Annotated in this window: 114 protein-coding genes (1 of these 114 running past the window's edge); 75 read left to right on the top strand and 39 right to left on the bottom strand. The window is 66.6% G+C overall.

From position 1 onward, the window contains the following. A protein-coding gene (locus C1A30_RS21710) for an NAD(P)/FAD-dependent oxidoreductase (RefSeq protein WP_142392642.1) crosses the window boundary here: on the bottom strand, positions 1–672 show its 5' end (the start). Its footprint begins 756 nt before the window's first position; the window shows 672 of its 1,428 coding nt (coding positions 1–672); it begins with the start codon at positions 670–672; its stop codon lies off the left edge, out of view. A gap of 148 nt (positions 673–820) precedes the next feature. Here C1A30_RS21710 and C1A30_RS21705 point away from each other — a divergent pair, with 148 nt between their 5' ends. Next, positions 821–1,636, top strand: coding sequence for an HAD-IIA family hydrolase (locus C1A30_RS21705; protein WP_101950473.1), 816 nt, complete (start codon positions 821–823; stop codon positions 1,634–1,636). Here the strand turns inward: C1A30_RS21705 and C1A30_RS21700 are convergent. Beyond that, the gene (locus C1A30_RS21700; RefSeq protein ID WP_255413284.1) at positions 1,631–2,323 is read right to left on the bottom strand and encodes a peptidase E; all 693 of its coding nucleotides are present in this window, start codon (positions 2,321–2,323) and stop codon (positions 1,631–1,633) included. The two genes, C1A30_RS21705 and C1A30_RS21700, sit on opposite strands and share 6 nt — an antisense overlap. Positions 2,324–2,382: 59 nt before the next feature. Between C1A30_RS21700 and C1A30_RS21695 the strand changes: the two genes are divergently transcribed. Then, positions 2,383–2,853 carry an SRPBCC family protein gene (locus tag C1A30_RS21695; protein WP_101950471.1) on the top strand — a complete coding sequence of 157 codons (471 nt, stop codon included), beginning with the start codon at positions 2,383–2,385 and terminating at the stop codon, positions 2,851–2,853. On the opposite strand, the gene C1A30_RS21690 is transcribed toward C1A30_RS21695, so the two are convergent. Beyond that, positions 2,850–4,685 carry an Hsp70 family protein gene (locus C1A30_RS21690; protein ID WP_101950470.1) on the bottom strand — a complete coding sequence of 612 codons (1,836 nt, stop codon included), beginning with the start codon at positions 4,683–4,685 and terminating at the stop codon, positions 2,850–2,852. The two genes, C1A30_RS21695 and C1A30_RS21690, sit on opposite strands and share 4 nt — an antisense overlap. Positions 4,686–4,872: 187 nt before the next feature. On the opposite strand from C1A30_RS21690, the gene C1A30_RS21685 reads away from it, so the two are divergent. The 3 genes from C1A30_RS21685 to C1A30_RS21675 are packed head-to-tail and all read left to right on the top strand — an operon-like array spanning position 4,873 to position 8,917. Beyond that, the gene (locus tag C1A30_RS21685; protein WP_142392641.1) at positions 4,873–5,859 is read left to right on the top strand and encodes an IniB N-terminal domain-containing protein; all 987 of its coding nucleotides are present in this window, start codon (positions 4,873–4,875) and stop codon (positions 5,857–5,859) included. 27 nt (positions 5,860–5,886) lie between these two features. Continuing rightward, positions 5,887–7,779, top strand: a complete 1,893-nt coding sequence (locus C1A30_RS21680) for a dynamin-like GTPase family protein (protein WP_101950468.1) — start codon at positions 5,887–5,889, stop codon at positions 7,777–7,779. A 31-nt stretch (positions 7,780–7,810) separates the two neighbouring features. Next, positions 7,811–8,917 carry a hypothetical protein gene (locus tag C1A30_RS21675; RefSeq protein ID WP_101950467.1) on the top strand — a complete coding sequence of 369 codons (1,107 nt, stop codon included), beginning with the start codon at positions 7,811–7,813 and terminating at the stop codon, positions 8,915–8,917. Here the strand turns inward: C1A30_RS21675 and C1A30_RS21670 are convergent. Together C1A30_RS21670 and C1A30_RS21665 are read right to left on the bottom strand one after the other, a co-directional pair. Further along, positions 8,914–10,596, bottom strand: a complete 1,683-nt coding sequence (locus tag C1A30_RS21670) for a DEAD/DEAH box helicase (protein WP_101950466.1) — start codon at positions 10,594–10,596, stop codon at positions 8,914–8,916. The genes C1A30_RS21675 and C1A30_RS21670 overlap by 4 nt on opposite strands. Positions 10,597–10,676: 80 nt before the next feature. Next, positions 10,677–11,174, bottom strand: a complete 498-nt coding sequence (locus C1A30_RS21665; RefSeq protein ID WP_101950465.1) for a cupin domain-containing protein — start codon at positions 11,172–11,174, stop codon at positions 10,677–10,679. Positions 11,175–11,261: 87 nt separating this feature from the next. Between C1A30_RS21665 and C1A30_RS21660 the strand changes: the two genes are divergently transcribed. Further along, entirely contained in the window at positions 11,262–12,134 is an 873-nt protein-coding gene (locus C1A30_RS21660; RefSeq protein ID WP_101950464.1) for a cytochrome c oxidase assembly protein, read from the top strand. After that, entirely contained in the window at positions 12,131–13,138 is a 1,008-nt protein-coding gene (locus tag C1A30_RS21655) for a VWA domain-containing protein (RefSeq protein ID WP_101950463.1), read from the top strand. The genes C1A30_RS21660 and C1A30_RS21655 overlap by 4 nt, the downstream gene beginning before the upstream one ends. 225 nt (positions 13,139–13,363) lie before the next feature. On the opposite strand, the gene C1A30_RS21650 is transcribed toward C1A30_RS21655, so the two are convergent. From C1A30_RS21650 to C1A30_RS21640, 3 genes are all read right to left on the bottom strand, one after another. Further along, positions 13,364–14,722, bottom strand: coding sequence for an adenylate/guanylate cyclase domain-containing protein (locus C1A30_RS21650; protein WP_235010136.1), 1,359 nt, complete (start codon positions 14,720–14,722; stop codon positions 13,364–13,366). A 344-nt stretch (positions 14,723–15,066) separates the two neighbouring features. Beyond that, positions 15,067–16,062: a VWA domain-containing protein gene (locus tag C1A30_RS21645; RefSeq protein WP_101950462.1), complete on the bottom strand. Its 996-nt coding sequence runs from the start codon at positions 16,060–16,062 to the stop codon at positions 15,067–15,069. A 50-nt stretch (positions 16,063–16,112) separates the two neighbouring features. Then, the gene (locus C1A30_RS21640; RefSeq protein WP_101950461.1) at positions 16,113–17,024 is read right to left on the bottom strand and encodes an SDR family NAD(P)-dependent oxidoreductase; all 912 of its coding nucleotides are present in this window, start codon (positions 17,022–17,024) and stop codon (positions 16,113–16,115) included. 97 nt (positions 17,025–17,121) lie between these two features. On the opposite strand from C1A30_RS21640, the gene C1A30_RS21635 reads away from it, so the two are divergent. The 3 genes from C1A30_RS21635 to groL all read left to right on the top strand — a co-directional run bounded on the left by C1A30_RS21635 (position 17,122) and on the right by groL (position 20,650). Beyond that, entirely contained in the window at positions 17,122–17,682 is a 561-nt protein-coding gene (locus tag C1A30_RS21635; RefSeq protein WP_101950460.1) for a TetR/AcrR family transcriptional regulator, read from the top strand. A gap of 80 nt (positions 17,683–17,762) precedes the next feature. Next, a complete protein-coding gene (locus C1A30_RS21630) occupies positions 17,763–18,854 on the top strand; it encodes an alpha/beta fold hydrolase (RefSeq protein WP_235010135.1) in 1,092 nt (363 codons plus the stop codon). 170 nt (positions 18,855–19,024) lie between these two features. Continuing rightward, a complete protein-coding gene (groL, locus tag C1A30_RS21620) occupies positions 19,025–20,650 on the top strand; it encodes a chaperonin GroEL (RefSeq protein ID WP_067805501.1) in 1,626 nt (541 codons plus the stop codon). A 117-nt stretch (positions 20,651–20,767) separates the two neighbouring features. Here groL and C1A30_RS21615 read toward each other — a convergent pair whose 3' ends face one another. Continuing rightward, positions 20,768–21,565, bottom strand: a complete 798-nt coding sequence (locus tag C1A30_RS21615; protein WP_101950458.1) for a class I SAM-dependent methyltransferase — start codon at positions 21,563–21,565, stop codon at positions 20,768–20,770. Between the two features lie 276 nt (positions 21,566–21,841). On the opposite strand from C1A30_RS21615, the gene C1A30_RS35410 reads away from it, so the two are divergent. After that, positions 21,842–22,252 (top strand): hypothetical protein, encoded by a 411-nt coding sequence (locus C1A30_RS35410; RefSeq protein WP_142392640.1) that lies wholly within the window; start codon positions 21,842–21,844, stop codon positions 22,250–22,252. Between the two features lie 66 nt (positions 22,253–22,318). On the opposite strand, the gene C1A30_RS21610 is transcribed toward C1A30_RS35410, so the two are convergent. Both C1A30_RS21610 and C1A30_RS21605 read right to left on the bottom strand, forming a co-directional pair. After that, positions 22,319–22,693, bottom strand: a complete 375-nt coding sequence (locus C1A30_RS21610; RefSeq protein ID WP_101950457.1) for a hypothetical protein — start codon at positions 22,691–22,693, stop codon at positions 22,319–22,321. Continuing rightward, entirely contained in the window at positions 22,690–24,423 is a 1,734-nt protein-coding gene (locus C1A30_RS21605; RefSeq protein WP_101950456.1) for an amidohydrolase family protein, read from the bottom strand. Before C1A30_RS21605 ends, C1A30_RS21610 begins: the two co-directional genes overlap by 4 nt. Positions 24,424–24,483: 60 nt before the next feature. Here C1A30_RS21605 and C1A30_RS21600 point away from each other — a divergent pair, with 60 nt between their 5' ends. Genes C1A30_RS21600 through C1A30_RS21575 form a run of 6 tightly spaced genes read left to right on the top strand, consistent with a single transcriptional unit; the run spans position 24,484 to position 29,246 of the window. Beyond that, the gene (locus C1A30_RS21600; protein ID WP_101950455.1) at positions 24,484–25,305 is read left to right on the top strand and encodes an enoyl-CoA hydratase/isomerase family protein; all 822 of its coding nucleotides are present in this window, start codon (positions 24,484–24,486) and stop codon (positions 25,303–25,305) included. 4 nt (positions 25,306–25,309) lie between these two features. Beyond that, entirely contained in the window at positions 25,310–25,699 is a 390-nt protein-coding gene (locus C1A30_RS21595) for a VOC family protein (protein ID WP_101950454.1), read from the top strand. A gap of 18 nt (positions 25,700–25,717) precedes the next feature. Then, a complete protein-coding gene (locus C1A30_RS21590) occupies positions 25,718–26,233 on the top strand; it encodes a mycothiol transferase (RefSeq protein ID WP_101950453.1) in 516 nt (171 codons plus the stop codon). Positions 26,234–26,280: 47 nt separating this feature from the next. Continuing rightward, positions 26,281–26,778, top strand: a complete 498-nt coding sequence (locus tag C1A30_RS21585) for a phosphatase PAP2 family protein (protein ID WP_235010347.1) — start codon at positions 26,281–26,283, stop codon at positions 26,776–26,778. Positions 26,779–26,831: 53 nt separating this feature from the next. Next, entirely contained in the window at positions 26,832–28,349 is a 1,518-nt protein-coding gene (locus tag C1A30_RS21580) for an aldehyde dehydrogenase family protein (RefSeq protein ID WP_101950452.1), read from the top strand. A gap of 45 nt (positions 28,350–28,394) precedes the next feature. Continuing rightward, positions 28,395–29,246 (top strand): hypothetical protein, encoded by an 852-nt coding sequence (locus C1A30_RS21575; protein ID WP_101950451.1) that lies wholly within the window; start codon positions 28,395–28,397, stop codon positions 29,244–29,246. Here the strand turns inward: C1A30_RS21575 and C1A30_RS21570 are convergent. From C1A30_RS21570 to C1A30_RS21560, 3 genes are all read right to left on the bottom strand, one after another. Beyond that, positions 29,243–30,142 (bottom strand): crotonase/enoyl-CoA hydratase family protein, encoded by a 900-nt coding sequence (locus C1A30_RS21570; protein ID WP_101950450.1) that lies wholly within the window; start codon positions 30,140–30,142, stop codon positions 29,243–29,245. The two genes, C1A30_RS21575 and C1A30_RS21570, sit on opposite strands and share 4 nt — an antisense overlap. A 202-nt stretch (positions 30,143–30,344) precedes the next feature. Further along, the gene (locus C1A30_RS21565; protein ID WP_101950449.1) at positions 30,345–32,378 is read right to left on the bottom strand and encodes a prolyl oligopeptidase family protein; all 2,034 of its coding nucleotides are present in this window, start codon (positions 32,376–32,378) and stop codon (positions 30,345–30,347) included. Between the two features lie 25 nt (positions 32,379–32,403). Further along, on the bottom strand, positions 32,404–34,218 hold the full coding sequence (locus C1A30_RS21560; RefSeq protein ID WP_101952784.1) for an NAD(P)/FAD-dependent oxidoreductase: 1,815 nt from the start codon (positions 34,216–34,218) through the stop codon (positions 32,404–32,406). Between the two features lie 122 nt (positions 34,219–34,340). On the opposite strand from C1A30_RS21560, the gene C1A30_RS21555 reads away from it, so the two are divergent. Together C1A30_RS21555 and C1A30_RS21550 are read left to right on the top strand one after the other, a co-directional pair. Beyond that, positions 34,341–35,390, top strand: a complete 1,050-nt coding sequence (locus tag C1A30_RS21555; protein WP_101950448.1) for a 2,3-butanediol dehydrogenase — start codon at positions 34,341–34,343, stop codon at positions 35,388–35,390. A gap of 46 nt (positions 35,391–35,436) precedes the next feature. Further along, positions 35,437–36,726 (top strand): GAF domain-containing protein, encoded by a 1,290-nt coding sequence (locus C1A30_RS21550; protein ID WP_101950447.1) that lies wholly within the window; start codon positions 35,437–35,439, stop codon positions 36,724–36,726. On the opposite strand, the gene C1A30_RS21545 is transcribed toward C1A30_RS21550, so the two are convergent. The 6 genes from C1A30_RS21545 to C1A30_RS21520 form a co-directional block, all read right to left on the bottom strand. Further along, a complete protein-coding gene (locus C1A30_RS21545) occupies positions 36,718–37,362 on the bottom strand; it encodes an SRPBCC family protein (RefSeq protein WP_101950446.1) in 645 nt (214 codons plus the stop codon). The genes C1A30_RS21550 and C1A30_RS21545 overlap by 9 nt on opposite strands. A gap of 2 nt (positions 37,363–37,364) precedes the next feature. Then, positions 37,365–38,219: a xanthine dehydrogenase family protein subunit M gene (locus C1A30_RS21540; RefSeq protein WP_101950445.1), complete on the bottom strand. Its 855-nt coding sequence runs from the start codon at positions 38,217–38,219 to the stop codon at positions 37,365–37,367. Continuing rightward, positions 38,216–40,582: a xanthine dehydrogenase family protein molybdopterin-binding subunit gene (locus C1A30_RS21535; RefSeq protein WP_101950444.1), complete on the bottom strand. Its 2,367-nt coding sequence runs from the start codon at positions 40,580–40,582 to the stop codon at positions 38,216–38,218. The genes C1A30_RS21540 and C1A30_RS21535 overlap by 4 nt, the downstream gene beginning before the upstream one ends. Next, positions 40,579–41,085, bottom strand: coding sequence for a (2Fe-2S)-binding protein (locus tag C1A30_RS21530; protein WP_101950443.1), 507 nt, complete (start codon positions 41,083–41,085; stop codon positions 40,579–40,581). Before C1A30_RS21530 ends, C1A30_RS21535 begins: the two co-directional genes overlap by 4 nt. A gap of 69 nt (positions 41,086–41,154) precedes the next feature. Beyond that, entirely contained in the window at positions 41,155–42,240 is a 1,086-nt protein-coding gene (locus tag C1A30_RS21525) for a VWA domain-containing protein (protein ID WP_101950442.1), read from the bottom strand. A gap of 1 nt (position 42,241) precedes the next feature. Next, entirely contained in the window at positions 42,242–43,129 is an 888-nt protein-coding gene (locus C1A30_RS21520) for a MoxR family ATPase (RefSeq protein WP_101950441.1), read from the bottom strand. A 103-nt stretch (positions 43,130–43,232) separates the two neighbouring features. On the opposite strand from C1A30_RS21520, the gene C1A30_RS21515 reads away from it, so the two are divergent. The 5 genes from C1A30_RS21515 (at position 43,233) to C1A30_RS21495 (ending at position 46,126) form a co-directional block, all read left to right on the top strand. After that, positions 43,233–43,511, top strand: a complete 279-nt coding sequence (locus C1A30_RS21515; protein WP_101950440.1) for a putative holin — start codon at positions 43,233–43,235, stop codon at positions 43,509–43,511. Next, positions 43,504–44,022, top strand: coding sequence for a hypothetical protein (locus tag C1A30_RS21510; RefSeq protein ID WP_101950439.1), 519 nt, complete (start codon positions 43,504–43,506; stop codon positions 44,020–44,022). The genes C1A30_RS21515 and C1A30_RS21510 overlap by 8 nt, the downstream gene beginning before the upstream one ends. A 10-nt stretch (positions 44,023–44,032) precedes the next feature. Continuing rightward, entirely contained in the window at positions 44,033–45,427 is a 1,395-nt protein-coding gene (lpdA, locus tag C1A30_RS21505) for a dihydrolipoyl dehydrogenase (RefSeq protein ID WP_101950438.1), read from the top strand. A gap of 2 nt (positions 45,428–45,429) precedes the next feature. Beyond that, the gene (locus tag C1A30_RS21500) at positions 45,430–45,720 is read left to right on the top strand and encodes a hypothetical protein (protein ID WP_101950437.1); all 291 of its coding nucleotides are present in this window, start codon (positions 45,430–45,432) and stop codon (positions 45,718–45,720) included. 100 nt (positions 45,721–45,820) lie between these two features. Continuing rightward, entirely contained in the window at positions 45,821–46,126 is a 306-nt protein-coding gene (locus tag C1A30_RS21495) for a hypothetical protein (protein ID WP_142392639.1), read from the top strand. 1 nt (position 46,127) lies between these two features. On the opposite strand, the gene C1A30_RS21490 is transcribed toward C1A30_RS21495, so the two are convergent. The 3 genes from C1A30_RS21490 to ramB form a co-directional block, all read right to left on the bottom strand. Further along, the gene (locus tag C1A30_RS21490) at positions 46,128–46,424 is read right to left on the bottom strand and encodes a DUF4193 domain-containing protein (RefSeq protein ID WP_101950435.1); all 297 of its coding nucleotides are present in this window, start codon (positions 46,422–46,424) and stop codon (positions 46,128–46,130) included. Positions 46,425–46,493: 69 nt separating this feature from the next. Continuing rightward, positions 46,494–47,036 (bottom strand): carboxymuconolactone decarboxylase family protein, encoded by a 543-nt coding sequence (locus C1A30_RS21485; RefSeq protein ID WP_101950434.1) that lies wholly within the window; start codon positions 47,034–47,036, stop codon positions 46,494–46,496. After that, positions 47,033–48,448 carry an acetate metabolism transcriptional regulator RamB gene (ramB, locus tag C1A30_RS21480; protein ID WP_101950433.1) on the bottom strand — a complete coding sequence of 472 codons (1,416 nt, stop codon included), beginning with the start codon at positions 48,446–48,448 and terminating at the stop codon, positions 47,033–47,035. The genes C1A30_RS21485 and ramB overlap by 4 nt, the downstream gene beginning before the upstream one ends. Before the next feature lie 112 nt (positions 48,449–48,560). Between ramB and C1A30_RS21475 the strand changes: the two genes are divergently transcribed. The 12 genes from C1A30_RS21475 to C1A30_RS21415 all read left to right on the top strand — a co-directional run bounded on the left by C1A30_RS21475 (position 48,561) and on the right by C1A30_RS21415 (position 65,652). Beyond that, entirely contained in the window at positions 48,561–49,391 is an 831-nt protein-coding gene (locus C1A30_RS21475) for an acyl-[acyl-carrier-protein] thioesterase (protein ID WP_101950432.1), read from the top strand. 250 nt (positions 49,392–49,641) lie between these two features. Continuing rightward, positions 49,642–50,928 carry an isocitrate lyase gene (gene aceA / locus C1A30_RS21465; RefSeq protein ID WP_101950430.1) on the top strand — a complete coding sequence of 429 codons (1,287 nt, stop codon included), beginning with the start codon at positions 49,642–49,644 and terminating at the stop codon, positions 50,926–50,928. Positions 50,929–51,160: 232 nt separating this feature from the next. Continuing rightward, on the top strand, positions 51,161–52,015 hold the full coding sequence (locus C1A30_RS21460; protein ID WP_101950429.1) for a 3-hydroxybutyryl-CoA dehydrogenase: 855 nt from the start codon (positions 51,161–51,163) through the stop codon (positions 52,013–52,015). A 117-nt stretch (positions 52,016–52,132) separates the two neighbouring features. Further along, on the top strand, positions 52,133–53,419 hold the full coding sequence (locus C1A30_RS21455) for a serine hydrolase (RefSeq protein ID WP_101950428.1): 1,287 nt from the start codon (positions 52,133–52,135) through the stop codon (positions 53,417–53,419). A 108-nt stretch (positions 53,420–53,527) separates the two neighbouring features. After that, the gene (locus tag C1A30_RS21450; protein ID WP_101952783.1) at positions 53,528–55,078 is read left to right on the top strand and encodes a biotin carboxylase; all 1,551 of its coding nucleotides are present in this window, start codon (positions 53,528–53,530) and stop codon (positions 55,076–55,078) included. Positions 55,079–55,105: 27 nt separating this feature from the next. Next, positions 55,106–56,626 carry an APC family permease gene (locus C1A30_RS21445; protein ID WP_101950427.1) on the top strand — a complete coding sequence of 507 codons (1,521 nt, stop codon included), beginning with the start codon at positions 55,106–55,108 and terminating at the stop codon, positions 56,624–56,626. Between the two features lie 130 nt (positions 56,627–56,756). Next, a complete protein-coding gene (gabT, locus tag C1A30_RS21440) occupies positions 56,757–58,115 on the top strand; it encodes a 4-aminobutyrate--2-oxoglutarate transaminase (RefSeq protein WP_101950426.1) in 1,359 nt (452 codons plus the stop codon). Positions 58,116–58,125: 10 nt separating this feature from the next. Continuing rightward, on the top strand, positions 58,126–59,319 hold the full coding sequence (locus C1A30_RS21435; protein ID WP_101950425.1) for an acyl-CoA dehydrogenase family protein: 1,194 nt from the start codon (positions 58,126–58,128) through the stop codon (positions 59,317–59,319). Positions 59,320–59,345: 26 nt separating this feature from the next. Continuing rightward, a complete protein-coding gene (locus C1A30_RS21430) occupies positions 59,346–60,812 on the top strand; it encodes an aldehyde dehydrogenase family protein (protein WP_101950424.1) in 1,467 nt (488 codons plus the stop codon). Next, positions 60,809–61,927 (top strand): CaiB/BaiF CoA-transferase family protein, encoded by a 1,119-nt coding sequence (locus tag C1A30_RS21425; protein ID WP_101950423.1) that lies wholly within the window; start codon positions 60,809–60,811, stop codon positions 61,925–61,927. Before C1A30_RS21430 ends, C1A30_RS21425 begins: the two co-directional genes overlap by 4 nt. Before the next feature lie 73 nt (positions 61,928–62,000). Then, entirely contained in the window at positions 62,001–63,536 is a 1,536-nt protein-coding gene (locus C1A30_RS21420; protein ID WP_101950422.1) for a PucR family transcriptional regulator, read from the top strand. Between the two features lie 160 nt (positions 63,537–63,696). Next, positions 63,697–65,652 carry a primary-amine oxidase gene (locus tag C1A30_RS21415; protein ID WP_101950421.1) on the top strand — a complete coding sequence of 652 codons (1,956 nt, stop codon included), beginning with the start codon at positions 63,697–63,699 and terminating at the stop codon, positions 65,650–65,652. A gap of 38 nt (positions 65,653–65,690) precedes the next feature. Here the strand turns inward: C1A30_RS21415 and C1A30_RS21410 are convergent, their stop codons facing one another. The 5 genes from C1A30_RS21410 to C1A30_RS21390 form a co-directional block, all read right to left on the bottom strand. After that, on the bottom strand, positions 65,691–67,106 hold the full coding sequence (locus tag C1A30_RS21410; protein WP_101950420.1) for an APC family permease: 1,416 nt from the start codon (positions 67,104–67,106) through the stop codon (positions 65,691–65,693). A 32-nt stretch (positions 67,107–67,138) separates the two neighbouring features. After that, complete coding sequence (locus C1A30_RS21405) at positions 67,139–68,584, bottom strand: gamma-aminobutyraldehyde dehydrogenase (protein ID WP_101952782.1); 1,446 nt, start codon at positions 68,582–68,584, stop codon at positions 67,139–67,141. Positions 68,585–69,023: 439 nt separating this feature from the next. Next, positions 69,024–70,253, bottom strand: a complete 1,230-nt coding sequence (locus tag C1A30_RS21400) for a serine hydrolase (protein WP_142392638.1) — start codon at positions 70,251–70,253, stop codon at positions 69,024–69,026. A gap of 9 nt (positions 70,254–70,262) precedes the next feature. After that, positions 70,263–71,132 carry a polyphosphate kinase 2 family protein gene (locus tag C1A30_RS21395; protein ID WP_101950418.1) on the bottom strand — a complete coding sequence of 290 codons (870 nt, stop codon included), beginning with the start codon at positions 71,130–71,132 and terminating at the stop codon, positions 70,263–70,265. Beyond that, complete coding sequence (locus tag C1A30_RS21390; RefSeq protein WP_101950417.1) at positions 71,125–71,835, bottom strand: TetR/AcrR family transcriptional regulator; 711 nt, start codon at positions 71,833–71,835, stop codon at positions 71,125–71,127. The genes C1A30_RS21395 and C1A30_RS21390 overlap by 8 nt, the downstream gene beginning before the upstream one ends. An 87-nt stretch (positions 71,836–71,922) precedes the next feature. Between C1A30_RS21390 and C1A30_RS21385 the strand changes: the two genes are divergently transcribed. The 6 genes from C1A30_RS21385 (at position 71,923) to deoC (ending at position 76,008) form a co-directional block, all read left to right on the top strand. Further along, the gene (locus C1A30_RS21385) at positions 71,923–73,251 is read left to right on the top strand and encodes a DUF445 domain-containing protein (RefSeq protein WP_369974204.1); all 1,329 of its coding nucleotides are present in this window, start codon (positions 71,923–71,925) and stop codon (positions 73,249–73,251) included. 109 nt (positions 73,252–73,360) lie between these two features. Beyond that, positions 73,361–73,831 (top strand): helix-turn-helix domain-containing protein, encoded by a 471-nt coding sequence (locus tag C1A30_RS21380; protein WP_101950416.1) that lies wholly within the window; start codon positions 73,361–73,363, stop codon positions 73,829–73,831. Positions 73,832–73,843: 12 nt separating this feature from the next. Next, entirely contained in the window at positions 73,844–74,452 is a 609-nt protein-coding gene (locus C1A30_RS21375; RefSeq protein WP_101950415.1) for a heparin-binding hemagglutinin, read from the top strand. Positions 74,453–74,616: 164 nt separating this feature from the next. Then, positions 74,617–74,898: a DUF2516 family protein gene (locus tag C1A30_RS21370; protein ID WP_101950414.1), complete on the top strand. Its 282-nt coding sequence runs from the start codon at positions 74,617–74,619 to the stop codon at positions 74,896–74,898. A gap of 4 nt (positions 74,899–74,902) precedes the next feature. After that, a complete protein-coding gene (locus tag C1A30_RS21365; RefSeq protein WP_101950413.1) occupies positions 74,903–75,340 on the top strand; it encodes a DUF2599 domain-containing protein in 438 nt (145 codons plus the stop codon). Continuing rightward, positions 75,340–76,008 carry a deoxyribose-phosphate aldolase gene (gene deoC / locus C1A30_RS21360; protein ID WP_101950412.1) on the top strand — a complete coding sequence of 223 codons (669 nt, stop codon included), beginning with the start codon at positions 75,340–75,342 and terminating at the stop codon, positions 76,006–76,008. Before C1A30_RS21365 ends, deoC begins: the two co-directional genes overlap by 1 nt. 69 nt (positions 76,009–76,077) lie before the next feature. Here deoC and C1A30_RS21355 read toward each other — a convergent pair whose 3' ends face one another. Genes C1A30_RS21355 through C1A30_RS21340 form a run of 4 tightly spaced genes read right to left on the bottom strand, consistent with a single transcriptional unit; the run spans position 76,078 to position 79,149 of the window. Next, a complete protein-coding gene (locus C1A30_RS21355) occupies positions 76,078–76,953 on the bottom strand; it encodes a DUF2993 domain-containing protein (protein ID WP_101950411.1) in 876 nt (291 codons plus the stop codon). Beyond that, positions 76,950–77,765, bottom strand: a complete 816-nt coding sequence (locus tag C1A30_RS21350; protein WP_101950410.1) for a carbon-nitrogen hydrolase family protein — start codon at positions 77,763–77,765, stop codon at positions 76,950–76,952. The genes C1A30_RS21355 and C1A30_RS21350 overlap by 4 nt, the downstream gene beginning before the upstream one ends. 5 nt (positions 77,766–77,770) lie before the next feature. Further along, positions 77,771–78,592 (bottom strand): SAM-dependent methyltransferase, encoded by an 822-nt coding sequence (locus C1A30_RS21345; RefSeq protein ID WP_101950409.1) that lies wholly within the window; start codon positions 78,590–78,592, stop codon positions 77,771–77,773. A gap of 47 nt (positions 78,593–78,639) precedes the next feature. Continuing rightward, positions 78,640–79,149 (bottom strand): DUF2505 domain-containing protein, encoded by a 510-nt coding sequence (locus tag C1A30_RS21340; RefSeq protein ID WP_101950408.1) that lies wholly within the window; start codon positions 79,147–79,149, stop codon positions 78,640–78,642. A 26-nt stretch (positions 79,150–79,175) separates the two neighbouring features. On the opposite strand from C1A30_RS21340, the gene C1A30_RS21335 reads away from it, so the two are divergent. Continuing rightward, positions 79,176–80,222: a UDP-N-acetylmuramate dehydrogenase gene (locus tag C1A30_RS21335; protein ID WP_101950407.1), complete on the top strand. Its 1,047-nt coding sequence runs from the start codon at positions 79,176–79,178 to the stop codon at positions 80,220–80,222. Between the two features lie 15 nt (positions 80,223–80,237). Next, the gene (locus C1A30_RS21330) at positions 80,238–81,527 is read left to right on the top strand and encodes an Ig-like domain-containing protein (protein ID WP_101950406.1); all 1,290 of its coding nucleotides are present in this window, start codon (positions 80,238–80,240) and stop codon (positions 81,525–81,527) included. Here C1A30_RS21330 and C1A30_RS21325 read toward each other — a convergent pair. After that, positions 81,505–82,269 carry an SDR family oxidoreductase gene (locus tag C1A30_RS21325; protein ID WP_101950405.1) on the bottom strand — a complete coding sequence of 255 codons (765 nt, stop codon included), beginning with the start codon at positions 82,267–82,269 and terminating at the stop codon, positions 81,505–81,507. The two genes, C1A30_RS21330 and C1A30_RS21325, sit on opposite strands and share 23 nt — an antisense overlap. Positions 82,270–82,458: 189 nt before the next feature. Between C1A30_RS21325 and C1A30_RS21320 the strand changes: the two genes are divergently transcribed. From C1A30_RS21320 to C1A30_RS21290, 7 genes are all read left to right on the top strand, one after another. Further along, entirely contained in the window at positions 82,459–83,760 is a 1,302-nt protein-coding gene (locus C1A30_RS21320; protein ID WP_200828395.1) for an ROK family protein, read from the top strand. 97 nt (positions 83,761–83,857) lie between these two features. After that, the gene (mshA, locus tag C1A30_RS21315; protein ID WP_101950404.1) at positions 83,858–85,162 is read left to right on the top strand and encodes a D-inositol-3-phosphate glycosyltransferase; all 1,305 of its coding nucleotides are present in this window, start codon (positions 83,858–83,860) and stop codon (positions 85,160–85,162) included. After that, a complete protein-coding gene (locus tag C1A30_RS21310; RefSeq protein ID WP_101950403.1) occupies positions 85,159–85,677 on the top strand; it encodes a YbjN domain-containing protein in 519 nt (172 codons plus the stop codon). The genes mshA and C1A30_RS21310 overlap by 4 nt, the downstream gene beginning before the upstream one ends. Before the next feature lie 10 nt (positions 85,678–85,687). Next, complete coding sequence (locus C1A30_RS21305) at positions 85,688–86,440, top strand: phosphoglyceromutase (protein ID WP_101950402.1); 753 nt, start codon at positions 85,688–85,690, stop codon at positions 86,438–86,440. A gap of 121 nt (positions 86,441–86,561) precedes the next feature. Continuing rightward, positions 86,562–87,749: a cell wall metabolism sensor histidine kinase WalK gene (locus C1A30_RS21300; protein WP_101950401.1), complete on the top strand. Its 1,188-nt coding sequence runs from the start codon at positions 86,562–86,564 to the stop codon at positions 87,747–87,749. 8 nt (positions 87,750–87,757) lie between these two features. Then, positions 87,758–88,444: a two-component sensory transduction protein RegX gene (gene regX, locus C1A30_RS21295; RefSeq protein WP_101950400.1), complete on the top strand. Its 687-nt coding sequence runs from the start codon at positions 87,758–87,760 to the stop codon at positions 88,442–88,444. A gap of 108 nt (positions 88,445–88,552) precedes the next feature. Beyond that, complete coding sequence (locus tag C1A30_RS21290; RefSeq protein ID WP_235010132.1) at positions 88,553–89,776, top strand: glycosyltransferase 87 family protein; 1,224 nt, start codon at positions 88,553–88,555, stop codon at positions 89,774–89,776. Here the strand turns inward: C1A30_RS21290 and C1A30_RS21285 are convergent. Further along, positions 89,714–90,007, bottom strand: a complete 294-nt coding sequence (locus C1A30_RS21285) for a YciI family protein (RefSeq protein ID WP_101950398.1) — start codon at positions 90,005–90,007, stop codon at positions 89,714–89,716. The genes C1A30_RS21290 and C1A30_RS21285 overlap by 63 nt on opposite strands. Next, positions 90,004–90,801, bottom strand: a complete 798-nt coding sequence (locus C1A30_RS21280; RefSeq protein ID WP_200828394.1) for a hypothetical protein — start codon at positions 90,799–90,801, stop codon at positions 90,004–90,006. Before C1A30_RS21280 ends, C1A30_RS21285 begins: the two co-directional genes overlap by 4 nt. A 12-nt stretch (positions 90,802–90,813) precedes the next feature. On the opposite strand from C1A30_RS21280, the gene C1A30_RS21275 reads away from it, so the two are divergent. The 9 genes from C1A30_RS21275 (at position 90,814) to C1A30_RS21235 (ending at position 98,373) form a co-directional block, all read left to right on the top strand. Beyond that, entirely contained in the window at positions 90,814–91,800 is a 987-nt protein-coding gene (locus tag C1A30_RS21275; protein ID WP_200828393.1) for a Ppx/GppA phosphatase family protein, read from the top strand. 94 nt (positions 91,801–91,894) lie between these two features. Then, a complete protein-coding gene (locus C1A30_RS21270) occupies positions 91,895–92,932 on the top strand; it encodes a hypothetical protein (protein ID WP_101950395.1) in 1,038 nt (345 codons plus the stop codon). Between the two features lie 21 nt (positions 92,933–92,953). Then, positions 92,954–93,799: a sugar phosphate isomerase/epimerase gene (locus C1A30_RS21265; protein WP_101950394.1), complete on the top strand. Its 846-nt coding sequence runs from the start codon at positions 92,954–92,956 to the stop codon at positions 93,797–93,799. Between the two features lie 17 nt (positions 93,800–93,816). Then, complete coding sequence (locus C1A30_RS21260; protein WP_101950393.1) at positions 93,817–94,629, top strand: thioesterase family protein; 813 nt, start codon at positions 93,817–93,819, stop codon at positions 94,627–94,629. Between the two features lie 28 nt (positions 94,630–94,657). Continuing rightward, positions 94,658–95,539 (top strand): pyrroline-5-carboxylate reductase, encoded by an 882-nt coding sequence (gene proC / locus C1A30_RS21255; protein WP_200828392.1) that lies wholly within the window; start codon positions 94,658–94,660, stop codon positions 95,537–95,539. A gap of 139 nt (positions 95,540–95,678) precedes the next feature. Next, a complete protein-coding gene (locus C1A30_RS21250; protein ID WP_101952779.1) occupies positions 95,679–95,951 on the top strand; it encodes a helix-turn-helix domain-containing protein in 273 nt (90 codons plus the stop codon). A 104-nt stretch (positions 95,952–96,055) separates the two neighbouring features. Then, positions 96,056–96,157 (top strand): 30S ribosomal protein bS22, encoded by a 102-nt coding sequence (locus C1A30_RS21245; RefSeq protein WP_003402602.1) that lies wholly within the window; start codon positions 96,056–96,058, stop codon positions 96,155–96,157. Positions 96,158–96,186: 29 nt separating this feature from the next. Continuing rightward, on the top strand, positions 96,187–97,263 hold the full coding sequence (locus tag C1A30_RS21240) for an SDR family oxidoreductase (RefSeq protein ID WP_101950391.1): 1,077 nt from the start codon (positions 96,187–96,189) through the stop codon (positions 97,261–97,263). Between the two features lie 21 nt (positions 97,264–97,284). Then, positions 97,285–98,373 (top strand): lysophospholipid acyltransferase family protein, encoded by a 1,089-nt coding sequence (locus tag C1A30_RS21235; RefSeq protein ID WP_200828391.1) that lies wholly within the window; start codon positions 97,285–97,287, stop codon positions 98,371–98,373. A 4-nt stretch (positions 98,374–98,377) separates the two neighbouring features. On the opposite strand, the gene C1A30_RS21230 is transcribed toward C1A30_RS21235, so the two are convergent. Together C1A30_RS21230 and C1A30_RS21225 are read right to left on the bottom strand one after the other, a co-directional pair. Then, a complete protein-coding gene (locus C1A30_RS21230; protein ID WP_101950389.1) occupies positions 98,378–98,917 on the bottom strand; it encodes a MaoC family dehydratase N-terminal domain-containing protein in 540 nt (179 codons plus the stop codon). Between the two features lie 49 nt (positions 98,918–98,966). Further along, positions 98,967–99,857 carry an HAD family phosphatase gene (locus C1A30_RS21225; RefSeq protein ID WP_101950388.1) on the bottom strand — a complete coding sequence of 297 codons (891 nt, stop codon included), beginning with the start codon at positions 99,855–99,857 and terminating at the stop codon, positions 98,967–98,969. A gap of 38 nt (positions 99,858–99,895) precedes the next feature. Here C1A30_RS21225 and C1A30_RS21220 point away from each other — a divergent pair, with 38 nt between their 5' ends. The 14 genes from C1A30_RS21220 (at position 99,896) to C1A30_RS21155 (ending at position 110,510) form a co-directional block, all read left to right on the top strand. After that, on the top strand, positions 99,896–100,150 hold the full coding sequence (locus C1A30_RS21220) for a glutaredoxin family protein (protein ID WP_101950387.1): 255 nt from the start codon (positions 99,896–99,898) through the stop codon (positions 100,148–100,150). Between the two features lie 134 nt (positions 100,151–100,284). Next, the gene (locus tag C1A30_RS21215; protein WP_101950386.1) at positions 100,285–101,628 is read left to right on the top strand and encodes a glutamyl-tRNA reductase; all 1,344 of its coding nucleotides are present in this window, start codon (positions 100,285–100,287) and stop codon (positions 101,626–101,628) included. 12 nt (positions 101,629–101,640) lie between these two features. Then, positions 101,641–102,576, top strand: a complete 936-nt coding sequence (gene hemC / locus C1A30_RS21210) for a hydroxymethylbilane synthase (RefSeq protein WP_101952778.1) — start codon at positions 101,641–101,643, stop codon at positions 102,574–102,576. Further along, positions 102,573–104,237, top strand: coding sequence for a bifunctional uroporphyrinogen-III C-methyltransferase/uroporphyrinogen-III synthase (locus C1A30_RS21205; RefSeq protein ID WP_101950385.1), 1,665 nt, complete (start codon positions 102,573–102,575; stop codon positions 104,235–104,237). Before hemC ends, C1A30_RS21205 begins: the two co-directional genes overlap by 4 nt. Further along, on the top strand, positions 104,237–105,217 hold the full coding sequence (gene hemB, locus C1A30_RS21200) for a porphobilinogen synthase (protein ID WP_101950384.1): 981 nt from the start codon (positions 104,237–104,239) through the stop codon (positions 105,215–105,217). The genes C1A30_RS21205 and hemB overlap by 1 nt, the downstream gene beginning before the upstream one ends. Continuing rightward, positions 105,214–105,639, top strand: a complete 426-nt coding sequence (locus C1A30_RS21195) for a hypothetical protein (RefSeq protein ID WP_101950383.1) — start codon at positions 105,214–105,216, stop codon at positions 105,637–105,639. The genes hemB and C1A30_RS21195 overlap by 4 nt, the downstream gene beginning before the upstream one ends. Before the next feature lie 21 nt (positions 105,640–105,660). Further along, entirely contained in the window at positions 105,661–106,032 is a 372-nt protein-coding gene (locus C1A30_RS21190; RefSeq protein ID WP_101950382.1) for a hypothetical protein, read from the top strand. Continuing rightward, positions 106,029–106,520 carry a DUF3093 domain-containing protein gene (locus tag C1A30_RS21185; RefSeq protein ID WP_101950381.1) on the top strand — a complete coding sequence of 164 codons (492 nt, stop codon included), beginning with the start codon at positions 106,029–106,031 and terminating at the stop codon, positions 106,518–106,520. The genes C1A30_RS21190 and C1A30_RS21185 overlap by 4 nt, the downstream gene beginning before the upstream one ends. Beyond that, a complete protein-coding gene (locus tag C1A30_RS21180) occupies positions 106,517–106,741 on the top strand; it encodes a hypothetical protein (RefSeq protein WP_101950380.1) in 225 nt (74 codons plus the stop codon). The genes C1A30_RS21185 and C1A30_RS21180 overlap by 4 nt, the downstream gene beginning before the upstream one ends. Positions 106,742–106,826: 85 nt before the next feature. Next, complete coding sequence (locus tag C1A30_RS21175) at positions 106,827–107,711, top strand: oxygenase MpaB family protein (RefSeq protein WP_101950379.1); 885 nt, start codon at positions 106,827–106,829, stop codon at positions 107,709–107,711. Further along, entirely contained in the window at positions 107,698–108,294 is a 597-nt protein-coding gene (locus C1A30_RS21170; protein ID WP_101950378.1) for a TetR/AcrR family transcriptional regulator, read from the top strand. The genes C1A30_RS21175 and C1A30_RS21170 overlap by 14 nt, the downstream gene beginning before the upstream one ends. 45 nt (positions 108,295–108,339) lie before the next feature. Further along, on the top strand, positions 108,340–108,612 hold the full coding sequence (locus tag C1A30_RS21165) for a hypothetical protein (protein ID WP_101950377.1): 273 nt from the start codon (positions 108,340–108,342) through the stop codon (positions 108,610–108,612). A 45-nt stretch (positions 108,613–108,657) separates the two neighbouring features. Continuing rightward, complete coding sequence (locus C1A30_RS21160; protein ID WP_101950376.1) at positions 108,658–109,143, top strand: pyridoxamine 5-phosphate oxidase; 486 nt, start codon at positions 108,658–108,660, stop codon at positions 109,141–109,143. Continuing rightward, positions 109,140–110,510, top strand: coding sequence for a cytochrome P450 (locus tag C1A30_RS21155; RefSeq protein WP_101950375.1), 1,371 nt, complete (start codon positions 109,140–109,142; stop codon positions 110,508–110,510). Before C1A30_RS21160 ends, C1A30_RS21155 begins: the two co-directional genes overlap by 4 nt. A gap of 16 nt (positions 110,511–110,526) precedes the next feature. On the opposite strand, the gene C1A30_RS36440 is transcribed toward C1A30_RS21155, so the two are convergent. Both C1A30_RS36440 and C1A30_RS21145 read right to left on the bottom strand, forming a co-directional pair. Next, on the bottom strand, positions 110,527–111,705 hold the full coding sequence (locus C1A30_RS36440; RefSeq protein WP_160112778.1) for a PGRS repeat-containing protein: 1,179 nt from the start codon (positions 111,703–111,705) through the stop codon (positions 110,527–110,529). Between the two features lie 132 nt (positions 111,706–111,837). Further along, positions 111,838–114,444, bottom strand: coding sequence for a LuxR family transcriptional regulator (locus C1A30_RS21145; RefSeq protein WP_101950374.1), 2,607 nt, complete (start codon positions 114,442–114,444; stop codon positions 111,838–111,840). Positions 114,445–114,632: 188 nt separating this feature from the next. Here C1A30_RS21145 and C1A30_RS35650 point away from each other — a divergent pair. Further along, positions 114,633–115,343, top strand: a 711-nt coding sequence (locus C1A30_RS35650; protein ID WP_369974166.1) for a PGRS repeat-containing protein, incomplete at its 3' end; no start/stop codon positions are given.

Genomic DNA, 115,343 nt, shown 5'->3' with positions numbered 1-115,343 from the left:
CTTGACGGCACCGGGTGCAATGCGCACCGGTTGGCAGGCGTACGCCAGGTGGACGATCACCTCGTCCTCGTCGGGCCGGTCATACCCCAGTTGCTCGAGGAAGACCGGGGTGCGCGAACCGCGCCCGGTGGCGTCGACGACGAGGTCGCCGCTCAGCGTCGTTGTGTGTTGGTTGTCGCGGTCGACAACCTCGACCCCCGTCACGCGGCTGCGGTCGGCCGTCGACGTCAGTGCCACCACATCGTGATGCTCGAGGATGGACACATTGCCGATGTCCCGCATTCGCTGCAGCACTTGCCATTCGAGCAGCGGCCTGCTCTGGAAGTAGAACGGCATCGACTCCGGGTCCGGCGTCCGGCCCGCCCTCAGGAACTCGTGCCCGCTGACCGAGAAGCACAGGTTGGCGTAGTCGCCGTCCCACTTGCTCGCCCCGTTGGCCACCAAGTCGTCGAGCACTCCCGGCAGCAACTCGTCGAGGATCTGCGCGCCACGCGCCAGCAGCGCGTGTATCAGCCGGCCCTGCGGAACTCCGCGGCGGCACACCGGATCGGTGGGCAGCACGTCGCGTTCCACCACCGTGACGGTGCGGTAGCTCTCCGAGAGAACCCTGGCCGCCAGCAGTCCGCCCATGCTCGCGCCAAGAACTATTGCCCGCTCACCCAGCACCGGCATGTCTCCCCCTTGCTCGCGATAAAGCCTGGTGAGAACAGTTTCAGGGGGTTGGCGGCGGGCCGATAGCGTACCCGGGTACTCGTATTTCGGCGCCGCGGGAGACCGACCACGATTTGCGCTGATTCGTTTGCCGTTTACTGTCGGGCCCATGGCGATTGGTGGCGTGCTGTTCGACATCGACGGCGTGCTGGTGACGTCGTGGAAGCCGATCGACGGCGCGTCGGACACTTTGCGAACGCTGGCCGAGCACCAGATCGCGTGCTCGTATCTGACCAACACCACGACGCGGACCAGGGTGCAGATCGCTGAACTGCTCACCGAGGCCGGGATGGCCGTGCGCGCGGACGAGGTGATCACCGCGGCCGTGCTGACCGCGGAGTACGTCCGCAACCGCTATCCGGACGCCCGCTGCTTCCTGGTCAACAGCGGGCAGATCGCCGAGGACATGCCCGGGATCGACATCGTCTACTCCAGCGAGTTCAGCGGACCCCGCGCGCCGGACACCCCCGATGTGGTGCTGCTCGGCGGCGCGGGTCCGGAGTACAGCCACCTGACGCTGTCCTGGGTCTACGACTGGATGGCGCAGGGCGTGCCGGTGGTGGCGATGCACCGCAGCACCGCGTGGACCACCACCGACGGGTTGCGCATCGACACCGGCATGTACCTGATCGGGATGGAGGAGACGTCGGGTCGCAAGGCCACCGCCGTCGGTAAGCCGGCGCCGGAAGGGTTTCTGGCGGCGGCGAGCCGTCTTGGCGTCGACCCCGACGAGATGTACATGGTCGGCGACGATCTCAACAACGATGTGCTGGCCGCGCAGGTCGTCGGCATGACGGGGGTGCTGGTGCGCACCGGCAAGTTCCGCCAGGACACGTTGGACCGTTGGGCCGCAGACGAATTCGCGATGCAGCCGAATCACGTGATCGATTCGGCGGCGAACCTGCCCGAACTTCTGGGGCTATAACCGACGGGTTGGTAGCCGTACTTCGCCGTCCTTGTCGACGAAATAGGCTGCGGCGCCGTCGCGTTCGCTGACCGCCTCGACGAATCCCGTCCCGCGGTAGAGCACCCCGGCGCCGTCGTCGGTGGCATAACCGGCGGGCAGCGTGCCGTCGCCGATCAGCCGTTGAAACAACGGGCGGCGCTGCGGTTCGGAGTCGTAGTGCACGCCGTTGGAGAACGGCACCAGTGCCAGGCCGTTGGTGATCGGCCGGAGCTGCGGGCCGAAGGAGTCGGTGGTGCCGCCGACGTGCCAGCAGATCGAGCCCGCCGAAATACCGGTCAGCACAACACCTTTCTGCCACGCGACGCGCATCGCGGCGTCCACGCCGTGTAGCCGCCACATCGCCAGCAGGCCCGCCGCGCTGCCGCCGAACACCCACACCACGTCATGGTCGAGGAGATGTGCGGTGATGTCGTCGACGTTCGGCATCGGGAACAGAGTCAGATGCGACGCGCCGAGCCCGCGGGTCTGCGCGGCGTCGATCAGCCGGTGCAGCACCAGTGGGTTGTCGCCGATCGCGGTGGCCACGAAGCACACGCGCGGCGCCCTGCCCGAGACACCGGCCAACTCGACCGCGAATTCGGTCAGTTCGCTGAGCTCGTAGCGGGTGCGCCTGCCCTCCCGGAATCCTCCGCTCGTCGCGAGGATGGTGGGCGCATCGGCGGGCCTGCCGATTACTTATCACGTCGGCGACGGTCTGTATCCACATGACTGAGAACATGAAAGCAACCGTGACGATCGAGGCGCCCGCACATGCCGTGTTCGACGTGCTGGCCGATCCGACCACGCACCAGGCGATCGACGGCACCGGATGGGTGCGTGAATCGCTGGACGGGAAGCCGTTGACCGATGTCGGGCAGGTCTTCCGGATGGCGATGTACCACCAGAACTACGGCGGGATGCACTACGAGATGGCGAATCGGGTCGAGGTGTTCGAGCCGCCGCGCGCCATCGCCTGGCTGCCCGGGCAAGGGGACGACGACGCCAATCTGGAGTTCGGCGGGTGGATCTGGCGCTACGACCTCGAGCCGGTCGGGCCCGACCGGACGGAGGTCACGTTGACCTACGACTGGTCGGGGGTGCCGGCCGCCACCCGCGAGCACATCGGTTTCCCGCCGTTCGAGATGTCGCATCTGGACAACTCGTTGAAGCACCTGGCGGATCTGGCGAGCGGCTAGATGCCGGGCAGCTGCGGCAGGGTGAACTGCGGGATCGTGATCTGCGGGGTGTCGACAGGCGCCTGAGTGTCGGTCGGGGCTTGGACGGCCGTGGGTACCTGCTCGGTCGGCTCCGGCGTCGCCACCTCGGCCGGCGTACTCACCGGCGTCTGCTCGGTGCTCACCGGCGCCGACGAAGTGGGCGGCTGCGAGGACGTGGGTTCGGTGGTCGTCGGCGTCGTGCTCGTGGTGGTCGTAGTCGACGTGGGGGTGGGCGTGGTCGTGGTCGTCGCCTCCGGTGGTGGTGCCTGCACTGCCGGCTTCGGCGCCTGGGGAGCCGCGGGTCGCTGCTGCACCCGCCGCGGCGGTGCCGGTGCCTGGCGAACGATCACCGGGGCGGGCGCCTGCACCACGCCGGGGGCGGGTGCGGCGGGCGGCGCCTCGGGCGGGACTGCAACGGGCACTACAGATGTCGCGGGCGCCGGCGCCGGGCCGGTGTGGCCGCTGCTGCTCGTCAACGTGTACGTCAGGCCGCCACCGGCAAGCAACACCGCCGCGGCGGCCGCCCCGAACAGCAACGTCGGTCGTCGGTACCAAGCCAGCGGGGTTTCCTCGGCGACGCTGTCCTCGTCGCGGAGGTACTCCAGTTGAGGTCGTGGGTCGTCGGGTTGACCCGCATACGGCGCGACGTCGTCTCCCGTGGCGTCCTCCGACCAGGCCAGCGCCCGGAAGGTTTGGCTCGCAGGGTTGTTGTCGTCGGTGGCCGCGGCCGCGGTCGCCACTGCCGCGGCCGGTGTCAACGTGGTCGCAGGCGCGGCAGGGCCGCGAGCGGCGATCAGCGCCGCACCCGCTGCCGCGGCGAGTTCCGGACGCGGACATGTCACCACCGGAATCCGGAAGTGCTGCGATAGGCGCTGGGTGACCAGTGGGATATTGGCGCCACCCCCGACGGTTGCGATGGCAACCATCTCGGCCACCGGAATCCTGTTGCGGTCCAACGTATTTTCCAGCGTCGTGAGCAGTCCGCGGAGCGGCTCGTCAAGCACATCCTCGAGTTCGGTGCGGGTCAGCCTGACGTTGGATCGGAAGCCCGGCAGTTCGGCGGTCAGCGTGGCGACGGTCTGTGCCGACAACGCCTCCTTCGCAGCGCGGCACTGATCGCGTAATCGGCTCAACGACAGCACCGCGCCGGTGCTGTCAGGATCGATGTTCGCCGCCGCTGCGACGCCTGCGAGCACGCGCGCGAGCACGGCCTGGTCGATCTGCTGCCCGGCGAAATCGGTGTCACGGACGGTGGCAACGATCGGTGCCCAGCCCGAGGCGGCGTCGGAAAGCGTGATGCTCGTTCCGGTCCCGCCCAGATCGAGCAGCGCGACGACGCCTCGCGACGGCAAGCCCGGATTGTCGTAGAGGGCCGACAGCGCGGCCGTCGCGTCGGAGATCAGCTGGGCCGAGGCGCCCGCCTTGCAGAGCCGGCCGTTCGCGGCCACATCGGTGTGGAACGCCGACATGACCCGCGAATCCCAATGCGCGGGAACGGAAACCGCAACGTCCTCAGGGGGGCGGCCGTTGCCGGTGAGGTGGGCCATGCTGTTGAGTGCCTCGACGAGCAGGCGGCCGGGGCGATGCGTCGAACCGTCGGCGGCCACCAACGGAATCGGGTCGCCCACACGCTCCACGAAGCCCGCCAGCACGATGCCATGTTCGGCGGAAGCCCGCTGGCCGGGCGCCCCGACTTCGGGTGGCCGGCCGGGGAAAAGGGTGAGAATCGAGCGATGCAGCGCCGGTGGCCCGGCCGATGGCACCGCTGCCAGGTTCGTCATGCCGGCCGACAACCCCAACGAATTAGTCATCGAAACCCCCCTCGCCGCGCCCGCTGGCGGCGACAAGTGTGCACCCAGCGCAGGTCAAAGGGGACGGCGAAGCCGGAATTGAAGGTAAATACCTTATTTCTTCGGTGCCGTCTGCGGTCATAACGTGCGCAGTAGGGGGCCGGGTAGCGCCGGCGCGCAATTTCGCTATCCGTTGGAAGGCACCATCATGGCCAATCTCGTCGACTACATCATGGATCTGTTCAAGGACCCGGGCAAAGCGGAGTCGTTTGTTGACAATCCCCAGGCAGCGTTGGCCTCGATCGGCCTCGGCAACGTCAGCCCCGAGCAGATCCAGGCCGTCGCCGCGATGGCCGCGCCGGGAGGTGCTGCGCTGCCCGCCGGTCAGGGCATGAGCGGCCTCCAACAAGCGGTCGCCAGCCATCACGGCATGCCCGCGCCCGCCCCGCAACACGTCGAGCACACGCAGCAGGGCAACGTCGCCGCGCCGATCACGCATACCTCCGGACCGTCCGGGCTGAGCGGATCCAGTCAGGGCGACGTCACACACACCACGTACGCGCCTCAGGCCAACGACTTGTCGAACCACGAAACCAACATCGACAGCCACAACAGCATGGGCGACTACATGAGCCCGCACATGGACGGCGTGCAACAGGGCGGCGGTGGTTTCAACCTCGGCGTGGACGTCGGCGACGTCACGCTCGGCGACAAGAACGTCGCGTCAGGTGACGGCGCGGTGGCGATGAGCGGTGACAACTCGGGCAGCATCGTCAGTGGCGACGGTGCGGTGCTCGGCGACGGCAACACCGTCCTCAACGGCGACATCGACGCAGGCGACGGTTCACCGATCACGTTCGGCGACGGCAACGACACCGACGCCACGTCGATGAAGGCCGGCGGTGACATGATCAGCGGCAATGACGGGCCGGTGCTCAACGGTGTGGACACCGGCGGCGGCAGCCTCGGCCTCGACAACAGCCACACGGTGTACGGCGACGAGAACAACACGGACATCGGCGGCGACATCGGTTCCATCGGTGGCGATCTGGACACCAGCCACGCCGACGACAACTCCGTCGACAACTCGTCGAACGACTACTCCAGCGGCCACAACGTCGACAGCCACGACGACAACAGCCAGCACAACCCGAACGTGTCGACCGACGTCTCGGCTGATGTCAGCCTCATCTGATCGGCCAACGTTCCCCACCACACGGCGATGACCACGCCGGCCGGCGATCCCCGCAACGTCAAGCTGATCGTCGAGCTCATCGACCACACCACGAAGATCGCCGACCTCAACGAGCGCGGCGATCTCGCGGAGCGGCTGGCCAGGGCGCGGACACGGATAGCCGATCCCCGCATTCGCGTGATCGTCGCGGGGCAGCTCAAGCAGGGTAAAAGCCAGCTGGTCAACTCCTTGTTGAACCTCAACGTCTGCAAGGTGGGTGATGACGAGTCAACCGCAGTCGCCACGGTGGTCAGCTACTCCGAAAAGCCTTGGGCGCGTTTGGTCGTAGCGCAACCGGACGAATCGGAACACTCCGAACCCGAAGTCATCGCCATCCCGACCAACGAACTGGGCAGCGACCTTCGCCGCGCGCCGCAAGCGGGCGGCCGAGAGGTGATCCGGGTCGAGGTGGGCGCGCCGAGCCCGATGTTGAAGAGCGGGTTGGCTCTGGTGGACACGCCGGGCGTTGGCGGATACGGGCAGCCGCACCTGGCGGCGACCCTCGGCCTGCTGCCCGACGCCGACGCCGTGCTGATGGTCAGCGACCTGAGCCAGGAGTTCACCGAACCAGAGATGACGTTCATGCGCCAGGCGTTCGAAATGTGTCCTGTCGCAGCGATCATCGCGACGAAGACGGACATCTACCCGCATTGGCGTGACGTCGTCTACGCCAACACCACGCATCTGCAGCGGGCCCGCATCGCCGCCCCCTTGATTCCGGTTTCGTCGATCCTGCGGTCACACGCATGCGCGACCAACGACAACGAAATCAACGAGGAGTCGAACTTCCCTGCCATCGTCCGATTTCTCGCCGATTCGGTGCTGTCGCGCCAGAACGATCGCATCCGGGACCAGGTACTTAACGAAATCGCCTCGGCTGCTGAGCATTTGACATTGTCGTTGAGTACCGAGCTCGAAGCGATCAATGACCCCAAGGCGCGTCAGCAGTTGACGGAGGATCTCGAGCGGCGCAAGCGGGAAGCGCAGGACGCGCTGGCGCAGACCGCGCTGTGGCAACAGGTGCTCAACGACGGAATCGCTGATCTCACCGGCGATGTGGATCACGACCTGAGAAGCCGGTTCCGAGCGATAAGCCAACATACGGAGCATGTCATCGACGGCTGCGACCCGACGGTGTGCTGGGTGCAGCTCGCCACGGAGTTGGAGGACGCGGTAGCGACCGCGGTCGGCGACAACTTCGTCTGGGCGTACCAGCGGGCACAGGCACTGGCTGACGAGGTCGGTGTGACGTTCGCCGAGGCCGGCATCGAGTCGGTGGACGCCCCGGTGATCAACGCCGGTCACATCGGCGCCAGTTTCGGCGGTGTGAAAGCTGTCGGCAAGCTCGAGGCCAAGCCGATTGGCAAGGGGCACAAGGTACTAACCGGTGTCAGGGGCTCCTACGGCGGAATGATGATGTTCGGCATGCTGACATCGCTTGCCGGCCTGCCGTTGATGAACCCGCTTGCGGTGGGAGCGGGTGTGCTACTAGGCCGCAAAGCCTACAGGGAGGATCAGGAGAACCGGCTCAACCGGGCCCGCGGCGAAGCGAAGATGAACATGCGTAAGTTCATCGACGACGTCTCCTTCGTGGTGACCAAGGAATCGCGCGACCGGCTCAAGGTGGTCCAACGTCAGTTGCGCGACCACTACCGCGAGATCGCGAACCAAGCCAACCGATCGCTGAACGAATCGCTGCAGGCGACGATCGCTTCGGCCCGGTTGAAAGAAGTCGAGAGCAACACGCGGGTAAAGGAACTCGAGCGGCAGCTCAAGATCTTGCGTGCTGTTTCCGAGCACATTTCGAAGTTGTCGCCCGGTGCCGCGGCCGGGAGCCCGGCATCACCCCAAGCAGCACCCGCGGTGGTGGCCGTCGGATGACTGACACATCCATCGCGATAGGAGAGCGCAGATGTCCATAAGTGATTTCATCAACGATCCGTTCGGCGAGGCCGCCAGGGCCGTGGCTGACCTGGCCCCCGACAGCGTGCGGGAAACCGTGCACGAGGCGAAGGAGACGCTGGCCGGCATGGCGCAATCGGTTGCCGATCCGACGACGCCGGATGCGAATGCCAGTGGCAGCGACTTCACGGACCCCAATTTCGACCTCGGCACCTACGTCAACGAGCACGGTATCGCAGGACCCGACCTCAAGTCGGCCGCCGGAATCATCGTGGACGACAAGGAGAATTGGGACACCAACGGCCCAATGGAACCGTCGCATCCCGGTACCGATTCGCCGCCCTCGGGCATCATCCATCCCGATCCGATGGCCGACGGGATAGCTCAGACCGCCGGCGAGCAGGCGCAAGGTTATGGGGCAGGCGGCGAATACGACGGCGGGCCCAGTGCGGGCAGCGATGTGTTCGGCGATGCCGGGACGCTCGGCGAGAACCCGATGAAAAACGACTGGCAGGTCGACATCGGGCCGGCGGAAGAGGCTGAGCCCGACCAGACCGCCGGTGAGCAGGCGCAGTACTCGGGCGCCGATGGTTATTGGGGGACATCGGATTACGGTGGTTCGGCCGCGGAGGAGGCGGCAGGCTCGGGCGTGAGCGCATACGGGCCGGGTGCGGATCCGAACTATTCGCTGAACCCGGTCGGCGAGGACGGTCCCGCGGCGCCGGACTACGGCCCCGGCGCCACGGGTGAGCTCGCAGGAGCGAGCGGTGAAGTGGGCGCGACGGAAAGCTACAGCCTCGGCGAGAACTCTATGCAGAACGACTGGCAGGTCGACATCGGGCCTGCGGAAGAGGCTGAGCCCGACCAGACCGCCGGTGAGCAGGCGCAGTATTCCGGTGCCGACGGCTATTGGGGTACATCGGATTACGGTGGTTCGGCCGCGGAGGAGGCGGCGGGCTCCGGCGTCAGCGCGTACGGCCCCGGTGCGGACCCCAACTACTCGCTGAATCCGGTCGGCGAGGACGGTCCCGCGGCGGCGGACTACGGCCCCGGCGCCACGGGCGAACTCGCAGGCGCGGGCGGCGAGGTGACCACCGAGGACGACAGCTTCTTCTAGGCCTGCAGGGTGCGCACCGCTTCGATGCGGGCCTTGAGCTGATCGGTCGTCGCGGCCGCGATCGGCGGGCCGCCGCACAACCTGCGCAGCTCGTTGTGGATCCAGCCGTGCGGCTTACCGGTGCGATGGTGCGCGATCGACACCAGTGTGTTGAGTTCGCGCCGCAGTTCCCGCAGCTGGCTGTGCGTCGACAGCCGCGGCACCTCACCCGTCGCGGTCCGCTTCGACAACTGCTCATCCTGCCTGCGCCGCAACAGATCCCGCATCTGGTCGGCATCGAGCAGCCCGGGGATGCCGAGATAGTCGGCCTCCTCCTCGCTGCCCGCCGGAGTAGCGGTGCCGAACGACGAGCCGTCGAAGATCACCTGATCCAGTTCGGCGTCGGCGCCCAACGATTCGAAGCCGTTGTCCAGTTCGCTCGGCTCGGACTTGCGCCGCTCGACGTACTCCTCGTCGCCTTCGGACTCGCGGTGCGGCTTGCCGAGCACGTGGTTGCGCTGGGCCTCCATCTCACTGGCCAGCAGCAGCAGGTTGGGCACCGACGGCAGGAAGATGCTGGCCGTCTCGCCGGGTCGCCGCGACCGGACGAACCGGCCGATCGCCTGGGCGAAGAACAGCGGCGTCGACGCGCTGGTCGCATACACCCCGACCGCCAGTCGGGGCACGTCGACGCCCTCGGACACCATCCGCACCGCCACCAGCCACGGGCTGGTGCCCGCCGAGTACTCCGCAATGCGTGCCGACGACCCGGGATCATCCGAGAGCACCACGGTCGGCGTCTGGCCCGTCAGCTTCGTCAACTCCGCGGCGTAGGCGCGGGCAGCGGTCTGGTCCGAGGCGATCACCATCGCGCCCGCGTCGGGCATGCCGCCCTCGCGAAGCTGCGTCAGGCGGGTGTTGGCGGCCTGCAGCACGGCGGGGATCCACTCGCCGGCCGGGTTCAGCGCGGTGCGCCAGGCCCGTGCGGTCTGCTCGGCGGTCAGCGGTTCACCGAGGCGCGCGGAATGTTCCTCGCCGGCGCTGTCACGCCACCGCGCTTCCCCCGAGTAGGCCAGGAACACCACCGGCCGGACCACCCCGTCGGCAAGCGCCTCGGCGTAACCGTAGGTGTGGTCGGCGTGCGAACGCATCAGGCCGTCGCCGTCGGGTTCGTAGGTGACGAACGGGATGGGGCTGTCGTCGCTGCGGAACGGCGTCCCGGTCAGCGCCAGGCGGCGGGTCGCGTCGGCGTAGGCCTCCCGGATGGCGTCGCCCCAACTCTTCGCGTCCCCGCCGTGGTGGATCTCGTCGAAGACCACGAGCGTGCGGTAGTTCTCGGTGCGGACCCGGTGCCGGGTCGGGTGGCTGGCCACCTGTGCGTAGGTGACGACGACACCGTGATACTCCGACGACGTCTGCGCCGACGAGTTGGAGAACTTCGGGTCGAGCGCGATGCCGACCCTCGCGGCGGCCTGCGCCCACTGCGTCTTGAGGTGTTCGGTGGGTACGACGACGGTCACGCGCTCGACGGTGCCGTCGGCCAGCAGCTCGCCGGCGATCCGCAAGGCAAACGTCGTCTTGCCCGCGCCCGGCGTGGCGACGGCGAGGAAGTCGCGCGGTTTGGCGCCCAGATAGCGCACCAATGCCCGACGCTGCCAGCCCCGCAAAGCCTGGGTGTCGGGCGCAGCATATGCCCGCACCCAAGACTCCTCACTGATCGGACAGCAGCCTAACGCAAGGGTTTACGGCCGCGCACGTTCGGTAGCGTGTCGTCGGCGTGTCACTCGACGAAGAAGTTGTCGTTGGCGATGAACCACTGCCTGCGCTCTTCGTCCGACATCTCGCCGAGCTGGGCGAACCCCTCGAAGTAGTGTTCACGCGGCGCACCGGGAGCAAACAGCATCAGCAGCGACGTCGGCTCGTCGGCCTCGTTGCGGAAACCGTGGATACCGCCGGGCGGAACGTAGAGGAAATCGTTCGTACGCCCGTCGGTCCAGTCGCGGCCGTCGTACAGCTTGACCGTCCCCGACAGCACGAAGAACGCCTCGGACATCGCGCGGTGGAAGTGGGGGCCGGGGCCGCCGCCGTTGGGCGCGATGTCCACCCGGTACAGGCCGTAGTCGCCGCCGGTGGCCTGCTGGTTGGCCAGATAGTGGTACTTCACCAGCCCGAAGGACTCGTAGTCCGGCGGTTGATCCCCTGAGCGCAGCCATGCGCTGACTTCGGGTTGGTCCTTGGTGTAACGCGCTGGCGGGTACGGCGGCACGATCAGAGACATCGCAACCAAGCCTAGCGATGCGCCTTGGAGCAACCGCGCACCACCGACACAGCAGTCGTACAGGTCGCGCACGCATAGTGGCGTGCTATGGAACCGGCGCCGTTGACGTGGTCCTCGGCCCTGACCAGTTGGCAATGGGACGGCGCTGCGGTGGTGCTGATCGCCGCGGCAGGCGTCGGTTACGCGTGGGCGCGGCGTCGCACCGCGGTGCCCGCCAGGTGTGCGTGGTGTTTCGCCGTCGGCCTGGTGCTGATCGCGGTGGCGACCATGAGCTTCGTCGGCGTCTACGACCGCACGTTGTTCTGGGTGCGGGCGCTGCAGGTGTTGCTGCTGCTGTTCGTCGTGCCGTTCTTCGTGGCGATGGGCAGGCCGGTCACGGTGTGGCGGTTGGACCGAGTGGTCGCGACACCCGCGGCACGTGTGGTCTTTCATCCCGCGACCACGTCGGTGGCGATGCTGGCCACGCCGTGGCTGCTGTACCTGACCCCGTGGTATCCGGCCACGCTGCACAACAATGCGCTCGCCGCAGCGACCCGACTGTTGTTGGTGCTGGTCGGTTTTGGCTATTACTACGCGCGGTTGCAGACCGATCCGGTGCCGCGCAGGTACTCCCAGCTGATCTCGCTGGTGATCAGCATCGTCGAGTCGATCGGCGACGGTCTGCTGGGCATCGTGCTGTGGTTGGGCCCGGTGGTCGCCGCTGATTATTACGCGCGGCGACAGTGGGGGCCGAGCACGCACGTCGACCAGGCGATCGGCGCGGGCATTCTCTGGCTCGTCGGTGACGCGCTCGGAGTCGTGTTCATCATCGTGCTGATGCGGTTCTTCCGTGCGGACGAGGAGAACCGGGCGGCCATCGTCGATGCCGAAGTCGACGCCCAACTCGAGACGGCCGAGGAGCCGTCGGGGCTGTGGTGGCAGAACGATCCGCAACTGCGCGACCGGCTGGGGCGGGCATGACCGTGCCGCTGCTCGGCACGCTCGCGGTGTCGGGGTTTGCCAACGCGTGGTTCCTGTTGTTCTTCGTCGCGATCGCCGCGCTGGTCGTGGGATACCTTGTGGCGCAGCGGGTGCGGCGGCGGCGAGTGCTGCGCTTCGCCAACCTGGAGTTGCTGCAGTCGGTGGCGCCGCGGCGCCAGCGTCGGTGGCGGCATCTGCCCGCCGCGCTGCTGGTGGCCTCGCTGGCCCTGCTGACCACCGCGATGGCAGGCCCGACGCACGACATCCGCGTCCCGCGCAACCGCGCGGTGGTGATGCTCGTCATCGACGTCTCCGAGTCGATGGTCGCCACCGACGTCGCACCCGACCGGTTGACCGCAGCCAAAGAGGCGGGCAAGCGGTTCGCCGATGAGCTGACGCCAGGCATCAATCTGGGACTTGTCGAGTACGCGGGCACCGCAACGCTTTTGATGGCGCCGACGACGGACCGCGGCGCAGTCAAGGCCGCCATCGACACCCTCAAGGCCGCCGAACGCACCGCGACGGGGGAGGGCATCTTCACCGCGCTGCAGGCGATCGCGGCCACCACGGCGGTGCTCGGCGGTGGCGACGGTCCGCCTCCGGCACGCATCGTGTTGGAGTCCGACGGCAAGGAGACCGTGCCGAGTGAGCCCGACGCCCCCCGCGGGGCGTTCACGGCCGCACACGCCGCCAAGGAACAGGGTGTCGGCATCTCGACCATTTCGTTCGGAACACCGGATGGCACAGTCAAACTCGACGATCAGGACATTCCGGTGCCGGTCGACGATTCGACCCTGCAGAAGATCAGCGAGATATCAGGCGGCGAAGCGTTTCACGCCGACAGTCTGGACAAGCTGAACAGCGTGTACGCGTCGCTGCAGCAGATCATCGGCTACCAGGTGGTCGCAGGCGACGCGAGTGCCGGGTGGATTCGATTGGGCGCCTTGGCGTTGATCGCCGCGTTGGCCGCCGCCGCACTGCTCAACCAACGGTTGCCGGACTAGACAGGCGGCCTTCGGTTTTCCGCAGGTCTGCCGCCTTCTCGGCGATCGAGCATGATGGAGGCATCGGCGACGCCTGTCGCTCATGGTGGGAGCGATTTCGATCGCCCGCGCCATGTCGGATGCAGACGCGCAAACGGAGGCCGTCGACTCGGCCCGGCGCACGGCGCTAAGGCTGATGATTCAGGTGAGTAAGGGATTTCGCCGTCCGCGGCGCCTTTGTCCCGCTCAACGTGCACTCTGCACGGCGTGCACGTCCCATCGGCCCGGCACGCCCTTGAGTGCGTGGCAACCGCGATCGCTGAATCTGATGCGAGATCCGAGGACCAGCGGCGGTACGGCGGCGGAAACCAAGACCTCCCCAGGTTCTGCAAGCGCCATGATCCGTGCAGCGATGTGCACGGCGATGCCGTGCGCGTCATCGTCGACCATCGCGACCTCACCTGTGTGCATCCCGACACGAACACTGAGCCCGAGTTCTTGCACCGAGTCCCGAATTGCACACGCGCATGAAATCGCCCGCGCCGGTCCGTCGAAGGTTGCGAAAACACCATCGCCGGTGAACTTCACGACTCTTCCTTTCGCATCGGCAACGTGCGTTTCGACGATGGAATTGTGCTCGCGCAGCGTGGAGGTCCACGCGTGGTCGCCCAGTTCCGCTGCCCGCGAGGTTGATTCGACGATGTCAGTGAACAGGACAGTCGCCAGGACTCTGTCACTGGGCGTCACACTGCGTCTCCCGGTCACGAACGCTTCGATCTCGTCGAACGCAATGTGAGCGTCACCGGCGAACCACATGTGATCTTCGCCTTCCAGATTCAGAAGACGAGCGTGTGGAATCCGCTTGGCGAGATACCGTCCATGCTCCGCACGCACATGGCGATCACCCCGGCGCTGCAACAGGAGCGTTGGAGCCTGAATACTGTCAAGTGCTGGACGTACATCGCTGCGCACATACAGCTCGTAGATCTGTTTGAAGTATCCGGGACCGCCAGAGAGGCGCTCGCCGCGCGCCCACCAGCGTCTCCGCTGGCCGAGATCAATCCAACTGGGCGCCAGCACATCCGCTGTAGCACCGGTGCCGAAGGCTTGCCCAACGGCAGTCACATGTTCGTTGAGCGCATGTTCCGGCATACCGAACGGGTAGCCCGGTCCTCTGGAAAACCGTGCGAAGGCCCCCCACAGGATGAGGGAGCGGACGCGATGGGGATGGCTAGCGGTCAACAACATCGCGGGTAAGGCAGATTCGGCAGCCGCGAACACGGTGGCGCACTCACTTCCGACCGAATCGAGCACCGCGATGAGTCCGTCTATCCATGACTGCAACGCGGGCAGGTCCCTGGTCGACACCGCGTCCGAACTACCGACTCCGAGCAGATCGGTCACGATGAGGCGAGAGAATGACGCCAGACGTCGAAGATGTGCAGCGACAGTAGGCTCGTCCCAGAGCAAGTCGATGGGAGTGCAGGCCGTCGGGATGAACAGCAGATCGGGGCCGCGATCACCGATAACCTGATACGCCAAGTGCGTGTCTGCACTTTGGGCATAAAACGTTTCGGGCATTTCCGCCATCTTCACAACATCCACAACTACTCGGCGCGCCTAGAGATTTCATCGCACAGAACTGCGCTGCGGAAACGCAACGGCAAGGTATAACTGTCCAGCGATTTGCCAAATCGCTATCGGGCAATCACATCCGCCGAGTTTCCCTGCTGGCCATCGACTCTCCATTCGTGGATGGGTGAAACGCCAGGCGGGTGTCGCCGACATACCGAACGGGCTGTGGCCGACCCTAGAACGACGATCGCAATCTAATAACCACGGTCGCATGGTTTCCCAAGCCAAGGCGCAGCTAGTTCACATGATCGGCCGGAGACCGGTTGGCTCTCAGGTAATTCGACGATGCGCTTATGGCCGCGCCGGCCGCCGGGCTAAGTAGGCAGGCGGCGGTTGATGGCCAGGCTGAGAACCGCACCGATGCTGAGGATGACGACTGTGAGGCGCAACCATCCAGCGCTGGCCGGACCGCGCTGGGTCTGGTAGCCGAGTTGGTCCTCGGCGGCGCGAAACCTGGAGTTGAGCTCGTCGATCGTTGCCGCATCCGACGTCTGGCCGCCCGAGAGGTGCGCGATCATCTTCATCATGTCGTCATCGACCGGCACGTCCACCCTGTCGTTCTCGAGTTCCACATGTCCGGTCTGCGTGCCGAACGCGATCGTGGAGATCGGGACGCCCTGCTGGCTGGCGGCGCGCGCCGCGGTGTAGGCGCCTTCGGGGTTGTTGGGATTGTCGGGCTTGTTCTCCTTGCCGTCGGACAGCAGCAGGATGGTGGCGGGCGCCGGTTTGTCACCGGGTCCTTTGAGCACCGCGTTGACGGTCGTGATCGACTGCAACGCAGAGAAAATCGCTTCGCCGGTGGCGGTGCTGTCGGCGGGCTGCAACTTGTCGAGCGCGTCGATCGTGAGCTGATGATCGGGGCTGGGCGCCACCAGCACGTTGGGGGTGCCGGCGAACGCGATCAGGCCCAGATTCACCCCCGGTGTGACCTGCTTGGCGAACTGTTGCGCGGCGTGCTCGGCGGCCACCAACCGGGTTGGCGCCAGATCCGTCGCCATCATCGACCGCGACACGTCGATGACGAGCATGATGACGGCGCGATCGCGCGGCACGCGGACATCGCGGGTGGGTTGCGCCAGTGCGACGCTCAGCGGGATGAGCGCGATCAGCAGTACGGTCATCGGAAGGTGTCGCCACGGTGACGACGGTGCGGTGGCGCCCACGGTGGCGAACCGGCGCAGTCGCCGCCGCCGCCGCGCCTGGGTGGCGACATACAGTCCCAGGAGCGCCGCCGGAGCGAGCAGCAGCAGTAGCCACGCCGGGTCGTCGAAAGCCGACAGCGGCAACGGACCCAATCCCGGAACGCTCACCGCCTCACTGTGGCGCGCCGGGCTGGGAATCGGCTGTGGCCCAGCTCAGCTCAGCCGACCGGCGCCATCACCGAGGTCAGTTCCTCCGACACCGTCCACAGCCTGCGCTGCGCGTCGGTGTCGTGCGACACCCTGCTGGACGCCACCACCTTCGGGTAACCGCGTTGCTCGGAGAACCCGTCCGGCCCGAAGTACTGTCCCCCGATCACGCCGGGGTCGGTGGCTGCGCGCAGCGTCGGCAGCGCACCCATGTCGGCGCCCTGCATCACCGGCTCGAGGAGCCTGGCCGCCGCCGCAATGAGGGGCGGCAGGTTGCGGACCAGTTCGGTTTTAGAGCCGCCCGGATGCGCCGCGACGGCGATGGTGTTGGTGCCCTGTAGGCGCCGCTGCAGTTCATAGGTGAACATCAGATTGGCCAACTTGGACTGCCCGTACGCGCGCAGCCGGCTGTACTCGCGGTCGGATTGCAGATCGTCGAAGTTGATTCCGGTCCTGGCGAAGCGGTGCCCGACGCTGCTGACGGTCACCACGCGCGAGCCGGGCGTGGTGACCAGGCGGTCGAGCAGCAGATTGGTCAGCGCGAAGTGGCCCAGATGGTTGGTGCCGAACTGCAATTCGAAGCCGTCCTTGGTGGTCGACTTCGGCGGCATCATCACCCCGGCGTTGTTGATCAGCAGGTCGATCGACGAGTAGTCCGCGCGCAGTTGGTCGGCGGCCGCGCGCACTGAGTCCAGTGCGGACAGGTCGAGTTCTTGAATGGCGACGCTGGCTCCGGGGTTGGCCCGTGCGATCAAGTCGGCGGCGGCCTTGCCCTTCTCGAGATTGCGGACGGCGATCACCACATGCGCACCCTTGGCGGCGAGCGCGGTCGCGGTCTCGTAACCCAGTCCGGTGTTGGCGCCGGTGACGACGGCGACGCGGCCCGTCTGGTCGGGGATGTCGTTTGTGGTCCACCTGCTCATGGCGATCTCCTAAAATGTGGGTAAACGGGGCGGCGGCTCCGTTTGATGTCGAATATACGGAACGCACGCCCCGTTTATCTATTCCCTAGGTGCTTAGATGACTGAAACCGCCCGCCCGATGCGCGCTGACGCGGCGCGCAACCGTGCGCGCGTGCTGGAGGTCGCCTACGACACCTTCGCCGCCGAGGGACTCGGCGTGCCGATCGACGAGATCGCCCGTCGGGCCGGCGTCGGTGCGGGCACCGTCTACCGGCACTTTCCGACCAAGGAGGACCTGTACCGCGCGGTGGTCGAGGACCGCATCGACCGCATCGTCGCCGAGGGCCGCGAGCTGTTGGCCTCCAAGGACCCCGGCGAGGCGCTGTATGCCTTCCTGCGGTCGATGGTGCTGCAATGGGGCGCGACCGACCGCGGCCTCGCCGAGGCGCTGGCCGGAATCTGCGTCGACGTGAAGACCGCCGTGCCCGAAGCCGAAGAAGCCTTTCTGGGATTGCTCGGGGATTTGCTGCGGGCCGGGCAGAAGGCGGGCACAGTGCGCTGCGATCTGGACGTGCGCGATGTGAAGGCGCTGATGGTGGGGGCGCAGGCGATCCAAAGCTACAACGCCGAGGCGGCCGAGCGGCTGACGGAGGTCGTCCTGGACGGGTTGCGGGCGTAACGCCACGTAGCGGCAGCCGGCCGGGTTACCCTTCACATCGTTGACGCTGGCGTCATTGGGGGGGCGACATGGCGAGTTGGATGAAGCGGACAGTCTCCGCGCTAACAGTTGCCTTCCTCGCGCTGGGCGGTGTCACCGCAACGAGTGCCGCCGGGCACGCCGAGGAAGCGGTGCTGATCCCGGGCGCGACTGTCTTCAAGGAGATCAACCCGCTGTACCCGTTGGTCGCGCTGACGTATCCGGTCATCGGCATCAACTTCCACGACGACCCCCACCCGCAATTGGTCGAATATTCGCAGAATGCGCTGGACGCGGACCGCGCGCTGCGTGAGGGCGTCGCGCGGGCGCAACGCGTCGTCGACAAGATCGACGGCCCGGTCGTCGTGATCGGTGAATCGATGGGCAGTGTGGTCGCGTCCAGACTCGCCAGGAAACTCGCGGACAGCGCCGAGCCCCCGTCGAAGGACGACATCAGATTCGTGTTGATCGCTCCGCCCGAGGCCGGCGTCGCGAAGTGGTTCACGGTGGGCACCTTCATCCCGCTGCTGAACTACCGGGTGAGCCGGGTTCCTGAGTCGCCGTATCACACGACGATCGTCATCGGTGAGTACGACTTCTGGGCCGACCCGCCCGATCGGCCGTGGAACCTGATCTCACTCGCCAATGCGGTGATGGGAGCGGCCTTCGTGCACGGGCCGCCGATCTCGGCCACCAATCCGGCCAACGTGCCGAAGGCGAACACCACCACCACGACGAACAGCGCGGGCGGGACCGTCGTGACGCATTTCGTTCCGACCCCACAGCTGCCGCTGACGCAGGTGTTCCGCCTCATCGGGGTCCCCGACAAGATCGTCGATCAGGCCGATCGCATTCTTCGTCCGATCGTCGACGCCGGATATCGTCGCCACGACAAGCCGGGGGACACCCGTCCGTATCTCGCCAACGGCGGAATTCACCGCAATGTGCAGGGCCAGCAGCAGGCCCGCGACGGTGCGCAAGCGTCGGTGTCGAAGAAGGCGGCCGACACTCCGAAGCGGCGCAAGCGCCTGCGCGACCGGGTGGAGCGCAGCCTGCGCGAGCCGACGACGAGGGTCGCGGAACGGCGTGCCGAACGGCGCAAGGGTCCGCTGAGCGCTGAATCGAAGAGTGGGGCCTCCGAACAGCCTCAGTGACCTTGCACTCGCCCTGGTCGAGTGCTAAGAATGCAGTTGGCACTCGCGACCGGTGAGTGCTAGGTCGGGACGGTGAGGCCGGGGCGCGGAGCACATCCCCAGCCGTCCGTCGCGGGCACTGCGCCCGACCAACAAGACGTGCATCCCCAATCCGGAGGAAACACTTCGCAATGGCCAAGACAATTGCGTATGACGAAGAGGCCCGTCGGGGCCTCGAGCGGGGCCTGAACAGCCTCGCCGACGCCGTAAAGGTGACGTTGGGGCCCAAGGGTCGCAACGTCGTCCTGGAGAAGAAGTGGGGCGCCCCCACGATCACCAACGATGGTGTGTCCATCGCCAAGGAGATCGAGCTGGAGGACCCGTACGAGAAGATCGGCGCTGAGCTGGTCAAGGAAGTTGCCAAGAAGACCGACGACGTCGCGGGCGACGGCACCACCACCGCCACCGTGTTGGCCCAGGCGCTCGTGCGCGAGGGTCTGCGCAACGTCGCGGCCGGTGCCAACCCGATGGCGCTCAAGCGCGGCATCGAGAAGGCCGTCGAGAAGGTCACCGAGACGCTGCTGAAGTCGGCCAAGGAGGTCGAGACCAAGGAGCAGATCGCTGCGACCGCCGCCATCTCCGCCGCTGACACCCAGATCGGCGAGCTGATCGCCGAGGCTATGGACAAGGTCGGCAACGAGGGCGTCATCACGGTCGAGGAGAGCAACACCTTCGGCCTGCAGCTGGAGCTGACCGAGGGTATGCGCTTCGACAAGGGCTACATCTCGGGTTACTTCGTCACCGACGCCGAGCGTCAGGAAGCGGTCCTCGAGGACCCGTACATCCTGCTGGTCAGCTCGAAGGTGTCGACGGTCAAGGATCTGCTTCCGCTGCTGGAGAAGGTCATTCAGTCGGGCAAGCCGCTGCTGATCATCGCCGAGGACGTCGAGGGCGAGGCGCTCTCCACGCTCGTCGTGAACAAGATCCGCGGCACCTTCAAGTCCGTCGCCGTCAAGGCTCCGGGCTTCGGTGACCGCCGCAAGGCGATGCTGCAGGACATGGCCATCCTCACCGGTGGTCAGGTCATCAGCGAAGAGGTCGGTCTCTCGCTCGAGAACGCCGACGTGTCGCTGCTGGGCCGCGCCCGCAAGGTCGTCGTCACCAAGGACGAGACCACCATCGTCGAGGGCGCCGGTGACAGCGAGGCCATCGCAGGCCGCGTTGCGCAGATCCGCGCCGAGATCGAGAACAGCGACTCCGACTACGACCGTGAGAAGCTGCAGGAGCGCCTGGCCAAGCTGGCAGGCGGTGTTGCGGTGATCAAAGCCGGTGCTGCCACCGAGGTGGAGCTCAAGGAGCGCAAGCACCGCATCGAGGACGCGGTGCGCAACGCCAAGGCCGCCGTCGAGGAGGGCATCGTCAGCGGTGGTGGTGTGGCGCTGTTGCAGGCCGCCCCGGCGCTGGACGAGCTCAAGCTCACCGGCGACGAGGCCACCGGTGCGAACATCGTTCGTGTGGCGCTCTCGGCTCCGCTGAAGCAGATCGCCTTCAACGGTGGGCTCGAGCCCGGCGTTGTCGCCGAGAAGGTGCAGAACTCGCCTGCCGGCACCGGCCTGAACGCCGCCACCGGTGAGTACGAGGACCTGCTCAAGGCGGGCGTCGCTGACCCGGTCAAGGTGACGCGTTCGGCGCTGCAGAACGCGGCGTCCATCGCGGCGCTGTTCCTGACCACCGAGGCGGTCGTCGCCGACAAGCCGGAGAAGGCTCCGGCTGGTGCGGCCGACCCGACCGGTGGCATGGGCGGCATGGACTTCTAAGTCCTTTACGAAAAGGCCCGGGTGTGCTTCGGCACCCCGGGCCTTTTCGTGTGTGGCTTATTTTCCGGCGAACGTGGGTTACCCGCACGCGTTTTTCGCGATTCGCGTGACACAACCTCACATTCGGCGGGCCACGGCCTGGATGGCGTGCAGCCTGCCGTCGGCGAGCGCGGCCGCGAGGTTCGTGGCCTTGGTCGCGAAGTCGGCAACGAACGCGTGCAACCCCAGCGGGTTGGTGGGCAGCGTCAGAAACGTCTGCATCACGGTGGCGGCCTGAGCGCTGAGATCTGCCCAATGCTCGACTGTGAACCCGGCGGCCTCGACGCTGGCGCGCAGCTGGTCCGGCGTGACGAGGTGACTCTGCCCGGGATGGTCAGCCCAGGGCAGCGGGAAGTCGAGTTCGCCTTTGCCGCCAGATGCGATGTCCCACAACGCAAGTCGCCCGCCGTCGACAAGCACCCGGCCCGCTTCTGCATAGAGTCGGCCCTTGTCGAAGACGTTCATCTGCACGTGCTGGCTGACGACGACGTCGAAGGTGGCATCGGCGAACGGCAAATCCGTCACGTCGGCTCGCGGAACCGATATTCGACCGTCCAATCCGACGAGGCCGTTGAGCCAGCGGGCGGTCTCGCAGTACTCGTCGGTCAAATCCACTGCGCTGACCCGACATTCGTAGCGATCGGCGACGAACCGGGCCGTACCGCCCACGCCGCAACCGGCGTCGAGCACATGCTCGCGGCCACTGATGTCGAGCAGGTCGAGCAGTTGATGGGTCGCAATGCGGCCCATGGTGTGGAAGTCCTCCAGCGGCGCCAGTTCCGCGGCCTCGAGGCGTGCGAGGTCCAGGCCGGCGTTGGTGAGCGCTGTCTCGATGTTCCGCCGGGGGACGCCGGTCGCGTACTGGGTTTCGAGCACACAGTCAGCATGCAGCAATCGAACAAGAAAATCAAGTAAACGAACAAAAAGAACGTCAATCGAAGAGTATCTTCGCGAATAGGTTTGCTCGACATGGCTTTTCGCGTTTTAAACCTCTTCGCCCGCTTTTGAGACAAAACCCTCAACAGCGCGCCAATTCGGATGCGACCGCGGTTAAGGAAGGTGTCGGCGGTGAGCACGCTGCGGCCGGCAGACCGGAGGTACGCAGGAAGCTGCCTGCGCACCCACAGTTGACACCAAGAAATCAGGAGAGACATGAAGCGCGTTCTTTTGTGGGGATTCACTGGTGCGACATCAGCCTTGGCAATGCTGGGGTTGTCGTCCGTCGCGCATGCTGCAGAGCCGGGTAACGACGGTCCGCAGTTGCCGGGGTTGCAGGCGCCGGGTCCGGTGGTTCCGCCTGGGTCTTCGGTGCCGTCGGTGAGTGGGCCGCAGTTGGTGGGGTTGCAGGCTCCGGGTCCGGTGGTTCCGCCTGGGTCTTCGGTGCCACGGGTGACCGGGCCGCAGTTGCCGGGGTTGCAGGCGCCCGGACCGGTTGCTCCGCCGGCGCAGCCCAACAAACCCGGCAACGGTCAGGGCTCGGGCCACCCCAACAACGGCCGGGGATCCGAGCACCCGAACAAGGGTCGCGGCTCGGAGCATTCGCATCACGGGAAAGGGGCCTGAGCTTTCCCGTGGACTGACCCCTGGTGGTTGGTGGCGCACTGCTTCTGACTACCGGGGGTCGGTCCCTCAACCCCCCAGTGGGACGCAATCGTGCAGGCAGCCTGGGTTTGTCGCCGGAGTGTCCGCCGTGGCGGGCCGATGCAACACCGCGCGGGTCGGCACGACGTGCAGCGCATCCTCAGTCGGCTGGCCCTGGCCGTCGACAATCAGCGTGTAACCGCCCGGCTCACTCGGCGGCCATACCAACGTCACGCCGTCGTGCTTGCCGACGTTTTTGCGCGTGCTGTTGCCGATCGAGCCGACGTCGAGGACGCCGTCCACCAACCGCGGTTGCACTGCGACGGTGTGCGCCCGGAAATCGTCGCCGACGGTGATCAGATAGGCGAACGTGAAGTCGGCCAGCGCATCCGCCAGCTGATCGACATCGACCTTGACGCTCATCGCGCCGGCGCAGCCTGCCGACCGCGCACCAGTCGGCCGGGCCGGGCATCGGTCGGCTTGCCGTTCTCCGCGATCACCTGACCGGAAACCACCGTCGCCACATAGCCGTCCGCGGACTGGTCCAACCGCCGCCCGCCCGCGGGCAGGTCGTGGGTGATCACCGGCTTGTGCAACCGCAGCGCCGCATGGTCGATCACGTTGAGATCCGCCTTGTAGCCCACCGCGATTCGTCCGCGATCGGCCAGTCCTGCGACGCGTGCCGGCACCGACGTCATCATCCGGACCGCTTCGGCGACGTCCAGCCTGCCCTTCGCCCTGTCGCGCGCCCAGTGCGCCAGCACGAACGTGGGATAGCTTGCGTCGCAGATCATTCCGTAGTGCGCGCCGCCGTCGCCGAGCCCGAGCACGACGTCATCTCGACGGATCAATTCACCGACGGTGTCCAGCGAGTTGTTCTCGAAGTTGGCCATCGCGACCAGCAGCATCGCGTGACCGTCGTCGTCGAGCAGTCGGTCGTACGCCTCCTCCATGGGGCTGACGCCGCGGGCCTGAGCGCGTGCCGCGATGGACGTCGACGCATCCGGCTCGTAGTTCGGGTCGTCGGTCAGCGGGAAGATCCAATTCCAGGCCTGCGCCAGGTACAGCAGCGGATGTCCGCCGTCCGCGGGCTTGTCGGCGAGGATGCGCGCCCGCACCTCGGGCTTGCGCATCTCGGCGACCCGCTCCGCGAGCGGCAGATCCGCGATCTCCTGGTAGCTCGGATAGAACACGAACGGATTGCCCGTCAGCTCCAGCCCGATCACCAAACCGATTGGGCGCGGGAACATTTGCGCGGTGATCGCAGCGTCGGGGTCGCCGACCGAGTTGTACTTCTCGACCAGCGTGATGGCGTCGGGCCAGATCGGGTCTCCCGAGTTTCCGGTGGCCAGCGTGAACGTCACCGGCAACCCGTTGTCCTGCGCGGCCTCGAAAACCTGTTGCAGCACATTGGCATAACCACCGGCCGCGATATCGGGCACGAACTGAATCAACCCGCCGCCGCCCTCGGCGATACCGGACGCGATCGCGTCGATCTCGGCCTGCGCCGCGTTGTAAGTCGGGATCAGCTCACCGCTGGCGGTCTTGTGGAACGAGAACCGCGACGACGCGAAGCCAAGCGCACCGACCTCGACGGCTTCTTTGGCCAGCAGCCGCATCTGCTTGAGGTCGTCGTCGGTCGCCGGTTCCCGGTCGGCGCCGCGCTGACCCATCACATACACCCGCAGCGGGGAGTGCGGCAGATACGCCGCGACGTCGATATCGCGGGCGCGCGAATCCAGCGCGTCGAGGTACTCCGGGAACGTCTCCCAGTCCCACGGCAGCCCGTCGACCATCACCACACCCGGGATGTCTTCGACACCGGCCATCACGTCCACCAGCACCTCGTGGTCCTCGCGGCGGCACGGCGCAAATCCGACGCCGCAGTTGCCCATCACGGCCGTCGTCACCCCATGGGCCGACGACGGTGTCATGCGGTCCGACCAGATGGCCTGCCCGTCGTAGTGCGTATGCAGATCAACGAAGCCGGGGGTGACCAGCAGTCCGGTTGCGTCGATCTCGCGCGTCCCCGTGCCTTCGACGGTGCCGACCGCCGCTATCACGCCATCCGAAACCGCCACATCACCGACGTACGGTTGCCCGCCGAGGCCGTCGACGATGGTGCCGTTTCGGATGATCAATTCGTACGCCATGAGCTGAATGTACGACTCACACAGCCCCCCGTGCCAGGATGCGGAGGGAAGGGGTCAGCTGTGAGTCACTGGACACATTTCTCGGTAATCGAAGAGAGCGATCGGCTGTGGCGGGTCGTGTTCGACAACCCGCCGATCAACCTCGTCACCCCGGAGATGCTCGTCGATTTGCCTGCGCTGATCGACCGGATGGAATCCACACCCGAGTTGCGGGTGGTCGTCTTCGAGTCCGCGAATCCGGACTACTTCTTGAACCACTACGATACGTCACGGGTGGCCGAGACGCCCAAAGACCTTGGCGTGACCGGATATCCGTTGGTCATCGACATCAACGTGCGGCTGTCCCGGATGCCGGTGGTGTCGATCGCCAAGATCCGCGGCAGGCTGCGTGGCGTTGGCAACGAGTTCACCCAGGCGATGGACATGCGCTTCGCCAGCCGGCTCGCGTTGTTCGGCCAGCCGGAAACTGCGAACGGGAATCTGCCCGGCGGCGGTGGCCTCGAGCATCTGCCCCTCCTGCTCGGCCGGGCGCGAGCCCTTGAGGTGGCGCTGTCCAGCGACGACTACTCCGGTGAATTGGCCGAGCGGTACGGATGGGTCAACCGCACCGTCGAAGACGGCGAACTGGACGGGTTGGTGGACACGTTGGCCCGGCGGATCGCGTCCTTCGACAAGGAGTCCATCGCGGCCGTCAAACAACAGATCAACCGGTACACGCTGCCGTCCGCCGACGACATCAAGTCGTCCTCCGACATCTACTTCGACTCCTTCAGTTGGCCCGGTTCGCAGCGACGGCTCCCGGCCGCGCTGGCTGCCGGGCGCAACCAGGCCGGCGATTACGAGATGCGTCTGGGCTATCACCTGGGCCGACAGGAAGGATGAGCCGATGATCGACCACCTTGGAATCAACTGCGCGGACTGGGACAAGTCGAAGGCGTTCTACGACAAGGTACTTGGCGTGCTGGGCTACTCCCGGCAGATGGATTTCCAGGTCGCCATCGGATACGGCACCGACGGCAAGCCGGACTTCTGGATCGCCGATATGACTGCGGGCGACGCGTCCGGGCCCAATCGGGAGAACCATGTCGCCTTCCAGGCCGCCGACGCCGATGCCGTCAAGGCGTTCTACGACGCGGCGCTCGAACTAGGGGCCGAATCGCTGCATGCACCGCGGCTCTGGCCGGAGTATCACCCCGGTTATTTCGGCGCGTTCGTTCGCGATCCCGACGGCAACAACGTCGAGGCGGTGTTCCACGGCGCGCGGCCACAGGAGTGACCTCGGTACGGTCGAGGCATGGTTGATTCCGATCTGGCCGCGGTCAGAGAACTGTTGCGCGACGCGTTCACCCGACTCATCGAGCACGTCGAGGACCTCACCGACGGTCTGACCGACGAGGTCGCGTTCTTCCGCCCGACCGGCACCGCGAACAGCATCGCCTGGCTCATCTGGCATGCCGCCCGCCAGCATGACTCCCAACTCTGCGATATCGCAGGCATCGAGCAGGTGTGGACGCGTGACGGCTGGGTGGACCGGTTCGGGCTCGACCTGCCGCGGGATGCGCACGGATACGGCCACACCCCCGAGGAAGTGGGCAAGGTGCGCGCGTCGGCCGACCTGTTGGCCGGCTACTACCACGCGGTGCACAAGGTGACGCTGGAGTACATCGCCTCGGTCACCGCGGAGGAGTTGAACCGCGTGGTCGACACCAACTGGAATCCGCCCGTGACCGCCAGCGTCCGCCTGGTCAGCATCATCGACGACTCAGCGCAGCACCTCGGCCAGGCGGCGTACGTGCGGGGAATCGTCTGAGCCTGCACACCGCAATTCGCGCATGGCCACCAGTTGCACTGGTGGCCATGGTGTTCCTCGGCCTTGCGGTGGGCAGCGGCTCTACGGAGTTGGACGATTGGTTTCACCACGCGGGCAGTGGCCCGGTACGCCAGCTGCGGTACCTGGCCGACCAGCGGCTGCTGGTGCTGATCGTGCTCGCCACGCTGGCGGTCACGAACTACCGCCATCAATGGCGGCTGGCCGCGGCGACGGTGGCGTGTCCGCTCCTGGCGATGGCGCTGGCCCGCCTACTCAAGCCCCTGTTCGGCCGTGAACGTGGTCCGGCGTATGCGTATCCCAGCGGACATACGGCGACGGTTGTCGCGGTGCTGGGCATGGTCCTGCTGGTGGCCGGCGCCGCGTGGTGGGCGGTGCTGCTGGCTGGCGCGTATTCACTACTCGCCGTCGTGGGTGTCGGCGCGACGTTTCACTACTTCACCGACACCGTCGGCGGTGCGTTGCTCGGCACGGCGATCGTGTGCACGGCGGCCCTCGTATTGGGACGCAAACCCCACCGAACTTGACACCTGTCAACCCCGGTGCGATCTGGGTCACAGCCGATGGTTACCATGAGGCAATGACGGCGACTCCTGACGTTGACGTGCCCGACACCAGCACCATCCGCAACCCCGCTACCGGCGCGGTGGCTGGAAAGGTGCGCTGGACCGACCCCGCGGACGTGCCACGCATCGCGGCGGGCCTGCGCGAGGCGCAGAAGCAGTGGGAAGCGCGCGGCGCGAAGAGCCGCGCCAAGGTGCTGGCCCGCTACGCCGTGTGGATGGGTGAGCACCGCGACGAGATCGAGGCGCTACTGATCAAGGAGACCGGCAAGTCGGCCACCGACGCCGCGCAAGAGGTGCCGCTGCTGATCATGGTTGCGTCCTATTACGTCAAGACCATGGAGAAGGCGCTGGCGCCGGAAACCCGGCCCGCGTCGCTGCCGTTCCTGGCGATCAAGAAGGTCGAGGTGCACTACCGGCCCCGCCCGGTGGTCGGCATCGTCGCGCCGTGGAACTACCCGGTCGCCAACCTGCTGATGGACGGCATCGCAGCCCTGGCCGCCGGATGTGCGGTGCTGCTCAAGCCGTCGGAGCGCACCCCGCTGACCGCTGAGTTGCTGCTGCGCGGCTGGCTCGACTGCGGCGCACCCGAGGTGATGGCCATCGTGCAGGGCGCACGCGAAGCCGTCGAAGCGGTGGTCGACAACTCTGATTACATCCAGTTCACGGGGTCCAGCGCGACCGGCGCCAAGGTGATGGAACGCGCCGCGCGTCGGCTCACCCCGGTCAGCCTGGAACTCGGCGGCAAGGATCCGATGATCGTGCTGGACGATGCCGACATCGACCTCGCCGCGCACGCCGCCGTGTGGGGCGCATTCTTCAACGCCGGGCAGACGTGTGTGTCGGTCGAGCGGGTGTACGTGCTCGAGTCCGTGTACGACCAGTTCGTCAAGGCGGTCGTGCGTGACGTCAACAACCTGAAGATGGGCGCGGGCGAAGGCTACGACGTCGGCGCGCAGATCGACGACAGCCAGGTCGCGGTCACCGACCGCCACGTCGCCGACGCCAAAGCCAAGGGCGCCAGGGCGCTCACCGGCGGCAAGCGGCCCGGCGGTCCCGGCAGCTTCTACCCGCCGACGGTGCTGGTCGACGTCGACCACTCGATGCTCTGCATGACCGAGGAGACCTTCGGCCCGACGCTGCCCATCATGAAGGTCGCCAGCGTCGAGGAGGCTGTCCGGTTGGCCAACGACAGCCCGTACGGGTTGTCCGCCTCGGTGTTCTCCAAAGACATCGAACGCGCTAAAGCCGTTGCAGTGCAACTGGATTGCGGTGCCGTCAACGTCAACGACGTGATCTCCAACCTGATGTGCACGACGGCCCCGATGGGTGGCTGGAAGACCTCGGGTATCGGGGCGCGGTTCGGCGGCGCCGACGGGCTGCGCAAATTCTGCCGCCAGGAGGTCGTGGTGGCGCCCCGCACCAACGTCGGCGCGGGCGGCAACTACTACAACAATTCGCAGAAGGCGCTGAAGCGGATGAACAAACTGATGACGAAGCTGGCGCTGATCACCCCTCGCCGCATCGCCAAGTAAGTTCGACTACGACAACAGAGGAGCCTGCCCCGACAAGGAGGACGCGTGCGGTTCGTGGCGACCGTGTTCCTGTGGCTCGTCACGACGGTCGCGCTGGCGGCGGCGTTGCCCGCCATGTGGGCGCAGAAGAACATCGTCGACGCCGACGGCTACGCGTCGTTCGCACAGTCGGCCGCCAAGGACCCGAACCTTCAGCAGGCGATGGCCTCGGAGTTGACCACGCAGATCGTGTCGCTGGGGTCGAAAGAGGGCTATGACCTCAACCCGGACCTGGTCCGCGGGGTCACCACCCAGTACACCCAGAACGCCGGATTCCCCGGCCAGTTCGCGCAGGCGAACCGGATCGTGCACACCTGGATGTTCACCGACGAGATCCGCCGACAGGAGGGCACCGACGACCGCTGGCTGATCGACGTCGCCCCGATGCTGTCCGACCCGTCGCTGAAGGAGACGCTGGGCAATCTCAACCTCGACGTGCCCGCCACGCTCACCGTGCCAATCACGGTGCCTGAATCGTCGGGGTTGCGGCCGGGCCAGTTGCGGCCGTTGTCGACGTGGGGCCCGTGGGTGAGCATCGGTACGACGGTGTTGGCCGCGGTTTTCGCACTGCTGACGTTGGCGGCTGCCCGTGCCCGCGGTAAAGCCCTTGCCGCGCTGGGTGTTTCAGCGCTGATCGTGGGCGCAGCTGGCTGGGCGGGACTGGAGGTGGCACGCCGGTTCGTCAACCGCGCGCTGGACCGCACCACAGGCGACATCCGTCAGGTCGCCGAGGCCATGGTCAGCCACGCCGAGGACAGCATGCATCAGTGGCTGAACCTGACGCTGGCCGCGGGCGGTGCGCTGGTGGTGTTCGGGGTGCTGGTTTCCATGCTCGGCGGGTTGCGCCGACGCGACTAGGGCTCGATGACGTGTGACGGGTCGGGCCTGCGCTCCGGAGGCGCCTGGCTGTAGTCGCCCCACGGACCGTCCCGGCGCTCGATCGCGGCGCGCACACCCTGATTCGATGCGGTGTCGATGAATTCGAGCGCATCCGGGGTGTTGCGCATCAACCCGTCGAGGATGCCGCCGAGCGTCTGCGTCGACGCGAGCCCCATGTTCTCGTAAGCCTGATTGACGATCAGTTTCTGCGCCTGCAATTGCGACAGCGGGATGTTCGCGAGCTTCGCGGCGATCTCGGCGACACGCGCCTCGAGATTCTCGAACGGCACCGACTCGTTGATGAGTTCAACTGCGGCAGCTTCCTTTCCGGTCAACGGCTCACCGGTCAGCGAATGCCACTTCACCTTCGCCAGCGACAACCGGTAAAGCCACATACCGGTCAGATAGGCACCCCACATGCGGGCGTACGGCGTGCCGATGACCGCGTCGTCGCTGGCGATCACGATGTCGGCGCACAGCGCGTAATCGCTGGCGCCGCCGACGCACCAGCCGTGCACCTGGGCGATCACGGGTTTCGACGCCCGCCAGATCGCCATGAACTTCTGCGTCGGGCCGGTCTCGCGGGCGCTGACCATCGCGAAGTCCTTGCCGGGATCCCATCGCCCATCGGTGTTCATCGCGTCACCCCAGTGCTGGAAGCCGCCGCCGAAGTCGTAGCCGCCGGAGAACGCCCGACCCGCACCGCGCAGCACGATCACCTTGATCGCGGGATCGCGCTCCGCCAGTCCGATGGCCTTTTCGATCTCGTCGGGCATCGGCGGGACGATCGTGTTGAGGTGCTCGGGGCGGTTCAGCGTGATCGTCGCAACGGGACCGTCGGTCTTGTAGAGCAGGGTCTCGAACTGTGTCGACATGGGTGAAGTCTGGCAGAGCCAAACGCCGAAACTGTAGTTACCGCGCGAAAGTTCGAGTGACGTGCACGATAACTGCAGTTTCGAGCCGCTGCCGTCGAGGTCGCTGCGCGCGTCATCGCCATCCGCTGACTGCTTGAGGCGCCGAGACTGGAACTGTGCACGCAAAGTCCGAGTGCTACCGTGCCGGAATGCCGTTTCGGCGCTAGTCGCCCAGCATCCGGTGCAGGAACTCGTAGATCAACGCCGACCGGAACGCGATCTGTGAGTTGTCGGCCGCTCCGGCGTGCCCACCCTCGATGTTCTCGTAGTACCGCACCGGTTGGCCCGCCGCCTCGAGCGCCGCGGTCATCTTTCTGGCGTGTCCGGGATGCACCCGGTCGTCGCGCGTCGACGTCGTGATCAACACCGGCGGATATCGCCGCTCTGACGAAATGTTCTGATACGGCGAGTATTTCGAGATGAACGCCCAGTCGTCGGGATTGTCGGGATCGCCGTACTCGGCCACCCACGACGCCCCGGCCAGCAGTAAGTGGAAGCGGCGCATGTCGAGCAGCGGCACACTGCACACCAGCGCACCGAACAGTTCCGGGTACTTGGTCAGCATGATGCCCATCAGCAGGCCGCCGTTGCTTCCGCCCTGCGCGCCCAGTTGCTCGACGGTGGTGATCCCGCGCCGCACCAGATCGGCTGCCACCGCGGCGAAGTCCTCGTGCACCAGGTGCCTGCCCTCACGCATCGCCTGCGTGTGCCAGCGCGGCCCGTATTCGCCGCCGCCGCGGATGTTGGCCAGCACGTACGTGCCGCCTCGGGACAGCCACAGCCGACCGAGCACCCCGGCGTAGCCTGGTGTGCTCGAGCTTTCGAAGCCGCCGTAGCCGTTCAGCAGCGTCTTGGTCGGACCGGTCGAACTGCGGTGTCCCACCACGAAATACGGGATCATCGTGCCGTGGGCCGACGCGACGAAGTGCTGTGTCACCTCGATATCGGAGGCGTCGAAGAACGCAGGGGCGCTCTTGATCTCCGTCACTTCGCCGCCGGCGTGGCCCCACAGCAGGCGCGACGGCAGGTCGAAGCCGCTCGAGTCGAGGAACATCTCGTCGCCGTACTCGTCGACGTCGACCAGCACGGTGTGGGTGTTCGGCGGGATGCCCCGGATCGGTTCGGCCTGCCACGACCCGGGGGTGACCACGTCCACCTTGCTGGCCACGTCGACGAGGCTGACCAGTATCAGGTGGTCGCGCGTCCACGCGTAATTCTCCAGGCTGGAATGCTCGTCGGGTTCGAAGACCACGCTCAATTCGGCTGTGCCCGCGAGGAATTCCTCGTACTTCGCGGCCAGCAGGCAGCCCGCCGGGTAGATCGTCGTGCCCACCGCCCACTCGGTGCGCGGCCGGATCAGCAACCACTCGCGGTGCAGCGAGATGTTGGCGTCGGTGGGAACGTCGATGCGGATCAACTCGTTGCCACGCAACTCGTAGCGCTCGCGGTTGAAGAAGTCGAGGGACCGGGTGATCAGCAGCCGTTCGAAGCCCGGGGTGCGGTCGTACCCGCCGCCGACGCTGACATCCGACGGATCGCCGGTGAACAGGGTCTGCGCTTCCGCGAGCGGCTGACCGCGCCGCCACCGCTTCACGATGCGCGGATAGCCGGATTCGGTCAGCGAGCCCTCACCGAAGTCGGTGCCCACCAGCACGGTGTCGTGGTCTTCCCACGACAGCCCGGACTTGGCCTCCGGCAGCTGGAAGCCGTCGGACACGAATTCCCGTTTCACCATGTCGAATTCGCGCACGACGGTGGCGTCGGCGCCGCCGCGCGACAGCTCGATCAGCGCCAGCGTGTAGTCGGGCTCGATGACCTCGGCGCCCGCCCACACCCAGTTCTCGCCGTCGGCGCGCGCGAGTTCGTCGACGTCGAGGATGACGTCCCAGTCGGGCTGCTCGGTGCGGTAGCTCTCCAGCGTCGTGCGCCGCCACAGCCCGCGCGTGTTCTTCGCATCGCGCCAGAAGTTGTACAGATACTCGCCGCGCCGCCGCACATACGGGATGCGGGTGTCGGTGTCGAGGATCTCCAGCGCCTCGGCGCGCATCTGCTCGAAGCGGTCGCCCGCGAACTCCGCGACGGTCGGCTCGTTGTGGCTGCGCACCCAGGCCAGCGCATCGTCGCCGGTGATGTCCTCGAGCCAGAGATAGGGATCGTCGTCCGTCTGCTCTTCGCGCAAGCGCTCATCGCGTTCCACGCTCCCATCTTGCCGGGCGGCCCGATCAGCTCAGGTGGTGCACCTCCTGCAGGCCGTACACCGGCGTCGGGATTCCCTCGTGGCGGGCCTTGAGTTGCAGCGCCAGGTACAGCGAGTAGTGCCGCGACTGGTGCAGGTTGCCGCCGTGAAACCACAGGTTGGGCTGCTGGGTCGGCTTCCACATGTTGCGCTGCTCGCCCTCCCACGGGCCGGGATCTTTGGTGGTGTCACTGCCAAGGCCCCACACCTTGCCGACCTTGTCGGCGACGTCCTGTCCGATCAGGTCGGCCGCCCAGCCGTTCATCGAGCCGTACCCCGTCGCATAGACCACCAGATCCGCGGGCAGTTCCGTGCCGTCGGCGAGCACAACCGAATCCTCGGTCAACCGGTCGACTTGGCCGTGCGCCAGTTTGATCCTGCCGTCGGCGACCAGGTCGCACGCTCCGACGTCGATGTAGTAGCCGGACCCGCGGCGCAGATACTTCATGAAGAGTCCGGATTCGTCGTCGCCCCAGTCGAGCTCGAAGCCTGCGGCGGTCAGCCGGTCGTAGAACTCCTTGTCCCGTTCACGCATCGCGTTGTAGAGCGGAATCTGGAACTCGTGCAGGATCCGGTACGGCAGCGAGGCAAACGTCAGATCGGCCTTCTCCGTTGTCATCCCGGCGGCGACGGCGCGTTCGGAGTAGAGGTCGCCGAGGCCGATGTCCATCAGGGTGTCCGACCTGACGATGTGCGTCGAGGACCGCTGCACCATGGTGACGTCGACGCCGTTCTCGTAGAGCGCCTTGCAGATGTCGTGTGCCGAGTTGTTCGACCCGATGACGACCGCCTTCTTGCCGACGTAGCGGTCCGGACCGGGGTGCGCGCTCGAGTGGTGTTGATCGCCGCGAAACAGGTCCTGGCCGGGCAGCGTCGGCACGTTGGGTTTACCCGACATCCCGGTCGCGAGCACCAGGTGGGCCGGGTGCAGCGTCAGCCGTTCGCCGTCGCGGTCCACCTCGACGGTCCAGCGACCGGCAGCGGAGTCGAACGACGCCGACAGGCACGTGGTCTTCGACCAGTACGGGACCTCCATCACGCGGGTGTAGAACTCCAGCCAGTCGCCGATCTTGTCCTTGGGCGAGAACACCGGCCAGTTCGGCGGGAACGGCAGGTAGGGCAAGTGGTCGTACCACACCGGATCGTGCAGGCACAGCGACTTGTACCGCTTGCGCCACTGATCGCCCGGCCGGTCATGCTTGTCCATCACGATCGCGGGCACGCCCAACTGGCGCAGCCGGGCGCCGAGCGCGATGCCGCCCTGCCCGCCGCCGACCACGACCACATAGGGCTGCACCGTCTGTCCCAGCGACGCGTCCTCCTCGGCGCGCTTCTCGGCCCAGGACCGCGGATCGGGGTCGTCGCCGTGTACAGCGCCCAGCACGCGGGTCGCGCCCTTTCGCTCCTCGTGCCCCTTGAGCTCCTGCATGGCGGTCAGCAACGTCCAGGCCTGGTCGTCCTTGAGCCGAAGATGCCCGATGCCGCGTCCCACCGCGGTCTCGAACTCGATGAACGCCGACGTGACGTCGCCGTCTTCGGTCGGGGCCTCCCGCGTCCGGAAGCCGGACGGGTCGGTGTCCGACAACCGAGCGCCGAGCATGTCGGCAATCTCATCGCGGCCCTCGACGGTCTTGATGTTCCAGGTGAAAGCCACCAGGTCGCGCCAAAAGCTGTCGACGGCGAACTTCTGCACCACTCGGTCGATGTCCCGAGCCGCCAGCGCAGCCTCGAAATCGGCGAGCCAGGCGTCAACCCGCTGCTGCGGCGTCGTGGCGGTGGCGGAATCCAGAATTTGTGTCATGTGACCCAGGACACACCGCGGTCGTGCAGTGCACAAGAGTTGCAGCGCGTTGCAGTTCGGTGACTCTTGCAACGCGATGCAACTCTTCCACGGTGTGTCCGCGGTCACATACAACTGCAGCCATGAAAGCAGCTGTTTATTACGGACCGAACAAGGTCGAGGTCGCCGACGTGCCCGAGCCGGACCCGGGCCCGGGCACCGTGAAGCTGAAGGTCGGTTTCAACGGCATCTGCGGCACCGATCTGCACGAGTACTACGCGGGCCCCATCTTCATTCCGACCGAACCGCATCCGCTCACCGGGCGTGAGCTGCCGCTGACGATCGGGCACGAATTCTCCGGCGTCATCACCGATCTCGGCGCCGGCGTCACGGATTGGGAAGTAGGTGACCGCGTCGCGGTGGAGCCGATCTACAAATGTGGTCGGTGCGCGCCGTGCCTGGCAGGCAACTACAACATCTGCGCGACAATCGGATTTCACGGGTTGATGTCCGACGGTGGCATGGCCGAATACACCGTCGTCCCAACGAACATGCTGCACAGGCTGCCGGACAACGTGTCGCTGCAACTGGGCGCGCTTGTCGAGCCGATGTCGGTCGCGTATCACGCGGCGACTCTGGGAGAACCAGCCGCCGGGGACACGGCCGTCGTGTTCGGTGCTGGACCGATCGGCATCGGTCTGTGGTTTGCATTGCGGGGCAAGGGTATTGAGGACGTGCTCGTCGTCGAACCGTCGGCGACCCGTCGCGCGGCGATCGAAGCGCTCGGCGCACACACCCTGGATCCCACCGAAACGGACGTACCGTCGTTCATCGCGGACCGCACTGGCGGGCGTGGCGCAGGTGCCGTGTTCGACGCCGCCGGAGTGGCACCTGCGGTCGAGACCGCACTCGCGTGCGTCGGTGCCCGGCGGCCCATGGTCAGCGTGGCGATCTACGAGAAGCCACTGACGACGCCGTTGCTGAACCTGGTCATGAACGAATCCCGGATCCAGGGTTCGCTGTGCTACACCGGTGCCGATTTCGAAGCGGTGATCGGGCTGATGGCGCAAGGTGCCTACGACACTGCGGGCTGGGTGACCGCGATCGCGATCGGCGACGTCGTCGACGAAGGGTTCGAAGCGCTGCACGCGGGGACGAAGATGAAGGTGCTCGTCGATCCCGCCACCGCGTGATGCGTGTGCTGGCCCCCTGGTGTGATCAGGAGCACAATCGTCGGTGATGCCCCGTTCGTCTGTCCCCGAGCCCGCGGTCGCGGTGGGTGAGGATCCACGCCGCTACGCCCGGCTGATGTCTGTGGTGTACGACGCCACGATGGCCGGTGATCGTGCCCCTGCACGACCGCGCAAGGTCATCGAAGACTCCTGGCACCGGTTGATGGCGCGGGGCATCCACCCGGATGCGCTGCCCGCTCCTGAGGTGGAGGACAGCACGCTCGACTTGTTGCGCCATTCCTCCGGGCTGGTTGCCGTGCTCAATGAGATCACTCGCGGGCTGGACTCGTTGGTCGCCGAAGGCGACAACATTCTCGTCATCGCCGACGCGCAGGGGCGGGTGCTGTGGCGCTCCGGGTCGCGGTCTGTACTCGGCCAAGCCGACCGGTTGGGCTTCGTCGAGGGCGCGCACTGGGGCGAGCACGCGGTCGGGACAAACGCCATCGGCACCGCATTGATGTCCAACTCCGCGGTGCAGGTGTTCTCCGCCGAGCACTACGCGCGCAGCCACCACGCCTGGACCTGTGCCGGGGCCCCGATCAAGGACCCGAGAACCGGCCAGGCGATCGGCGTGGTGGACGTCTCGGGCCCGGCAGCGACGGTGCACCCCACGACCGTCGCACTGGTCGACGCGGTGGCTCGGCTGGCCGAGGCCCATCTGCGGGAAGAACACGACCGCATACTGAACCGGCTGCGCACGGTGGCCGCGCCGATCCTCGCCCGGATCGCCAGCCCGGCCCTGGCCGTCGATCCGCAGGGCTGGGTGGCCGCGGTGGATTCGCTGCCGCCGCACAACCGAATCGCTATGCCGCGCGAAATCTCCGCTGGGCGCCTGTGGTTCCCGACCCTGGGGGCGTGCGACGTCGAGCCGCTGCCGGGCGGGTGGTTGGTGCGGCTGATCCCCGAGGTCGCCGAGGCCGACGGCCAGCTTGTGCACGCGACCCTGGATCTGCACGACCCCGACGCTCCCTCGCTGCAGATGGACGGCCAATTCGGTTGCTGGCGAAGCCAATTGTCACTTCGACATGCCGAGATTCTGCTCGCTCTTGCGCTGTTCCCGGAAGGGCGATCCGCGCCGGAATTGGCGGCCGACCTGTACGGCGACTCATCGCGCGTGGTGACAGTGCGCGCCGAATTGTCGCGGCTACGAAAGCAGTACGCCAGTCTGCTTGCCGCCCAGCCGTACCGCATCGCCGGGTCGGTCCGCTTCAGCGTCGAGTACCCCGACGATCGGGCCGCGTTGTTGCCGTCCTCGACTGCTCCTTTTGTCTGTGCTGCGCGGCTTCAGTCAGGCTGACCGCGGCCGCAGGCGTCGCAGCAAGGCTCCGATGGCCAGGATCGCCATGGCGGCCGCGGCCAGTGGGCCGATCCGCTTGAGGGCCGATCGCTGCGCGTAATGCACCAGGTTCAGCGGTTCGACCTCCGGAGTCTCTGGAGCCGTTGACGTCTCGGGAGTAGGTGTGGGCGCCGCGGTCTCGGCTGCCGTGACGGGGACGGCGAGTTTTTCCGAAAGGCACGCGGTGAACTGCTCGATGATCTTCCCACCGACGTCGGCGATCATGCCGCGACCGAACTGGGCGGGTTTGCCGGTGATGGACAGGTCCGTGGCCACCACCCCCGCGGTGCGGTCCCCGTCGGCGGTCAGCGTCAAAGTGACGGTGGCCTTGACGGTGCCGTTGCCGCGGGTGTCCTTGGCGTGCGCCTTGAGCACCGCCCGGCGGGCGGCCTCGTCGGTCTCGACGAACATGCCGGTTCCCTTGTACAGCAACGTGATCGGGCCGACCTTGATCTTGACGGTGCCGGTGAACGAATCGCCGTCAACGCCGGTGAGTGTCGCGCCGGGCACGCACGGCGCCACCCGCTCGGGATCCAACACCGCGGGCCACACCACATCGATCGGGGCAGGGACGGACAACTGGTGTTCGAGTTGCATCCCTACGCGCCGATCGCCGTCGTCACGGCGCGACGGGTCAGCACCTTGGCCAGGTGGCTGCGATATTCGGCGTCGGCGTTGCCGTCGGACATCGGGTTCATGCCATCGGCGGCGTGTTCGGCGGCCGCCCGAATCGACTCCACGCTGGCCTGCTGGCCGATCAGCGCCTCCTCGACAGCGCGGGCGCGCATCGGCACCGCTGCCATGTTGGTCAACGCGACCTTGGCCTGCCGGATCGTCCCGCCGTCGACCGCGACGGTCGCCGCCACCGCGACGATCGACCACGCCTGCGCCACCCGGTGCAGCTTCTCGTAGTGGGCTGCCCAGTCGGTGTGCTTGGGAATGCGTATCTCCGTGAGGATTTCGTTCGGCTGCAGCGCGGTCGTGAAGTAGTCGACGAAGAAATCCGCGACGGGGATGTTGCGTCGACCCGACGGCCCAGCGACGGTCAGTGTCGCGTCGAGCGCCAGCGTCGGCGCGGCCAGATCGCCTGCCGGATCGGCGTGTGCGAGGTTGCCGCCCAGCGTGCCCCGGTGCCGGATCTGCGGATCGGCGACGGTGTGGGTGGCGTCGGCGAGCAGCAACGCGTGCTTGCTGATCATCGGGTTGCCCAGCAGGCTGTAATAGGTTGTCATCGCGCCGATCACGAGGGCGTCGCCGTCGTCGCGCACCCCGCGCAACTCGTCGATCCGGTTGAGGTCGACCAGCACGGTGGGCGCGGCCAGCCGCAACCGCAGCACCGGCATCAGACTCTGCCCGCCCGCGATCACCTTGGCGTCCTCGCCGGCCTCGGCCAGTGCGGCCACCGCGTCGTCGACGGTGGTCGGGGCGACGTAGTCGAAGTTCGACGGAATCATCGGGCACCTCCCTGGTTGATGGCGTGCCAGACTCTCATTGGGCTGCACGGCATTTCGATGTCATTGACGCCGAGATGGCGCACCGCGTCGATGACGGCGTTGACCACCGCCGGTGTCGACGCGATGGTGCCCGCTTCGCCAACTCCTTTGACGCCAAGCGGATTCGACGTCGCGGGTGTCTCGGTGCGACCGGTGATGAAGGTCGGCAGATCCACCGCCGACGGGACCAGGTACTCCGCGAACGATGCGTTGATCAGCGTGCCCGACTCGTCGTGCACGGCCTCCTCGTACAGCGCCTGCGCGATGCCCTGAGCCAGCCCGCCATGCACCTGCCCGTCCACGATCAGCGGATTGACCACGTGCCCGATGTCGTCGACGCAGACATAGCGGCGAATCCGCACCTGCCCGGTCTCGGTGTCCACCTCCGTCGCGCACAGATGGGTGCCGTGCGGGAACGAGAAGTTGTCCGGGTCGTAGGTCGCCTCGGCGTCCAGGTTCGGTTCCAGCCCTTCGGGCAGATCGTGCGCGGCGAACACGGCCAGTGCGACTTCGGCGAGGGTGACCGCCTTCTCGGTGCCCGCGACGCGGAACCGGCCTCCGGTGAACTCGAGGTCGTCCTCGGAGCACTCCATCATGTGTGCCGCAAAGGGTTTCGCCTTGGCGATCACCTTATCGGCGGCCTTCACCACCGCGATCGCGCCGACAGCCAGCGAGCGCGACCCGTAGGTGTCAAGACCCCGCGGGGAGCTCTGGGTGTCGCCGTGGATGACCTCGACGTCCTCGAACGGGACACCGAGTTGGTCGGCGACGATCTGGCTCCACGCTGTCTCGTGGCCCTGCCCGTGCGGCGACGAACCGGTGACCACCTCGACCTTGCCGGTGGGCAGCATCCGGATGGCGGCGTGCTCCCAGCCGCCCGCCCCGTAGGACAACGAGCCGAGCACCCGCGACGGCGCGAGGCCGCACATCTCGGTGAAGGTCGAGACGCCGATGCCCAGTTGCACCGGGTCGTTGCGTTCGCGGCGCTCGGCTTGTTCGCGGCGCAACCCGTCGTAGTCGAACAACTCGCGCGCCTGCGCGGTGGCGGCCTCGTAGTTACCCGAGTCGTAGGTCAGGCCCGCGACGGTGTCGAACGGGAACTCCTCGTGTTTGATCCAGTTCTGCGCACGCAATTCGAGCGGATCACGGCCCAACTCCGCCGCGAGGTCGTCCATCATCCGTTCGATCGCGAACGTCGCCTCCGGGCGCCCGGCGCCGCGGTAGGCGTCGGTGGGCGTCTTGTTGGTGAACACGTTGGTACACGTGAAGTGGTACGAACCGAATTTATAGATGCCGTTGAACATGAAGGCACCCAAAATCGGGATGCCCGAGGTGACCAGCCGCAGATAAGCGCCCATGTCGGCGAGCAGTTCCACCTTCAGGCCGGTGACCGTGCCGTCGCGGCGCGCGGCCAGCGTCAGCTTCTGGATCTGGTCGCGGCCGTGGTGCGCCGCGAGCATCGATTCGCTGCGGGATTCGGTGTACTTCACCGGCTTTCCGATCCGCCGCGCCACCAGCAGCGCGATCACCTCTTCCGGCGTCACCTGGAGTTTGCCGCCGAATCCGCCGCCGACGTCGGGGGCGATCACGCGCACCTTGTGCTCGGGGATCTCCAGCGTCATCGCCAGCATCAGCTTGAGGATGTGCGGGATCTGCGTGGCCGACCACACGGTCAGCTGTGGGCCCGTCGGATCGACGACGACCGAGCGGGGCTCCATGAACGCGGGGATCAGCCGCTGCTGGCGGAAGGTGCGCTCCAGCACGATCTCGGCGTCGCGGATGGCGTCCTCGGCGTCGCCGCCGGTGCCTGCTTGCGCGGAGTCGAACGTCCACACCGCGCTGACGTTGGTGCCGAGGTCCGGGTAGATCACCTCGGCGTCGTCGGCGGCGGCCGCGAGGTCGAGCACCACCGGCAGGTCGTCGTAGTCGACGTCGATGTGTTCGAGCGCGTCCTGGGCCTCGTACGCGGTGCGGGCCACCACGACTGCCACCGCTTCGCCTGCGAAGTTCACGGTGTCCACCGCCAGCGACGGGGCGGCAGGCGCCTTCATGTCCTCGGTGATCTGCCAGGCGTTGGGCAGGCTGCCCTGTTCGGCCGCCAGATCGGCTCCGGTGAAGACGGCGATGACGCCGGGCATGCTGCGCGCGGCGCTGGTGTCGATGTTGGTGATGCGGGCGTGTGCGACGGGGCTGCGCAGGATGGCGAGGTGCTGCAGGCCCGGCAGCACGATGTTGTCGGTCCACCGGGTGCGGCCGGTGATCAGATGCTCGTCCTCCTTGCGGACCCGCGCCTTGCCGATCTCGGGTTCAACGGTCGCGGTCATCGGACGGCCTCCGCCGAATCAGTCTTGGGCGCAGCCGGTTTCGCCTCCAGCCGGCTGGCCGCGTCCTGCACGGCCCTGACGATGTTCTGGTATCCGGTGCACCGGCATAGGTTGCCCTCCAGGCCGTGCCGCACCGCCTCTTCGTCGGGATGCGGGTGCTCGGCGAGCAGATCGATGGTCTGCATGATCATGCCGGGGGTGCAGAAGCCGCACTGCAGCGCGTGGTTGTCGCGGAACGCCTCCTGCACGGGGTGCAGTTTGCCGTCTCGTGCCAGCCCTTCGACGGTGGTCACGTCACCGCCGTCGGCCTGTACGGCCAGCACGGAGCACGACTTGACGCTGTAGCCGTTGAGGTGGACGGTGCAGGCACCGCAGTTGCTGGTGTCGCAGCCGATCACGGTGCCGACCTTGCCGAGCCGGTCGCGAAGGTAATGGACGAGAAGAAGTCGGGGTTCCACGTCGTCGGTGTACGTGGTTCCGTCGACGGTGACAGTGATACGCATAGGCATACTCTGCTCTGGCTGGCCGCCGGGAACCCGCAGAATCGCGAAACCGGTTGCGCACCAGAATGTTCAGGCGGTGCGGATTTCGTCGAGCAAATCCTGCAGTGTCGCCAGGCTGTGGCCTGCGAGCAACCGGTCGACGTAGGGCAGCGCGGCGGCGATCCCCGATTGCACCGGCTGATAGCCGTCGACGCCCGCGTGCGGGTTCACCCACAGCACGGTGTGGGCGAGTCGCCGCAGCGCCGCCATCTGCTCGGTGAGCAGGGTGGGCTCGCCGCGCTCCCAGCCGTCGGAGAAGACCACCACCACCGCGCCGCGGGCCATGCCGCGCCTGCCCCACCGGTCCAGGAACGCGCGCATCGTCTCACCGAGTCGGGTGCCGCCGGCCCAGTCGGGCACCGCGCGGCCCGCGGCGGCCAACGCCGTCTCGGGGTCACGGGCCCGCAGCGCCCGCGACAGTCTCGTCATTCTGGTGCCGAGCGAAAACACTTCGGTGGCAGGGCTTTTGCGGGCCACGACGTGCGCGAAGCGCAGCAGCGCGTCGGCGTACGGGCTCATCGAGCCGGACACGTCGAGCAGCAGCACGATGCGCCGTGGCCTGGTGTCCTTGCGGTGGTGCCGGGGCCGGACCGGTTCGCCGCCCGCGGCGAGCATGCGGCGCAGGGTGCGCCGCGGGTCGACGCGGCCGCGGCGCGACGGCCGCATCCGCAGCGCGGACCGGGTCGCGGACTGTGGCCGCAGTGCGGCGAGCAGCTCGGCAAGATGCGCCCGCTCGGCGGCGGTCAGTTCGGCGATGTCGCGGTGTCGCAGGATCTCGGTGTCGGCCGCGGCGACCCGCAGGTGCGGCGGCTCGCCGTCGGTGTCGGTGTCGCCGGTGGTGTCCAGCGCGGCGATGCGAGCGCGGCGCTGGGGCTGGCTGCGGTGCGGCGCGCGGACCGGCACCGTGCCGCCGAACCAGTTCTCGAACACCAGGTCGTAGCGGGGGATGTCGTCGGGGTCGCGGCACAGCGTCGCGCGGCCGGCCCAGTACACCTGCCGCGGGTCGGCGACGTCGACCTCGCGCAGCGCCCTGGTGTAGGTGTCGACGGCGTCGGCAGGCAGCCCCGCGACCGCGAGCGCGTGCGCGAATCCGGCGAAACCGACCAGTGCCGCCATGTCAGCCGGCCAGCAGTCGGTCCAGTCCGGCCCGCACCACCCGCTCGGCGTCCTCGTGATACTTGACCACCGCGCCGAGGGTCGCCGCGGCGGTCTGCGCGTCGAGCGCATCGCGGTCGAGTTCACGCAACGCACGCGCCCAGTCGAGGGATTCGGCGACACCAGGCGGCTTGACCAGTTCCATCGCCCGCAGCGCGTGCACCGCGCGGGCCACCTGATCGGCGAGCGCCTCGGCGATGCCGGGGATGCGGCGACGCAGGATCGCGATCTCGCGCGCCAGGTCGGGGTGCTCGAGCCAGTGGTACAGGCAGCGCCGCTTGAGCGCGTCGTGCACGTCGCGGGTCCGGTTCGACGTCAGCACCACCAGCGGCGGCGTGGCGGCCCGCACCTCGCCGAGTTCGGGGATCGTGACGGCGTTCTCGTCGAGCACTTCGAGCAGGAACGCCTCGAATTCGTCGTCGGCCCTGTCGATTTCGTCGACCAGCAGCACGCAGGGTGCCTCGGTGAGCGCCCGCAGCAGCGGCCGCGCGAGCAGGAACCGCTCGGTGTAGAGCGAGCGTTCCGCGGAGTCGGCGTCCAGATGTCCCGCCGCCTCCAGCGTCCGCAGATGCAGCAACTGCCGCGGGAAGTCCCAGTCGTAGAGCGCTTGGGCGGCGTCGATGCCTTCGTGGCACTGCAACCGGATCAACGGCAGGCCCAACGCCTCGGCCAACGCGGCGGCCAGTGACGTCTTGCCGGTGCCCGGCTCGCCCTCGCAGAACAGCGGCCGACCCATCCGCAGCGCCAGGTAGGCGGCCGTCGCGACACCCTCGTCGGCCAGGTAGCCGGTGCCCTCCAGTGCTTGCGCGAGTTCCGACGGCGACCCGGCACCGGAGGTGGAAACGCTCACCCAGCGAGCCTAGGTCAGGGCTTGATCACAGCTGCGCATCTTCGTCCGTGACCTTGCGTGGCGGACCGCCGAGGACCGCGGCGGCGCGCCTATCGTTCCAAACGTGATAGCCCTCCCGCGCGCGTGGCTGCTGGCCGGCGCAATGCTTGTGGGTCTCGCGGTCGGACAGATCGCGGGGATCGCCTCGACGCTGCTGGTGAAGGCCGCGATCCGGCCCGACATCGTGGTCGCACTCGTGATCGCGGTGCCCAGCGTGATCGGCATGCTGACGATCCTGCTGTCCGGGCGACGCTGGCTGACCGCGCTCGGTGCCTTCGTGCTGGCCATCGCGCCGGGGTGGTTCTCGGTGCTGGTCACGATCCAGGTGGTGCACGGTGCTTAATCCGACCGAACAAGAAACGCTGCCGGGTGACCCCACGCAGCCGTATTCGCCGGTGTTCACCGGCGAATTTCCGGCGATGCCCGATCCGGTGCAGCCGTTGGCCGCCGAACGTGACCCCGCAAACGGCGCGGACACCCCGACCGGGCCGCTGCCTCCCGTCGTGCATCCGGAGGTCGTCGAAGGCACCTACAAGTACCTAAAGCGCTGGACCTTCGTCCTTGTGGTGGCGGGGGTGTGGATTCTCGGCGCCGCGGCCGGGTGGGGGCTCTATTACTGGTGGTTCCACTCGCTGGACAAGACGCCGCCGGTGTTCGTGGTGCTGATCTTCGTGATCGTCTGCACGGTCGGCGCGGTGTTGGCCGCGATGGTGGTCGACAAGCCGCTTGTCGCGGCACTGGCGATCGGGCTGATGTCGGCGCCGCTGGCCGCGCTCGGCGCCGCGGCGGTGTTGCACGGCACCTACTTCTGCCAACACGTGAGCCGCTGTTTCGTCGGGCTCATCCCCTACTAGGGTTGGGCGGGTGACCCACTATGACGTCGTCGTTCTCGGAGCAGGCCCCGGCGGATACGTCGCGGCCATCCGCGCCGCCCAGCTCGGACTGAACACCGCAGTCGTCGAACCCAAGTACTGGGGCGGCGTATGCCTCAATGTCGGCTGTATCCCGTCCAAGGCGCTGCTGCGCAACGCGGAACTCGTCCACATCTTCACCAAGGAGGCCAAGCAGTTCGGCATCAATGGTGAGGCGACGTTCGACTACGGCGCCGCGTTCGACCGGAGCCGCAAGGTCGCCGAGGGCCGCGTCGCGGGCGTGCACTTCCTGATGAAGAAGAACAAGATCACCGAGATCCACGGGTACGGCACGTTCACCGATCCGAACACGTTGTCGGTCAAGCTCAATGAGGGCGGAACCGAGACGGTGACGTTCGACAACATCATCATCGCCACCGGCAGCAGCACCCGGTTGGTGCCCGGCACGTCGCTGTCGGAGAACGTGGTCACCTACGAAGAGTTGATCCTGTCGCGCGAACTGCCGTCCTCGATCGTCATCGCCGGGTGTGGCGCGATCGGCATGGAGTTCGGTTATGTGCTGAAGAACTACGGCGTCGACGTGACCATCGTGGAGTTCCTGGCGCGCGCGCTGCCCAATGAGGATGCCGAGGTTTCCAAGGAGGTCGAGAAGCAGTTCAAGAAGCTCGGCGTCAAGGTGATGCTCGGCACCAAGGTCGAGTCGATCAAAGACAGCGGCGGCGAGGTTGTGGTCACCGTCAGCAAGGACGGCAAGAACGAGGAGCTCAAGGCCGAGAAGGTGCTGCAGGCCATCGGCTTCGCTCCCAACATCGAGGGCTACGGCCTGGACAAAGCCGGTGTGCAGATCACCGACCGCAAGGCGATCGGCATCGACGACTACATGCGCACCAACGTGCCGCACATCTACGCCATCGGCGACGTCACCGGCATGTTGCAACTGGCCCACGTGGCCGAGGCCCAGGGCGTGGTCGCGGCCGAAACCATCGCCGGCGCAGAGACTTTGCCGCTCGGCGATTACCGGATGCTGCCGCGCGCGACGTTCTGCCAGCCGCAGGTGGCCAGCTTCGGGCTGACCGAGGAGCAGGCGCGCGCCGAGGGCTACGACGTGAAGGTGGCCAAGTTCCCGTTCACGGCCAACGCCAAGGCGCACGGCGTCGGCGACCCGAGCGGCTTCGTGAAGCTGATCGCCGACGCCAAGTACGGCGAGTTGCTCGGCGGCCACCTGGTCGGCCATGACGTCTCCGAGTTGCTGCCCGAGCTGACGCTGGCGCAGAAGTGGGATCTGACAGCCACCGAACTGGCCAGAAATGTGCACACCCATCCGACGATGTCCGAGGCGCTACAGGAGTGCTTCCACGGTCTCATCGGACACATGATCAACTTCTGAACGTGGTCTCCACGGGCAGCCCAGCGAGAGCGATCTGGGTCGCCGGGATCGGCGGACTGGTGGTCGGCCACATCCTGTGGTTGGCCGGGATTTCCGTCGCGATCGCGACGAGTTCGATCAGCACCTGGGTGTTGGTGATCGCCGCGGTGTCGTTCGTCGTGGGCGGCGTCGCGGCCTATTTCGGCTGGCGCTGTTATCAGCGCAAGTCCGAGATCTGGGCGGCGTTCCTCTTCCTGCTGCCGGTGTCCCCGGTTTTGTTGTCGCTGACCGTGCTCGGGGTGACCTACCTGTAGCCGGACCGCGAGTCTGAACGATCGCTGTGAAGTGCGCTAGCGGCGGACTGCCCGCCGGGATATGGTCTGCTGCACCGCAGACGATCTGGAGGACGCAAACGTGGCAGCTTGGAAAGCAGGGAAGTACGCCGGAATCACCTTTGTCGGCGCAGTCCTGGCCGGATCTGCGGTGGGATTCGCTGCCACTGCGCAGGCCGACAACTGCGATCCGTTCCTGCTGTCGATGACGCCGCAGCCTGTGCTTGCCTGTCAGGCACCGGCCCCCGACGTCCCGCCGCCACCGGACCAGCCTGCCGCCGCTCCGGTCAACGACGTCGCGCCGCCGCTGCCCGCCGAGGTGCCGCCGCCCGCAGAGCCGGGGCCGTTCGGTGAGGAGCCTGCTCCAGTGCCGCCAACGGGCGGCTAGATCACACGCACTCGGTGCAGTACTGCTCGCCGTCCTTGCGTAGCGCCAACCGGCTGGTGTGCTGCACCAGGAAGCAGCTCGAGCAGACGAACTCGTCGGCCTGCTTGGGCACGACGCGGACGGTGAGCTCCTCACCGGTGAGATCGGCGTCGGGCAGCTCGAACGAATCGGCGCCGTCGCCGTCGTCGACGTCGATGACCGCGGTCGCGGCGTCGTTCTTGCGACGGCTGGTGATCTCCTCCAGCGACTCATCGCCATCGGTCTCGGTGACGCGGGGTGCGTCGTAGTCAGTGGCCATGCGACATGCCCCTTCCTATCAAGTCAGATAAACCGCCAAACGCGGCGAGGAAGCGGATTGTTCCCTATCTCAGTCGGGAAAGTCCAGCGGAATTCGCAACGTCGCCATGGTGGCGGCCAGCGCATCGTATTGCCCTGCCAGCGTGCAGAATTCGATCAGCTGCGCACGGCTGAGCAGGCCGGAAAGCGCCGACCAGGTCTCCGGCGACATCGAGCGGGTGATCACGAACTCGTCGGTCGCCGTGATGAGCACTCTCTGCCGGTCGGTCAGCCCTTCGGCGTCCGGCCCCTCGAAGATCCTGGCCTGCAATGCGGCGTCGACGCCCCGGCTTTTCGCCAGCCGGCGGTGCTGCTGCAGTTCGTATTCGCAGTCCCGCAGGTGGCCGACCCGCAGGATGACCAGTTCGGCGTCCCGGCGCGACAGCTTGCCCGCGTACAGCAGGTAACCCGAGAACGGCAGCCATGCGAGGAACAGCAGTTTGTGCTGCCCGAGCACGTTGAACAGGTGAAACTTCGGGGCACGGATACCGCGGGCGCCGAGCTTGGCGATGGCCCAGTTGACGGGCCCGAGTTCCTTGAACCCGCCCGGCGGGATCCGCGGGAGCGCACTCATGACTGCTTCACCAGGTAGGGCGACACCGTGCTGCGGTGTTCGTCGATGTCCAGTGCGCGGCCCAGCGCCGGGAACGCCCGCTGCGGGCAGTTGTCACGTTCGCAGACCCGGCAGCCCGCGCCGATCGGTGTCGCGTTGTCACCGGACAAGTCCAGTCCCTCCGAGTAGACCAGCCGGTGCGCGTGCCGGAGCTCACAGCCGAGGCCGATCGCGAACGTCTTACCCGGCTGACCATAGCGCGATGCGCGACGCTCCACCGTGCGTGCCACCCACATGTAGTTGCGCCCGTCGGGCATCTGCGCGATCTGCACGACGATTTTGCCCGGGTTGGCGAATGTCTCGTAGACGTTCCACAGCGGGCAGGTGCCGCCCGACGACGAGAAGTGAAAGCCGGTGGCGGACTGGCGTTTCGACATGTTTCCCGCCCGGTCCACGCGGACGAAGGACAGCGGCACCCCGCGCATCGACGGCCGCTGCAGCGTGGACAGCCGGTGCGCGATGGTTTCGTAGCTGACCGAGTAGAACGCCGACAACCGTTCGATGTCGTAGCGGAAGTTCTCGGCGACGTCGTGGAACTGTCCGTACGGCAGCACGGTGGCCGCGGCGAAGTAATTGGCCAGCCCCAGCCGGGCGAGCTTGGTCGACTCCTGGCTGGTGAATTTGCCGTCGTCGACGAGTTTGTCGATCAGGTCGCCGAATTCGAGGTAGGCCAACTCGGTCGCCATCTTGAACACCGTCTGACCCGACGACAGGTGACCGCTGATCTCCAACGTCTTGGTCGCCGGATCGAAGCGGTGCAACACGGTGTCGCCGAGATCGATGCGACGGATGATGTGCACGCCGTGGACGCGGGTCAGCCGATCCGACAGCTCACGGGCCAACTCGGCGCGGTGCATGCGCATCCGGATGGTCAAATCCTCGGCGGCAGTGTCGAGTTCGTGCAGATAGTTCTGCCGTTGGTAGAAGTAGTCGCGGACTTCCTCGTGCGGCATGGTGATCGCCCCCGACCCGCTGCCGTCGGAATTGCGGTCCTCCGTCGCGTTGGCCAGTTGCGCGGCGGTCAGCCGGTAGCGGCTGTGCAGGTTCACCATCGCGCGCGCCAACGCCGGATGCGCGCCGACCATGTCGGCGACCTCGGCGAGGTCGACGTCGACGTCGAGGTCGCGGTCCATCAGCACCTCGCGCAGTTCGGCGACGAGGCGGGTGTCGTCCTGAGACGCGAAGAACGTCGCGTCGACCCCGAACACTTCGGTGATTCGCAGCAGCACCGCGACCGTCAGCGGTCGAACGTCGTGCTCGATCTGATTGAGATAACTGGGCGAGATCTCCAACATCTGCGCCAGTGCCGCCTGGCTGAACCCGCGCTCGCTGCGGAGTTGCCTGACCCTCGAGCCGACGAATGTTTTCGCCACGGTAAGCGAGCCTACCGAGGGCTAGCACAGTTGCGAAGGGCAGCTTCGCATTGTTGGCAGATTGCGGGCTGTGGCAGGATCGGGCCGATTGCAGCGACAGGGAGAACCACTGATGGCGGGAATTGCGGGCAGCACCGGTCTGGCGAAAGCAATGATGCCGGTGCCCGATCCGCACCCTGACGTCTTCGACCGGCAATGGCCGCTGCGGGTGGCCGACATCGACCGGGAAGGCAGGCTGCGGTTCGACGCCGCCACCCGCCACATTCAGGACATCGGCTCCGATCAGCTCCGCGAGATGGGCTTCGAGGAGACCCACCCGCTGTGGATCGTGCGCCGCACGATGATCGACCTGATCAAGCCCGTCGAATTCCAGGACATGCTGCGGATGCGGCGGTGGTGCTCGGGCACCTCGAACCGGTGGTGCGAGATGCGGGTCCGGATCGACGGCCGCAAGGGCGGCCTGATGGAATCCGAGGCGTTCTGGATCAACATCAACCGCGAGACGCAGGGGCCCGCCCGCATCTCCGACGACTTCATCGAGGGCCTGCAGCGGACCACCGACGTCGACCGGCTGCGCTGGAAGCCGTATCTGAAGGCGGGTAGCCGCGAGGATGCCGCACAGATCCGCGAGTTCCCGGTGCGGGTCAGCGACATCGACATCTTCGACCACATGAACAACTCCGTGTACTGGAGTGTGATCGAGGACTACCTCTTCAATACGCCGGAGCTTCTGCACAAGCCGATCCGGGTGACCATCGAGCACGACGCGGCAGTGGCGCTCGGCGACAAGCTCGAGATCATCTCGCACGTGCACCCGGCAGGCTCGACCGAACAATTCGGCGCCGAGCTGTCCGATCGCACTGTTAGAACGCTCACATATGCCGTCGGCGACGAGACAAAAGCGGTCGCGGCGATCTTCGCCCTGTCGGACGGCGAGCTTTAACAGTACGAGCGTACTGACCAGCGAAAACCACCTACCGGCGAGTAGCTACTGAACCGGTTAAGCGCATTGCCGTCTTCGCAAACTTTGCAAGTTAATGCGGGCTGTTGGCGAAAGTTTACAAATGAAACGGGTGGACCTGCGGTTATGCCGTAGTGCATCCTCGACTTAGCACAACAGTGAAGGTGCTGGAGGGTTAACAAACCATCGGGTTGGGAACAGTTCCAGCGACTTGCAACGTAAAGGAGCACCAATGTCGACCGTTGGCCAGCCGAGGTCTGCCGAAGAGATCCAGAAGGACTGGGACACCAATCCGCGGTGGAAGGGCATCGAACGCACGTATTCCGCCGAAGATGTGGTGGCTCTGCAGGGTTCGGTGGTCGAGGAGGCCACGCTGGCCCGCCGCGGCGCGGAGGTGCTGTGGAAGCAGCTGCACGAGATGGAGTTCGTGAACTCGCTCGGCGCGCTGACCGGCAACATGGCGGTCCAGCAGGTCCGCGCCGGCCTGAAGGCCATCTACCTGTCGGGTTGGCAGGTCGCCGGTGACGCGAACCTGTCCGGCCACACCTACCCGGACCAGAGCCTCTACCCGGCCAACTCGGTGCCCCAGGTGGTGCGCCGCATCAACAACGCGCTGATGCGCGCGGACCAGATCGCCAAGGTCGAGGGCGACACGTCCGTCGAGAACTGGCTTGCCCCGATCGTCGCCGACGGTGAGGCGGGCTTCGGTGGCGCGCTGAACGTCTACGAGCTGCAGAAGGCCATGATCGCGGCCGGTGTCGCAGGCTCGCACTGGGAGGACCAGCTGGCCTCGGAGAAGAAGTGCGGCCACCTGGGCGGCAAGGTGCTGATCCCGACCCAGCAGCACATCCGCACGCTGACCTCGGCCCGGCTGGCTGCCGACGTCTCCGACGTGCCGACCCTGGTGATCGCCCGCACCGACGCCGAGGCCGCGACGCTGATCACCTCCGATGTGGATGAGCGCGATCAGCCGTTCATCACCGGTGAGCGCACCGCCGAGGGCTTCTACCGGGTGCGCAACGGGCTCGAGCCGTGCATCGCCCGCGCCAAGGCCTACGCGCCATACTCGGATCTGATCTGGATGGAGACCGGCACGCCGGATCTGGAGCTGGCGGCGAAGTTCGCTGAGGGCGTCAAGGCGGAGTTTCCCGACCAGATGCTGGCCTACAACTGCTCGCCGTCGTTCAACTGGAAGAAGCACCTGGACGACGCGACGATCGCGAAGTTCCAGAAGGAGCTCGGCGCGATGGGCTTCAAGTTCCAGTTCATCACGCTGGCCGGCTTCCACGCGCTGAACTACTCGATGTTCGACCTGGCCTACGGCTACGCCCGCAACCAGATGAGCGCCTACGTCGAGCTGCAGGAGCGCGAATTCGACGCCGAAGAGCGCGGCTACACCGCGACCAAGCACCAGCGCGAGGTGGGTGCCGGCTACTTCGACCGGATCGCCACCACCGTCGACCCGACCTCGTCGACCACGGCGCTGAGCGGTTCGACCGAAGAGGGCCAGTTCCACTGACGATCAAGCGGGCGTAGCCCGCGGTGAGGAAGTGGAACCGAAGACCGGAGCCACTGACGATCAAGCGGGTGTAGCCCGCGGTGAGGAAGTGGAACCGAAGACCAGTTCCACTGACGATCAAGCGGGTGTAGCCCGCGGTGAGGAAGCGGAACCGAAGACCGGAGCCACTGAGTTGGTAGCCTCAGGCCCCGTCCATGCTTGGGCGGGGCTTGAGGCTTTTTGAGGAGATGCAGTGAGCATTGAACGGGTAGGTGTGGTCGGGGCCGGGCAGATGGGCTCGGGCATCGCGGAGGTATGCGCCAAGGCGGGCGCGAACGTCGTCGTCTACGAACCGGCCGAGGAACTGGTCGAGGCGGGCCGCAAACGCATCACCGGATCACTCGAGCGGGCGGCGAGCAAGGGCAAGCTGTCGGAGGCCGACCGCGACGCCACGCTGGGCCGGTTGACCTACACCACCAAGCTGACCGACCTGGCGGACCGCCAGTTGGTCATCGAGGCCGTCGTCGAGGACGAGACCGTCAAGGGCAAGATCTTCGCGCAACTCGACGAGATCATCACCGATCCCGATGCGGTGCTGGCGTCGAACAGTTCGAGCATCCCGATCATGAAAATCGCTGCGGCGACGAAGAATCCGGCACGGGTGCTCGGTCTGCACTTCTTCAACCCGGTGCCGGTGCTGCCGCTCGTCGAACTGGTCAACACGCTCGTCACCTCCGACGCGGCGATCGTGCGGACGGAGAAGTTCGCGAGCGACGTGCTGGGCAAGCAGGTGGTGCGCTGCAGCGACCGCTCGGGCTTCGTGGTCAACGCGCTGCTGGTGCCGTATCTGCTGTCGGCGATCCGCATGGTCGAGGCGGGCGTCGCGACGGTCGAGGACGTCGACAAGGCGATCGTGGCCGGGCTGTCGCATCCGATGGGGCCGCTGCGGCTTTCGGACCTGATCGGTCTGGACACCATGAAGCTGATCGCGGACTCGATGTACGCCGAACTCAAGGACGCGCACTACGCGCCGCCGCCGCTGCTGCTGCGGATGGTGGAGGCCGGTCAGCTCGGCAAGAAGTCGGGCCAGGGCTTCTACACGTACTGAGTTCTCCCCTGCGCGAGCAGACGCAAAGTGTTCCAAATCCACGGCGTGTCGGGACATTCTGCGTCTGTTCGCGCAAGGAAGGCCAAGGAACGCACGGCGGTGCCTACGATCGGTCTTATGTCGACCGGGTCGACCGGCGGCCCTACGGTGACCGCCGAAAACTGGCAGCTGCCGCCGTTCAATCGCTGGGCGTACTGGCACGTCAACGAGATCCTGCCAACGACACCGATTCCACGCCACACCGGCAAGGTCCGGCAGTTGATCGCGGCGCACGCATCTGCCGATGTCACCGACGTGACACTGACCAGCGTGGACGGATCAGTCGTGACGGCCGGACAGGTGATGACCAACACGTACACCGACGCCTATGTCGTGATGCAAGACGGCGCGTTGGTCGCGGAATGGTATGCGCCGGAAGGGGCCCCGGACCGAACGCATGCGGTGATGTCGATCTCGAAGTCGGTGGTGGGATGTGTCGCGGCCGCACTGTCCGACCGCAATCTTCTAGATGTCGATCGGCTGGTGACCGACTATGTGCCCGAGTTGTCCGCCAGTGGCTATAACGGTGCGACGGTGCGCCACGTGCTCGACATGCGCAGCGGGGTCCGGTTCCGTGAGGACTACCTCGATCCCGACGCTGAGGTGAGGGCGCTCGCACGATGCATCGGCCAGGCGCCGGCACCGGCAGACGCATCGCCGCATGGAATCTACTCATACCTCGTCGGGCTCTCCGCCGACGCACCGCACGGCCAACGCTTCCTCTACCGGTCGGCCGAAACCGACGTGCTGGGTTGGGTGTGTGAACGCGCAGGCGGCCAATCGATGGCTGAGTTGATAGCCACGCTGATCTGGCAGCCGCTCGGCGCCGAATTCGATGCAGAGATCATTTGCGACAGGCTCGGCACGGCCGTGCATGACGGAGGGTTATGTGCGACCGCAAGGGATTTGGCGAGATTCGGCCAGATGCTACTTGACGGCGGCTCCGTGCCAGACGAAGGCGGCGGCAGCCGAACTGTGGTCGCATCGCGGTGGCTGCGCGACGCCTGGGCGGTCGACGCCGATGCGCGTTCCGCCTTTCTCGCCTCTCCCGCCGAGGTGTCCATGCCGGGCGGCTGGTATCGCAACCAATTCTGGTTCCGCCCAGGACCATACGGCGATGTGTTGCTTTGCCAAGGCATCTATGGCCAACTCATCCACGTCACCCGCCGTACCCGCACAGTGTCCGTCAAACTATCTACATGGCCGGATCCCCAGAATCCCGGTTACCTGCAAGACACGCTGCGCGCGTTCGACGCGATCGCGGGGGCACTTGCAGGCAGGCCGACCGTCAGCCAGAGCCAGAGGCAACCCGGGGTCGTTGCTGGCCGAAGCCGGCACGGCAAATCCGATCGATCGGGAAAGTGAGGAATCTGAGCGGGTTTCGCGCCATTTGACAAAACGTTGATCAACATCGGCCTACGCTCGACATGCACCGCGACGACGCCGTGGAGGTCGAACGAGCAGGAGGCGACCATGGCCGACCAACAAGCCCGCCCCACCCGCCAGCGTAAGGCAGCGCCACCTCGAAAACGTCAGCGGAGACCGTCGCCACCCGCCAAGCGCGCTTTGTCGCGTCTCTTCGGTGGTAGCTCGCTGAACGGAATCGCCGAAATACGGACATTTTTCCGCACGAATGTTCAGCCGATCTACTTTGTTGGCCCGACCGCTTTCAATCTGCTCGGCATCGACCGCTGGGTGCGCAACTTTCAATACGTTGCCTACTACGACTCCTGGGACGGAGCACATCCCCGCGTGTTCACCCCGAAGAACAAACCGTACGTCGAATTCGAGTCGAGCGAACACATCAACAACTATCTGCTGCGCGATCCTGAAGTGCGCGCTCACCTGAAACGCCGCGACGGCACACCGATGGTGGCGATGGTCTTCTTCGACGAGGAAACCGAAGAGATCTGCCGCGAGCAGGGCTACAACCTCATCCTGCCGCCCGACTCCCTACGGCGGCGGCTTGACTCCAAAATCGTCACCACCCAACTCGGAAGCGAGGCGGGCGCCCCTTCGGTGCCGAACGTGATCGGCACGGCCGACACCTATGCCGAGCTGACGGCGTTGGCCAATTCGGCCGAACTCGGCAGTGATCTGGTGGTGCAGACACCCTACGGCGATTCAGGTAAAACCACCTTCTTCATCAAGTCGGAAGCGGACTGGAACAGCAACGCCGAGCACATGACGAACCAAGAGCTGAAGGTGATGAAGCGGATCAATAACAAGGCTGCCGCTGTGGAGGCGTGCATCACCCAGCACGGCACCATTGTCGGCCCCTTCATGACCGATCTCACCGGCTACCCGGAACTGACGCCGTATAAAGGTGGCTGGTGTGGTAATGACCTGTTCCCCGAAGCGCTTTCGGAAGCCCACCGCGCCGCGGCTATCAACCTTGTGCAGAGAATGGGGGATCGGCTGGCGCAAGAAGGCTATCGAGGTTTCCTCGAGGTCGACGTGTTGGTCGACCTCGACACCGACAACGTCTACCTCGGCGAAATAAATCCCCGTATCTCCGGTGCATCGTCGATGACGAATGTCACCGCGGGCGCATACGCAGATGTCCCGTTGTTCTTGTTCCATCTGCTGGAGTTCATGGATGTGGATTACACGGTGAACGTCGAAGAGATCAACGACCGCTGGCGTGACCTTGCCGCCGTTGATGTTTGGGCGCAGTTGATCATGAAGGAGACCACCGTAGATTCGGTGGAGCGACTCCTGGCCGCACCCCGAACAGGCACATGGCATCTCGACGAGGACGGCGAACTCGTTTTCGCGCGGGTGAGCAACGACTGGCACGAAATCACCGGCGAGGACGAGGCATTCTTCCTGCGGGTCTATGGCCCCGGCGAATATCGGTTCTGTGGCGCCGATTTGGGCATATTGGTCACCAAGGGGCGGATGCAGACCGCCGAAGGACTCACGCCGCGCTGTCAACGCTACATCGAAGGCATCCGCAGCCAGTACCAGTCGGAGCCACTGCTAAAACCTCCCCCCGTAACGCCACTCGCCTACGTCAAATAGCCGCTGAACGGACCAAGGAGGTTCGTGATGGTCGATACCGTTGAACCCAAACGAAACCGAGCTTCGGATACGACGCATCTGGAAGCGCTCGGATACTCGGGTCACGACTTCCACCGGTCGATGAGCCTGTGGTCCAACCTGGCGCTCGGCTTCACCTACCTGTCGCCACTGGTCGGGGTCTACTCGCTGTTCGCGTACAGCCTGTCCATCGGCGGCCCGCCCGCTATGTGGTGGATCGTCATCGTCGGCTGCGGCCAGTTCCTGGTCGCGCTCGTCTTCGGCGAAGTGGTATCGCAGTATCCCCTGGCCGGCGGCATCTACCCTTGGGCGCGACGGCTGTGGAATCGCAAGTATGCCTGGATCGTCAGCTGGGTGTATCTATGGGCGGTCATCGTGACCGTAACTGCAGTAGCGGAATTCGGCGGTGGGTTCGTCGCCGCCCTGTTCGGTATCGAGCACACACCGGCCATCCAGTTGGCCACCGCCGTTGGGTTGCTGCTGCTGGCATTGGTGGTCAACTTCAGCGGGACAAAGATGCTCGCCCGGGTTGCCAAAATCGGGTTGGCGGCGGAACTGGTCGGTGTGGTGGCGCTCGGGTTGTATCTGCTTGCCTTCAAACGGGTTAACTCGTTTTCGGTGTTCTTCGACTCGATGGGCGCCGGCGGTGACCAGGCCTACATCATCACCTTCTTCGCAGCGGCACTGGCCGGCCTGTTCCTGTTCTACGGGTTCGAGGCATGTGGCGACGTGGCCGAGGAGGTCGACGACCCGACCCGGCGGATCCCAAGGGCGATGATGTTGACCATCATCGTCGGCGGGGTATCCGGACTGATGTCCTACATCGGTTACGTGCTGGCCGCGCCAGACCTGCAAGCGATCGTGAACGGCGAGGATGCCGACCCCATCCCCGCAATCCTGGAGAGCACGTTGGGAACCGCGGGCTCGAAAGCCTTTCTGTGCGTGGCGGTAACCGCATTCATCTCGTGTGTGCTGTCGCTGCAGGCCGCGGGAAGCCGGTTGATCTACGCATCTGCCCGGGACCGCATGTTGCCCATGAGCGGTTGGCTGTCGAAGATGTCGGCCCGCCATGCGGTGCCGACCAACGCACTTCTGGTCGCCTGCGTCGTTCCGATACTGATCTGCCTCTACGTGTACGCGTTCCCCAATCAACTGGCGCGCATCACCGCATTCGCCGTGCTCGGCATCTACATAGCGTTCCAGGCGGTAGTGCTGGCGGCGCTGCGACAACGCCTGAAGGGTTGGCGGCCGGCAGGCAACTGGAATCTGGGTCGATACGGCTTTGCGGTGAACGTGCTCGCGCTGGCCTATGGGATCTTCGCCATGGTGTTGCTACTCAAACCGGCCAACACGGGGTCGTTCCTCGACAGGTACGTCGTGGCGATCGGGCTGGCCATTGTGCTGGGCACTGGTCTGCTGTACCTGCTGATCGCACGTCCGGACCGGCACTCCGACGATGTCGGTGAAGGCGACGCTGTGGAGGTCGCCGAGAAGTTGCGCTCGCTCGGGGCCGGTTCGAGAGCCCGGTGACTGCCTGTCGCTCGAGATAGCCGATCGCCGATTCGGCGATTCGAAGCTGCCCTCACTGTCCAATTCGGCCATAGGCCTGGGTCGTGCGCGCCCCTACCATTTCGGTGACTCGACTGGAGGGACGATTGCTATGACGGCAGTGGACACGGTGGCCGGCGGCGCGCATCTGCATCAGGCGCGGCGTTTGGTCACCGAGGTGCCGGGACCACGGTCGCTGGAGTTGGCCGCACGGCGCCGGTCGGCAGTGCCGGCCGGTCTGAACAGCAGCGCCGATGTATACGCGGCCGCGGCCGGCGGCGGGGTTCTCGTCGATGTCGACGGCAACTCCTTCATCGACCTGGGCAGCGGCATCGCGGTCACCACGGTCGGTAACTCGGCTCCCCATGTTGTCGCGCGCGCATCGGACCAGTTGGCGCGGTACACCCATACCTGCTTTCTGGCCACCCCGTACGAGCCCTACATCGAGGTGGCTGAAACGCTGAACCGGATCACACCCGGCGACCACGAGAAGCGCACCGCATTGTTCAACACCGGCAGCGAGGCGCTGGAGAACGCGGTGAAGTACGCCCGGGCGGCCACCAGGCGGCCCGCCGTGGTGGTTTTCGACCATGCTTTTCACGGCCGCACCCTGCTGACTATGACCATGACAGCCAAGAACCAGCCGTACAAGCATGGTTTCGGTCCGTTCGCACCTGAGGTTTATCGGGCGCCGATGGCTTATCCGTACCGCTGGCCGTCGGGACCGGCGAACTGCGCTGAGGAGGCCTTCAGTCAGTTCGCCCAGATGGTCGACTCCCAAATCGGCGCCGACTCCGTGGCATGCGTGGTGGCCGAGCCGATTCAGGGGGAAGGCGGTTTCATCGTGCCCGCCGACGGCTTCCTACGGCGAGTGGCCGACTTCTGCCGCGACCGCGGCATCCTGCTGGTCGCCGACGAGGTGCAGACCGGGATCGCCCGCACCGGAGCGTGGTTCGCGTGTGAGTACGAAGGACTCGTCCCGGACCTCATCACCACCGCCAAGGGTCTGGCCGGCGGCTTACCGCTGGCCGCGGTGACCGGTCGCGCCGACGTCATGGACGTCGCACACTCTGGTGGGATCGGCGGGACGTACAGCGGCAACCCCGTGGCGTGCGCCGCCGCACTTGGGGTGTTCGACGAAATCGAGAGCCATCAGCTGCTGGCCCGGGCACAGACGATCGGAGAGATACTCGTTCGCGAGCTCCGCGACATCGCCACCTCGACGGACGTGATCGGGGAGATCCGCGGCCGCGGTGCGATGATCGCCGCCGAACTGGTCGTACCGGGCACTCGCGACCCAAACCGCGAGGCGGTAGCGACGATCACTCGGTACTGCCAGGCCAACGGCGTATTGACCCTGACCGCAGGAACATTCGGCAATGTACTGCGGTTCCTGCCGCCGCTGACGATAACCGACGGCCTGCTGTTCGAGGCGCTCGCGGTGCTCCGCGATGCGTTCCACACCCTTTAGGAAGTACGCAATGACCACCACGACCGCACCGTTGGCCAACACCAACACGGCACCACTGGAACTGTTCGACATCGACCGGCTGCTCGATGACGACGAACGCGACATCGCAGCCACGGTGCGCAAATTCGTCGACACCCGACTTCGGCCCAACATCGAGGGGTGGTTCGAATCGGCGACGTTGCCAAAGGAATTGGCAAGGGAATTCGGCGAACTGGGCGTGCTCGGGATGCACCTGGACGGCTACGGCTGCGCCGGCACCAACGCGGTCAGCTATGGCCTGGCATGCCTGGAGTTGGAAGCCGGCGACAGTGGGTTCCGCAGCTTCGTCTCGGTACAAGGATCACTGTCGATGTTCTCGATCTACCGGTACGGGTCGGAGGAGCAGAAGCGGGAATGGCTGCCAAAGCTGGCCGCTGGGAAGGCCATCGGCTGCTTCGGGTTGACCGAACCCGACTTTGGGTCCAACCCTGCCGGAATGCGCACCCGTGCCCGCCGCGACGGCAGTGACTGGGTGCTCAACGGCACCAAGATGTGGATCACCAACGGCAACCTCGCAGATGTGGCCACGGTGTGGGCACAGACCGACGAGGGTGTCCGCGGATTTCTGGTGCCCACCGATACCCCGGGGTTCACCGCGAACACGATCCACAAGAAGCTGTCCCTGCGGGCCTCGGTGACGTCGGAACTGGTATTGGACAACGTGCGGCTGCCCGCGTCGGCTCAGCTGCCGCATGCCCGAGGGCTGTCTGCTCCGCTGTCGTGCCTGAACGAAGCCCGGTTCGGGATTGTGTTCGGCGCCATGGGTGCTGCCCGTGACAGCCTGGAGACCGCGATCGCCTACACGCAGGCGCGCGAAGTGTTCGACCGGCCGCTGTCCAGCTTCCAGCTGACCCAGGAGAAGCTCGCCAATATGACCCTGGAACTAGGCAAGGGCATACTGCTGGCGGTGCATCTCGGTCGCATCAAAGACGCCGACGGCGTTCGGCCCGAGCAGGTCAGCCTCGGCAAGCTCAACAGTGTGCGCGAGGCGCTGAGCATCGCGCGCGAGTGCCGCACCCTGCTGGGCGGCAGCGGTATCACGTTGGAGTATTCGCCGCTGCGCCATGCCAATAACTTGGAGTCGGTGCTGACCTACGAAGGCACCTCCGAGATGCATCTGCTGTCAATTGGTCGCGCGTTGACCGGCGAGTCCGCTTTCCGATAAACCGATCGAGTTGGGGTAAAGAGACCATGACGACATCCGTGGAGCTGCGCAACCTGATCGCTGGCCAATGGCTACCGGGCGGCGGTGCAATGTTGCACAGCATCAACCCAGCCAATCCGCGTTTGATCGTCGCCGAGGGCCGATCAGCCGAGAACTGCCAACTCGATTCCGCGCTGACCGCCGCCACCGAGGCCCAATTGGCGTGGGCGGCCACGCCGATCCATCAGCGCGGTGCCGTGCTGATGGAGGCGGCTGCGGTCGTGGAGCGCAACGCCGCTGAGTGGGGTCTCGAGCTAGCCGCCGAGGAAGGTAAGACGAAGGCCGAAGGCGTGGCCGAAGTGCGGCGCGCCGCCCAGATCCTGCGCTACTACGGCAACGAAGGCGACCGCCAGACTGGGGAGATTTTCGCCTCGCCGCGGGACGGTGAACAGATCCTGGTGACGCGCAAACCGGTGGGAGTGGTCGGCGTCATCACCCCGTTCAACTTCCCTATCGCGATCCCGGCATGGAAGATCGCCCCCGCCTTGGTCTATGGCAACACCGTGGTGTGGAAGCCGGCCAGCGCAGTGCCGCTGCTGGCGATGCGGCTTGCGCACGCGCTCAGTTCTGCCGGTCTGCCCGCAGGTGTCCTCAACCTGCTCATCGGCGGGTCATACCTCGGTGACAGCTTGGTCGGCCACGATGGGGTGGACGCCATCACCTTCACCGGATCCACAGGCGTAGGACGGCGCATCGCGGCGGCCGCCGCCCGCCGCGGAGTGCCGGTCCAGGCCGAAATGGGCGGCAAGAACGCCGCGATCGTCCTCGACGACGCCGACATCGACCTCGCGTTGGCGCAGGTCATGCTGGGAGCGTTTCGTTCGGCCGGCCAAAAGTGCACGGCCACTTCGCGTTTGATCGTCACCGACGGCATCGCCGAGAAGTTCCTCGATGCACTGCGAGCACGTGCGGACGCGCTCATCGTCGGTGACCCCACCCACGACAACACCGAGATGGGCCCAGTGGTCAACGATTCGGCGTTCCAGAACATTTCTGCCGGCATCGAAACAGCGACCGCACAGGGTTGCACGCTGCTGGCCGGCGGCCGGCCCTACGCCGAGGCCCCCTTGTCGGACGGATACTTCGTCGCGCCGACCATCGTCGAACTGAACTCCCAACCCGCCGACGTCTGGACCGAGGAACTGTTCGGCCCCGTACTAGCGGTGCGCCGCGTCACCGATGCCGAGCAGGCATTCCAACTTGCCAACGACAGTGAATTCGGGCTTTCGGCAGCACTATTCACCCAAGACCTCACGCGCGCGCTACAGGCCGTCGAGCAGATCGACGTTGGCGTCCTGCACGTCAACTCCGAATCCGCGGGCGCTGACCCGCATGTGCCGTTCGGTGGTGCCAAGAAGAGCGGTCTGGGTCCTAAGGAGCAGGGCACCGCCGCAAGGGAATTCTTCACCCAGACCACGACGGTTTATATGCGCGGTGGATCGGCGCGCGTATGAATGCCGGTGCCCTACATGGTCTCGTCGTAGTGGATTTCAGCCGCGTGCTGGCCGGCCCGTACGCCACCATGATGCTCGGGGACTTCGGCGCAGACGTCATAAAGATCGAACGCCCACAGGTAGGTGACGACACTCGCGAATGGGGCCCGCCATACGATTCTGAAGGCGTGGCAACGTATTTCAACGCAGTCAACCGCAACAAGAGATCGTTGGTGCTGGACCTGACCGATCCCTACGACCAACATCGCGCCCGCGAACTGGTGGCCACCGCAGACATCGTGGTGGAGAATTTCCGCGCCGGGACGATGGAGCGATTCGGTCTCGACTACGAAACCATGCGTGCGTCGAAGCCCGATCTGATCTACTGCTCGATCACCGGGTTCGGCCGCGAGCGGGGTGCCGCCCTGCCCGGATACGACCTGCTGGTGCAGGCGGTCGGGGGGCTGATGAGCGTGACCGGCCCCGGCCCGGGTGAGCCCACCAAGGTCGGAGTTGCGCTCGTCGACGTCCTGGCGGGCATGCATGCTCTTGTCGGCATCCTGACCGCACTTGCCCACCGTGAGCGAACCGGGCAGGGCCAGCGGGTCGACACCGACCTGCTTTCTGTGCTGTTGTCGTCACTGGTCAATCAGGCGTCCGGCTACCTGGGCGCCGGATCGGTCCCCGGCATCATGGGCAACCGGCACCCGAGCATTGCGCCCTATCAGACGTTTCCCACCGCGGACCGTCCAATCGCGCTGGCCGTTGGCAACGACAAGCAGTTCAAGCTGTTGGCCGATGCCGTGGATCTGCCGTGGCTAGCCGATGACCCCAGGTTCGTATCCAACCCGCAGCGGGTCCGCAATCGCGATGTCCTCGCCGAAACACTCGGTGCGGCCTTGCAGACCCGGGGTGCCGACTACTGGTACGAGGCGCTCACAGCGGTGGGCGTGCCCACGGGTCCGATCAACAACGTCGCCGAGGCGTTTGCGTTCGCCGAACGGCTCGGCCTGACCGTTTCGGTGCCCGTACCGGCAAGTGCCACACCACAAGTCGCCAACCCCATTTCGCTGTCCGAGACTCCGGTCAGCTATCGGAGTGCCCCGCCCACTCTCGGCAACGCAGACCCAGGGTGAGTCAGCGGTGCACCCGTCCGCTCGCTGCGAGCAAGTCGCGGGCGCGGTGCCTGCCGTGAAGTAGCGTCTAGACATGGCGATCACCGTGCGCCGCCTGGCCGAACACAAAGACCTCGGCCTGACGCTGGTGGCCGGACGCGAGAATGCCGACCGGGTGATCAGTTGGGCGCATGCCATCGAGCTCGCCGATCCCACTCCGTACCTGTCTGGCGGTGAACTCGTCATGACCACCGGCCTGCAGATGGGACTGACGAACGACGAGCAATACGAATATGTCGCGCGGTTGTCCGCGGTGGGCGCCGTAGCGCTGGCTTTCGATACGGGTACGAATTTCGATCATGTCCCGGACGGCGTGCTGGCAGCGGGCGACGCCCTCGGGCTTCCGATTCTGCAAGTGCCTGCCGGCACGCCGTTCATCGCCATCACCCGCGTCGTCATTGACGAACTGACGGCCGATCAGCTCCGCACAGTTCAACGCGTCGTTGATCAGCAGGAGGTGTTCGCCCGCGCCACCCTGCGCGACGGCGTACCGGGTGTCGTGGCCGCGCTCAGCCAAGCGCTATCGGCGACCGCTGTCGTCGTCGGAACAGACGGTCGGCCGCTCGCGGTGTCCGGTCCCGATGCCGAGCATGTCACAGCGATCGCTGCCGAAACGGCACGAAACATGCGGCCCCGCAGCGGTCGTCGCCACGCCAGTCGCGTGATTGCCGATGGTGCAGACCTTTTGACCATTCAGACCGTGCGTGCGGCCGAGACCGTGCGCGGGCATCTCGCAGTGCGCTCCCATGTCGCGCTCTCCGCATCCGACCGGCTCCTTGTTGCGCATGCCCTCTCATTGATCGCCATCGAACTCGAGAAACCCGCCAAGGTCATCGATGCCGAACAACGACTCCGCTCCGCGGTCGCGCTTGGTCTCCTCAACGAACCCCGGTCCGTTGACCCCGGCCTGCTCCGATATTTCGGTTTCGACCCAGACAGTGACGTCATCGTCGTGGTGCTGACCAGCGTCGGCGCGCTGCTACCCGCTGAAGCACACGTCTCCGACATGCTGGTGGGTGGAGACGTGCCGTACCTGATGGCCTCGATCGGTGACGAGATCGTCATTGTGCTGCCGACGGAGCACGGCGGAAAGGGTCGTGAAATCCACCGCACGCTCAGCGTGCAGATCGGGCGACAACTGGGCGGCGGGCAGAGCCGACCAACATCCTTGGGTGACTTGGACTTCGGATTCCATCAGGCCAGAGCCAGTGCCCGGGCGCAGGACGACGGCCGATTTGGCGAATCCGATCAACTCGACATTCTTGGGGTGGTTCTGGGTGCGCGAAACCGGGGTGACCTGGAGCTCCTGGCGCGCCCGCTTCGTCCCCTCGACAGCGAAGCCGCGGATCAGGCCCTGCTCGACACGCTGGAAGCTTTCCTCGGCTGTAACGGCCAGGTAGAGACCGCGGCGACCAAGCTCAACATCCACCGACACACCATGCGTAATCGCCTGCGGCGAATCGGTGAACTGACCGGCTGCGATCTCGAGTCCGCCGATACCCGCGCCGCAATGTGGTTGGCATTCAAAGCGCGCGACCTGCTGGCCTTCCGGCGCGGCTTATCCATGTGAACATTGCAGTTCGCGCCGTTCAGGGTTTCTTACGAGATATATTCGCCCTGTTGGAAACGGTCGTCCTGGCTCGGTGAGAGGCCCGGGCTCGCCGGCCGCACCCTTGCGCGGGTAGCCATTTCGACCGTCGGGGGATGCGGGTCTGAAAGCGCGGTCGGCCATGGCATTACATCCGCTAGAACCATTGAGTGCAGACGAGTTCACGCGTACTGCCGAAATCCTGCGCCGCGACGGGCAGGTGACCGACAGCTTCCGGTTCGCTTCGATTGAACTGGTGGAACCCAGCAAGCAAGCGGTGCTGGCCTGGCGCGTCGGGGACCCGATCCCGCGACATTCGTTCGCGGTGGTGTGGAATCGCCTGGACAACAAGACCTACGAAGCAACTGTCGACCTGACCGGCGATACGCTCCTGTCGATCAAACACGTTCCCGACGTCACGCCGAACTTCACCGTCGACGAGTTCCACGAAGTCAATGAGGCGCTTCGTCAGCACCCGGACGTGATCGCCAAACTGCGCGAGCGCGGTATCACCGACATGAGCGCCGTCATCGTCGACGTCTGGACGTATGGCAAGGCGTTGATGCCGGAAAAGTACCGGGACCGCCGGTTGGGGTGGTGCGATCTATGGGTCCGCGAGACCCCTGAAGGCAACCCGTACGCGCACCCGATCTCGGGTTTGAAGGTCGTCGTGGACATGAACACGTTCGAACTCCTCGAAATCGAAGATCATCACGACGTCGGACTGCCGACAGTGAATGGCGAATACGTGCCCGGGCCGTGGCAGGGCGAGCAGCGCACCGACCTGAAACCGTTGCACATCAGCCAGCCGGAGGGCACGTCCTTCACCGTCGACGGCACCGAGTTGCGTTGGCAGAACTGGTCGATGCGCCTCGGCTTCAACCATCGCGAAGGTCCGGTGCTTTATCAGGTGGCCTATGACGACCACGGGGTGCGGCGTGACATCGCCTACCGCATGTCATTCGCCGAGATGGTGGTGCCCTACCGCGACCCCACGTTCGACCACTACCGCAGGACGGCCTATGACATCGGCGAGTGGGGGCTGGGGTTCATGACCACCTCGCTGGAACTCGGCTGTGACTGTCTCGGCGAGATCCGCTACGTCGACGCGGTGATGCACGACTCCACGGGCGCACCGTACGAGATCAAAAACGCGATCTGCCTACACGAAGAGGACAACGCGGTGCTGTGGAAGCACGTCGATCTGGTGACCGGCGCCGAGGTGCGGCGCCAGCGTCGCATGGTGATCTCCTGCCACATCACCGTCGCGAACTACGAGTACCTCGTCTACTGGCGCTTCTACCAGGACGGCAACATCGAGTGCGAGGTTCGTGCCTCCGGCATCATGGTCACCAGCCCCTTCGCCGAGGGCGAGGCTGCGCCGCCATACGGCACCGTCGTCGACAACCGCACCTACGCGCCCTTCCATCAGCACTTCCTGGTCGCCCGCCTGGACCTGGATGTCGACGGTTCGGCGAACACCGTCGTCGAGGTCGACTCCGTCGCACCTCCGGTGTCCGACGAGAACCCCTACGGTCTCGCGCTGATCACCCAGTCGACGCCGATCACCTCCGAGGCGAGCGGCGCCCGCGACTACAACTGGCACACCCAGCGCGGCTGGAAGGTCATGAACCCGGACAAGCTGAACCGGCACGGCACCCCGGTCGCCTACAAACTTGTTCCCGGTGCGGCGTTCCCGGCCATGATGGATCCAGCTACGCCGCAATACCTTCGGGCGCCGGTGATCGGTCACACGTTGTGGGTCACACGGCACGACGAGGACGAACGCTGGCCGTGCGGCAAGTATCCGACGCAGTCCACCGTTGACACCGGGATGACGGAGTGGATCAAGGACGACGCACCGCTTGAGAACGCCGACGTCGTGCTCTGGTACGTCTTCGGCCTCCACCACATCACCCGTGTGGAGGAGTGGCCGATCATGCCGGTCGACACTGTTTCGTTCTGGCTGAAGCCTTTCGGGTTCTTCGACCAGAACCCGTCGATCGATGTCGCCCCTTCGCCGAAAGCCGAGGGCGGGACGTGTCACACCGGCACGTCGGAGCACCTCGCCGCCGAGTACGCGGCGCACTTGCACTGAGCAACGGGTACGACTGCTGAGGCAGACCGGCTAGCCGGTCAATATTGACCATGTTTGACGTGCGGCACGGGCGTGCCCTCCTCGGCCAGGGTCTGCTCCTCGATCTTCATCGTGAGCGGCGAGCGGAAGCCACGGGTCATGTAGAGGAGCAGGATGATCCCGATCGCGAGCCAGATGATGCCGTTCCTGAGGGCCTCGAAGTGCAGGTTTATCCAGAGCACGCCAGTGAGGCACATGCCGATGAACGGCAGCACGATGTTGGTGAAGATCTCCTTGGGTGTTTTCCGCTGCTTCATGCGCCACGCGTAGAACACGATGACGGTCAGGTTCACAACGGTGAACGCGATGAGGGCGCCGAAGTTGATCATCGACGCGACGAACTCGAGCGTGAACTTCACGGCCAGCAGGGACACGATGCCGACGATGAGCACGGCGTGCGTCGGGGTGTGGAACCGCGGATGGATGTGTGACAGGAACCGGGGGATGCGGCCCCTGCCGTTGCGGCCCATGACGTAGATCATGCGGGACACGCTGGCATGCGACGAGAGGCTCGAGGCGACCACGGCGGCAAGGGCGGCCGAGACGAACAAGATCTTGAAGAGCTGGCCGCCCACCTTCAGCGCCATCTCGGGAAGGGTGTCGTCGGTGACCTCGAATCCCTCGAGTGTCGGGAACACGGCTTGGCTGAACCACGCCGCAACGAAGAAGATCGCCCCGCCGATGAGTAGTGCGAGGACGATCGCTCTCGGGACCTCGTTCGGCGACTTGGCCTCCTCGCTGTACATCGTGATCGCATCGAACCCGATGAACGAGAAGCACACGACGGTGGCGCCCGCCACGACGGCCGACATTTGGACGCCCTCGTGGTACAGCGGGTCCAGCGTGAAGACCGTGCCCGCGCCCATGCCATTGCGTAGCGCGAGCCACGCCTGGACGACGAACGCGGCGATCAGCACAACCTGGAACACCACGAGGATTCCGTTGAGCCGAGACGTCCCCTTCATGCTCAAGTAATTGAGAGCGGTGATCGCCGCGACGTACACCACGACGAACACCCATGACGGGGCCTGCGGGAAGAACGACTCGAAGTAGATGCGGCCGATGACCGCGTTGACCATCGGGAGCAGCAGATAGTCGAGCAGCGATGACCACCCGACGAGGAACCCGAAGTTCGGATGGATCGATTCGGACGCGTAGGTATACGCCGATCCGGCCGAGGGATAGACACGTGTCATCCGGCCGTAGCTGATCGCAGTGAACACCATCGCGACCAGCGCGAAGATATATGCCAGCGGCACCACCGCATTCGTCTCGTCCGACACGATTCCGAACGTGTCGAAGATCGTCATCGGGGTCATGTATCCGAGCCCCAACCCGACGATCGCCCACACCCCGAGCTGTCGGGACAAGTGCGGAGACGACGTATGGGCAATCTGCTGTGCGCCTTGCGACATGGTGACTTAACTCCTCTTGTCGGGTGCCGAGCTCAACCTTCGAAGCCGTGGTGATGCATGACGTGCTTGATCCGCGTGTAGTCCTCCAGTCCGTACATGGACAGGTCCTTGCCGTAACCGGAATGCTTGAAGCCGCCGTGCGGCATCTCGGCCACCAGCGGGATGTGGGTGTTGATCCACACGCAGCCGAAATCCAGTCGCGCCGCAAGTCGCGCAGCGGTGTCGACGTTCTTGGTCCAGACCGATGACGCGAGCCCGTATTCAGTTCCGTTGGCGAACGCGATCGCCTGTTCCTCGTCACTGAACCGTTGCGCGGTGACGACGGGGCCGAAGATCTCGGTCTGGATCAGTTCGTCGCCCTGGTGCAAATCGGCGATCAGCGTCGGCTCGTAGAAGTACCCCGAGCCTTCCTTCGGCTTGCCGCCAGCCAAGATTCGAGCATGCTCGGGTGCGCGTGACACCAAGCCCGACACGTGCTTGATCTGGTTGGCATTGTTGATGGGGCCGAAGAGGATGCCCTCGTCAGCGGGGTCGTAGCCGGTCTTTGTGTTGCGCACAGAATCGGTCATTGCGGACAGGAATTCGTCATAGATGCCGTCTCGGATCAGCATGCGCGTCGCGGCGGTGCAGTCCTGTCCGGCGTTGAAATAGCCTGCGGCTGTCAGCCCTTCGACCGCCGCCTCGATATCGGCATCGTCGAAGATGATTACCGGCGCCTTTCCGCCGAGTTCCAGGTGGGCGCGCTTGACGTCCTTGGCCGCGGCGGTCGCGACGGCCATGCCTGCGCGGGTGGACCCGGTGATGGACACCATCTGCGGAACTGGATGCGCGACCAGCTCGGCACCCGTGTCGCGGTCACCGCATACCAAATTGCAGACGCCGGGCGGGAAGATCTCCTGCATCTTCTCCACCATCCAGTACGACGATGCGGGTGTGGTGTCCGACGGCTTGAGCACGACGGTGCAGCCCGCCGCCAACGCGGGAGCGAACTTCCACACCGCCATCATCATCGGGTAGTTCCACGGCGCGACCTGCGCGACCGGCCCCACCGGCTCGCGACGTATCGACGACGTGAACCCTCGCATGTACTCGCCCTGCGATCGTCCTTCGAGAACCCGTGCGGCACCGGCGAAGAACCGTATCTGATCGACCATCGGCGGAATTTCCTCCGACGTGGTGAGTGAGATCGGCTTGCCGGTGTTCTCGCTCTCGATCGCGACGAGTTGCTCGGCGTTCTCCTCGATGACATCGGCCAGTTTCAGTAGAGCACGCTGTCGTTCACTCGGGGTGGACCACCGCCACTTCTCGAATGCCTTCCCCGCCGCGCGGCAGGCGTCATCGACATCCTTGGCCGACGAATTCGGCGCCGACGCGTACACCTCGCCCGTCGACGGATTCACGATGTCCATCATTTGGCCGTCGGATGCGGGCTGGATCTCTCCGCCGATGATGTTGTGGATTACCTTCTTTTCCGACACGGCGATCACTACTCCTGTTCAGCCGGGCTGGCGGCGTGCAGTCAGCCGCCTGTCTGTCCATTTCGGACGGCCCATCCCGACGGCGTCTCGAGTCACGAATCCCCCTGAAGACCAACGCGTTTAGTAGCGGCGATGGCGGTAGGTCATGATCGCGCGCCGGTCTGGGCCGTCCACGCCTTGGTCGCGCCGTAGGATCCTCGTCGCGTGCTGGAGCTTGCCGGCAGGCGGCGGCTCGAGCCGATGGGACGTCTGGATCATCGCGGCTCCCTAGCAACCGAAATGTCGTCGGTTGCCCCCATTCGGCGCAGCCGGCGACACACCCATATGCAGTGGGTAACTACTGAGCATGCGCCGATCAGCCCAGCCTAGGGCGGTTTTCATCGAAATACGGACGCACTATTTGCGTTTTAGGAAACTGTTTCGGGGCGGCGGACAGACGCTACGGGTTCACCTCGGTCGCCGCGCGGGCTGACAAATTCGCCGCGATGGCCCCGCACGCCCGCAGGGTGTTGGCCAGATGTGCTGGATTCTGCGCGTCCGGCCAGGATGACAGCTTGACAATCGCTGTTCGGGAGAATCGGTCGACAAAAATCAGCTGCCCGTGGATTCCCAGGCAGAGCAAGATCGGGCCCACCTCGTTGCGGAAGAACCAGAACTGGTTGCGGTACCAGCCACCGGGCAGCATTGGCTCATTTTCGGTGTGGGCGAACGCCTCTCGCACACCCGGTGGTGGGGCGAACGCGTCCGCCAGCCAGCCTGCGGGTACCACCTGCCTGCCTTCGACGAGTCCGTCGTCGAGAATCATCTGGGCGAACCGGCCGAGATCGCGAAGCGTCGCTGAAATGCCGCCGTCGTGGACCGCGCTTCCCACTGGGTCGCAGGTGATCTCGGCATCGAACTCGGCCCCCATCGGCTGCCAGATCAACGTCGAAATCAGATCGGCCATCCGTTCGCCTGCGGCGCGTTCGCATACCCACCCCAGCATGTCGGTATCGGCCGAGCGGTAGGTGAAGGTGCCGCCGTGCGGTCCGTCGCGGCCGACGGTTGCCAGGTAGGCGTAGCCGCCCCGAGGGTCGGCTGCCAGTGGCGGTGCCCATCCCATGGACCGCTCCATGACCCGGACCTCAGAATCGGCGGCCGTATACGTCTCCCGGAACGCGACGCCGGTACGCATGTCGAGGAGATCGCGCACGCTTGCCCCGCCGTACCCCGACTCGACGACCTCGGGAACGTAGGCCGTCACAGGCGCCTGCGGGTCCAGCAGGCCCTGTGCCACCAGAACCCCGGCGACGCATCCGACAACGGACTTGGATACCGACATCACCAGATGCCTGGTCGTCTCGGTCATTCCCGCGGAGTAACGCTCGTCGACCACTTGACCTTGGTGCAGGATCAATATTGCGTCGGTGAATGTGTCCGCGAAGATCTCCTCGGCGCTTGACGAGCTTCCATCCAGCCGGAGGACGACGGGACTGCCAACCTCGGTCTCCGTCTTGGTCAGCAGGGTTGGACTGCCGGTTCGGGCCGCAATCAGGTGGGTCGGGATGATTTCACGCATGTGCCGAAAGGCCCAGCGCAGGTTATCGGGGTGTTGCCAGTTCGCTACGGTGATCCGTCGTTCGGGCGGTGGGGGGAAGCCGGTCATCACGCCGGCGCTCTTCTGAGTCACAGTCTCGCCTCAGGCCTTGGCCAGCCGCTTCTTTTCCGCGGCGATGTCGAAATCGGCTGGCGGCCAGGACAAGTTGAGACTCTCCAGCGCCTCGATCAACAACTCGAGGATGGCCAGTCGGCTGTACCACTTCTTGTCCGACGGCACCACATGCCACGGTGCGACGTCGGTCGACGTCCGCTCCAGCATCGTTTGGTACGCCTCCTGATAGGACGGCCACAGCAGACGCTCATCGACATCGCCAGGGTTGTACTTCCAGTACTTGTCCGGCCTGTCGAGTCGGGCGGCAAGCCGTCGCTTCTGCTCGTCGAGTGAGACGAACATCGCCACCTTGATGATCGTGGTGCCGTCGGCGACGAGTTTGCGCTCGAACCGGTTGATCTCCTCGTAGCGGTTGCCCCACACCTCCGGCGGAACCAGGTTGCGCACGCGAACGATCAACACGTCTTCGTAATGAGATCGGTCGAACACACCGATGTGGCCGGGCGGAGGCAGCGCACGACGGATCCGCCACAGGTAGTGATGTTTGAGTTCCTCCTCCGTCGGCGCGCCGAACGCGTGGTAACGCAGACCCTGTGGATTCGCCGCTCCCACAACGTGTTTGACGATGCCACCCTTGCCTGCAGTGTCCATTCCCTGTAGTACAAGCAGAAGTGAGCGATGGTCGCCACCTGTCTTGCTACTGGCGTACAGCATCTCCTGCAGTTCCGCGAAGCGCGCGTTGCGCTCGGGCTGGATTTCGGCGGCGTCGCTCTTCTTGCCTTTGAAGCCAGGCGTGGCGCTGGTGTCGAGGTCCGCGATCTTCTCGCCTTCTCGATAAACCAAGTAGTCGTGGGGTTCGTGCGTCCAGTGCGGGGGAAAAGCCGCAGGCTTACTCATGAGCCAGTAATTGTGGCGGTAAAACCGGTGACGGATGGTCCTGTTCGCGGAACTTCTGCAATGAACCGCCCACTTCGACGATGCCGCGCAGCGCGTTCCACGACAGCATCGTCAGGTAGTCGATCAATTCGTCGGCCGTCATTCGTCGGTCGTTCATCCACGAGTGCGTAGCCAACTGGACGCCGCCGACGGTGTGGTAGGCCCACGGTGTGACACCGCCGGTGTCCATGCCGACCTCCATCATCCTGCGGCGCAGCATCACCGCCAGCATCCGTGCGATGATCTGCTCGGAGGTCGCGATGGCCTTGCTCTTGGAGGCCGAGTTGTTCGCCATGACGAACTGATACGGCTCTGGTTCGGCGGCCACCGTCTCGACGTAGACGCGAATGATCTCGCGAGTCAGGTCATAGCCGTCGAGATTCGACGACAGCGCCGCGGCCATGTTCGGGATCAGGGTGGTCTGGGCGAACCGCATCATCACCGCGGTCGTCAGGTCGTTCTTGTCGACGAAATAGCGGTAGAGCACCGTTTTCGACACCCCGATCTCGGAGGCGATCTCGTCCATGCTGACGTTGCTGCCCCGCCGGCGGATCGCCTCGAGGGTGCCGTCGACCAACTCATTGCGGCGCTCGACCTTGTGCTGATGCCAGCGTCGTTTACGACCGTCCGTTTTGACGGTCCGAGCCGGAGTCTGCTGTGCCACTGTTGCCGTGATCCGTTCCCTAGTTCGACTCGATAATACGGTGTTTATGTGTAACCGGGCTGTACGGGACGACGGCCCAGCGGCGACATAGTGGACTATGGAGGCGTGGCACATCGACCGGTCCCTGGCACGACCCGCAGCTTCGCTGAGTCGTTGGCCGGTGCCGACACCGTCGCCGACGCGGAGCGCCGTCGCGGGCTGCGGCGAATGAAGCTCGTCGCGCTGAGTTTCCTGCTCGGCGCGACGGTGATCTTCCTGCTCTGCACGTGGGCGCAGTCGAACGGCGCCGCGCCGTGGGTTGGATATGTTCGAGCCGCCGCCGAGGCCGGCATGGTCGGTGCGCTCGCAGACTGGTTTGCGGTCACTGCGTTGTTTAAGCATCCGCTCGGCATCCCTATTCCGCACACCGCGATCATCAAGCGCAAGAAGGACCAACTCGGCGAGGGCCTCGGAACCTTTGTGCGGGAGAACTTCCTGTCGCCGGAAGTGGTGGAGACCAAGCTGCGCGACGCGGAAGTGGCGGGCCGGCTGGGCAAGTGGCTATCGGAGCCCTCGCACGCCAACCGGGTGGCTGCCGAAACATCAACGGTGCTAAGGGTTTTGGTGGAGATGCTGCGCGACGAGGACGTGCAGCACGTGCTGGATCGGATGATCGTCAAGCGCATCGCCGAACCGCAGTGGGGGCCGCCCATCGGTCGGGTGTTAGCCACGCTGCTCGCCGAGCGGCGCCAGGAAGCATTGCTGCAACTGCTCGCCGACCGCGCGTTTCAGTGGTCGTTGAACGCGGGGGACATCATCGAACGGGTCGTCGAGCGTGATTCGCCGACGTGGTCGCCGCGCTGGGTCGACCACCTCGTCGGCGACCGCATCCACCGCGAACTGATGGACTTCACCGACAAGGTCCGGCGCAACCCTGACCACGAATTGCGGCGCTCAGCCACCCGGTTCCTGTTCGAGTTCGCCGATGACCTGCAGCACGACGACGCGACGATCCAGCGCGCCGAGAACGTCAAGGATCAGATCATGGCCCGCGAGGAGGTCGCCAGGGCCGCCGAGACGGCGTGGAGTGCGGCCAAGCGGATCATCCTGGAATCGGTCGACGACCCGTCATCGGCGCTGAGAACACGCATCGCGGACACGGTGGTGCACATCGGCGAATCGCTGCGCGATGACTCTGATCTGCGCGACAAGGTCGACAACTGGATCGTGCGGGCCGCCCAACACCTGGTCTCCGAGTATGGGGTGGAGATCACAGCGATCATCACCGAAACCATCGAGCGATGGGACGCCGACGAGGCCAGCAGGCGCATCGAGCTACATGTCGGTCGTGACCTGCAATTCATCCGGATCAACGGCACCGTGGTGGGGTCGCTGGCCGGCCTGATCATCTATTCGGTAGCCCAGCTACTCTTCTGACCTGCGCTAACTGCTGCTTGCAAAAGTTAGCACCCCGTCGTACGGTTGATCTCGTCGCGATGTTGTCAAACCAACGGGATACCCGCGCACACCGAGGGGGCTAAGCGCTATGCCGCAGGATGAGAATCTTGCCGCCGTCGTTTCCAACGCTGCTCAGAACGCAGCCCAGGACATCGGCAGCTTCATCCGAACGCAGCGCGAAGCAGCGCAGGTATCGGTGCGGCAGCTGGCCGAGAAGGCCGGCGTCAGCAATCCCTATCTCAGTCAGATCGAGCGGGGCTTGCGGAAACCCTCGGCAGACGTGCTGCAACAGATCGCCAAGGCGCTACGGGTGTCCGCGGAAGTGCTCTATGTGCGGGCCGGGATCCTCGAGCCCAGCGAGGCGAGCGAGGTCCGCGACGCCATCATCACCGATACGGCGATCACCGAGCGGCAGAAGCAGGTGCTGCTCGACGTCTACACGTCATTCATTCAACAAAACGAGGGCCAACAGAACGAAGCCGTCAGTGAGGAGCCGACGACTGAAGCGACCGCAGACCGACCGATCCTAGAAATTCAGCAGAATTACGAAAGTCACTGAGAGGAAACAACTATGGCGAAGAAGACCGCCAAAAATCAGCCCACTGTCGACGACCTGAAGGCTCCGCTGCTCGCCGCGGTCGGTGCCGCGGACCTCGCCCTTGAGCGGGTCAACGAGATCGTCGCCACCCTGCGTGAGCGTGCCGGCGAGGCCCGCACCGACACCCAGGCCCGCGTCGACGAGAGCCGCGCCCGCCTGACCAAGCTGCAGGAGGACCTGCCGAGCCAGTTCGGTGAGCTGCGTGAGCGGCTGACCTCCGAGGAACTGCGCAAGGTTGCCGAGAGCTACGCCGAGGCCGCTCAGACCCGGTACAACAGCCTCGTCGAGCGCGGCGAGGCCGCCCTCGAGCGGATCCGCAACACCCCGGCGCTGGAAGAGGGTCGCGAGCGTGTCGAGCGCTACTCGGATCAGGCCGTCGAACTGACCCAGGAGGCGCTGGGCAACGTCGCGTCGCAGACCCGCGCCGTCGGCGAGCGCGCCGCCAAGCTGGTGGGCGTTGAGCTGCCGAAGAAGGCCCAGAAGGCTGCTCCTGCCAAGAAGGCGACGGCCCCGGCCAAGAAGGCGCCCGCCAAGAAGGCTCCGGCGAAGAAGGCCGCGGCCAAGAAGGTCACGCAGAAGTAAGTTCGACACCTCGTCTCCAGACGAGAGTTCGACACCTCGGCGGAGACGAGAGTTCGACACCTCGGCGGAGACGAGAGTTCGACACCTCGGCGGAGACGAGAGTTCGACACCTCGGCGGAGACGAGAGTTCGACGTAGAGGACGTAACCCGCTTAGGCTAGCTATGTGGAGCTTCAAGGCCTAGTGGGTTACGTCCTCGCTGTTGTGCAGATCGCGGTGTTGGTGACGACGGTTTACGCGTTCGTCCACGCCGCGCTGCAGCGGCCCGACGCCTACACCGCCGCCGACAAGCTGACGAAGCCGGTGTGGCTGGTGATTCTCGGGGTGGGCGTGCTGCTGGCGCTGGTCCTCGGCATCACCGGGGTGGCCATCGCGGCCGTCGCTGCGGGGGTCTACCTGGTCGACGTCCGGCCCAAGATCCTGGAAATCCAGGGCAAGTCCCGGTAGCCGCGTGCGTCTCGTTCTCGCCGCGGTCGCAGCGGCCACGATGTCGCCCCTGCTGCTGGCGCCCGTCGCGGCGCTTGTCGCGCTGGCTCCGCCAGCGGCGGCCGACCCTGTCCCCGCCCCGCCCTACGTCGACCACGTGCAGTGGGCCAAATGGGGCGATCTGTCCAGCCTGCGGGTATACCCGACACGGGCCGCTCGGCAGGCATCGCTGGATCCCAATACCGACGCGCAAGCCGCCGAGGCGTGGACCGAAGTGCTGACCGCGTCGCCGGACGCCGACATGCCGGGCATGAAGGAGCAATTCCTGTGCCACTGGCATTACGCCGAACTCTTCCAGCCCGGCAAGACCAGCTGGAATCTCGAGCCGTGGCGAAACGAGGTGTCCGAGGAGCAGATGATCGCGGCAGGCTGCAATCCCGGCGGCACCGAAGAACCGTTCTAGTGGGTAGTTACAGTCGCCGCCAGGTGGCCGCGCTGGTCGACCACACGCTGCTCAAGCCCGAAGCGACGAAGGCCGATGTCCAGGCGCTGCTGCGGGAAGCTGCCGAACTCGACGTATACGCGGTGTGTGTGTCCCCGACCATGGTGTCGACGGCTATGTCGTTTGGAACGGTCGCGTCGGTGGTGGGTTTTCCGTCAGGCAAACATGTCTCGGCGGTCAAGGCCGAGGAGGCGCGGCTGGCGGTGTCGGCAGGCGCCAGCGAGATCGACATGGGGATCGATATCGGGGCGGCCCTCGAAGGCGACTACGACGCGGTGAAGCGCGATATCGCAACGGTTTTCGACGCCATCACTCCCGACACCGTGCTCAAGGTGATTGTGGAGTCGGCGGCGCTGATCGCGTTGGCAGGCGAGCAGCGACTCGTCGACGTGTGCGGGATCGCGGAAGACGCGGGCGCCCATTTCGTGAAGACCTCCACCGGGTTTCATCCCAGCGGCGGCGCTTCGGTGCGTGCGGTCGAACTGATGGCCAAAACGGTGGGGGACCGGTTGGGCGTCAAGGCCAGCGGCGGGATCCGTACCGCGGAGGTGGCGGTCGCGATGCTGGACGCGGGCGCCACCCGCCTCGGGTTGTCGGGCACGCGCGCGGTGCTCGACGGGCTGGGCTAACCCTCGCGAGCAGACGCAAAGTGGCCCGACACGCCGAAGATTTCGGACATTTTACGACTGCTCGCGCAATCAGAGCCCTGCGAAGCAGGGGGCCTGCTGCCCCTTCGGGATCGACGCGTTCTGCGTCGAAAACTGGCTCACCACACCGCTATCGGTCACCTGCACCGAATCCGCCTTGATACCAAGCGGATAGTTCTTGGTCAGTTGATCGGTGAACGCGTCGAGCGCAGGCTGCACCGTCTCGCGCGGCAGCGTGAAGCCCAGACCGGTCAATTCCGTTACCTGTAGCGAGATTCCGTTGTCCGCGATGGCCGGCTTCGCCGTGATGCTGCCCAACGCGCCCTGCAACTCGATGGTGCCTGCCGACGGATTCGTCGAAACCCCCGTCAGGAACGCGCCGACGAGCGGAATGGCGTTCTGGATGGTGTCCTTGATGCCCTGCGACGACCAGGTGATGTTCGCGACCAACGATCCGATCGTTCCACTGGAGTTGCCGCTGTCCTCGAGTCGCACGTCGTTGATCGCGACCGCGACCTTCATGCCCTTGGCCTGACGGATCTGGTTGCCCGCGGTCTCGAAGTGGATGTTCGTGTAGTGGCCGGTCACGTGCTGCCACAGGAACGGCGGCAGCGCACCGAACGACACCGACGCGCTGTCCTGCACCACGCACTGCGCGGCGCGGGCGACGACGTCATCGGCCCGGCTGCGGGCATACAACTCACCGGCGAGCAGCCCCGCCGCGGTCAGCGCCAGCACGATGACGACCACCAGGACGATCGACAGCGGGTCGCGGAACAGCTTCCCGATCCTGCCCAGCAGCGACGGCCCCTGTTGAGGTGGCTGCGGCGGTACCGGCTGACCTGGGGCGCCTTGCGGATACTGCGGCTGCGGCGGCGGTGGGACGGGCGGGACCTGGTTGGCCGGGCGAGCCCAGGGATCAGTCACCTGAGCGATTCTGCCTTAGCGAGACGGGTGAACTCCGCGCGGTTGCGCAATACCGCGATCGTCTCGCGGGCCTTCTGCGCGGTGTCGAGGTCGAGATCGGTCACCAGCAGCTGCGGATCCGCACCGGCCGACGCCAGCACCTCGCCGACCGCCGACGCCACCACGCTGCCGCCGACGCCGACCGGTCCGACCTTGGCCAGTTCGTCGCCCGGGTAGGCCTGGTCGACCGCTGCGACGATGCCCGTCGTATCGATCGCGCGGGCCCGCGCCAGCAGCGTCCACTGCTCGAGCTTGCCGCGGCCGGTGCCCCACGCGGCGTGCACGGTGATGAGTTGTGCTCCGCGCCCGGCCAATTCGACGTACAGCTCCGGGAAGCGCACGTCGTAGCAGAGGGTAAGGCCGACGTGCACGCCGTCGACGGTGATCAGCACGGGCTCGTGGCCCGGCGCGACGGTGTCGGATTCGGCGAAACCGAACGCGTCGTACAGATGGATCTTGTCGTAGTGCGCCTCGACGCCGGGACCCGTCGCGATCAGCGTGTTGGTCACCCGGCCGTCGTCGGACGGGGTGAACATGCCCGCCACCACCACGACCCCGGTCTGTTCGGCGACCGCCCGCACCCCGGTGGCCCACGGTCCGTCCAGCGGTTCGGCGATCGGCGCGAGTGGCACCCCGAACCGGCACATCGTCGCCTCGGGGAACAGCACCAGGCGGGCGCCCTGCTCGGCGGCTCGCCGGGTGTACTCCTCGACCAGGCCGAGATTGGCCGACGGTTCGGTACCGCTCTGGATCTGCGCGAGGGCGATTCGCATGGGTCTCAGCCTAGTGGCGCGCCCAGATTCCACGGAGTCCCGACGGGGGCGACATCAGACCACGGCACTGTGAGAACGCCGTCGCGCATCCGCCGTCGGGGTGGCTCGACGGGTAGGCCCTCGTCGCGCAGCAGTTCCAGCATCGCCCGCCAGCGCACCCGCGGCCCGAACACGCCGTGGCCCGCCACGGTGGCCCACGCCCGGTCGGCCGCCGTAAGCAGCGAGTGGATGGGCTGGCCGTCGACGTTGTGGTGGATCAGCACCTTGGGCAGCCGCTCGGCCAGATCCGACGGCCGCTCGATCGCGAACGGATCGCACGCCAACGTCAGGCTCAGCGGTCCCGACGCGTCGAGCAGCACCCAACAGCAGCGGCGGCCCAACTCGTCGCAGGTGCCGTCGACAATGAGCCCGCCAGGCGCCAGGCGCGCCTGCATGGTCGCCCACGCTTCGGCCACCGCCTCCACCGGGTACTGCCGCAACACGTTGAACGCTCGCACCAGAACCGGTGTGCGGCCTGCCAATTCGAAACCACCGAGCCCGAATTCGACGCCTTCGCGGGGCGGTACAACCCGCTCCGGGTGGATCTCCAGCCCGACCACACGCACGTCGGCGCGCACCACGCGCAGCCGCGCCGCCAGCTCCAGCGTCGTCACCGGCAGCGCGCCGTAGCCGAGGTCGATCACCAGCGGATCGGCCGCCGCCTGCACCGCCGCGCGCACCCGTCGCGAATGCACCAGCCACCGGTCGCTGCGGCGCAACCGGTTGTGACCCGTGGTGCCGCGCGTGACGGCACCTACCGGTCTAGTGGGGTTCGGAGATCCAGTCAGCGTCCAGCGCCCCCTGCCAGCGGTACGCGTCCATTTTCACCGACACCTCACGCATTCTCGGTGATCCACACCGTGGTGAACCGCTGTTCCGCGATGAGCAGGTCGACCAGTTGGCTGCCGATGAACTTCTCGATCTTGCCGCCGACGAGCGGCACGTTGACCTGGACGGTGGCGTGAAAATCCAGCCGCGAGCCGGTTCCGGAGTTGGCAGAGATTAGTACGGCGTCGCCGTGCAGCGTCGCGGGTGCTCCGATGACCGTCAGCGCGATGGTCGCGGTCGACCGCGCATCGCGGATCGGCGCCCACTTCTCCTCGCGAATCAGCGCCAGGTCGCCGCGATGGAACTGGGTCACCACCGCGGGCAGCCGGTCGGACCGCAGCCGCTGGGTGGTGACGATGTCGATGCCACTGTCGTCGACTGTCAATGTGTCCAGCGAATAGGCGTCGGCACCGGAACCGGCCAGTCGCGCCAGCCAATACTGTTCATCGCTGAATGCCTGGTGGACTTGTTCGACGGATCCCCCGTATTCGGTAGCCATGTCGAATGAACGCGGCATAGCTGGCCAGGCTACCGTTACCGCCCGTGACCGGTCTGGAGTTGGGGGGTGCGGCTGTCGCCGAGGACGTGCCCCTGGCGCCGCTGACCACGCTGCGCATCGGACCCGTTGCGCGCCGGTTGATCACGTGTACGAGCACCGAGCAGATCGTCGCGACGCTGCGCAGCCTCGATGACGCCCTGGTGTTGGCGGGCGGATCGAACGTGGTGCTCGCCGACGACCTGACCGACCTGACCGTCGTGCTGCTGGCGAACACCGAGGTCACCGTCGACGGCAACGTCGTCCGCGTCGAGGCCGGCGCCGCCTGGGACGACGTGGTGGTCACCGCGCTGGCGCACGGGCTGGGCGGGTTGGAGTGCCTGTCCGGCATCCCCGGATCGGCGGGCGCGACGCCGGTGCAGAACGTCGGCGCGTACGGCGCCGAGGTCGCCGACGTCATCCGCCGCGTCCGACTGCTCGACCGCCGCACCGGCGAGGATCACTGGGTATCTCCGGAGGTCCTCGAATTCGGTTACCGGACAAGCATTCTCAAGCATTCGCAGGCTGCTGTCGTGCTCGAGGTGGAGTTCGCGCTGAACGCCGACGGCCACAGCGCACCGCTGCGCTACGGCGAACTTGCCGCCGCGCTGGACGCCGAACCGGGATCGCGCGCCGACCCCACCCGCGTCCGTGAGGCGGTGCTCGCGCTGCGCGCAGGCAAGGGCATGGTGCTCGACGAGGCCGACCACGACACCTGGAGCGTCGGGTCGTTCTTCACCAACCCCGTCGTCGCGCCCGCGGAGTTCGAGCGCCTCGCGAACAGCGTCGAGGGTCCGGTGCCGAACTACCCCGCCCCGGGCGGCGTCAAGCTCGCCGCTGGCTGGCTGGTGGAGCGCGCCGGATTCGGCAAGGGCTACCCCGGAGACGACGCCGCCGCCCGGCTGTCGACCAAACATGCGCTGGCGATCACCAACCGTGGCAACGCCACCACCGCCGACGTGATCGCGCTGGCCAGGACGGTACGCGATGGTGTTCGGGAGGTTTTCGGGATCGAACTCACACCTGAGCCAATTCTGATTGGGGCGGTTCTCTAGGTACCCTGGGTCCACGTGAGCCCAGCCGATCCCGTGCCCCCGCTGAACAGGCGGCGCATCCTGACCGCCCTCGCGGTCGGAGTCGTCGCGCCGGGCGCGTTGGCTGCCTGCGGCAGCAAAATCAGCAAAGGTACGGCAGAAGCCCCTGCCGAGCTGCCCGCGCCGTCGATCAGCTATCAGCCCGACAATGCGGCTACCGACGTCAAACCGGTCGGGCCGGTGCGCGTCGACGTCAAGGACGGATGGTTCCAGAAGGTCGCATTGACCAACGCCGACGGCAAGGTGGTGGCCGGGGCGCTCAACCGCGACCGCACCAGCTTCACCGTCACCGAACCGCTCGGCTACGGCGCCTCCTACAACTGGGCGGGATCGGTCGTCGGCCACGACGGCAAGGCCGTCCCGGTGCAGGGCAATTTCACGACGATCAACCCGACCAAACAGGTCAACGGCCAATTCCAGCTCGCCGACGGCCAGACGGTCGGGGTCGCCGCGCCGATCATCATCCAGTTCGACGCGTCCATCAGCGACAAGGCATCGGTCGAGAAGGCGCTGAAGGTCACCACCGATCCGCCCGTTGAGGGCAGTTGGGCGTGGCTGCCCGACGAGGTCGGCGGTTCGCGGGTGCACTACCGCACCAAGGACTACTACCCGGCAGGCACCAAGGTCAGCGTCGACGCCAGGCTCTACGGCGTCGACTTCGGGGACGACGCCTACGGCGCGCAGGACATCACCCTGAACTTCCAGATCGGCCGCCGCCAGGTGGTCAAGGCGGAGGCGTCGTCGCACCGCATCCAGGTGCTCGACGGCTCCGGCGCGGTGATCATGGACTTCCCGTGCAGCTACGGGGAGGGCGACCTGCCGCGCAACATCACCCGCAGCGGCATCCACGTCGTCACCGAGAAGTACGCCGACTTCTACATGTCGAACCCGGCGGCCGGATACAGCAACGTGCACGAACGCTGGGCGGTGCGGATCTCCAACAACGGCGAGTTCATTCACGCCAACCCGGCCAGTTCCGGTGCCCAGGGCAACACCAACGTCACCAACGGCTGCATCAACCTGTCCACCGGCGACGCCGAGCAGTACTTCAACAGCGCCATGTACGGCGACCCGGTCGAGGTCACCGGCACGTCGATCGAGTTGTCGTACGCCGACGGCGACCTGTGGGACTGGGCCGTGCCGTGGGACCAGTGGGTGGCGATGTCGGCGTTGACGCCGCAGGCCTCACCGTCGCAGATCCCGAGCACCGCGCCCGTGACGCCGACGGATGCGCCTCAGCCCGTCAACGGCCAGCCTGGCGGTTGAACCGCGACCCGCTCGCCCCGCTGACCTGATCGCGCGGCCTGATCACGATCAGATCCAGGTCGACGTGCGATGGCCGGCTGGCCACGAACCCAATCACCTCGGCGATGTCCTCGGCCACCAGCGGTGTGACGCCCTCGTACACCTTGGCGGCGCGCTCCTCGTCGCCGCCGAACCGGCGCAGCGAGAAGTCGGTCTTCACCATTCCGGGCGCAATTTCGGTGAGCCGCACCGGTTTTCCGAGTAGCTCGCTGCGCAGCGTGCGGTGCAGCACACCCTGGGCGTGTTTGGCCGAGGTGTAGCCGGCGCCGTTGTCGTACGTCTCGAGCGCCGAGGTGGACGTGACCGTGACGATCAGGCCGTCGCCGGAGTCGATCAGCTTGGGCAGCAGGGCGCGGGTGACGCGCAGCGTGCCGAGCACGTTGACCTCCCACATCCACCGCCAGTTGTCCAGGTCGGCTTCGGCCACCGGTTCCAGCCCGCGCGCGCCGCCCGCGTTGTTGACGAGCACGTCGACCCGGTCCAGGGCCGACGCCAGCGCCGATACGTCGGCATCGGATGTGACGTCCACCACAATCGCGGTGCCGCCGATCTGCTCTGCGAGGGCCTTGATCGGCCCTTCCCGCCGGGCCACGCAGACGACGTGAAAGCCTTGCACTGCAAGGGTTCTCGCGGTCGCTTCGCCGATGCCGGCGCTGGCGCCGGTGACCACCGCGACCCGTCCGTCAGCGTTTGGTGTCGTCATCTGCCCAACTTTAGTTGGCGTGCTAAGTTCAGCGTGTGTCCACCAACAGTCAGGCCGCAGTCGCTGCATGGCGCTGTTGTTGTTGTCGCGCTTCTCGCCGCGCCTGACTGATCTCGGACTTCTTTCTGTCCCGCTGAGTCGCCAGGTGTGGCCCGGACCCACCAGCCGACTTCGACAAAGGACAGACCCGTGCGTACTTCCGCCACCACCACCCTCCGTCAGCCGACCGCCGCCGTTTCCGTCGCACACACCAAGCGGGCGTTGTCCCCCGCAAGCGGGAGGTACCCCCAGGCGCGGCCCCATGTGATCGCACCGTCGTTGAAGGTCGCCGACGCCGCGGCCGCCTCGGTGTTCAGCGCGGCGCGCCTGCGCGGGCCGATCGCCCGCGACGTCATCGCCCAGGTCACCCAGTTGTCGATCGCCACGGTGAACCGCCAGGTGACGGCGCTGCTGGACGCCGGTGTGCTGCGGGAGCGGGCCGACCTCGCGGTGTCCGGCGCGATCGGCAGGCCCCGCGTGCCGGTCGAGGTGAACCACGAGCCGTTCCTGACGCTCGGCATCCACATCGGCGCGCGGACCACCAGCATCGTGGCCACCGATCTGTTCGGCCGCACACTCGACGCGGTGGAGACGCCGACCCCGCGCGGTACGCAGACCGCCGCGTTGGCGTCGCTGGCAGGCAGTGCCCGCCGCTACCTGAGCCGCTGGCACCGCAGGCGCCCGCTGTGGGTGGGTGTCGCGGCGGGCGGCGTCGTCGACAGCACCACCGGATATCTCGACCACCCGCGGCTCGGCTGGACCGAGGCCCCGGTCGGCCCCGTGCTGGCCGAGACGCTCAGCCTGCCGGTGTCGGTCGCATCCCACGTCGACGCGATGGCCGGTGCTGAATTGTTGCTAGGCGTACGCCGCCAGCCCACCCCGTCGACAACGAGTCTTTACGTGTACGCCCGCGAGACGGTCGGCTACGCGCTGTCGATCGGCGGTCGGGTGCACTCGCCGACCAGCGGCCCCGGCACCATCGCCGGGCTGCCCGCGCAGTCCGAATTGCTCGGCGGCACAGGGCAATTGGAGTCTACGGTGAGCGACGAAGCGGTGCTCGTCGCTGCCCGCAAGGCACGCATCGTTCCCGCCGAGGGACCGTCGTCGACGGTGACCGCCGTGACGAAGGCCGCCCGGCAGGGCAACGAGCAGGCGCGCGCGTTGCTGGCCGAGCGGGCCCGCGTGCTCGGCGAGGCCCTGGCGTTGTTGCGCGACATGCTCAACCCCGACGACCTGGTGGTCGGCGGCCAGGCGTTCACCGAGTACCCCGAGGGCATGAGCCTGGTCGAGGCGGCCTACGCCGAGCGGTCCGTGCTGCCTGCCCGCGACATCCGGATCACCGCATTCGGCAACCGGGTGCAGGAAGCGGGCGCCGGTGTGGTGTCACTGGGTGGGCTGTACGCCGACCCGATCGGCGCGATGCGCCGCGCGCAGAGCCGCCGTTCCGCCTGATTTCAGCGCCGAAACGGTATTCCAGCACGCCCCCACTCGCACTTTGCGTGCATGGCTGCAGTCTCGGCGAACAGGACTCAGGTGTAGACATGTCTGTGTGCGCCTAGCCCCGGATCTGCCACATCGCGTCGCCGTGCTCTCGGTGCACACGTCTCCGTTGGCCCAGCCGGGCACCGGTGATGCCGGCGGCATGAACGTCTACGTGCTGCAGAGCGCGCTGCAGATGGCGCGCCGCGGCGTCGAGGTGGAGATCTTCACCAGGGCGACCTCATCGGCCGATCAGCCGGTGGTGCGGGTGGCGCCCGGCGTGCTGGTGCGCAACGTGGTGGCAGGGCCGTTCGAAGGTCTGGACAAGTACGACCTGCCCACCCAGCTGTGCGCGTTCACCGCCGGCGTGCTGCGTGCGGAGGCCACCCACGAGCCGGGCTACTACGACATCGTGCATTCGCACTACTGGCTGTCCGGGCAGGTCGGCTGGTTGGCCCGCGACCGCTGGGCGGTGCCGCTGGTGCACACCGCGCACACGCTGGCCGCGGTGAAGAACGCCGCGCTCGCCGACGGCGACTCACCCGAACCGCCGCTGCGCGCCGTCGGCGAGCAGCAGGTGGTCGACGAGGCGGACCGGCTGATCGTCAACACCGAACACGAAGCGCAGCAACTGGTTTCGCTGCACAACGCCGACCCGACCCGCATCGACGTGGTGCATCCCGGCGTCGACCTGGAAATGTTCACACCGGGCGACAAGCTGGCCGCACGCAACGCGCTCGGACTCGACGCGGGCGAGCAGGTGCTCGCGTTCGTCGGCCGCATCCAGCCGCTCAAGGCGCCCGATGTGCTGCTGCGCGCGGCGGCCAAACTGCCCGGCGTGCGGGTGCTGGTGGCGGGCGGACCGTCGGGCAGCGGGCTGGCGGCCCCCGACGGGCTCGTTCGACTGGCCGACGAACTGGGTATCGCTGAGCGCGTGACGTTCCTGCCGCCGCAGTCCCGGGAGCAACTCGTCGAGGTGTTCCGCGCCGCCAACATCGTCGGTGTGCCGAGCTACTCGGAATCCTTCGGGCTGGTCGCCATCGAGGCGCAGGCCTGCGGTACGCCGGTGGTGGCCGCCGCGGTCGGCGGGTTGCCGGTGGCGGTGCGCGACGGTGTCACCGGCGCGCTCGTCGACGGGCACGACGTCGACGACTGGGCGCACGCGCTTGATGCGGTGTTCAAGCGCGGGCCGGACACGATGCGTCGCGCGGCCGTCGAGCATGCCGCAACGTTCTCGTGGGAGCACACCGTCGACGCGCTGCTGGCCAGCTATGGCCGCGCCATCTCCGACTACCGGGCCCGGCACCGCGAACCCGACGTGACGGCGCGGCGCAACGGGCGTCGCTTCTCGATGCGGCGAGGCGTGCGGGCGTGACCGACGTCGCGAAGGTCATCGAGGACACCTGTAAGGAACACGGCCTGGTCTGCACACGGCACAAGGGGGCGCACGGCGGCCTGCCGGGCATCATCGTCGAGTTGCCGGGTGAGCGCCGCCTCAAGACCAACACCATCCTGTCCATCGGTGAGCACTCGGTGCGGGTGGAAGCGTTCGTCTGCCGCAAGCCCGACGAGAACCACGAAGGCGTCTACCGCTTCCTGCTCAAGCGCAACCGCAGGCTCTACGGCGTGGCCTACACGCTGGACAACGTCGGCGACATCTATCTGGTCGGCCGGATGTCGCTGGCCTCGGTGACTCCCGACGAGATCGACCGGGTGCTCGGGCAGGTGCTCGAGGCTGTCGACTCGGACTTCAACACGTTGCTGGAGTTGGGTTTTCGCTCGTCGATCCAGAAAGAGTGGGAGTGGCGGGTGAAGCGGGGCGAGTCGCTGAAGAACCTGCAGGCGTTCGAGCATCTGATCGACGAGGACGACGATCCAGCATCGGGATAGTCTCTTCGCCATGGGAGACTCCTCGGCGACTTTGATCCTGCTCCGCCACGGCGAAAGTGACTGGAACGCGAAGAACCTGTTCACCGGGTGGGTCGACGTCGACCTCACCGACAAGGGCCGCGCCGAGGCCGTCCGCGCAGGCGAGTTGATCAAGGCGTTGGACCGACAACCCGACGTGCTGTACACCTCGCTGCTGCGGCGGGCCATCACCACCGCCAACCTGGCGCTGGACGCCGCCGACCGGCACTGGATCCCGGTGCACCGCGACTGGCGGCTCAACGAACGCCACTACGGCGCGCTGCAAGGCCTGAACAAGGCCGAGACCAAGGAAAAGTACGGCGAAGAGCAGTTCATGGCGTGGCGACGCAGCTATGACATCCCGCCGCCGCCGATCGAACCCGGCAGCAAGTACAGCCAGGACACCGATCCCCGCTACGCCGACATCAACGGCGGCCCGCTGACCGAATGCCTCAAGGACGTCGTCGAGCGGTTCGTGCCGTACTACGAGAGCGCGATCGTGCCTGACCTGCGGGCGGGCAAGACCGTGCTGATCGCCGCGCACGGCAATTCGCTGCGGGCGCTGGTGAAATACCTCGACGGCATGTCTGACGAGGAGGTCGTCGGGCTGAACATCCCGACCGGGATTCCACTCCGCTACGACCTCGACGGCGACCTCAAACCCATGGTCATCGGCGGGGAGTACCTGGACCCCGAGGCGGCGGCGGCCGGTGCGGCCGCGGTCGCCGCGCAGGGCGCGAAGTAATCCCGTCGTACGGCAAACTTCGGGTGAACGGCTCCCGAACACCTGCGATTCATGGTGTGACATGTCCCGATTTGGCCGCACGCTGCTGGGATGACGTTCACCGGATGCGTACGATTTTCGCGTGAGTGTGGTATCGGCGCTCCTACTCGTGGGGGCCGTGGCGCTGCTCGCACTGCTGATCGGTGTCGGCTTCGGAGCGGGATTGGCCCCCCGCATCCTGGACCGACGCCGCCGCAAGCAGGCCGAGCAGTCCGGTATCACCGTCTCTCAGATGCTCGAGCACATCGTGTCGGGTTCGCCGATGGGCATCGCGGTGGTCGACACCTACCGTGACGTCGTCTACACCAATCGCCGGGCCGAGCTGCTGGGGCTGGTCAAGGACCGGCGGCTCGACGAGCAGGCCTGGTTGGCCGCCGAGCGCACACTGCGGTCCGGCGAGGCCGGCGACGTCGACCTGTCACCGCCCAAGACCCCCAATCCCGGCCGGTCCGGGCTGTCGGTCCGCGGGCACGTCCAACTGCTCACCGACCAGGATCGCCGGTTCGCGGTCGTCTACGTCGACGATCAATCCGAGCACGCCCGCATGGAGGCGACCCGCAGGGACTTCGTCGCGAATGTCAGCCACGAACTCAAGACGCCGGTCGGGGCGATGGGCGTGCTCGCCGAGGCGCTGCTGGCGTCCGCCGACGACCCCGAGACCGTGCGCCGATTCGCCGAGAAGATGCTCACCGAATCGAACCGGCTGGCCAACATGGTGGGGGAGCTGATCGACCTGTCGCGACTGCAGGGCGGCGAGCGGTTACCCGATCTCGAGGCCGTCGACGTCGATCGTGTTGTCGCCGAGGCGCTGTCGCGCTACAAGGTCGCCGCCGACAACACTGACATCGCCATCACCACCGACGCCCCGACCGGCTACCGGGTGTACGGCGACGAGCAACTGCTTGTCACCGCGATCGCCAACCTGGTGTCCAACGCAATTGCCTACTCGCCCAACGGTTCATCGGTGTCCGTCAGCCGGCGCGCGCGCGGGCCCAACGTCGAGATCGCCGTCACCGACCGCGGTATCGGCATCGCCCGCGAAGACCAGGAGCGGGTGTTCGAACGGTTCTTCCGCGTGGACAAGGCCCGGTCCCGCGCCACCGGCGGCACCGGACTGGGCCTGGCGATCGTCAAACACGTCGCCGCCAATCACAACGGATCCATCCGGCTGTGGAGTCAGCCGGGGACGGGATCGACGTTCACCTTGTCGATTCCGGCCTATCCCCAGGGCGACGATGCCCTGGACACAGAAGATGAGCGAGAGGACTGACCAGAACAATGACCAGCGTGTTGATCGTGGAGGACGAGGAGTCCTTGGCCGATCCCCTGGCCTTCCTCCTCCGCAAGGAGGGGTTCGAGGCCACCGTGGTGGGCGACGGCCCGTCAGCCCTGGCCGAATTCGAGCGCGCCGGTGCTGACATCGTCCTGTTGGACCTGATGTTGCCCGGCATGAGCGGTACCGATGTGTGCAAGCAATTGCGTTCCCGCTCAAGTGTTCCCGTCATCATGGTGACGGCGCGCGACAGCGAGATCGACAAGGTGGTCGGGCTGGAACTCGGCGCCGACGACTACGTCACCAAGCCGTACTCAGCGCGCGAGTTGATCGCACGTATCCGCGCGGTGCTGCGCCGCGGCAGCGACAGCGACGAATCCGGCGGCGGCGACGGCATTCTCGAGGCCGGTCCGGTGCGGATGGATGTCGAGCGGCACGTGGTCTCGGTCAACGGCGAGGGAATCACGTTGCCGCTCAAAGAGTTCGACCTGCTCGAGTACCTGATGCGCAACAGCGGCCGAGTGCTCACCCGCGGCCAGTTGATCGACAGGGTGTGGGGCGCCGACTACGTGGGGGACACCAAGACCCTCGACGTGCACGTCAAGCGACTGCGGTCCAAGATCGAGGCCGACCCCGCGAACCCGGTGCACCTGGTGACGGTGCGTGGACTCGGCTACAAACTCGAGGGGTGAGAACGCCCTTCGCTGGGTAGACCCTGTGAGTCCCTCACAACCAATCCGTCTACCCTCGACCCCTTGCAACCACGAAATCACGTACACAACAGGACCCTCGCCCCCTGGGTGACCCGGGGCGGGCCACTCGTCGCGCTAGCCGCCCTGGTGACCTACGTCACCGTCTACACGCAGTGGCCGACCCTGCGCATGCAGGTCGACCTGATGGTCTACCGGTTCGCCGGTGAACGCCTGGTGCAGGGCCTCGACCTCTACTCGACCGGTCTGACCGGTAAGCCCGGCGAACTGCTGTTCATCTATCCGCCGTTCGCCGCGATGTGCGCGGTGCCGCTGAGCCTGGTCAAGGACTCCGACGTGCGGTGGCTCTGGCTGCTCGCCATGGTCGTCGCGCTGACGTACGTCGTCGTCCGGATGCTGAGGTCGATGGGCATGCGCTCCGGTGAGGCGATGTTCGGGCTCGGTGCGCTGCTGATCGGACTGATCGCGTGGCTGGAGCCGCTGCGGCTCACCGCCGAGCTGGGCCAGATCAACCTCGTCCTGCTGGTGCTCGTGGTCGCCGACCTGTTGGTTGCGCGGCGCGGCAAGTGGGCGGGCGTCGGAATCGGTTTGGCCGCAGGCCTCAAACTCACGCCCGCGTTGTTCATCGTCTACCTGTTGGTGACCCGGAGGATACGTGCTGCCGTGGTGTCGACGGCAACCTTCGCCGCCACGGTGGCACTTGGATTCGCGCTCGCGCCAACCGATTCCGTGACGTACTGGCTGCACGGCCGATTCGACGACGTCAACCGCATCTCGCACGACCCGCTGGCCAACACCAGCGTCAGCGGCCTGGTACTTCGCCTGCACGGTTCGCCGACCGTCGGCACCGTCAGCGCCCTGGTGGTCGCCGCGGTCGGCATCGGGCTCGCCGCGTTGGCCTTCAGGCGCGGTCAGGACGTGCTGGCGCTCGCACTCGTCGGGCTCACCTCCGCGGCGGCGTCACCGTTCAGTTGGAGCCACCACTGGGTGTGGTTCGCGCCGTTGGTCGTTCACCTCGGCTACCGCGCGTACGTCGTCGGCAGTTGCGCGGCCGCGGTGGCGATGTGGTCGCTGTGCGCGGTACTCGGCGGCTGGATCGTATCGGTGGCGGGGGACACCCCGCAGGCGGGCATTCTGTCGTTGCACCCGGGCGGGGTGTGGACTGAAATACTGGCCGACGCTTACGTTTTCGTGTTCGCCGCGGTGCTGCTTTCGACCGCGGTGTGGCTGTGGCGGCTGCCAGGCGATCGGTTACGGAGTCCGGCCACCGAGGATCTCGAACACCTCGAAAGTGTTGACGCCGGCCGCAACTGAGGGGTCACGCTCGCCGATCGCCAGCACTTCTGCGCGGTCGGCCGCGCGCAGCACGCCCATGCCCCATACCCCTTCGGGGTCGGCGACGGGGCCGTAGACAAGGACCTTGCCGTCGGCCATCAACCGCTCCCAATAGTCCTTGTGCGCGGCCATCACCGCCTGCTCGTCGGCCGTCAAGGTCTGCGCAAAGTCGGCACGCGGCGGGTTGAGCCGGACCAGGAAAAGGCTCATTCGGCGGCACGGGTCGCGGGGTGCACCGCGATCAGCCCTAATGCGCTGCGCCGCTTGCACATTGCTGCAAGTTCGGCGTACGCCTTCTCACCGAGCAGTTCGGTCAGTTCCGGGGCGTAGGATTCCCACACCGCCTTCGCGCCGACATGCGCGTTGGGGTCGCCGGTGCAATACCAATGCAGATCGGCGCCGCCCTCACCCCAGCCACGCCGGTCATACTCGCTGATCCACGTCTTGAGGATCTCGGTGCCGTCCGGTAACTCCACCCACTCCTGGGTGCGGCGAATGGGCAACTGCCAGCAGACGTCCGGCTTCATGGTCAGCGGTTCGACGCCCATCTTGAGCGCCTTGCTGTGCAGCGCGCAGCCGATGCCTCCAGGAAAGCCGGGGCGGTTCAGAAAGATGCAGGCGCCCTTGTACTTTCGCGTCCGAAGGTTGGGCTTGTCGTCGTACTCGTCCCACTCCAGGTAGCCCTTCTTGCCGAGCCCCTTGTCGCGGAACTGCCAGTCCTCGTCGGTGAGCTGCTTGACGGCATCGTCGAGCCGGGCGCGGTCGTCCTTGTCGGACAGGAACGCACCGTGCGAACAGCAGCCGTCGTCGGGTCTGCCCTCGACGGTGCCCTTGCACGCGGGCGTGCCGAACACACACGTCCACCGCGACAGCAGCCACGTCATGTCGGCGGCGATCAGGTGTTCGGGGTTGTCGGGGTCGTAAAACTCAACCCACTCACGGGCGAAGTCCAGTTCCACCTCACCGGGATGCGATGCGCTCACAAAGGTCAACGGTAAACCCATTAAGTTGGGGACGTGCGATTAGGCGTGCTGGATGTCGGCAGCAATACCGTCCATCTGTTGGTGGTGGACGCGCGTCGCGGCGGGCACCCCACACCGATGAGTTCCACCAAGGCGTCGCTGCGGCTCGCCGAAGCGATCGACGGCTCGGGCAAGCTGACCCGCAAGGGCGCCGACAAACTCGTCAGCACCATCGACGAGTTCGCCAAGATCGCCACCAGCTCCGGGTGCGCTGAGCTGATGGCGTTCGCCACCTCCGCTGTCCGCGACGCGAAGAACTCCGAAGACGTGCTCGCCAGGGTGCTCGCCGAGACCGGGGTGGCGCTGCAGGTGCTCAGCGGACGGGACGAATCGCGGCTGACGTTCCTCGCGGTGCGCCGCTGGTACGGGTGGAGCGCGGGCCGCATCATCAACATCGACATCGGCGGCGGATCGCTCGAACTGTCCAACGGCGTGGACGAAGAGCCAGAAGTGGCGCTGTCGCTGCCGCTCGGCGCGGGCAGGTTGACCCGCGAATGGTTGCCGGACGATCCGCCGGGCCGCCGCCGCGTCGCGATGCTGCGCGACTGGCTGGCCACCGAGGTCGCCGAGTCGGCCGCCGAGGTGCTCAAGGCGGGAACCCCCGATCTGGCGGTGGCGACGTCGAAGACGTTCCGTTCGCTGGCCAGGCTGACCGGTGCGGCGCCCTCAGGGGCGGGTCCGCGGGTGAAACGGACGCTGACCGCGACCGGCCTCAGACAGCTCATAGCTTTCATCTCTAGGATGACCGCGGCTGACCGTGCGGAGTTGGAAGGAGTGAGCACCGAGCGTGCGCCACAGATCGTGGCCGGCGCATTGGTAGCTGAGGCGAGCATGAAGGCTCTCGAAGTCGAAAGCGTCGACATCTGCCCCTGGGCGTTGCGAGAAGGGTTGATTCTGCGGAAACTCGACAGCGAAGTTGACGGGAGCGGCTTCGTCGGCGGTGCCGACAATCCGGCTTCGTCGGCGGGGCCGACAAATTGACTTCAGTGGAGACGTCCGTGCGGGATGCTGGACGATAGCCGGAGGCGCGACGGCGCCGACATGAGACAGTAGCTAGCCCCAGAGGCAACACACGATGACAGGACCTGAAGACCACAGCAATACGCGACCGATCTCGGTTGCGGAGTTGCTGGCGCGCAACGGCACAATCGGCGCCCCACCAGTCGGCGGCAGGCGTCGCAAACGCCGCGGCGACACCGACGCTGTCACGGTCGCCGAACTGACCGGCGAAATCCCCATCGTTTCCGGTGCGGGCACCGAGGAAGTCGCCGGCACCGGGGAGAACGAAACCACCCGGGTCATCCCCGCAGTAGACGACTGGCCGGCCTCGACCAACGGTGTCGACAGCCACGTCGACACCGAGCCCGAGGAGGCCGACGAAGCCGATCTGGCCCACGAGGACGACGTCGACGACGACTACGCGGACGCGGTCGCCGACTACGCGGCCCACATCGAGCAGCGCGACGTCGAAGACGAACCGGTGGACTTCTTCGCACCGCCGCCGCGCAGGCCCAAGTACGTCCCCGAGCCGCGGCGCTTCGGGTCGGTCGGTCGGGGCGCCGAGGAGATGAGCCCCGATCCGGTCGACGACGACCTGTTCGATTCAGCGGTCGACCCTCTCGACGAACCGGAGATCGAGGACGAGGACACCGAGGCCGCGTTCACCGATGACGACGACGACAGGGACGCCGAGCAGCTGCCCTCGTATCTGCGGTCGTCCGCGGGACCGTTGTTCGGCGGCCAGACCGTGGCCGACGACCTGGCCAGGGGCGGTTCACGCCCGCGGCTCGACGAACTCGACCGGGAGGACGACGAGGACGTCGAGGTCGCGTCGGCGCCGTCGAGCGGTATGTCGGGGTTCCTGCGCGCGGCGTGGATCGTCGGCCAGTGCATCATCGCGGTCGCCTTCGGTGCGGGCCTGTTCATCGCGTTCGATCAGCTGTGGAAGTGGAACAACATCGTGGCGCTGGTGCTGTCGGTGCTGGTGATCCTCGGCCTGGTGGTCGGCGTCCGCGTGGTTCGCAAAACCGAGGACATCGGAAGCACATTGATCGCGGTGGCGGTGGGGGCCCTGGTCACGCTGGGACCGTTGGCACTGTTGCAGTCGGGCTGACGACAGCCGCCGACGAATCCAGTGCGCCCCGCCATCAAGGTTGGTCTGTCGACTGCCTCGGTCTATCCGCTGAGGACCGAGGCCGCCTTCGAATACGCGGCCCGGCTCGGCTACGACGGTGTCGAGTTGATGGTGTGGGCCGAGACGGTCAGCCAGGACATGGACGCTGTAGCTGCCATCTCTGCTCGTTACGACGTCCCGGTGCTGTCGGTACATGCGCCGTGTCTGCTGATCTCGCAGCGGGTGTGGGGCGCCAACCCGATCCCGAAGCTCGAGCGCAGCGTGCGGGCGGCCGAACAACTCGGCGCGCAGACCGTGGTGGTGCATCCGCCGTTCCGGTGGCAGCGCCGCTACGCAGAGGGGTTCTCCGATCAGGTCGCCGAACTCGAGGCGTCCAGCGACGTGATGGTCGCGGTGGAGAACATGTTCCCGTTCCGGGCCGACCGGTTCTTCGGCGCCGGCCAGACGTCGATCGAGCGGATGCGCAAGCGTGGCGGCAAGCCGGGGCCCGGCATCTCGGCGTTCGCCCCGTCCTACGACCCGCTGGACGGCAACCACGCGCACTACACGCTGGATTTGTCGCACACCGCGACCGCGGGCACCGATGCTCTCGACATGGCCCGCCGGATGGGTGAGGGCCTCACCCATCTGCATCTGTGCGACGGCAGCGGTGCGTCCACCGACGAGCACCTGGTGCCGGGCCGCGGCACCCAGCCGACCGTCGAGATCTGCGAGATGCTGGCCGCCAGCGACTTTGCCGGACATGTGATCCTGGAGGTGACCACATCGGGCGCGCGGACCGCCAGCGAACGTGAAGCGCTGCTGAAGGAGTCGCTGGACTTCGCCCGAAAGCACTTGCTGCGCTGACGCATATGAGGACTCACATGCCGGGATCGACCCTGTTCACCGACGCCATGGCGCTGACCCCGGCCGGCGACGGCGTGTATCACGGTGAGCTCAACGAGCATTGGACCATCGGCCCGAAGGTGCACGGCGGCGCGATGTTGGCGCTGTGCGCGAACGCGGCACGCATCGAAGCGGGCGGTGGGATCGAGCCGATCGCGGTGTCCGGCAATTTCCTGTGGGCGCCCGACCCGGGGCCGATGCAGGTCGTCACCACGGTGCGTAAGCGGGGTCGCCGGGTCAGTCTGGTCGACGTCGAACTCAACCAGGGCGAGCGGACGGCCGTTCGTGCCGCGATCACCCTCGGTGATCCGGAACACCATGTGCCGCCGCTGTTGTCGGTCAATCCCGTCGTCCCGTTGATGCCGCCCGAGCCGCCGCCGGGCCTCGAGCCGATCGGGCCCGGGCATCCGATGGCGGACATCGTGCACCTGGCGCACGGCTGCGACATCCGTCCGTCGCTGACGACGTTCACCCCGCGCACCGACAGCGGTCCGCCCATCATCGAATACTGGGTGCGGCCGAAAAGCGTTGCGCCCGATGCCCTTTTCGCGCTGTTGTGCGGCGACGTGTCGGCGCCGGTGACCTTCGGGGTGAACCGGACGGGGTGGGCGCCGACGATCCAACTCACCGCGTATCTTCGGGCGCTGCCCGCCGACGGTTGGCTGCGGGTGCTGTGCACGACGGTGCAGATCGGCCAGGACTGGTTCGACGAGGACCACATCGTCGTCGACTGTGAGGGCCACATCGTCGTGCAGACCCGCCAATTGGCGATGGTGCCTGCCCCGCAGTAGCCCTCAGCCGTCTGCAATGCTTGCGCGCATGGCCAGAATCGCGATCATCGGCGGTGGAAGTATCGGCGAGGCGCTGCTGTCCGGGCTGTTGCGTGCCGGGCGGCAGGTCAAGGACCTGGTCGTCGCCGAGAAGAGCCCCGACCGCGTGAAGTATCTGTCGGACACGTATTCGGTGTTGGTGACGACGGTCGCCGACGCCGTCGACACCGCAACGTATGTGATCGTCGCCGTCAAGCCCAGCGACGCAGGCGCCGTGGTGGCTGAGATCGCCGAGGCGGCCGCCCAAGCCGAAAGTGACGCCGCCGAACAGGTTTTCGTGTCGGTGGTGGCCGGTGTGACCACCGAGTTCTACGAGAACAAACTGCCCGCCGGATCGCCGGTGATCCGGGTGATGCCCAACGCACCCGTCGTCGTTGGCGGCGGGGTGAGCGCGCTGGCGCGAGGTCGGTTCGCCACCGCCGAGCACCTCAAGGAGGTGTCGGCGATCTTCGACGCGGTCGGCGGCGTGCTCACCGTGCCGGAGTCCCAACTCGACGCGGTGACCGCGGTGTCGGGCTCCGGGCCCGCGTACTTCTTCCTGATGGTCGAGGCGCTCGTCGACGCGGGTGTCGCGGCGGGGTTGACCCGTGCCGTGTCCACCGATCTGGTCGTGCAAACCATGGCAGGCTCGGCCGCGATGTTGCTGGAGCGGTTGGATCAGGCTCAGCCAGCAGGCGACGCCGCTGGATCTTCCCTGGGCTCCGCCCTGGACACCACCGCCGCTCAATTGCGGGCCACGATTACCTCACCTGGCGGCACCACGGCCGCTGGGCTGCGCGAACTCGAACGGGGCGGTTTGCGGGCAGCGGTCGCTGACGCCGTCGAGGCCGCAAAAAAGCGCTCTGAGCAGCTCGGAATTACATCTGAGTAATTAATCAATTTCCCACCGATTAGCCCACACCCGTCGCAGTAACCCCATCCGCCACGCTATTCTCCCAGTGGTAAGCACGGGTCGGTGCCAGCGGTGGGGAAGCCGCTGGAACTGCCCGTGCCTGATGGATTGGGTTGCGATGACGTCTATGAACGGGCCATCGGCGCGGGATTCCGCAAGCGGGAAGGCGGCGCGGGACGCCGGCCAGAGCAGTACCGCTGACGGGCAGCCGCCACGAGCTCAATTTCTGACCGTCGCCGAGGTGGCGAGCCTGATGCGGGTCAGCAAGATGACCGTGTACCGATTGGTGCACAACGGCGAGTTGCCCGCCGTCCGCGTCGGACGCTCGTTCCGGGTGCACGCCAAGGCTGTCCACGACATGTTGGAGAGCTCGTACTTCGACGCGGGTTAGCGCGCGGCAGCTGTTTTTCGTTTACCTGTGCCTCTTCGGTAAGGTGTGCGGGTCAAGAGGCTTTAGACGCATAGGTAAACAACGGCACGGAGACATCTGGGTTCATGGGTTCAGTCATCAAGAAGCGGCGTAAGCGCATGTCGAAGAAGAAGCACCGCAAGCTGCTTCGTCGCACCCGGGTGCAGCGCAGAAAACTCGGCAAGTAGGTTCTCCGCTCGGCCGCTAGGCTGACCGAATGGATTCTGGGGGCGGAACGCACGGGGACACCGTTGGGTATCCGAAGGTCGTCCTGGTCACCGGTGCGTGCCGGTTTCTCGGCGCATATCTAACGGCCCGTCTCGCGCAGAACCCGTTGATCAACCACGTCATCGCGGTTGACGCGATCGCGCCGAGCAAGGATCTGCTGCGCCGGATGGGGCGTGCGGAGTTCGTCCGCGCCGACATCCGGAACCCGTTCATCGCCAAGGTCATCCGCAACGGCGACGTCGACACCGTGGTGCACGCCGCCGCGGCCTCCTATGCGCCACGCTCCGGCGGCCGCGCCACGTTGAAGGAACTCAACGTGATGGGTGCGATCCAGTTGTTCGCGGCCTGTCAGAAGGCGCCGTCCGTGCGTCGGGTCGTGCTCAAGTCGACCTCTGAGGTGTACGGCTCCAGTTCACGCGACCCCGTGCTGTTCACCGAGAGCAGCAGCCGTCGCAGGCCGCCCGGCGAGGGCTTCGCCAGGGACAGCATCGACATCGAGGGCTATGCCCGCGGGCTGGGCCGCCGTCGGCCCGATATCGCGGTCAGCATCCTTCGACTGGCCAACATGATCGGTCCCGCCATGGACACCGCGCTGTCGCGGTATCTGGCGGGCCCTGTGGTGCCCACGGTGATCGGCCATGACGCGCGGCTGCAGCTGTTGCACGAACAGGATGCGCTCGGTGCGCTGGAGCGCGCGACGATGGCGGGCAAGGCGGGCACGTTCAACATCGGCGCGTCGGGGATCATCATGATGAGTCAGGCCATCCGGCGGGCGGGCCGCGTTCCGCTGCCGGTGCCGCGCTCGGCGTTGTGGGCGGTGGATTCGCTGAGGCGCGCAACTCGCTACACTGAACTCGATCGCGAGCAACTCGACTACTTGAGCTACGGCCGGGTCATGGACACCACGCGAATGCGTAACGAGCTAGGCTACAGCCCAAAGTGGACAACCGCGGAGGCCTTTGACGATTACGTCCGGGGGCGGGGATTGACTCCGATCATCGACCCGCGATGGGTACGCTCAATGGAGAGTCGCGCCGTGTCGGCGGCGCAACGTTGGGGACGTTAAAAAACAAATATCTCAAATCGGGTGGGGAGAAGGTACAACGTGGCGGGCGAGCCAAAAGCCAAAGTCATTCCGCTGCACTCTAATTCGGGTCGAACGCAGACCCAACGGCGCGCTTCTGCTGCCCGCGCCGCAAGCTCGCGCCGACATCCCTCGCTGTTGACGGACTCCGGCGGTCGCGCTTCCGCCGAGCAGATCGCCGCCGTCGTCCGCGAGATCGACCAGCGCCGCGGCCCGGTCGGCGCCGCCCCCACGGTCGAGGAGACGCCCACCGAACTGGCCAAGCGGATCGCCACCGTCGCGGAGTTCATTCGCAAGCGGATGCTCGGCGACTACACCGTCGACGAGTTCGGGTTCGACCGCCACCTCAACGACGCTATCTTTTTACCTTTGCTGCGTGTGCTCTTCAACTCGTGGTTCCGGGTCGAAGTCAGCGGCATCGAGAACCTCCCGCGAACGGGTGCGGCGCTCGTGGTCGCCAACCACGCGGGTGTATTGCCGTTCGACGGGCTGATGACGGCGGTGGCGGTGCACGACAAGCATCCGACCCACCGGGATCTGCGCCTGCTCGCCGCCGACATGGTGTTCGACATGCCGATGATCGGTCAAGCCGCGCGTAAGGCGGGCCACACCATGGCCTGCACCGCCGACGCGCACCGACTGCTGGCCGCAGGTGAGCTGACCGCGGTGTTCCCCGAGGGCTACAAGGGCCTGGGCAAGCACTTCAAGGACCGGTACAAGCTGCAGCGCTTCGGCCGCGGCGGGTTCGTCGGGGCGGCGCTGCGGACCAAGGCGCCCATCGTGCCGTGCTCGATCGTCGGCTCGGAGGAGATCTACCCGATGATCGCCGACATGAAGCTGTTGGCCCGGCTGTTCGGGCTGCCGTACTTCCCGATCACGCCGCTTTTCCCGCTGGCAGGACCGGTGGGCATGGTGCCGCTGCCGTCGAAGTGGCACATCCAGTTCGGTGAGCCGATCGAGACCGCCGACTACGACGAATCGGCCGCCGAGGATCCGATGGTGACGTTCGAGTTGACCGATCAGGTCCGCGAGACCATTCAGCAGACGCTGTACCAGCTGCTGGCGAATCGCCGCAACACATTCCTCGGTTAAGGGCTCAACTACCCTTCGAGCTTTGCCCAGCAATCATTTTCGCGATCGCGGCGTCGCGCGCGGCCGCGATCTGTGCACTCACCTCGTCGGCTTCGGAGTCTGACGCGGCCTCACCCATCACGGTGACGACGCTGGTCAGCACCGGCTTGCCCTCCGCGTCGGTGACCTCGCCGCGGATCTCGGTGACCACCGCGCCGTGCGATTCGGTGACCGAGTCCAAATACGAATCGAAATACAGCTTGTCGCCGGCCACGATCGGGCGATGGAAGACGATCTTCTGGTCGCGATGCAGCACCCGCTCCATGTTGATCGGCACGTCGAACTGGTTGAAGATCTCCAACTGCACCTTGCGGCCCGCCACCGCCAGGAACGTCAGCGGCGCGATCAGCGCGTCGAAGCCGCTTTCCCTGGCGGCCTCCTCGGTGAAGTGGGCCGGGTGGTCGTTCTTGACGGCCTTCGCGAACTCACGGATCTTCTCCCGGTCCACCTCGAAATAATCGGGGTACCGGTAGTGGGTTCCGATGATGTTTTCGGCGATTGCCATCTGCGCATCTTCCGTCGGTTGTCAGCGGCGCGAGCCTATCAATTCCTGTTCAGCTGCCCTCTTGCCTGCGTGACACCACCGCCGCCAGCGCACCGCCCAGCGCGCCAAGAGCCAGCGCCGACGGCACCCCTATCCTGGCGGCCTTGCGGGCGGTGCGGAAATCGCGGATCTCCCACCCCCGCTCGCGGGCCAGGACCCGCAGATCGGCGTCGGGGTTGATCGCCACGGCCGTGCCGACCAGCGACAGCATCGGCACGTCGTTGAAGCTGTCGGAGTACGCCGTGCAGCGTTTCAGGTTCAATCCCTCGCGGATGGCCAACGAGCGCACCGCATGCGCCTTACCCGTGCCGTGCAGGATGTCGCCGACCAGGCGGCCGGTGAACACGCCGTCGATCGACTCGGCGACGGTGCCCAGCGCACCGGTCAGACCGAGTCGCTTGGCGATCGTGGCGGCCAACTCGTACGGCGTCGCGGTGACCAGCCACACCTGTTGTCCGGCGTCGAGGTGCATCTGCGCCAGCGCGCGGGTGCCCGGCCAGATCTTGTCGGCGATGATCTCGTCGAAGATCTCCTCGCCGAGTGCCACCAGTTCCTCGGTCGAGCGGCCCTCGATGAACGCCAGCGCCTTGGTCTTGCCTGCGGCCACATCGTCGCTGTTTTCCCGGCCGAGAAGCTGAAACTTGGCCTGCGCGTAGATGAACCGGCCGATATCGCCGTAGGTGAAGTATTTGCGGGCAGCCAGGCCGCGGGCGAAGTGCACCAGCGACGAGCCGTGCACCAGCGTGTTGTCGACGTCGAAGAACGCGGCGGCCGTCAGATCCGGCGGCGGGGGAGGCGGCGTATCGGCGGGCTCGACGGCCAGATCGGTCACGGCGGCTGCCGCACTGGCCTCGCCGGCGACCGCCTGTTGAACGGCGTCGATACCCCCTGTGTCGGACACGAATCAACATTAGGTCACGCACTGGCCATACTGCGGGGGTGAACCGACGCGTGGAATTGCTCACACGACAGGGCTGCTCGATCTGTGCAACGGCCGCGGCGCAGCTGCGGCAACTGGCCGACGAGCTGGGCTTCGAATTGCGCTTCACCGACGTCGACGCGGCGGCCGCCGCCGGGGATTCCTCGCTGCGTGCCGAGTACGGCGACCGGCTGCCCGTCGTGCTGCTGGACGGCGCCGAGCACAGCTACTGGGAGGTCGACGAACCCCGGCTGCGGGCGGATCTGGGCGCCTGACCTCCCGGCGAAACGGCATTCCGGCACGCCTCTTCTCGCACTTTCGGTGCCGGAATGCCGTTTCGGCGAGAGGCTGAGCAAATTTGGTAGGCCAGCTGGTCAACCATTACCTTGGATGACGTGGTGATCGAGCCGTGAGCGTGCTGCTTTTCGGGGTTTCGCACCGCAGCGCGCCGGTGTCGGTACTCGAGCAATTGAGCACCGACGAAGCCGATCAGGTCAAGATCGTCCAGCAGGTGCTGCAGTCCTCACTCGTCACCGAGGCCATGGTGTTGTCCACCTGCAACCGCGTCGAGGTGTACGCGGTCGTCGAGGCGTTCCACGGCGGGCTTTCGGTGATCGGTTCGGTGCTCTCCGAGCATTCCGGCATGAGCCTGAACGACCTGACCAAGTACGCCTACGTGCGGTACGCCGAAGCGGCCGTCGAGCACCTGTTCGCGGTCACCAGCGGCCTGGACTCGGCGGTGATCGGCGAGGCGCAGGTGCTGGGGCAGGTGCGCCGCGCGTATTCCGCGGCCGAGGCCAACCACACGGTCGGTCGCACGCTGCACGAGCTGTCCCAACGCGCGCTGTCCGTCGGCAAGCGGGTGCACTCCGAGACCGGTATCGACGCCGCGGGCGCCTCCGTTGTCTCGGTGGCGCTCGGCATGGCCGAAGCCCGACTGGACACCCTGGCGGGCCGGTCGGCCGTGGTGGTCGGCGCCGGATCGATGGGTGCGCTGGCGGCCAAACACCTCGCCCGCGCGGGCGTCGAACGCATCCACGTGGTGAACAGGACACTGCCGCGGGCCAAGCGGTTGGCCGAGAAGATCCGCCAACTCGGTGTCACCGCGGACGCGTTCCCGTTCGATCACCTGACGCCGGTGCTCACCGACGCCGACGTGGTCGTCTGCTGCACCGGCGCGGTCCGGCCGGTGGTGTCGCTGGCCGACGTGCACCGCGGCCTGGCGCACGGTCACGAACCGAAGCAACTGGTGATCTGCGACCTGGGCATGCCACGCAACGTCGACCCCGCCGTCGCGGGACTGCCCGACGTATTCGTCGTCGACATGGACCGCATCCAGCGCGACCCGTCGGCGCGCGCCGCGGCGTCCGACGCCGAGGCGGCCCGCGCCATCGTGGCGGCCGAGGTTGCCAACTACCTGGCGGGCCAGCGGATGGCCGAGGTCACCCCGACCGTGACCGCGCTGCGGCAGCGGGCCGCCGACGTCGTCGAGGCCGAATTGCTGCGGCTGGACAACCGGCTGCCAGGACTCGACGCCGCGCACCGCGACGAGGTCGCCAAGACCGTGCGCCGCGTCGTGGACAAGCTGCTGCACGCGCCGACGGTGCGGGTCAAACAGTTGGCCAGCGCGCCGGGCGGTGACAGCTACGCCGAGGCGCTGCGCGAGCTGTTCGAGCTCGACCAGCAGGCCGTCGACGCGGTCGCAGCGAGCGAATTGCCGTTGATGACAAACGATCTCGACAAGACCGAGTAGCGCTTGACAGAAATCATCCGGATTGGCACCCGAGGCAGCCTGCTGGCGAAGACGCAGGCCGGTGTCATCAGAGACGCCCTTGTCGCCAGGGGCCACGCCGCCGAACTCGTCATCGTGTCCACCGAGGGCGACCGGTCGATGGGCCCGATTGCCAACATCGGCATCGGGGTGTTCACCGCGGCGTTGCGAGAGGCCATCGACGAACGCCGGGTCGACATGGCCGTGCACTCCTACAAGGATTTGCCGACGACACCGGATCCCCGGTTCAACATCGCCGCGATACCCCGCCGCGAAGACGCCAGGGACGCCCTGGTCGCCCGCGACGGTCTGGTGCTCGGCGAGTTGCCGGTCGGCTCGGTGATCGGCACCTCGAGCCCGCGGCGGGCCGCACAGCTTAGAGCACTGGGTCTCGGTTTGGAAATCCGCCCCCTAAGAGGCAACCTTGATACCAGGTTGAACAGGGTAAGCAGTGGTGATCTCGACGCCGTCGTCGTGGCTCGGGCGGGCCTGGCCCGTATCGGTCGTCTCGACGCTGTCACCGAGACGTTGGAACCGGTACAGATGTTGCCGGCGCCGGCGCAGGGGGCGTTGGCAGTCGAGTGCCGTGCCGGTGACACCGGCCTGGCGGAACTGTTGGCGGAGTTGGACGACGCCGACACCCGCGCGGCCGTTACCGCAGAGCGAACCTTGCTGGCCGAACTGGAGGCGGGTTGTTCCGCACCGGTGGGGGCGATCGCCGAGGTGGTCGAGTCCATCGATGAGGACGGCCGTGTCTTCGAAGAGCTGTCGCTGCGCGGCTGTGTGGCGACGCTGGACGGATCCGACGTGATCCGTGCGTCCGGCATCGGGACACCCGATCGGGCACGGGAGCTGGGGCTCTCGGTGGCCGCGGAGTTGTTCGAGTTGGGCGCACGCGATCTGTTGGCCGAGGCTGGGAGAGAGAGATGACTGGGCACGCGGGCCGAGGGCGTAAGACAAAGCCCGGCCGCATCACATTCGTCGGCTCAGGGCCGGGTGATCCCGGTCTGCTGACGACGCGGGCGCGAACGGTGCTCGCCAACGCCGCACTGGTGTTCACCGACCCCGACGTGCCGGAGTCGGTGCTGGCCGTCGCGGGCTGCGAACTGCCGCCGCCGTCGGGACCCCAACCGGCCGAGGCCAAGCCGACCGACGCCGACACCGATTCCGAGGCGACGACCGCCATCCCAGGCGGGCCCGACATCCGGCCCGCACTCGGCGATCCCGCCGAGGTCGCCAAGACGCTGGCCACCGAGGCCCGCACGGGCGTGGACGTGGTCCGGTTGGTCGCGGGCGATCCGCTGTCGGTGGACGCGGTGATCACCGAGGTGACCGCGCTGGCCAAGACGCACCTGGATTTCGAGATCGTGCCGGGATTGCCGGACACCACTGCGGTGCCGACGTACGCGGGGCTGCCGCTCGGCTCGTCGCACACCGTCGCCGACGTCCGTGGCGACGTCGACTGGGCGGCGTTGGCCGCCGCGCCCGGCCCACTCATCTTGCATGCCACCGCATCTCACCTTCCCGACGCGGCGCGCATCCTGATCGAGCACGGGCTGGTCGACACTACGCCGACCGTGGTGACCGCGAATGGCACGACGTGCCAACAACGTTCGGTGGAGACGACGCTCGGCGGCCTGTTGGACAAGGCCGTGCTGGAGAAGCCCGCGGGCACCGAGCCTGCCGGCCCGTTGGCCGGGCCGCTGGTGGTGACCATCGGCAAGACGGTCGCCAACCGTGCGAAGCTCAACTGGTGGGAGAGCCGCGCCCTGTACGGCTGGACCGTGCTGGTGCCGCGCACCAAGGACCAGGCGGGCGAGATGAGCGAAAAGCTGGTCAGTCACGGCGCATTGCCGGTCGAGGTGCCCACCATCGCCGTCGAACCGCCGCGCAGCCCGGCTCAGATGGAGCGGGCGGTCAAGGGTCTTGTCGACGGCCGCTTCCAGTGGGTGGTGTTCACCTCCACCAACGCGGTGCGTGCGGTGTGGGAGAAGTTCAACGAGTTCGGTCTCGACGCGCGGGCGTTCTCGGGCGTGAAGATCGCCTGCGTCGGACAGGCCACCGCCGATCGGGTGCGGGCCTTCGGCATCAACCCGGAACTGGTGCCGACGGGCGAGCAGTCCTCGTTGGGTCTGCTCGACGAATTCCCGCCCTACGACGACGTTTTCGATCCGGTCAACCGAGTGCTGCTGCCGCGGGCTGACATCGCGACCGAGACGCTGGCCGAGGGGCTGCGTGAGCGCGGCTGGGAGATCGAGGACGTCACCGCGTACCGCACGGTGCGCGCGGCGCCGCCGCCCGCCTCGACCCGCGAGATGATCAAGACCGGCGGCTTCGACGCGGTCTGCTTCACCTCCAGCTCGACGGTGCGCAACCTGGTGGGTATCGCGGGCAAGCCGCACGCTCGCACGATCGTCGCCTGCATCGGTCCGAAAACCGCTGAAACGGCTGCGGAGTTCGGTCTGCGCGTCGACGTGCAACCGGAGGTCGCCGCGGTGGGGCCGTTGGTCGATGCGCTCGCCGAGCACGCCGCCCGACTGCGTGCCGAGGGTGCGTTGCCGCCGCCGCGTAAGAAGAGCCGCAGGCGCTGATGGCGTTCCCGCGTCATCGGCCGCGGAGACTGCGTTCCACCCCCGCGCTGCGTCGCCTCGTCGCCGAAACCTCGCTGGAGCCAAGGCATTTGGTGCTGCCGATGTTCGTCGCCGACGGCATCGACGAGCCCCGCGACATTGCGTCGATGCCAGGCGTCGTGCAGCACAGCCGTGACTCGCTGCGCCGGGCCGCCGCCGATGCGGTGGCTTCCGGCGTCGGCGGTCTGATGCTGTTCGGTGTGCCGCGCGACGAAGACAAGGACGCCACCGGTTCGGTCGGCATTTCCGAAGACGGCATCCTCAACGTCGCGTTGCGTGATCTGGCCAAGGATCTCGGCGAGGACACCGTGCTGATGGCCGACACCTGCCTCGACGAGTTCACCGACCACGGCCACTGCGGGGTGCTCGACGCCGCGGGCCGCGTCGACAACGACGCCACCAACGCCCGCTACGTGGAATTGGCTGTTGCACAAGCAGATTCGGGTGCTCAGGTGGTCGGGCCGAGCGGCATGATGGACGGTCAGGTCGCCGCGATCCGCGACGGCCTCGACGCCGCGGGCCACACCGACACGGTGATCATGGCCTACGCCGCGAAGTTCGCCTCCGGGTTCTACGGCCCGTTCCGCGAGGCCGTCGCGTCCAGCCTGCGCGGTGACCGGCGCACCTATCAGCAGGGTGCGGGCAACGCCCGCGAGGCCCGCCACGAGATCGAGTTGGACATCGACGAGGGTGCCGACATCGTGATGGTGAAACCGGCGATGAGCTATCTCGACGTGGTCAGCGCGGCCGCCGACATCTCGCCGGTTCCGGTCGCGGCGTATCAGGTGTCCGGCGAGTACGCGATGATCGCCGCCGCCGCCGCCAACGGCTGGATCGATCTGCAGACCGTGGCGCTGGAGACGCTGACCAGCATTCGGCGCGCCGGCGCGGACATCGTGCTCACGTACTGGGCGGCCGACGTCGCCGGTTGGCTGGCGTGACGAATCAGCGGCAACCGACGACCGCGCCGGGCAGGCCCGTTGACGTCGACACCGGATTCTGGCTGTGGGTGGCCGCCCTTCCGCTGATGGTGATCGGCTACGTCGTCGACCTCTTCACCAACCCGAAAGACCATCCCCCGGCGATCGTGTATGCGGTCTCGTTGCTGTTCGTCGTCGTGGTCGCGGCCATCGTGGTGACGTTCCTGATCTTGATGCGGCACGGATACCGGTGGACACGCACGCTGTTGACCGGTGGTGGGATCGCATCGGTGGTGTACGTCGGCACCAATCTGTTCAATGTCGATCGGCCGGCGGCCGCGGCGATCGTGTACGCGGTCACCGCGATCGTGGGCTCGGTGTTGATCGTCGGCGGTGCGTTCCTGCTGCACCGCAAGGACGCGCACGCCTTCTTCACCCGGTGAGCGGCTAGGCTTGGCCGCGTCATGACAGCCCCACAGTCGCGACCGCGCGTCGTCACCGCCGCATTCTGGTGCTGGGTGGGCGCGTCGTTTCTGCTCATGCTCGGCGGGCTGATCGCCGCTTCACTCAACGTCCCGGTCGTCTTCCGCGGCGCGGGTGTGCTGTTTGCGCTTGCGGGCGGGGCGCTGGCGTTTCTGACCGGCCGCGTCCGCAGCGGCGATACCCGGTTCCGTCGGGCCGCGCTGGCGCTGGCGCTGACCGTCGTCGCGCTGATCGCGCTGGCGGCGCTGTTCCGGCTCGCCAACGGCATCACGCTGCTGGCGGTCTTCCCCCTGGTCGCAGGTGCCGTGCTGATCACCCGGCCTGCAGCGGTGCAGGGACAGGAGTCGCCATGAGCAAGGTCGGCACGTCGTCGGAGGTGATGTTCTACGAACAGGGCGCCAGCTGGTGGTGGACCGCTGCCGGGCCAGCGGCCGGAATCGCCATGGCGCTGATCCAGTTGTCCGCCGGCTACGGCATCCAGCTGCTGGTCCCCGGCGTGTTCTTCGTGCTCGTCAGCGGATTCCTGGCGATCCAGGTCAAGGCCGCGCGCATCCACACCTCGGTCGAGTTGACGCCCGACCATCTGCGGCAGGGCACCGAACTGCTGCGCATCGACGACATCGTGCGGATCTACCCGGAGCCGACCGGGCCCGACGAGCCCAAGTGGATGTCTGCGCGGGCGCTCGGCGAGCTGACCGGCGTGCCGCGCGGTCGCACCGGCATCGGGCTGCGGCTGACCAACGATCGCACCGCGCAGGCGTGGGCGCGCAAGCATCAGCTGCTGCGGTCGGCGCTGACCCATCTGGTCGAGGAGCGCATTCCACCGGAGCAGGCGTCGTGAGGGCCCGGCTCGAGCTGGTCGCGGCGGTGGTGTGCGCCGTCGGCGCCGTGCTGAGCTGGCTGGGCGCCAGTTCGACGGTGGTGGTCGCGCCCGTGCTGGACGGCGAGCCGCAGACCACGTCCATGGTCTACAACGCGCCGCTGCTGGTGCTGTCGCTGCTGCTGGCGACGATCGCCGGGGTGCTGGCCGTGCTGGGCATCGCCCGGCTGCGGCGCGGATGATTCGTCGAGATCGACGTTTTGCAGGCTGGGTGAGGCCGCTCACACCCGGTTGGTACAAAGTTCGAAATCTGTAACACTGTTGCACATGACCGAATCCCCCTACGCTACGCGTGGGCGGTACCCCCATGCCGAGCAGTCCACCGCCACCGATGCGCTGCCGCTGGGGCCCGGGTCGCTGGTATGGCGCTACTTCGGCGACAACCGGATGTACCTGATCGGCCCGCGGCCCGCGGTGCTGCAGAACATGCTCGCCGAACTCGGCCAGGGCGTGCTGGACCACTCGACGTTCTTCGCCGACACCGCGGAGCGACTCAAGCGCACCATCCCGCCGATCTTCAACACCGTCTACGGGTCGGACGACGACAACTCGGGCACTCAGGTCCGGGATTTCCACCACCACGTCAAGGGCGAGATGCCGGATGGCGGCCGCTACCACGCGCTCGATCCCGACACCTACTTCTGGGCGCACGCCACCTTCGTCGAGCAGGTGCTGTACTTCGCCGACACGTTCGTCAAGCGGTTGACGCAGGCCGAGAAGGAACAGATCTACCTGGAGTCCAAGACGTGGTATCGCCGCTACGGCGTCAGCGACCGGCCGATGCCCGCCAATTATGCGGAGTTCGAACGGTATTGGGACCGGATGATGGACGAGATCGTCGTCGCCCACCCGACCGCGAAGTACGGCGTCGGCTACGTGACGAAGGGCTTCCCGTGCCCGAAGGCCATGTCACCTGCGGTGTGGCGGGTGATCGCGCCGGTGTTCAATCCGGTGGCCGCGTTCCTGACGACCGGCGGCCTGCCGCCGCGGGCCCGCGAGCTTCTCGGCCTGCCGTGGAGTGACCGCCGGGAGCGGCGCTATCAGCGGTTCGCCGCGTTCTGGCGGTCGCGTCCGGTGAACTGGGTGTGGGACCATCTGCCAATGCAGGTGCGCTACAACGGTTATGCGTCAAAGGGCTATGCGCGGGGCTGACCCCACCCTGGAGGCCATCCTCGACGCCGCGGTCGTCGAGTTCGAACAGCACGGCTTCCGTCGGGTGGCCCTCGACGACGTCGCCCGCCGGGCCAAGGTCAGCCGCACCACCATCTACCGCCGCTTCGCGAACAAGGACGACCTGGTCGCCGCGGTCATCGAGCGAGAGAACGTCCGGCTGTTCGCCGATATCGCCGCAGAGTTGAAAAGTGCTGGGCCGCAAGCGAACTACTACGTCGAGGCGTTCACGCTGTCGATCCTGAAGTTCCGTCGGCACCGGGTGCTCGACCGGATGATCACCGACGAACCCGGCCTGGTGCTCGAACTGGCCGAACAGCATTACGCCGCGGCCATCGACCGGATGGCGGAGGCGCTGCGGGTGATCTTTCCGCCCGGGTTCGCCGAGCGGATCGGCGAACAGGCCGTCACCGACCTGGCCGACACCATCCTGCGCTACGCCGCGATGGCGCTGCTGCTGCCAAGCACGCAACCGCTGCAGAGCGCCGACGACATCAGGGCCTTCGCCAGGCTGCACTTCCTGCCCAGCCTGCCTATCGCGCTCAAGGCAGTGCCCGCTGGTTAGCTGCGCTGTGTTTGGTACATCACAGCATCGGGGAAGCCATAGCTCATGGGTACCGACGAACAGCGACCAAACGAATCGGGCCAACTGACCGAGAAGCCCGAAGTCACCGAGCAGCACAGGGAAAAGGCCAAGGAGATGGCCAGAGCCTACGACGACCTCGAGACCACCACACTGCCCGGCAGTAGTGGCACGGTGTCCGGCACCGCCGTCACCGACTGGGTCGACGACAAGGACAAGGGCCACATCGAGACCACCGCCGAAGAAGGCAAGGTGGAGTACCGCAACACCGAGGAGTTCCGCAAGAAGCAAGAGGAGTGACGCTTCGAGCCCGGGCGCACGCCGATTTGCCTAGGCTTGAAAAGCGTGACACCGCTTGAGCGAATCGCCCCGGCGTTCATCGACATGGCCCATTCGATCGTGTGGGCCTCCGTCGCCACCGTCGACGAAAACAGTCGCCCGCGTACCCGCATCCTCCATCCGATCTGGGAGTGGGACGGCACCGACCTGTTCGGCTGGATCGCCACGGTGCCCAGCCCCGTGAAGAAGGCACATCTCGCGGTACACCCCGAGATGTCGGTCAGTTACTGGACCACCAACCACGACACCTGCAGCGCCGACTGCCTGGTGGAGTGGTATCACGACGACGAAACCCGGACCGCGGTCTGGAACCGGTTCGCCGGCGCGCCTGCACCGGTCGGCTATGACCCGCACATCATCCCGATGTGGGCCGACGGCCCGACATCGGAGCAATTCGCCGCGCTGCGGTTGAGTCCGTATCGTCTGCGCGTGATGCCCGGCACTGCGATGATCACCGGAGAAGGAGAGACGCTCACCTGGACGGCGACGTGAACCCGACGACCACCGAGACCATCGGCGTCAGCGCGCTGCCGTTGGTGCCGAAGAACCCACTGCCGCTTTGGCAACTGGTGAAGTTGGTCCGCAGGCTGGACACCGGCCAGGAGGTGATCCGCGACGCAGGCGGCCCGATCACCAGGATCCAGTTCGGGCCCGCGAAGCTGTTCCCGCCGATCGTGGCGGTGATGTCACCCAACGCGATGCGCGACGTGCTCGGTCGCAGCGACGCGTCCTCCGAACGCTGCGTCATCCACGAAGAAGTGCAGAACATGGCGGGCGACAGCCTCTTCGTGCTGCCCAACGAGCAATGGCGGCCGCGTAAGCGGGCGCTGCAACCCGTGTTCACCAAACACAACGTCCGCAACTTCGGCGGCCACATGTCTGCAGCGGCACTGCAATTCGTCGACCGCTGGCCGGACGGCGGCGACGTCGACCTCGACACCGAATGCCGCAAGGTGGCCATGCAATCGCTGGGCCGCTCGGTCCTCGGCATCGACCTCAACGAACGGGCGGACACCATCGCCCGCTGTATGCACGTGGCGTCCTCGTACACCGCCGACCGGGCGCTGCGCCCGGTTCGTGCGCCGCGATGGCTGCCGACGCCGGCGCGGCGCAAGGCCCGCGTCGCGGTGCAGGCCATGCGCAAGATCACCGACGACATGGTGCATGCCTGCCGCGCGGATCCGACGCGGGACGCGCCGCTGGTGCAGGCGTTGATCGCCGCCACCGATCCCGAAACCGGACAACCACTTTCGGACGCCGAAATCTCCAACGACCTGCTGATCTTCATGCTGGCCGGACACGACACCACCGCGACCGCGCTGACCTACTCGCTGTGGGTCCTGGGCCACCACCCCGACATCCAGGAGCGCGTCGCCGCCGAGGCCGCCGCGATCGGCGACCGGCCACTGACGCCAGACGACGTGCCACGGCTCAGCTACACCGTGCAGGTGCTGCACGAGTCGCTGCGGTTGTGCCCACCCGCCGCAGGTGTCGCCCGGTTGGCCACCCGCGACATCGCGGTCGACGGCTATCGCGTGCAGGCGGGCAGCTTGATTGCAGTGGGAATCTATGGGCTGCACCATGATCCGGCGATCTGGCCCGACCCCATGGCGTTCGACCCGGACCGGTTCAGCCCGGAGAACAGCAGGGCGCGCAACCGCTGGGAGTTCCTTCCGTTCCTCGGCGGCGGACGACCCTGCATCGGTGAACACTTCGCCCGACTGGAAACCACGCTGGCACTGGCCACCATCGTCCGCGCACTCGAAATCCGGTCTGTTGAACCGTATTTCAAGTGTGACGTGCCGTTCACCACGGTCGCCGACGGCCCCATCCCGGCCAGTGTGAAGCCGCGGCGCTGAGCGGACCCATCGCCAGTTACGGCGCGCCGTCGTCGCCGTCGCCACCGGCCTTGCCGGGCTGGCCTGCGCCGCCGGCGCTGCCACCGCTGCCTGCCGCTCCGTCGCTGCCGCCGATTCCACCATGGCCTGCCGCGCCTGCGGGTCCGGCGCCGCCGCCGCTGCCTGCCTTGCCTGCGTCGCCGCCGGTGCCGCCGACGCCGGGTGTTCCGCTGCCGGTGCCGCCGGATCCGGCCGAACCGCCGTCGCCGCCGGTGGCGCCGTCGCCGCCGTTGCCGCCCTTCCCGCCGTTACCGCCGTCGCCGCCGTCGCCGCCATCACCGACGATGTTGGCGTTGCCACCAGGACCACCCGAACCGCCGTTGCCGCCGGGGCCGCCGGTGCCGCCGTCGCCGCCTTCGCCGCCGTCGCCGCCGTCACCCCCGAAACCGAAGTAACCGCCCGAGCCGCCCGAGCCGCCGTCGCCGCCAGGGGTGCCGACGAGGCCGCCGGAAGTCGTGCCACCCGTGGCACCGGTGCCGCCGTTCTGGATGAGGGAGCCGTCCGCCCCGTCCGCCCCCAGGAAGGGCCCAGTCGCGGCGGTGTTGGTCGTCGTGCGTTTGACACCGTTGGATCCGGTGCCGCCTGCGCCGCCGTTGCCACCGCTGCCGCCGTTGCCGATGAACATCGCCCCGTTGCCGCCGTCGCCGCCGTTGCCGCCCGCACGGGGGAAGTCGCCTGCGGCACCGTTGCCGCCGTTGCCGCCGTTGCCGATGAACAGCCCGGCGTTTCCACCATTGCCGCCGTGGGCACCGGGTGTGGTGGGGCTGAAACCGTCACCGCCGCTGCCGATGAGCAGCCCGCCGTTGAACCCGTTCGGATGAGCGGCGGTGCCGTCAGCGCCGTTGCCGATGAAGATGTTGAGGATCGGGATGGCGCCCGCCACGTCGAGGAACGGGTCCGCCAGCGCCAGCCCATCGGTGAGGGTGGTGGCCAGCGCCACGTTTTCATTGGAGAGGCAGTCGCTGGCGAACGGCGCCAACACACACCCGAATAGCTGGTCGAAAGTCGGTGTCGCAGGCGCGGCGTGTGCTTCGCCGGGACTGGCCAGCAGTGCCGCGGCCGGAGTGGCCAACACCAGGCCCGCCCCGCCGATGGCCGCCGCCGTCGTCAGGATCGGACGCTTCTGCGAACGGTGATACGTGCTGCGCTTGGACATTGGAATCCCCTTCTCGATGGCACTGCGGCCAAGCATCAGCAACGTAAAACCGGCACCGATTGCCTGCTGGGGTAATCGACTACCCCACTTTCGGGGCGCCTCAATAAACAGCGAATGAGTAGCGCGCGCGTGTCAGGCGCCGTGCAACATCGAGATCAGCTGTTCGCGCGAGTTCGCGCCCACGCGTTGCGAGGCGCGGAAGAGGTGCCCCTCGACCGAGCGAACCGACATGACGAGCCGGTCGGCGATCTGCTTGTTCGACAGCCCCTGAGCGGCAAGGGAAATGATCTCGCGTTGCCGGTCGGTGAACGGCTGGGGCATGGTCGCGGCCCGCAGGGCGGGCGTCTGGGCGTGCTGGCACTCGGCGGCCAACCGGGTGGCGATCGCGCCCGCGGTCATCGCCCCGCCGCGCATGCCGGCGTGCTGACAGACGGTGACGGCTTGGGCGGCAGCGTCGGCGGCGGCCAGGCGATCGCCGAAATCCTCGTAACGGCGCGACGCGTCGAGCAGCCCGTCCGCGTTCCCCGCGGCCAGCGCTGCCGCGTGCGCCGCCGCGGCGGGCGCCCGCGGGCCTTGCACCATGCCTGCGAGGTCATTCAGTCGAGCGGCCGTCGACGCATCGCCGAACTGTGTCGCCGTCTGCAGCAGGACGACCTCCCATGCGGGCCTGCCAAGTTCGCATTCCCGCTCCGCTGCCATCCGGGTGATCGAGATCGCCTGGGACACAGCGCCTTCCGCAGCACACACCCATGCCTCGGCCAGCGACAGGTACGGGTCGAACATGCACGCCTGCGGATCCTGGGCCCACCATTCGATGGCGTCGAATTCCCGACGGGCGTCGTTCGCGAGGCCCGACATTCCGGTCACCGTGGTCAGCCAGGTCCGCGCGAAAGTCTTCACCATTCGGCCGCTGCTGCCGGTGCCGAGATACGCCAGTGCATCCCGCAGCGCGTGGAGCGCTTCGACAAGCTCGCCTCTGGTCATCGCCGACAGGCCGACGAACACGCGATGCCACGACTCCTCGAACGGAACGTCGAGGGTGTCGCGCCTGATCCGGGCCACCACCTCGTCCGAGCGGGCCAGCTCGCCGCCGAGCCGGTAGCCGTGGGTTTCCTGAAGCGCCAACCTGCGCAACAGGTGTCCGGCTTCCGGCGATTTGTCGGCCACCGCGTAGCCCTTGTTCGCGGCGGCTTCGATCTCGTCGATACGGCCGAGGTCGCCGAGCCCGGTGACGAACACCCACGCCAGGAAGATCTTCGCGACGTTGTTCTCCGGGTCACGGGCCTCGGCCTCGCCCGCCATCGCCACCGCCTTCGCCGAGCGTCCGCGCACCAGTTCGATCAGGGGCCGCAGCGCGCCGGCCACCTCCTGCGCCGCGTGGTCGTCCTGCGGCAAGAGCGCGAGTTCGCTTTCGGCGCTGGCGATCCGGCCGAGGATCAGCGTGAAATTCATCGCGCGGAGGATCGCGATCTGCGTGCGTTCCAGGCCGGACGCCTGTTCGGCCTGTTCGGCCAGCACGGCCTCGGCCTCGACGCCGCGCTCCTGCCAGGTGATCGCCATCGCGCGGGCGATGTTGGCCCACGGCCCGCCGCCGGTGGCGACGGCCCGTTCGGCGAGGGTTTCACCGAGCCGGTGGTCGAGCAGGCTCATCGCGGCCGCTGCCGCGGCGAGGAGGAGTTCCGGATCGGGTGGCAGGTCGGATTCGAGGGTGAGCACCGCGCGGCGGATCAGGTCCCGGGGATCTGTCGCGTTCTTGCTTGCCAATTCGGTGGCGATGCGGCCGCGCAGCCGTCGCAGTCGCAGGGAACTGGTGTTCTGGATTTCGCCGAACAGCGGATGAGCCAGCCGCACGGACGCGGGTCGCACGCTGGAGTCGACGGTCACCAGGCCCAGCATCTCGGCGTCGGCGAGCGCGTCGGCGTCCGTGACAGCCGCCAACAGATCGCTGTCCAACGGCTCCGCCACAGCCAAGGCGTCGAGCACGTCGCGCACCGGCATCGGCACCTGGGAGATGCGCGCCTCGACCAGTTCGGTGAGGGTCGGCGACAGTGTCGGGCGGCCGCTCCACAGCCACACCCCTGAGCGCTGCGTCATCCGCTCGGCGTCCACCTCGCTGTCGAGCAGGTGGCGCAGATACAGCGTGTTGCCCTGGGTGTACTGCCAGAGTCGTTGCGCGCTGGAGGATTCCACCGGTCCGCCGAGCACCTTGTCGATGAGTTCGCCGGTCTCTTCGAGCGACAATGGTTGCAGCTCAAGACGTTCCAGGTGCTGGTCCTTCCAGATCGCCGTGATGGCGTCGGGCGGATGCTCACCGGTGCGGATGGTCAGGATGACGGTCGCCAGTCGTCGGGTGACGAGTTGATGGACGGTGAACGCCGACAAGTCGTCGAGGAGGTGAGCATCGTCGACGCCGACGATCACTTCCTCGTGGCGGGCATCTCCAATGAGACCGTCGATCACCTCGCGGACGCGCCGCAACGGATCGGGGCCGAAGTCACTGGCGACGTTGGCGAAGGCGCCAAGCGGCAGTCCGCGTGCCGATGCGGTACCGATGATCCAGTGCCGACGCGCGTTACGCGCACCGCAAATGTCGACAGCTTCACGAGCCAGGCGCGTCTTGCCGACTCCGGCAGCGCCGGACAGCACAATTCCGCGGGATCGATCACCGGCCGCCTTGGTGGCGTCGGCGATCACCTCGAGCTCTGCCGCCCGCCCGATCAGCGGCCACAGCCGATTCACAGGGAGATTCTAGCCAGCGAAAACACCTTAGTTTGAGACATCAAGCAACCCGATACCTCACGGTAACGCCCGCAGCGGGCCGGAACTGGGGTAGTCCGCTACCCCAGCCGGCGTGCATTAGTTGCTTTAACTTTCCGTGGCAAACATCTACGACAGGGGTGGGCATGTTGCGGAATAAGGTAGGACGATTGGTCACCGCCACAGCGTCGATCGGTGACCTCGCGGTTGCGGCGCCGACCGCGCTGTTGTTGGCGGGCGCACCGGTGGCGGCGGCCCAGCCGCTGTCGGACTGCAACGCCGAGTCGCTGCAGTCCGTATGCGATTCGACGCTTGCACTCGAGTCCGTGGCGATACCGCTTTCTGCGCCAAGCGATTTCGGCAATCTGCTGGGCGCTGTAGTAGCGATCTTCATCAGCAATGGGGACGAGCCGGGGGAGAACGCCGGCCTGCTGATCGGCAACGGCGCCGACGGCGGATTCAACCAGAACGGCGGTCGGGGCGGTCTGCTCTTCGGCAACGGCGGCCGTGGCGGCGACGGCACCTTCGCGAACGAGCACGCAGGCAACGGCGGTAACGCGGGTCTGATCGGCAACGGCGGCGCAGGCGGCACAGCCTATCTCGGTTCGTCACCACTCGCGGGCGCGGGCAAGGGAGGTCACGGCGGCAACGGCGGACTTCTCATCGGCGATGGCGGCGACGGCGGTGCGGGCGGCAGCAACGGAACCTTTTCGGGCGGCGGTCCAGGCGGCAAAGGCGGACGCTCGGGCCTGCTCGGCAGCGGCGGCGACGGCGGGGCGGGCGGCGATTCCGACTCGTTTGCGACCGACTCCGTCGGCGGGACCGGCGGCAACGGCGGACGCGCACTCCTTCTCGGTTCGGGCGGCGACGGCGGCGCCGGC

Origin of the sequence: Mycobacterium sp. 3519A, from assembly GCF_900240945.1 — a bacterium.
GTDB lineage: Bacteria > Actinomycetota > Actinomycetes > Mycobacteriales > Mycobacteriaceae > Mycobacterium.
This window is presented reverse-complemented; position numbering and strand designations above follow the sequence as displayed.

Bases quoted from the DNA above. Each gene is read 5' to 3' on its own strand.
- C1A30_RS21705 (WP_101950473.1), top strand. From the start codon at position 821: ATGGCGATTGGTGGCGTGCTGTTCGACATCGACGGCGTGCTGGTGACG.
- C1A30_RS21695 (WP_101950471.1), top strand. From the start codon at position 2,383: ATGACTGAGAACATGAAAGCAACCGTGACGATCGAGGCGCCCGCACAT.
- C1A30_RS21690 (WP_101950470.1), bottom strand. From the start codon at position 4,685: ATGACTAATTCGTTGGGGTTGTCGGCCGGCATGACGAACCTGGCAGCG.
- C1A30_RS21685 (WP_142392641.1), top strand. From the start codon at position 4,873: ATGGCCAATCTCGTCGACTACATCATGGATCTGTTCAAGGACCCGGGC.
- C1A30_RS21680 (WP_101950468.1), top strand. From the start codon at position 5,887: ATGACCACGCCGGCCGGCGATCCCCGCAACGTCAAGCTGATCGTCGAG.
- C1A30_RS21675 (WP_101950467.1), top strand. From the start codon at position 7,811: ATGTCCATAAGTGATTTCATCAACGATCCGTTCGGCGAGGCCGCCAGG.
- C1A30_RS21665 (WP_101950465.1), bottom strand. From the start codon at position 11,174: ATGTCTCTGATCGTGCCGCCGTACCCGCCAGCGCGTTACACCAAGGAC.
- C1A30_RS21660 (WP_101950464.1), top strand. From the start codon at position 11,262: ATGGAACCGGCGCCGTTGACGTGGTCCTCGGCCCTGACCAGTTGGCAA.
- C1A30_RS21655 (WP_101950463.1), top strand. From the start codon at position 12,131: ATGACCGTGCCGCTGCTCGGCACGCTCGCGGTGTCGGGGTTTGCCAAC.
- C1A30_RS21640 (WP_101950461.1), bottom strand. From the start codon at position 17,024: ATGAGCAGGTGGACCACAAACGACATCCCCGACCAGACGGGCCGCGTC.
- C1A30_RS21635 (WP_101950460.1), top strand. From the start codon at position 17,122: ATGACTGAAACCGCCCGCCCGATGCGCGCTGACGCGGCGCGCAACCGT.
- C1A30_RS21630 (WP_235010135.1), top strand. From the start codon at position 17,763: ATGAAGCGGACAGTCTCCGCGCTAACAGTTGCCTTCCTCGCGCTGGGC.
- groL (WP_067805501.1), top strand. From the start codon at position 19,025: ATGGCCAAGACAATTGCGTATGACGAAGAGGCCCGTCGGGGCCTCGAG.
- C1A30_RS35410 (WP_142392640.1), top strand. From the start codon at position 21,842: ATGAAGCGCGTTCTTTTGTGGGGATTCACTGGTGCGACATCAGCCTTG.
- C1A30_RS21610 (WP_101950457.1), bottom strand. From the start codon at position 22,693: ATGAGCGTCAAGGTCGATGTCGATCAGCTGGCGGATGCGCTGGCCGAC.
- C1A30_RS21605 (WP_101950456.1), bottom strand. From the start codon at position 24,423: ATGGCGTACGAATTGATCATCCGAAACGGCACCATCGTCGACGGCCTC.
- C1A30_RS21595 (WP_101950454.1), top strand. From the start codon at position 25,310: ATGATCGACCACCTTGGAATCAACTGCGCGGACTGGGACAAGTCGAAG.
- C1A30_RS21590 (WP_101950453.1), top strand. From the start codon at position 25,718: ATGGTTGATTCCGATCTGGCCGCGGTCAGAGAACTGTTGCGCGACGCG.
- C1A30_RS21585 (WP_235010347.1), top strand. From the start codon at position 26,281: ATGGTGTTCCTCGGCCTTGCGGTGGGCAGCGGCTCTACGGAGTTGGAC.
- C1A30_RS21580 (WP_101950452.1), top strand. From the start codon at position 26,832: ATGACGGCGACTCCTGACGTTGACGTGCCCGACACCAGCACCATCCGC.
- C1A30_RS21570 (WP_101950450.1), bottom strand. From the start codon at position 30,142: ATGTCGACACAGTTCGAGACCCTGCTCTACAAGACCGACGGTCCCGTT.
- C1A30_RS21560 (WP_101952784.1), bottom strand. From the start codon at position 34,218: ATGACACAAATTCTGGATTCCGCCACCGCCACGACGCCGCAGCAGCGG.
- C1A30_RS21555 (WP_101950448.1), top strand. From the start codon at position 34,341: ATGAAAGCAGCTGTTTATTACGGACCGAACAAGGTCGAGGTCGCCGAC.
- C1A30_RS21550 (WP_101950447.1), top strand. From the start codon at position 35,437: ATGCCCCGTTCGTCTGTCCCCGAGCCCGCGGTCGCGGTGGGTGAGGAT.
- C1A30_RS21545 (WP_101950446.1), bottom strand. From the start codon at position 37,362: ATGCAACTCGAACACCAGTTGTCCGTCCCTGCCCCGATCGATGTGGTG.
- C1A30_RS21540 (WP_101950445.1), bottom strand. From the start codon at position 38,219: ATGATTCCGTCGAACTTCGACTACGTCGCCCCGACCACCGTCGACGAC.
- C1A30_RS21535 (WP_101950444.1), bottom strand. From the start codon at position 40,582: ATGACCGCGACCGTTGAACCCGAGATCGGCAAGGCGCGGGTCCGCAAG.
- C1A30_RS21530 (WP_101950443.1), bottom strand. From the start codon at position 41,085: ATGCGTATCACTGTCACCGTCGACGGAACCACGTACACCGACGACGTG.
- C1A30_RS21525 (WP_101950442.1), bottom strand. From the start codon at position 42,240: ATGGCGGCACTGGTCGGTTTCGCCGGATTCGCGCACGCGCTCGCGGTC.
- C1A30_RS21490 (WP_101950435.1), bottom strand. From the start codon at position 46,424: ATGGCCACTGACTACGACGCACCCCGCGTCACCGAGACCGATGGCGAT.
- C1A30_RS21485 (WP_101950434.1), bottom strand. From the start codon at position 47,036: ATGAGTGCGCTCCCGCGGATCCCGCCGGGCGGGTTCAAGGAACTCGGG.
- C1A30_RS21475 (WP_101950432.1), top strand. From the start codon at position 48,561: ATGGCGGGAATTGCGGGCAGCACCGGTCTGGCGAAAGCAATGATGCCG.
- aceA (WP_101950430.1), top strand. From the start codon at position 49,642: ATGTCGACCGTTGGCCAGCCGAGGTCTGCCGAAGAGATCCAGAAGGAC.
- C1A30_RS21455 (WP_101950428.1), top strand. From the start codon at position 52,133: ATGTCGACCGGGTCGACCGGCGGCCCTACGGTGACCGCCGAAAACTGG.
- C1A30_RS21450 (WP_101952783.1), top strand. From the start codon at position 53,528: ATGGCCGACCAACAAGCCCGCCCCACCCGCCAGCGTAAGGCAGCGCCA.
- C1A30_RS21445 (WP_101950427.1), top strand. From the start codon at position 55,106: ATGGTCGATACCGTTGAACCCAAACGAAACCGAGCTTCGGATACGACG.
- gabT (WP_101950426.1), top strand. From the start codon at position 56,757: ATGACGGCAGTGGACACGGTGGCCGGCGGCGCGCATCTGCATCAGGCG.
- C1A30_RS21435 (WP_101950425.1), top strand. From the start codon at position 58,126: ATGACCACCACGACCGCACCGTTGGCCAACACCAACACGGCACCACTG.
- C1A30_RS21430 (WP_101950424.1), top strand. From the start codon at position 59,346: ATGACGACATCCGTGGAGCTGCGCAACCTGATCGCTGGCCAATGGCTA.
- C1A30_RS21425 (WP_101950423.1), top strand. From the start codon at position 60,809: ATGAATGCCGGTGCCCTACATGGTCTCGTCGTAGTGGATTTCAGCCGC.
- C1A30_RS21420 (WP_101950422.1), top strand. From the start codon at position 62,001: ATGGCGATCACCGTGCGCCGCCTGGCCGAACACAAAGACCTCGGCCTG.
- C1A30_RS21415 (WP_101950421.1), top strand. From the start codon at position 63,697: ATGGCATTACATCCGCTAGAACCATTGAGTGCAGACGAGTTCACGCGT.
- C1A30_RS21410 (WP_101950420.1), bottom strand. From the start codon at position 67,106: ATGTCGCAAGGCGCACAGCAGATTGCCCATACGTCGTCTCCGCACTTG.
- C1A30_RS21395 (WP_101950418.1), bottom strand. From the start codon at position 71,132: ATGAGTAAGCCTGCGGCTTTTCCCCCGCACTGGACGCACGAACCCCAC.
- C1A30_RS21380 (WP_101950416.1), top strand. From the start codon at position 73,361: ATGCCGCAGGATGAGAATCTTGCCGCCGTCGTTTCCAACGCTGCTCAG.
- C1A30_RS21375 (WP_101950415.1), top strand. From the start codon at position 73,844: ATGGCGAAGAAGACCGCCAAAAATCAGCCCACTGTCGACGACCTGAAG.
- C1A30_RS21350 (WP_101950410.1), bottom strand. From the start codon at position 77,765: ATGCGAATCGCCCTCGCGCAGATCCAGAGCGGTACCGAACCGTCGGCC.
- C1A30_RS21340 (WP_101950408.1), bottom strand. From the start codon at position 79,149: ATGCCGCGTTCATTCGACATGGCTACCGAATACGGGGGATCCGTCGAA.
- C1A30_RS21325 (WP_101950405.1), bottom strand. From the start codon at position 82,269: ATGACGACACCAAACGCTGACGGACGGGTCGCGGTGGTCACCGGCGCC.
- C1A30_RS21305 (WP_101950402.1), top strand. From the start codon at position 85,688: ATGGGAGACTCCTCGGCGACTTTGATCCTGCTCCGCCACGGCGAAAGT.
- regX (WP_101950400.1), top strand. From the start codon at position 87,758: ATGACCAGCGTGTTGATCGTGGAGGACGAGGAGTCCTTGGCCGATCCC.
- C1A30_RS21285 (WP_101950398.1), bottom strand. From the start codon at position 90,007: ATGAGCCTTTTCCTGGTCCGGCTCAACCCGCCGCGTGCCGACTTTGCG.
- C1A30_RS21280 (WP_200828394.1), bottom strand. From the start codon at position 90,801: ATGGGTTTACCGTTGACCTTTGTGAGCGCATCGCATCCCGGTGAGGTG.
- C1A30_RS21270 (WP_101950395.1), top strand. From the start codon at position 91,895: ATGACAGGACCTGAAGACCACAGCAATACGCGACCGATCTCGGTTGCG.
- C1A30_RS21260 (WP_101950393.1), top strand. From the start codon at position 93,817: ATGCCGGGATCGACCCTGTTCACCGACGCCATGGCGCTGACCCCGGCC.
- proC (WP_200828392.1), top strand. From the start codon at position 94,658: ATGGCCAGAATCGCGATCATCGGCGGTGGAAGTATCGGCGAGGCGCTG.
- C1A30_RS21250 (WP_101952779.1), top strand. From the start codon at position 95,679: ATGACGTCTATGAACGGGCCATCGGCGCGGGATTCCGCAAGCGGGAAG.
- C1A30_RS21245 (WP_003402602.1), top strand. From the start codon at position 96,056: ATGGGTTCAGTCATCAAGAAGCGGCGTAAGCGCATGTCGAAGAAGAAG.
- C1A30_RS21240 (WP_101950391.1), top strand. From the start codon at position 96,187: ATGGATTCTGGGGGCGGAACGCACGGGGACACCGTTGGGTATCCGAAG.
- C1A30_RS21230 (WP_101950389.1), bottom strand. From the start codon at position 98,917: ATGGCAATCGCCGAAAACATCATCGGAACCCACTACCGGTACCCCGAT.
- C1A30_RS21205 (WP_101950385.1), top strand. From the start codon at position 102,573: ATGACTGGGCACGCGGGCCGAGGGCGTAAGACAAAGCCCGGCCGCATC.
- hemB (WP_101950384.1), top strand. From the start codon at position 104,237: ATGGCGTTCCCGCGTCATCGGCCGCGGAGACTGCGTTCCACCCCCGCG.
- C1A30_RS21190 (WP_101950382.1), top strand. From the start codon at position 105,661: ATGACAGCCCCACAGTCGCGACCGCGCGTCGTCACCGCCGCATTCTGG.
- C1A30_RS21185 (WP_101950381.1), top strand. From the start codon at position 106,029: ATGAGCAAGGTCGGCACGTCGTCGGAGGTGATGTTCTACGAACAGGGC.
- C1A30_RS21175 (WP_101950379.1), top strand. From the start codon at position 106,827: ATGACCGAATCCCCCTACGCTACGCGTGGGCGGTACCCCCATGCCGAG.
- C1A30_RS21170 (WP_101950378.1), top strand. From the start codon at position 107,698: ATGCGCGGGGCTGACCCCACCCTGGAGGCCATCCTCGACGCCGCGGTC.
- C1A30_RS21165 (WP_101950377.1), top strand. From the start codon at position 108,340: ATGGGTACCGACGAACAGCGACCAAACGAATCGGGCCAACTGACCGAG.
- C1A30_RS36440 (WP_160112778.1), bottom strand. From the start codon at position 111,705: ATGTCCAAGCGCAGCACGTATCACCGTTCGCAGAAGCGTCCGATCCTG.